This is a genomic window from Halorubrum trapanicum (assembly GCF_017873555.1).
GTDB lineage: Archaea > Halobacteriota > Halobacteria > Halobacteriales > Haloferacaceae > Halorubrum > Halorubrum trapanicum.
In genome coordinates, this window is record NZ_JAGGKE010000003.1 from 1 (window position 1) to 113,310 (window position 113,310).

The following is a 113,310-nucleotide window of genomic DNA, read 5'->3' on the forward strand; positions in this document are numbered from 1 at the left end:
TCCCGTCCCCCGGGCGGCCACGCCGCCGGCGAGCGCGCGTGCGGGGGAGGCGGGGGCGCCGACGGCGCCAGCGACGAGGCTGGGGAGGAGTGAGGTGCTGTGCGGGGCGGGACTCAAAGGGGCAGCCGTGAGGCGGACGCACGCTCGCTGCGCTCCTCACTCGGTCGCTACCGCTCCCTCGTTGCGGTGCTTGCGTCGCCTGCGTCCGCCTCACGGCTGGGGCTTTGGAGCTGTTCTCCGTCGTTCCGCGGTCAATCACGTACAGCCGCACGGCTGGGGCTTTTGAGGCACCAAGCACCGCTGACAGCCGATAGTAAACCGCCGCCGCCCAGAACTTCGTATCCGGTCCCCGCCGATCGTCCCCGTTTTTATTATCTGGTCCCGAACCCGGCGTATGACCCGAATCGTCGCCGTCTCCGGCAGTCGGAGCGCGGACAGCACCACGCGGGCCGCGCTCCGCGTCGCGCTCGACGCCGCGGCCGACGCCGGCGCGGAGACCGACCTGATCGACTTAGCCGCCGTCGACCTCCCGCTGTACCACCCCGACGAGGGCGCGCAGGGCGACAGCGAGGCCCTGAAGCGCCGCGTCCGCGAGGCCGACGGCGTCCTCGCGGGCACGCCCGTCTACCGCGGCTCCTACTCGTCGACGTTCAAGAACTTCCACGACTTCTGCGGCTCCGACGAGTACGCGGACACCGCCGTCGGGCTGCTCGCGACCGCGGGCGGCGGCTCCTACGGCGGGACGCTCGAACACCTCCGGTCGACGTTCCGGAACGTCCACGCGTGGACCGTCCCCCACGAGGTCGGGATCCAGGGGGCCTCCTCGAAGGTCGAGACGGGCGCGGCCGCCCCCGGCGGCGAGCCCCGGATCACCGACGAGGACCTCCGGCGCCGCACCGAGCGGCTGGGTCGGGTCGTCGTCGAACACGCCGAACGGATGCGGGAGTGACGGCGCGACGGTCGCGCCCGCGGTCTCGCCATCGACGCTCAGCGCCCTCTCCCCCGACGCCCCGCGGTCTCGCCACCGACGCCCCGCCGACCCGTCGGGCTTTTGCCCGGCTCGCGTCTACGACCCCTATGACCGAACCGGGTGACGACGACCGTGTCCGCTAACCGGAAGGGAGACCGCCGCGAGCGGGAGCTGGTGAACGACCTCGACGAGGCGGGGTTCGCCGTGATGCGCGCGCCGGCCAGCGGCTCGGCGACGGAGCGCGAGCTGCCGGACGTGCTCGCGGGCGACGGCGAGACGTTCTACGCCATCGAGGCGAAGTCGAGCGCGGGCGACCCCATCTACCTCACCGGCGAGGAGGTGGAGGCGCTGCTGTTCTTCGCGCGGAACTTCGGCGCGAAAGCCCGGATCGCGGTGCGGTTCGACCGCGAGGACTGGTACTTCTTCCACCCCGGCGACCTCTACACCACCGACGCCGGCTCCTACCGCGTCAAAAAGGAAACAGCGCTCGCGGACGGCACCGACTTCCCCGAGTTCGTCGGCGAGACGGAGAAGGTGACGCTCGCGGAGGTCGGCGACGGCGGCGGCGACGACCCGGACGCGACCGACCCGGAGACCGAGGAGCGCCGGGCGATCTTAGAGGCCGTCCGCGACGGCCACATGCCGGTCGCGGACGCGCTCGACGTGCTCTGACGGTCGGGTGAGCTCGGTTCTCAGTCGGACTCGGTCCTCGCGTCCACGGCGTACTCGTTCAGGTCGTCGGCCAGCGTCTCCGCCTGCTCGGGGGTCAGCCGAACGCGGTCGGCGTGGGGCGGTATCTCGTCGACGCCGACCGTGTCCAGTTCGACGCTCAACACGACGCGGTCCGGCGAGTCGTCCGCGACCGCGACGTCTACCACCCCGTCGAGCGACAGGGCGGTCTCGTGGGTCTCGACCGCCGCGGCGACGAGGTCGAGCGTCGTGTACGCGTTCACGGTCGTGATTCGGTTTGACATGGGTTGCGTGGGTGGTCGGGTCGCGTCTCAGTCGTCGGCGGTCGGTTTGGTTCGAGCCTGCTCCTCGGCGGCGACCCCGTCGGTCGTCGGCTCCAGCGCGACCGCGCACTGCTTGTAGTTCGGCTCGTCCGAGCGGGGGTCGGTGACCGGCAACGTCAGCTCGTTCGTCGCGCCGCGGTGGATCGGCAGCCAGACCGTTCCGGCCGGGACGGCGGTGTCGACCGTCACGCGGACGGGGATCGACCCGCGGCGGGAGGTGAGGCACGCGGTCTCGTCGGCCGCGATCGCCGCCTTTTCGCCCGTTTCCGCCTCGCCCGCTTCCCCCTCGTCCGCGGGGCTCGCTTCCCCGGCCGATTCCGCCTCGCCGTTCAGGCGCTCGACGGTGTCCGGGTTCACCCGCGCGACGACGGCGGACGCCGCGTCCCCGTCCCGCGACCGGATCCCGGTGTTGTACCCGTCGGACTCGCGGCCGGTGGTCAGGGTGAGCGGGTACGACTCGTCGGTCGGTTCGGGAACGCCGGCGTGCGTCCCGGTCGAGAACCGCGCGCGGCCGGAGGGGGTCCGGAACGACCAGTCGCCGTCGTCGTGGTATCGGTACCCGCCCGCCGACTTCGCGGACGGCGCGGGCCAGCGGACGGCCCGCTCCTCTCGGAGTCGGTCGTACGAGACGCCGGAGCAGTCGGCGTCCGTCCCGGCGGTGAGCGCGGCGAACTCGTCGAACACGGCTTCCGGCTCCGTCGCGGGGAACAGCCCGGGAACGAGCGCCTCCCCGATCGACGTGATGATGTCGAGGTCGGTCCGCACGGCCGGCGCGAGGTCGGAGGCGGGGCGGACGCGCGAGATCCGCCGCTCCATGTTCATCGCCGTGCCGTCGGACTCGCCCCACGTCGCCGCCGGCAGCACCACGTCCGCCAGCTCGGTGGTGTCGGTGTGGAAGGCGTCCTGAACGACGAGGAACGTCTCCCGCAGGCGTTCGCGGGCGGCCGAGGCGTCCGGGAGGCCCGCGGCCGGGTTCGTCGCGACGGCCCACAGGGCCTCGACGGGACCGTCGCCGATCGCCTCGCAGATCCCCACCGGTCCCGGTCCGGGGTCGTCCGGGAGGCGCTCGACGGGCACGCCCCACGCCTCCGCGATCGTCCGCCGCTCGGCCGGGTCCTCGAACGAGCGCATCCCCGGCCACGACCCCTTCGACGAGCAGACGCGCGTCCCCATCGAGTTGGCCTGCCCCGTCAGCGAGAAGGGGCCGCTCCCGGGTCCCATGTTCCCCGTCGCGAGACAGAGGTCGATCAGCGCGCCGGCGGTGTCGGTCCCCTGCGCGCTCTGGTTGACGCCCATCCCCCAGTAGACGAGCGTCGGATCGCGGAGCGCGTCGACGAGCGCCTCCACGGTCGCGAGGGAGACGCCCGCAGTCGCCGCGGCCGACTCCGGATCGGGAAGCTCCGCCCGAAGCGCCCCGAAGCCGGTCGTCGCCTCCTCGACGAACGCCTCGTCGACCTCGCCGCGCTCGATCACCCGCGCGAGCACCGCCCGCGCTAACGCGAGGTCGGTCCCCGGCTCGGGTGCGACGTGACGGTCGCCCGCCTTCGCGGTCTTCGTCTCGACGGGGTCGACGACGATCAGCCGGCTCTCGCCGTCGGTCGCGCTCTCGACTATCCACCGGAACAGCACGGGGTGGGCCACGGCCGGGTTCGCCCCCCAGACGACGTGAGTCGTCGCGTCCTCGACGTCGTCGTACGTCGGCGGGGGCGCGTCGCTGCCGAACGCGTCGTTATACGCGGTCACCGCGCTCGCCATACACAGCGTCGTGTTCGCGTCGTAGTGTCGCGTCCCGAAGCCGCCCCGGGCCAGTTTCCCCAGCGCGTACGCCGCCTCGTTCGTCTGCTGCCCGCTCCCGAGGACCGCCAGCCCGTCGCGGTTCCGGTCGAGGGCGTCGCTGAACTCGTCGACGATCCGCGAGAGCGCCACGTCCCACGTGGTGCGCCGGAGTTCGCCCTCCTGCCGGACGTGCGGCCGCGTCAGCCACTCTCCGTCCGGGTTCTGGGTCTCGTCGATGCCGCGGGAACACGCGAGACCGCGGTTCGTCGGATGGGCCACGTCGCCGCGGACGCCGTCGATCCCGTACCCGGAGTCGACCCGTCCCGTGAGGTGGCCGCAGCCGACCGCGCACCGCATACACGTGGTCGGGACGGGGTCGTTCACTCCGCACCCCGCTCCGTCTCGTCGTCCGCCGCGTCCGCCGGGAACAGCTCCGGGGCGACGTCCATCGACGCCACCGGGGCGGTCGACTCCCCGTCGGCGCCCGCGCGGATTTCCTCGCCGGCGACCTCTCCGGCACCGACGCGGGCGGCCGCTTCGGCACGGTCGCCGCCCTGCTCGGGAGCCGCCTCGGCGGTCGGGTCAGTCATCGCTCTCGGTCGCCAGCGGCGTCCCGTCCACGTCGGTCGGCGCGGGCCCCTCGCCGTCGGCGAACGGGTACCACGACCGCTTCGCGTCGGTGAGGCAGGGGTCCTCGTAGTCGGTCTCCTCGGGTTCGGCCAGCTCGACGAGCGCCTCCTCGCCGGTCGCCTCGACCCACTCCCTGAACGTCTGTCCCTCGGTCCGCCCCGCCGCGAACGCGTTCAGGAGGTTCCGCAGCAGGCCGGGCACCTCGTCGGCCGGGACGCGCTGTCTGATCCACTCGACGAAGGAGGGGTCGGCGCCGATCCCGCCGCCGACGCCGACGTCTATCGCCTCGACCATCTCGCCGTCCTTCCGCGCGCGCATCCCTTGAAAGCCGATATCGGCGGTCATCGCCTGCCCGCAGTCGGCCGTGCAGCCGGAGTAGTGGATCTTGATCTGCTCGACGTCGTCCGGGAGGTCCACGTTCGCGCGCAGCCAGCGGAGCATCGCCGCGGTCCTCGCCTTCGTCTCCGTCAGCGCCAGCGAGCAGAACTCGGTCCCGGTACACGCCATCGCGCCCCGGGTGAACACGTTCGGCTCGGGGCTGTGCGTGTCGAGCAGGTCGGCGTCGAGCAAGTCGTCCAGCTCCGACTCGGGGACGTCCAGAATCAGCGGGTTCTGCCGTCGAGTGAGCCGCATCTCTCCCGAGCCGTGCGTCGCCGCGAGGTCGGCCAGTCGGACCGTCTCCTCGGCGGTCAGGCGTCCGATCGGCACCGCGAGGCCGACGTAGTAGTCGCCGTCGGTCTGCTCGTGGACGCCGACGTGGTCGTGTTTCCCCTCCGAGGGCGCCTCGCCGGCGTTGTACGTGTACTCGTCGCGGAGGTTCTCCCCCTCGCGCCGGAGGTCGAAGTCGACGTACGACTCCCCGAGGAGTTCGCGAATCTCCTCCGTTCCCCAGTCGTCGACGAAGAAGCGGCTCCGATTCTTCTGACGATTCTCCCGGTTCCCGTGCTCGTGGTACAGCTCGACGAACCCCCTGACCACGTCGTACGCGTTCTCGGGCGCGACGAACACGTCGAGGCTCCGGGCCTTCCGGGGTTCGCGCCCGCCGAGGCCGCCGCCGACGCGGACGTTGAACCCGCGCAGTTCGTCGCCGTCGACCGTCTTCGCCGCGGGTTCGAGACCGATCCCGTTGATCGAGTCCTGCGCGCAGCCCTCGCGGCACCCGGTGACGCTGATGTTGAACTTCCGGGGCATGTTCGCGAGGTCGTCGTCGGCCCGGAGCTTCGACGTGATCTCGTCGAGCACCGGCTGCGCGTCGACGAACTCGTGTTTGTCCCGGCCGGCCACCGGACAGCCGGAGATGTTCCGCATCGTGTCGCCGCCCGACGAGCGCGACGAGAGGCCGACGCCTTCGAGCGTCTCCCAGATCGCCGGGATGTCTTCGAGCTTGAGCCAGTGGAGCTGGATCGACTGGCGGGTGGTCAGGTCGATCCACGCGTCGCCGAACTCGGGGTTCGCGACCGGTCCCCTGGCGTACTCCGCGGCCACCTCGCCGACCGCGCGCAGCTGTTCGGCCGTGAGGAGGCCGTTCGCGTTCGCCAGCCGCAGCATGAAGTAGCTCTCCTGTCCGGACCGCTGGTGGAAGACGCCCCAGAACTTGAACCGCGAGAACCACATGTCGCGCTCGTCTTCCGGGATCGACTCCCATCCCGACTCCGCGAACTCCAGGATCTTCGCTCTGACCTCGTCGCCGTACATCCCCTCCTTCCACGTCTCCTTCTTGTTCGTCACGCGCCCACACCCGAGTTGATAAACCGACGTGTTCTCACCGAATTTTTGATTATTTGGTTCATTCGTCTGGATATCACATGTGTATCGCTCCATAAAGTGTTGTTCGTTTAATAAACACAGAAATAACGGGGTTCCGCTCGATGGAACGAAATCCCGTTCGCCCGCCCCGAATAATTACGCCTTATCCTGGAGGAATTTATTTTTCACGAAGCGAGAGCGCTCACAGGTTGGATATCGAAACCGAGCGGTCTCAGCGCGATATCGATTAAGGATCCTCTATCGATTGATGTTCCTTTCACTGATATCGCGCGAGACGCCCGGAATCCCCGATACACGATGGTTTTTAATTACAAACAACAGTTATCTGCCGCACGGGCCACTGTGTACTCAGTTAGAATGTTCTTTGATAGCGACGGGCATGGGACCGACGATCGATCAGTTCGACCGCCACCGGTTCGAACATGACGGAACGGCAACCGACCACCTGTATGCGGTGCGCGGTCGGCTGCGGGTACCTTCAGGAAGCGGCGGCCGACGACCGGCGCATCGTCGACGTCTCCGGGAACCCAGACCATCCGGCGACCGGCGGTCTCAACTGTCAACGCGGGGTCGACGAGACCGAGAACCCGGGTGAAGAGCGGTTGACACAGCCGCTCATTCGCCGCGGCGGATCGCTTCGACCGACGGACTGGGACACCGCGCTCGGCGTCGTCGCGACGCGGCTCATCGAGGCGATCCGCGAGAGCTCCGACAACGTCGCGGTGTTGGGAAGCGGACAGCAGACGAACGAGGCGGCGTACGCGCTCGGCAAGGTCGCCCGCGGCGCGATCGGAACGCGGCACTACGACGCGAACACGACGCTGTGTATGGCCTCGGCGGTCGCGGCGTACTCCCAGGCGTTCGGGAGCGACGGGCCGCCGCCGACGTACGACGACGTGCCGACGGCCGACACCCACGTCGTCTGGGGCGCGAACCCGGCCGTGGCCCACCCCGTGTTGTACTCGTGGATCGCGAACAGCGCCGCCGCGGGCGACGGCGAACTGATCGTCGTCGACCCCGTCGAGACGCGGACGGCGGCCGACGCCGACGTCCACGTCCGGCCGGACCCCGGCACCGACCTCGCGCTGGCGCGGGCGGTGCTCGCGCGGGTCGTCGACACCGGCGCCGTCGACGAGCGGTTCGTCGACAACCACACCGACGGCTACGCCGAGACCGTCGCGTCGCTCCCGAGCGTGACCGACGCGGCGGCGACCGCGGGCGTCCCGGTCGAACGCGTCCGCGACATCGCCGACGCGCTGGTCGCGGACAGCCTCGTCTACTGGGGAATGGGCGTCAACCAGAGCATTCAGGGAACCGGGACGGCCCGAGCGATCATCGACCTCTGTCTCGCGACGGGGAACATGGGTCCGGGGACCGGGCCGTTCTCGCTGACCGGGCAGGCGAACTCGATGGGGAACCGCGTCTGCGCCTCGAAGCGGACGTGGCCCGGCCACCGCCCGTTCGACGACTCGGCCGCCCGGCGCGCGGTCGCCGACGCGTGGGACGTGCCGCTCGGCAGGCTCCCGGACTCCCCCGGTCCGGGATTCGTGCGGATCATCGACGAGCTCGCCCGCGACAACGTCGACGTCTGCTGGACGGTCGCGACGAACCCCGTCGCCGGAATGCCCGACGCCGGCCACGTCGAGCGCGCGCTCGAGGACGCGTTCCTCATCGTCCAAGACGCGTTCCGGTCGGACACCATCGAGCACGCCGACGTGGTGTTACCGGCGGCGACGTGGGGCGAGTCCGAGGGGACGACGACGAACATGGAACGCCGCGTCTCGCGGGTCACCGCGGCGGCAGATCCGCCGGAGGGAGTCCGCCAAGACATCGACATCATCGCGGCGATCGGCAACCGGATCCACCCCGGCCTGTTCGACGACCCGCCGCTGGCTCCGGCCGCGGCCTTCGACGAGATCCGCGAACTCACCGTCGGCTCGACGGCCGACCTCTCCGGGGTCTCGTACGACCGGCTTGCCGACGAGCTGGCGGTTCGCTGGCCCGCCCCGACCGCAGAGGCGGAAGGCGGCTACCGGTACTACGACGACGGCGACTGGTCGTTCGACACGGACTCCGGTCGCGCGCAGTTCTCGACGGTCGCGCACAGCGAAGTCCCGGAACCGGTCGACGGCGAGTATCCGATCACGCTGACGACGGGCCGGGCCGACGGCGTTTACAACACCGGCGTTCGGACGCGGGACGACGACGGGGTCGACGTGCCAACGGCGCGGGTCCACCCCGAGACGATCGCTCGGCACTTGGCGGCGTTCGACCGGGGCGAGACGGTCATCACCTCCCGCAGGTCCAGCGTTCGCGTCGCGGTCAGCCCGAACGACGACATTCCGCCCGGGATGATCTGGCTGCCGATTCACAACGGTGCGATCAACGAACTCACGCTGTCCGCGGTCGACCCGGACTCAGCCGAACCGAACCTCAAGCAGTGCGCGGTGCGGATCTCGGCACCGGACCGACGCCGGACACACGATCGCGAACTTGTCGCTTCGGAGTAAGCCGTCGCCGCTGTGCCGCGGAGCCCTCTCGTCTCGTCATCAGAGTCCGATCTCCGCAGATCCGGATTTTGACCATATAATGAATAATAGTCCGGTATATTATTTTGATTTGTGAATCCAACCGAGATATTTCACCTCACAAATAAATTTCTTCTTTGAAAACACGAAATGAGAGTGTCTCGAAACACCGCTTTTGTTATTACCCGTTCTCTTGCTTATTCTCGTATATATGTCCACCAGTTATCTTATTAACCCCGCGTTCATGTCTTGTCGACGTGAATAACCGTAAGTTCAGAAGGATCGATGCGGCAGAAGACGAGGAACCGACACTCGGAGCGAAATACCCGCACGCGCGGTCGACGCTCCGGCTCACGTCGCCGATTTCACCGTCTACCGCGACCGGCCGCCCGGCTGCGAGCGTTTCCGAGGGGTGGTGTGCGTGAACAGTCCGATCCGGATGACGAAGTACCGGACGCTGCTGCTCGCGACCGTCGGGTTCAACTTCTCCTTCCTGATCTGGTTCTCGTTTGCGCCCTTCACCGGGCCGATGGCCGAGGAGTTCGGGCTGTCGCTGGCCGAGATCGGGGTCTTAGCGAGCGCGGCGATCTGGCTCGCGCCGTTCGGACGGATCCTCACGGGCTGGCTCTCGGACCGGTTCGGGGCGCCGACGATCTTCGCCATCGTGCTGGCGTACGTCGGCGTCTTCTCGATCTGGAGCGCGTTCGCCGACTCGTACGCGACGTTCTTCGTCACGCGCCTGATCGTCGCCACTGCGGGGATCACGTTCGTGATCGGGATCCAGCACGTCTCCGAGTGGTTCGAAGCGGAGGAGCTCGGCACCGCCGAGGGGATCTACGCCGGGATCGGCAACGCCGGCGCGGCCGGGGGCGCGCTAATTCTTCCCCGGGTGTTCTCCTCGGGGTGGAGCGGGCCGATCTTCGATACGAACTGGCGCGCCGCGTTCTTCTACACGGGCGTGGTGTCGATCCTGCTGGCGGGCGTCTACTACGCGTTCGGCGAGGCCGCGAAGAGCAGCGAGAAGCGCGCGTCGACGAAGGAGAAGGCGGGGCTGCGAGAGTGGGTCTTCACCGCGACCAGGTACGGCACGGTGGTCCTCGCGCTCGCGTACGTGATGACGTTCGGGCTGGAGCTGTCGATGAACGGCTGGCTGGCCACCTACTACCGCGAGGGCTTCAACACGCAGAACCTCGTGTTGGCGTCGACGTTCGCCGCGACGTTCTCGGTCGCCGCCGGACTGCTGCGCCCGATCGGCGGGTACGTCAGCGACCGGCTGGCCCGGGCCGAGCGGAACATCATCCCGCTTTTCACGGGTCGCTACCGCGAGCAGTGGACGTTCGTCTCGCTGTGTTTCGTCGTCCTCGCGATGTTCGGGATGACGCTCGCGGGCCTGTCCGGCCGGGTGCTCCTCGCCGTGGGCGCCGGGTTCCTCGTCGGCATGGGCTGTGCGTTCTCCGAGGGGGCCATCTTCGCGCAGGTGCCCGCGATGTTCCCGGACAGCTCCGGCGCCGTGGCCGGCGTCGTCGGCGGCGTCGGCACGGTCGGCGGGATCGTCTACCCGCTGGTGTACGCAGCCCCGTTCCTGCCGAACCTCCACACTGGCTACGCGATCGTCGGGGTTTCGATGATCCCGATCGTGTTGCTGGCGGCGTGGGTGTTCCAACCCCGGATCGCCGAGCGGGCGACCGACGACGGGTTCGTGGGCGAGAGCGACGGGGCGCCGGTCGCTGACGACTGAGGGTTCGCCGGTCGCAGCCGACTGAGGGTTCGCCGGTCGCAGCCGACTGAGGGGCGGGTCTTTTTCGGTCGGAGCTGCCCGCCGCCGGGCCGCGGACCCCCTCGCTTATCCCTCGCGGCGCCGAACCCGGTCACGAATGAGCGAGGACTTCGGCCTGCTCGAACCCGCGGACCAGCCCGGCGACGAGTGGGAGCAGCTCGACGTCTCCGACACCGAGTCCGACCGGATCGCCCGGCGGCAGGACCGCGAGTTCGACGAGTTCCGCAAGCGGATCAAGGACACGGAGCAGTTCAAGCTGCAGGAGTCGGTGTTCGACGACGCCACGCTGGCCGCGGTGTACAAGCTCGTGCAGGACGGCTACGTCGACGCCTTCGGCGGGCCGGTGTCCACCGGGAAGGAGGCGAGCGTCTTCGAGGCGCTCGGCGGGCAGGCGGGCGAGCGGCCGGAACCCGGTTCCGAGGCCGCGGGCGGCGGACCGGAGGGCGTCACGCCCGAGCGCGAGGTCGCGGTGAAGGTGTACCGGATCAACTCCTCGAACTTCCGGCAGATGCGCGACTACTTGGAGGGCGACCCGCGCTTCGAGGGGATCGCGAGCGACAAGAAGGCGGTCGTGCTGGCGTGGACGCGCAAGGAGTTCGCGAACCTCGAACGCGCGCGGAAGGCCGGCGTGCGCGTGCCCGAACCGATCGCGGTCCAGCGGAACGTCCTCGTGATGGAGCTGGTCGGCCACGCCGAGGAGCGCGCCCGTCGGCTCTCGGAGGTCGACGTGGAGAACCCCGAGACCGCCTACGAGGTCGTCCGCGAGTACATGCGCCGGCTGTACGGCGCCGGGCTGATCCACGGCGACCTCTCGGAGTACAACATGATCATCCACGAGGGCGAGCTGGTGATCATCGACCTCGGGCAGGCCGTGACGGTCCACCACCCGAACGCCGGGGAGTTCTTAGCGCGCGACTGCGAGAACGTGGCGACCTTCTTCACGCGGCAGGGGATCGACGTCGACCCCGACGACCTCCGCGCGTACGTGACGGAACCGGAGCCGGACCCGAGCGCGGAGCCGGGTGCGGAGCCGGAGTCGGGTGCGGAGCCGGAGTCTGGCGGGGAGGCTGAGGGAGAGTCGGGGGCGGGAGCGGACGGGACGTAACCGGTCGACGCTCCGGCCCGCTCTCGGACTCAGCGGTCGCGGGCGTAGATCGCGGTCGGATACGTTTCGCCGGCAATCTCGGTCTCGCCCGTCTCCACCTGCTCGAACCCCCGCGCCTCGTAAAATCGCGCACCGATGTCGTTGTCGGCGAAGGCTTCGAGTCGAACCGTCTCGACGCGGTCCGGCAGCGCGTCGAGGCCGCGCTGGAGCAGCGCCGTCCCGATCCCCTCGCCCCACCGGTCCGGGTGGACGTAGATCGCCTTCACGCCGGCTTCCCCGGGATCGACGAACGGCTTCGTGTTCTCCGCGCCCCAGCGCACGTCGACGAATCCTCTGACCGTTCCGTCGACGACGGCGACGAAGACGGCGCTGTCGTCGTCGCTGAATCCATCGGCCCACCTCTCGACCTCCTCCGGCGTCGGGTCGACCGTCATCGCGTCGAGCACCGCGTCGGGGAGGGTCCCGTCGTACGCCTCCCGCCACGACAGCCCGTGCGCCCGGATCAGTTCCCGCATCTCCGCGTCGGTCTCGGGAGGGCGGATCTCCATGGACGCGAGTCGGCGGGCTGCGGTAAAACGACTGGGCCGGTGTGACCGAGCGTGTCGCCCCCGATGAACGCTTATCCGGTTCGGCCGGCTACTGGGAACGAACCGATGGGATTCTTCGAAACGGTCGGCCGACGGGTCGAGAAGTTCAAACAGACCGCGATGGAAGCGGCCGACGAAACCGCAGCGTACCGGTGTCGGTCGTGTGACGCGCGGTTCGACGCCGACGCCGACCGGTGCCCGGAGTGCGGTTCGGCGGAGATCACCCCGACGGAGGCGGGAGAGTGACTCCGCTGCGTGCCGGCTCAGGCGATTCCGAGCAGTGAGACCCCGAACGCGGACGCTGCGACGAGCGCGACCGTCCACGCGGCGATTCCCGCCGTCATCCAGCCGCCGACCGTCCGGCGACGGCTTCCGACGGCGAGCGCGAGGAGCGCCGCGAGGTGGACGCCGGTCAGCACGGGCGCCGCGAGCGAGAGGCCGGGGAGTCCGTACCGGTCCCACACCCTGCGTGCCCACTCGCGACGGCGGTTCGTCGCGTCGTCGTCGGCCGCCGGTTCCGGTCGTCGCCGCTTGCGCCACCGAGCGATCCGGCGGTGAGAGAGCAGCAGCGCGTAGACGGACCCGGCGTTGCCGGCGAACGCGACGACCCCGGTGGTGACGGGGTTTAGCCCGACGCCGATCCCGACCGGGATCACCACGAGGATTTCTACCCACGGCAACGCGGCGAACAGGAACACGAGACCGTACTGGACCACGCCGCCAGCGTCCGCGATGTCGGCGCCGACGTCGACGAGGAGGGGGATCTGGTGAAGGGGGACCATCGGTTGCCGCGACGCCTCGAGCGGTCAAATACCTTCTGTCACCGAAAGAGACGGAATTTTCGCGCGTCCCGATTCGACGAACGAAATACAGTTTTCAGGAGGTAGCTGCCCAACATTTTTGTTCTCACGGCTGGACACGCGCAGTGATGCGACGTTCGCCCTCCCGGCGCCGGTTCCTCGCTGGAACCGGTGCTGCCTGTACCGCCGCACTCGCCGGTCCGCCCGTCTCACCGTCGGACGCGTCCCCGTCCACGGCGACGAACGAGCAACTCGGGTCCGACGTCGAACGACGCCTCGACGAGGCGGTCGAGGCGAGCCTGGCCGAACACGACGTTCCCGGTGCCAGCGTCGCCGTCGTCTCGGACGGTTCCCCGCCCCTGGCCAAGGGGTACGGCGTCGCCGACCGAGAGACCGAAGCGCCGGTCGACCCGGAGGAGACGGCGTTCCGGATCGGGTCCGTTTCCAAACCGGTCGTCGCGACCGCGCTGATGGACCGCATCGAACGAGACGAGATCGACCCCGACGCCGACGTCAGCCGCCGTCTCGACGTCCCGATTGACGCGTCCGAGGACGAACCAGTCACGCTGACGGATCTCGTCACGCACCGCGGCGGATTCGAGTCGACGAACCGCGGGATGTGGATCCCGGACGAAGACGACCTCCGACCGCTGGAGTCGTATCTCCGGAACGATCCCCAGAAGCGCGTTCGAGCGCCGGGGCGGATCGGGTCGTACGCCAACTTCGGCTACGCGCTCGCGGGACAGGTGCTGGCGGCACACGCGGACGAACCGTTCCACCGGGCGATCGACGAGTCCCTCCTCCGGCCGGCCGGGATGGCCGACAGCAGTTTCAGACAGCCCCTTCCGGATTCGATGGCGGAGGCGCACGCGACCGGGTACGGCTCCACGGGCACGTATCGAGACGGCGAGTTCCCGCTCCTCGGGCTGCGGCCGGCCGGATCGATGTCGGCGACGGCGAGCGATATGGGACGGTTCCTCGAACTGCAGCTGAACGGCGGCGAGCTGGACGGCGAGCAGGTCCTCGAACCCGGAGCGATCGACGCGATGCACGAGCGGTGGGCGACCCACCACGACCGGCTCCCCGGCATGGCGTTCGGGCTGATCGAGAAGTCCCACGGCGACGTCCGAACGCTCTGGCACAACGGCGCGACGCTCTCGTTTTACAGTCACCTCGTGCTCGTCCCGGAGTACGACTTCGGGCTGTTCGTCTCGTTTAACGCGCCGGCCGGGAGCGCCGCGGCGACCGACGTGGTCGACGAACTCCTCGACGAGGTACTCCCCGCGCCCGAGACGGCGTCACTTACGCCCGACGGACCGCCGGCCCGCGCCGACGAGATCGCGGGCACGTACCGATCGGTACAGCGCTCGCACACGTGGCACGACCGGGCGACGTCCGCGCTGAACGCGGCCACTATCGACGTTCGCTTCGACGAGGACGGCGCGCTCGTCACCGAGCAGGGCGCCGCGACGGAGCGATGGGTCGAGATCGAACCGCTCGTCTTCGAGCGAACTGACGGAAGCCGGCGGATCGCGTTCGGCGAGGAGGGCGGCGAGGTGCGATACCTGTTCCACGGGGGCAGTCCGACGGCGCTGGCCCGAGTAGACGGACTCGATCGGCTCTCAGTTCACGGCGTTCTGGCCGTCGGAACCGTTCTCGGAGCGATGTTGGCTCTCGTCGGCTGGCCGGCCGCTGCGCTGTATCGGTGGCTTCGGAGGGACGGCGACAGCGGGTTCCCCGGTTGGCGGACCGCAGTTACAGGCGATGTCGTGAGAGCGAAACTCCTCGCGGCGGGTTCGTTCAGCGTCCTGTTCGCTTCGGTGGTCTCGATCGTCGTCCACTTCCTCGCAACGCCGCTTATGGTGCTTTCGGACCCGCCAGCCACGTTCCAGCTCTTGTTCGTCGGAACGGGTCTCGGTGCGGCCGGGACCATCGCGACTACCGGCGTCGCCGGGTACAGCTGGACGAGCGAGCGGTGGGACCCGTTCGAGCGGATCCAGTACGCGCTCGTCGCCGGCTCGCTGCTCGCGGGCTGCTGGCTTCTCTGGTACTGGAACCTCCTGCTCCCGCCGGGAGTGACCTGATTCCGAGGAGGCGGTCTACTCGGTCCGTTCGTCCTCGCGATACTGACGCAGGAACCGTGCCCGGCGGTGTTCGAATCGAGAGCTAAATCGCCGGCGAGAACCGTTATACCGGCACACACCGCCCGCGGCGGAACACGCTTAAAAGGCTCGGCCGGGTAACTCGTGGTATGCAACACGTGACGGTTCCGCAGGACCGTATCGGCGTCGTCATCGGCGCCGGCGGCGAGACGATGCGGGAGATCGAAGAGCGGGCGAACGTGCGGCTCGACATCGACTCGGAGTCGGGGAGCGTCGCCATCGAGGAGCGCGACGACCCCGTGGCGGCGATGGTGGCGCCGGACGTGATCAAGGCGATCGGTCGCGGCTTCAAGCCGGAGACCGCGCTGTCGATCCTCGATCACGACCTCCGGACGCTCGATCTGATCGACCTGTCGGAGCACACCCGCAACGACAACGACCTCCAGCGCAAGAAGGGCCGGATCATCGGCGAGAACGGTCGGACGCGGGAGCTTATGGAGGAGCTGTCGGGCGCGAACGTCGTGGTTTACGGGTCGACGGTGGGCGCCGTGGGCCAGCCCGAGGAGCTCGAAGTGGTCCGGCGGGCGGTCGGGATGCTGCTCGACGGGGCACCCCACGGCGCGGTGTACTCCTACTTAGAGCGCATGTCGAACGAGCTCGACGACGACGTAAGCTTCAACGCGCCGCAGTAGTCCTCCCGTTCGACGGCTGAGGGGCGCCGTCCACGGTCAGCCCCACGGACCGTCACTCCGCGGTCAAGCCCACGGGCTGTCTCCTCCGGTGTGGCCGAGCCCGTCCCCCTGAGGGACCGCCGAGGAACAGGACGCGCCGGGGTCGCCCGTACTCTCTCCGTCGTACTCGTTGCCGCAGACGCGTCGCTGGTCCCTCTCTGTCTGCGAGTCGACGGGATACGCGATGGCGGCATCGTCGAACCCAGCGATCCGGTTTCCGTACACCGCGTTGTCGGTCCCGCCGCGGCGTTGGATCTCCGAGGGCTCGGACCGGTCCTTCTGCGCGTCTCGCGCCTTGAAGCTCGCGATCTCGACGCCGTATCCCAGACCGTTCCGGAGGTCGCACCACCTGAGGGTCGCGTCGAAGCTCTGGAACCGAACTGAGGCGGCCGGGGAGTCCTCGGTGTTCCGCGACCCCCCGCCGTCCGTACAGTACTCGACGGTAACGTCGTGCGTTCCGAGCTTCGTGTTCACCAGCTCCGAGTGGCCGTACCCCTCGCTGTTGTCGATGTGGTGGATCAGCACGTCGCTCGACTGATCGTACTCCGACCACGGGTGCCAATCGGTCTCTAGGTTGCTCGGCGAGGTCCCCACGTACACGATCTCTCCGTTGTGGCCCGCCCGGTCGGCGAACAGGTACTTCGCTCCGGCGGGCCCGATAACGCGGAACGGCCCGACCTCGACGTTCCGGGTTCGCTCCAGGCTCACTATCGATTTCTGCGTGTTGCCGATGCGGTGCGGCGAGACGACGATATCGGTGAGGTACTCGTCGGTGTCGGTCGGGGGGCGGGTCTGAACCAGCTGGGCCCGACTGTACGAGTCGGCCTCCTCGGGCGCGTCCGGGTTTTCCAGTCCGTCGATCGTGAGTCCGGTGATGTGGACGTGGCTGTGCCGGATCAACACCACGTTGTACTGCCGCGGATCGCTTTTCAGGACCGCGTCCGGCGGACCGGTGATAGTGATCGGGTCGCCCGGCCGGCCGCCTCGAGGTGGCGCGACCCGTTCCTCGTACACGCCCGGGCGAACCCGGATCGTATCGCCCGGCTCCACCCGGGACAGCGCGTCCTGAATCGAACTGAGCGGATCGTCAGTCGTCCCCGAAGCGCTCAACGCGCCGTCTTCGGCCACGAAAATCGTGTTCGGGTTCTCACGCCGCGCCTCCTCACCGCCGGAACCGCTCCCGGCCGACGATTCCTCTGTCGTACCCGATCCGGTATCCGTCCCCGTCTCGCCGTCGGACCCCTCCGTGGAGCCGCTCCCGGTACAGCCGGCGATTCCCGCAGCGGCGACGACACCGCCTCGCCGGAGGAGCTGACGCCGATCCAAGCGCCTCGGCATGGTTCTCCGTCTACCCTGTGGAATATTAACAGTTGCCTCGGACCCCGCAGGAGCCGCTCTCGATGACGCGGTTCGGATCTCGGATACCCCCGGCGGACGATACCGCTGTCCCGTCCCGCAGCCGACAGCGTCGTTCGTCCCAACGCTCGATCTGGGGTTCTATAAAAAGGAACGTGTGAACGCACCGCACACCGACCGATACTCCCCCACTGTGTTGCGGTTACGCACACACCGAGCGAAGGGTTTATATAGAATCACAAACAATCAATGGTTGTAATGTCACAGCGTCAGCGGATGGGCAATCAGCCCATGATCGTACTTTCTGAAGAGTCGCAGCGTACCTCCGGAAAGGACGCGCAGAACATGAACATCACGGCCGGGAAGGCGGTCGCGGAGTCCGTCCGCACCACGCTCGGCCCGAAAGGGATGGACAAGATGCTCGTCGACTCCGGCGGGTCCGTCGTCGTCACGAACGACGGCGTCACCATCCTGAAGGAGATGGACATCGACCACCCGGCGGCCAACATGATCGTCGAGGTAAGCGAGACGCAGGAGGAGGAGGTCGGCGACGGCACCACCTCCGCGGTCGTGGTCGCCGGTGAGCTCCTCGATCAGGCCGAGGAGCTCCTCGACCAGGACATTCACGCGACGACCCTCGCGCAGGGGTACCGTCAGGCCGCCGAGAAGGCCAAGGAGATCCTCGACGAGGAGGCCATCGACGTCTCCGCGGACGACTACGACACGCTCGTCGAGATCGCCGAGACGGCGATGACGGGCAAGGGCGCGGAGAACTCCAAGGACCTCCTCGCCGAGCTCGTCGTCGACGCCGTCCTCGCGGTCCGGGACGACGACGGCATCGACACGGAGAACGTCTCCGTCGAGAAGGTCGTCGGCAGCTCCATCGACGAGTCCGAGCTCGTCGAGGGCGTCATCGTCGACAAGGAGCGCGTCGACGAGAACATGCCCTTCGCGGTCGAGGACGCCGACGTGGCGTTGTTCGACGGCGCCATCGAAGTGAAGGAGACGGAGATCGACGCTGAGGTCAACGTCACGGACCCCGACCAGCTCCAGCAGTTCCTCGACCAGGAGGAAGCGCAGCTCCGCGAGATGGTCGACCACCTCGTCGACATCGGCGCCGACGTCGTCTTCGTCGGTGACGGCATCGACGACATGGCGCAGCACTACCTCGCGCAGGAGGGTATCCTCGCCGTCCGCCGCGCGAAGTCCGACGACCTCAAGCGCCTCGCCCGCGCGACCGGCGGCCGCGTCGTCGCCAACCTCGACGACATCGAGTCCGACGACCTCGGCTTCGCCGGCTCCGTCGCCCAGAAGGACATCGGCGGCGACGAGCGCATCTTCGTCGAGGACGTCGAGGAAGCGAAGTCCGTCACCCTCATCCTCCGCGGCGGCACCGAGCACGTCGTCGACGAGGTCGAGCGCGCCATCGACGACTCGCTCGGCGTCGTCCGCACGACGCTGCTCGACGGGAAGGTGCTGCCCGGCGGCGGCGCGCCCGAGGCCGAGCTGGCGCTGCAGCTCCGCGACTTCGCCGACTCCGTCGGCGGCCGCGAGCAGCTCGCCGTCGAGGCGTTCGCCGACGCGCTGGAAGTCGTCCCGCGCACCCTCGCCGAGAACGCGGGTCTCGACCCCATCGACTCGCTGGTCGACCTCCGCTCCCGCCACGACGGCGGCGAGTTCGGCGCCGGTCTCGACGCCTACACGGGCGACGTGATCGACATGGAGGCCGAGGGCGTCGTGGAGCCGCTCCGCGTCAAGACCCAGGCCATCGAGTCCGCCACCGAGGCGGCCGTCATGATCCTCCGCATCGACGACGTCATCGCGGCCGGCGACCTCAAGGGCGGCGGCACCGACGACGGCGGCGACGACGGCGGTCCCGGCGGCGCGCCCGGCGGAATGGGCGGCGGCATGGGCGGCATGGGCGGCATGGGCGGTGCGATGTGAGCTTCGCGTAGGCCACACCACACACCCACGCCGACCGCAGCCGCTCCACCGAACCGTCCGCATACCGACCGTCGCGCGCCCCTTCGGGCCTCGACGACACGCGATTTTTATCGACGACTCCGCCGCCGAGCGTCCCGCTCGTCGCTCGATCGCGTTACCCTTTCGCCTCACACCGAACCGCGCTACCAACCCTCACATTCGGCTCGCCCGACACGAGGATAACACTCGCGTAACCACGGGACGGCGGTGTCCGCGAGCCGTTAAGTGACTCCCGCCCCTCCGATCTATCGACGAGGTTCTCACGTTCACCATGCCACAGCAGAAAGCCGACTACGCAGACGACACGGAAATCGACGCGGAACTGGACCAGCTCCCCGACGACGAGACAGTCGAGGAGACGGTCGCGAACCTCGAAGAGCGCGGCTTCGATGTGATCGTCGTCGACGACGCCGACGAGGCGCTGGAGACCGTGAAATCGCAGATCCCCGATGGGGTCTCGGTGATGAACGGCCACTCGACGACGCTCGAAGAGATCGGGTTCGACGAGTTCCTGAGCGGGGGCGACCACGAGTGGGAGAGCCTGCCGGACCAGATCTGGAGCATCGACGACGACGCGGAGCGACAGACGGCGCGACGCGAGTCGCAGACGGCCGACTACTTCCTCGGCGGAATTAACGCGGTCGCGCAGACGGGCGAGCTGGTCGCCGCCGACCTCTCCGGCAGCCGAATCGGCGCATACCCGTTCGCCGCGGGCAACGTCGTCATCGTCACCGGGATCAACAAGATCGTCCCGACGCTCTCGGACGCCTTCGACCGGCTGGAGTCGGTCGCGTACCCGCTGGAGAACGAGCGCGCACAGGAGGCGTACGGCGTCGAGTCCGCTGTCGCCAAGCAGCTCGTCTACCGCCGCGAGACCGAGGAGGGCCGGACGACGGTCGTCCTCGTGCGCGAGCAGCTCGGCTACTGAGCGGTTCGCGGTTACACGCAGGCGCGTCACACGCTGACGCTCCACACGGTAACGCGCCACACGCTTCTCTCCCCCTTTCGACGGCCGCTAGCGACGCCGGCGTCGACGCCGGGAACGCGAGTCCGCAACCCGTTTTCCCCTCCTCCGAGAACCGCCGCGTAGGTCCCATCATGTCGCCCGACTCAGCGGCTCTCTCGACTGACGCGTGTACCCTCCCCGACGGACGCACCCTCGCGTACGCGACCGGCGGCGACCCCGACGGCCGGCCGGTGGTCGTCCACCACGGCACGCCGGGATCGCGGCTGTTCGGGGCGCTGCTGTCGGGCACCGCGGCCGAGGTCGGCGTTCGGATCCTCGTCCCGGACCGCCCGGGATACGGTCGCTCGTCGCCGCCCTCGGAGGAGTGGTCGTGGGAGGAATGGGGAGACGATGTCGGCGAACTCCTCGACGCGGAGTCGGTCGAGCAGGCCGGATCCTTGGGGTTCTCCGGCGGCGGCCCGTTCGCGCTCGCCGCCGCGAGCGACGACCGAGTGGCTCGGGTCGGACTGGTGAGCGCCGTCGTCCCCCCGGCCGAGAACGCGCTCGCGACGCTCGCGTCGGTCCCGTTCGCGCTGCGCGCGGTGTTCCGGGTCTCGAAGACGGTCGCGTCGGTCTCCGGGCCGAGCGCGGTCGTCTCGCAGTACACCGACCGGTCCGTCTCAGACGCGGTCGCCGACGCGGTGGCGGCCGACTTCCACGAGGCGCTCGCCCCCGGCGCGGCGGCGGTCGAACGCGAGAATCGGGCCTTCGCGAGCGCGTCGCTCGACCCGGATCTGCCGGACACCCCGATCTGCGCCTGGCACGGCACGACCGACGAGAACACGCCGCTTCCCCCCGTTCGGGCGCTCGTTCGGGAGCGCGGCGGGACCCTGGAGACCGTCGAAGCGGATCATCTCGGCACACTGCTCGACTGCCAGCGGGCGGCCTTGGAGTGGGCCGGCGGGGCGGAGTGACCGGTCTCTTCGAATCCCTCTGGCGTTTTCACTGCTCTCGTTGGTCGCAGGAAAACGGGCCGGGAGGGATTCGAACCCCCGACCGTCCGGTTAAAAGCCGGACGCTCTCCCTAACTGAGCTACCGGCCCAGGCGAATCGCCGTAGGGTCAGCCGACGGATAAACGTTTAGAACCGCGGTAGGGGTCGGTCGTCCGACTCGAACGCGTCACGGCCGCTCGCCGTCGCCCCTCGGCGGAGCTACTCGTCGTCCGCGAGGTACTCGTCGACCGCGTCGGCGACGATCGCTCCCGGCTCGACGGTCTCCATCGAGGCGCGACGGCGCAGTTCGACGTAGGTGTCCGCCGGGAGCCGGAGCTGAAGCCGGCCGAGTTCGACGCCCGCGTCGCGGACCGCGGTCTCGATGTCGGTCCCGTCGTTGACCGCCGAGGCGATCGCGCGCACCTCTCGGACCGTGAGGTCGCCGTCGATCGCCGCCCACGCGAGCAGGTAGCGGTCCCGACCGCCGAGCCGCGCGACGTGCTTCGCGGCGCTCGGCGCGATCCACCCGTTAGCGACCTGTCTGCGGATCGCCTGCGGGAGGTCGTGGACCCGCGCCCACTTGCGGATGAACGCGACGGAGACGCCCCCGCCCGCGCGCTCGGCCGCCTCCTTGTACGATCCGACCCCGCGGACGAGCGCCGCGCAGGCCGCGGCGCCGCGCAACATTAGGACGTTGTCGTCGTCGCCCACGTCGCCGGCCGCGAACCGGGCCACCGTCTCCGCGGCCTCAGCGACGCTGTCGGGGTCGTTCGGGTCGAACCCCACCGCGTCCGCGGCCCGGTCGCCCGTCACCGCCGGGTCCGACCGGACTACCGGTTCGCCGACCGGCGACCGCCGGTCCGCGCGTGACTCCTCGGTCATACCCATCCCTTCGGGGCCGCGGGTATAAACGCCGGGCACCGGGGCGGAACTCGCCAGAACGAGGGACGCTCGGCGACGGTCGTCTGATCCTACTTCGCGGTCCGGGCCGCGGCGTCGCCCTCGTCTCCCCCGTTCGCCCCTCGCGCGTACAGGACGTACGAGTATACCACGGTGACCGCGGCGGTCGCGAGCACCGGCCCGACGAGGAAGTAGACCGCGTACCTCCCGAAGAGGAGACCGACGACCGCGACCGCGGCCGAGAGCTTGAACAGCCGGGCGCCGAGCGCGTGGGTCCGGTCCCACACGGCGTCGTCGCTGAGCGTCCACGGCGTGCGGATCCCGAGGAACCAGTTCGGCTCGACGTGGGGCAACACGGTTCCGACGTAGTAGAACAGCGCGGCCCCACCGGCCACGGCGAGCGTCGTCACGTCGACCGCGTAGCCGAGGTTGACGGCGAGCACGGCGAGGTGGACGGCGACGAGGAACGCGGTGAACACGACGACGAACCGGTCGTAGTGGACCCGGAACGCGGCGACGTTCTCTCGGAGGGGATCGATCCGCGGGAGCAGCGCGAACAGGCCGATCAGCCCGGCCGCGAGCCCCGGGACGAGCCACATCCCGACCGTTCGGGAGAGCGTTCCGGTCGGCTCGCCGGCGCCGTTCCACCGCGTCACCATCTGTTCGGGGAGGTTCGGTGCGACCGCGAGGCTGGCGGCGCCGGCGACGGCGACGAGGAGGGCCGCGACGCCGAAGCGGAGCCGCGTGGAGAGTCGGGGACCAGTCATCGACCGAATATCAACGCGCCGAACTGATAAAACTACGTCCGCGATCCGTCGCGTCGGAGGCTGAGTCCCGCCCTCGCTTTCCGAACGCGCCCGTGAGAACCCTCCCCGAAGGACCCGTGCGACGCAACCCTTACGCGTCGTGACCGCCAATCACGGGGTATGACCGACGAACGCGACGACGACGGCCACGAGTTCTCCTCGGGGCAGGGCGTCGACGCCGACTACGACGCGTTCACGCTGGACCCGCCGGAGCTGGGCGAGGACCCGAGCCGCGTCGATCCGGTCGACTCCCGGGCGCTGACCGACGAGCTGGACCGCCGGAACATCGGCAGCGAGGACGTCGACGTCGAACAGCTGATCGACGTGGGTCTCTCGTACATGGGGATCAACCGCTTCGAGGAGGCGACGGAGACGTTCGAGCGCGCCGCTCGCTTCGCCGAGGAGGACTCGCTGGAGGCCCAGGAGGCGCGGGTGAACAAAGGCGCCGCCCACGCCCAACTGGAGGAGTTCGATCAGGCCGTCGGCGCCTATCAGGAGGCGCTGCGCATCGACGAGGAGTCCGAGCACGCCGCGACCGCCGAGACCAACCTCGCGTACGCGCTCTGGGAGTCCGGCCGGGGCGAGCAGGCGCTCGAACACGCCGAGCGCGCCGTCGAGACCGACCCGCGCTTCGCCGAAGCGTGGTACAACCGCGGGTTCCTCCTGGTCGAGCGCGGACTCGCCGAGGACGCGGTCAAGTGCTTTGACAACGCGATCCGGCTGGGATACCGCGACGCGGGCGTCCTCGAGGAGAAGGCGCGGGCCCTCGAAGAGGCCGGCGAGCACGAGCAGGCCGAGGAGGTCGCCGATCAGGCCGAGGAGCTCCGCCGCGAGACCGAGGAACAGCTGATCGAAGAGCAGACCGGTCAGGCACCCGGTCCCGGCGGGCAGCCGCCACAGGGCGGTCGCGGCGGCCAGCCCGGCGCCGGCGGACAGGGTCGCGGCGGGCAACCCGGCGCCGGCGGTCGCGGCGGGCAGGGCGGTGGACTCGGCGGACAGAGCGGCGGCCGGAGCGGGCAGGACGGCGAAGCGGAGGGTCCGGAGCGAGAGCTTGAAGGCGAGGGTCCCGAGGGCTTCTGAATGCTGCTGCGCGAGCGCGAGACCGCCGAGGGACGGCTCGTCTCCGTCTGTGACCCAGACTGCCTCGGCGAGACGTACGAGGACGGTCCGGTCACGCTCACCGTGAGCGAGGAGTTCTACGGCGGCGACGACGCCGTCGAGGCGACCGCCGAGGAGGTTATCGCGGGGCTTCAGCGCGCGCAGGTGGCGAACATCGTCGGCACCGAGTCGGTCGGCGTCGCCGTCGAGGCCGGTCTCGTCGACGAGGAGACCGTCTTGGAGTTCGAGGAGACGCGGCACGCGCAGCTGCTCTGGCTGTGAGGGCGGTACGGCGTCGGGTCGGGTATCGCCCGGATCCGAACCGGCTAAGGGCGCGCGCGACGAGGCGAATCCGATGAGACGACTCACGCGGAGCGAACTGGCGTCACGGGTGGGACCGCGGCCGCCCTCGGACGCCTTCTGGCGGCGCGCGATCGACCGAGGCGAGGCCGCGCTCGGCGTCGGCGCGGACGCCGTCGCCGACGCAAACGAGACCGGTGAGGGACCGGCGGAACCGCTCGACACGGGCGACATCGTCGACGTCGACGACCACGCCTTCGTCGTCGCCGACGTCGACCGGACCGACGCGGGGGGTCGGATCTACCGGATCGAACTGGTCGCCGACCGCGACGAGGACTGAGGCGTTGGAAGAGCGGCCGGTTCGGGGGCGGTCTCCGAATTAGAGACCAGCCACGTCCTCGATGGCGTCGGTGAGTTCCGTCACACTCTTGACGGTGTGCTCGCCCATGTGGCCGATTCGGAACGTCTCCTCGCCGATGTCGCCGTAGCCGTTCGAGAAGGCCATGTCGTACTCCTCGCTGACTTCCTCGATGGTCGCGGCCACGTCGATGTCTCGGGTGTTCTCGATGCAGGCGACCGTCTGCGACTCGTACCCCTCCTCGGGGAACATCGCGAAGTGTTCGTCCGCCCAGTCGTGGACGTATTCCATCATCTCGCGGTGGCGCTCGTCGCGGGCGCGGTGCCCCTCGTCGAGCATGTGTTTCATCTGTTTGCGATACGCTAACATGATCGGGATCGCGGGCGTCGAGTGGGTCTGCCCCTTCCGGTCGTAGTAGTCGATGGTGCGGCGGAAGCCGCCGTACCACGAGGAGTCGCCCTTCTCGACCTCACGGTCGTAGGCGTCGTCGCTGACGACGCAGACTGCGAGTCCGGGGGGCATCGCGAACGCCTTCTGGGTGGACGCGAAGATGGCGTCGATGCCGTGCTCGTCGATGTCGACGTAGTCGCCGCCGAGTGACGAGACGGCGTCGACGGCGAAGTAGGTGTCCGGGTACTCCTTGAGGACGTCGCCGATCTCCTCGATCGGGTTCCGGACCCCGGTCGAGGACTCGTTCAGCACGCCCGCGACCATGTCGTACGCCGCGTCGGCGGACTCGATCGCCTCGCGGACGTCCTCGGGCTTGACGGCCTCACCCCACTCGTACTCCAGTCGGTCGACGTCCTTGCCGAGGCGCTCGGCGACGTTGGCGTAGCGCTCGCTGAACGCGCCACAGGTCGGGACGAGGACGCGCTCGTCGACGAGGTTGAGCGTCGTCGCCTCCCAGAACTCCGTGCCGGAGCCGGTGAGGATCACGACCTCGTGGTCGGTGCCGAGGAACTCCTTCGTGTCCTCGACGATGGTGGTGTACAGGTCCGTCATCCGGTCCATCCGGTGGCCGAACGTCGACTCTGTCATCGCCTCGATGACGTCGTCGCGGACCTCCGTCGGGCCGGGGATGTACAGCGTCTTCTCGTCGTAGTCGTCGCGGTATTCTCGTTTCTTCGTCACGGGATCCACCTGTTGGATCGTACCGCGTCGCGCTGGGGTATGGACCTTGTGATAGATTCAAAAGGCGCGGAGGTTGCCGCGTTGACGCCCGAGAGCGGACCGGCTTCCGGAAACGGCGCTCTCGCCCGGATCAACCGGGTTTATGAGAACGCAGGAGAGAAAGAGCGTATGATACACGCCCGAGGAGTCACAACCGCCCGAGGTGGTCCTCCGTGAGCGGCGACGAGGAGCTGGCCAAGGACCTCGGCCCGCTCGCGGCGCTCACGATCGGGATCGGGACGATGATCGGCGCGGGGATCTTCGTCCTGCCCGGCACCGCGGTCGCGCTCGCCGGGCCGCTCGCGGCGTTCACGTTCGTCCTCGGCGGCGTGATCGCCTTATTCACCGCGCTGTCGGCCTCCGAACTCGGCACCGCGATGCCGAAGTCCGGCGGGGCGTACTTCTACGTCAACCGCGCGCTCGGTCCCATGTTCGGCTCCGTCGCGGGGTGGGCGAACTGGCTCGGACTCGCCTTCGCGTCCGCTTTCTACATGTACGGTTTCGGCGAGTACGTCAACGCGCTCGTCGGACTCGGCCCGGTCGGTATCGGCTTCGTGACGCTCGAGGCGGCGCAGGTGATCGGACTCGCGGGCGCGCTGCTTTTCATCGCGGTCAACTACTTCGGCGCGAAGGAGACGGGTGGTCTCCAGATCGTCATCGTGATGTCGCTTCTGGGTATCCTCGCCGTCTTCACCGTCGTCGGCCTGCTGAACGCCAACATGGAGTCGCTGCGACCGCTCGCGCCGCCGGGGACGACGAGTCAGGTGCTCCCGGTCACGGGGATCATCTTCGTCTCGTACTTGGGATTCGTCCAGATCACCTCGGTCGCCGAGGAGATCAAGAATCCCGGGCGGAACCTCCCGCTCGCGGTCCTCGGCTCGGTCGTCATCGTCACGGTCGTGTACGCGCTGTTCCTGCTGGTGCTGCTCGCGGCGGTGCCGAACGAGCTGGTCGCGAACAACGACACTGCGGTCGTCGACGCCGCCAGGATCCTGTTCGGCAACTACGAGGTGTTCGGCTACTCGCTCGGCGCCGTCGGCGCCGGCATGCTCCTGATCGGCGGGCTGCTCGCGACCGCCTCCTCGGCGAACGCGTCGATCCTCTCCTCTTCACGGATCAACTTCGCGATGGGCCGCGAGAAGATCGTCACCCCGAAGCTCAACGAGATCCACGAGCGGTTCGGCACCCCGTACAAGTCGATCGCGCTCACCGGCGCGCTCATCCTCGTGTTCCTCGTCGCCGGGGGCGTCGAGTCGCTGTCGACGATGGGGTCCGTCCTCCACCTCATCGTCTACGGCCTGCTCAACATCGCGCTCATCGTGATGCGCGAGTCGGAGGTCGAGGGGTACGATCCCGACTTCGAGGTCCCCTTCTACCCGTTCGTTCCGGTCATCGGCGCGGTGTCGTCGTTCGCGCTGATCGTCTATATCCGACCGCAGATCATCGCGATCTCGGCCGGACTCGTCGGGTTCGCCGTGCTGTGGTACCTGCTGTACGCCCGCGGGAAGGTCGAGTCGCGCGGCGTGTTGGGGACGTGGATCCTCGACCGGTCCGACGAACTCCCCAAGCCCGCAGTGTCGGCCGCGACCTCGGTCCAGCCGAGCGGTGGCGACTACCGCGTGATGGTACCGCTCGCGAACCCCAAGACCGAGGAGCACCTGATCACGCTCGCGTCCGCCATCGCCAAGCAGCGGAACGGGACCGTCGTCGCGGTCAACATCGCGAACGTCCCCGACCAGACCTCGCTCGAGGCGGCCCGCGACCGCGGCGCCCACGAGGCGGCACACGACCTGTTGGACCGGGCCCGCGACGACGCCGAGACGTTCGGCGTCGACGTGGAGACGCACGTCGTCCTCTCGCACCGCGTGTTCGAGGAGGTGTTCGACGCCGCGCGCACCTACGGCGCCGACATGACCGTGATGGGCTGGGGCGAGGACTCCCACGGGGCGCCGGGGCGCGCCGAGTCCGCCGTCGACGAGCTGGCGTACTCGCTCCCCTCGGACTTCCTCGTGTTCCGCGACCGCGGCTTCGACCCCTCGCGGATCCTCGTGCCGACCGCGGGCGGTCCGGCATCGGACCTCTCGGGCGCCGTCGCGAAGATGCTCCAGGCCGAGTTCGACGGCGAGGTGACGCTGCTCCACGTCGCCGAGGACGACGAGGAGGCGGGGCGCGCGTTCCTCTCCGAGTGGGCCGACGCGCACGACCTCTCGGACGCGACGCTGCGGATCGAGACCGGCGACGTCGAGACCAGCATCGAGCGCGCCGCCCGCGACGCGACGATGCTGATCATCGGCGCGACCCAGAAGGGGCTGCTCTCGCGGCTGGTCCGCGGCTCCCTCGTCTTGGACGTGCTCACCGACGTGGAGTGTTCCGTGCTGCTCGCCGAGCCGCGCAGCGACCGAGGGCTCCTCGACCGGCTGTTCGGGAGCGGCTCGCGGTCGAACGACGTCACCGACGCGACCGAGACGCCCGCCGAGACCGGCGTCGAGCCGGAGCCCTCGACACCCGAAATCGACGAGGAGTCGGACGCGGGCGAAGGGTCGGATGCGAGTGAGAAGTCGGATGCGAGTGAGAAGTCGGATGCGAGTGAGGAGTCCGACGCGGGCGAGAAGTAGCGCGCGAACTGACGTCGTAGGTCTTTTCGGGGCCGTTGCGGGCGGAAGTCAGGGACCGACCCGCGTCACCCCCAGTGCCAGAAGTGGTTGCCGTCCTCTTCGACCGGCTCGGTGCGCTCCCGGAGGTCGGCGACGTCCTCGGCGGTCGGTTCGTGGTCGTCGGGCAGTTTCTCCATACAGTCGAAACAGAGGAAGAACTCCGAGCCGTCGGTGAGTTCGAGCGTGAGTCCCTGCGTCGACTCGAACGCGAAGTTCCACAGGTCGCCGATCCCGCCGGCGATCCGGACGGACCGCTCGCAGACGTCGCACGCCTCGGAGGCCATATGTGCGTCTTACTGGGTCCGCGGGGTAAGGCGTGTCGCCTCGATACGTTTACGACAGGGTTGGTTTCGGCGGGGTGGTTCGATAGCTCGCCGTAGCGGACAGATCGGTGAACACCTCCAAAGCCCCAGCCGCGAGGCCGACGTACGCTCGCTGCGTTCCTCGGTCGGTCGCTGCCGCTCCCTCCCTGCGGTACTTGCGTCGCCGACGTCGGCCTCGCGGCTGCCCCTTTGAGTCCCGCCCCGCACGGCAACCGCAGCCTCACGCCTCCCCAGCCTCGTCGCTGGCGGCGCTGCCGCCAGCGACTCCCTCGCGCGTGCTGCTCGCGGCCGCCGCAGGCGGCCACTCGCAGGCACGCGCCACCGCGGATGGTTACTGCTTTTCGACCTCGATCACGTGCGCGTCTGCTGGGTCGAACCCGACTGTTACCGCGCCGTCGAGGGGGTCGACCGCGCGGACGAGCAGTTCGCGGTCGCCCCAGTCGAGCGTGACGCGCGTCGTCTCGCCGAGGAACTCCGCGCTGGCGACGGTCGCCCGGAGAGTGTTCTCCCCCGCGGGGACGGCGGTCTCGTCGGCCACCTCGTCCGCGCTCGCGACGCGGAGGTGTTCCGGCCGGACGCAGAAGTCGATCCGGTCGCCGACATCGGGGGAGCGCGTCGCGGTCGCGTCTTGCCCCTCCTCGTCGCTCCCGACCGCGACGCGGAGCGTCTCGTCGCCGCCGTCGACGTCGACCGCGAGTTCCCCGTCGGCGGTCGCGTCGACGACCCGACCCGCGAAGGTGTTGTTGTCGCCGACGAATTTGGCGACGAACCGCGTGGCGGGTTCGCGGTAGACGGTCCGCGGGGGAGCCACCTGCTCGGGGGTCCCGTCGTTCATCACAGCGACGCGGTCCGAGACGGCGAGCGCCTCCTCCTGATCGTGGGTGACGTATATCGTCGTGATCCCCAGCTCCGACTGGATCCGCTTCACCTGCGCGCGGAGCCGCTCGCGGAGCCGCGCGTCGAGCGCGCTCATCGGCTCGTCGAGGAGGAGCACGTCGGGACCGGGCGCGAGCGCCCGCGCCATCGCGATCCGCTGCTGTTGCCCGCCGGAGAGGCTCTCCGGGTCGCGGTCGGCCGCGTCGGGGAGGTCGACCAGTTCGAGCAGTTCAGCGACGCGCTCGTCGCGCGTCGTCCCTTCGGGCGGGTCGGCGAAGTTCAGCCCGTACGCGACGTTCTCGCCGACGGTCATGTGCGGGAACAGCGCGTAGCTCTGGAACACGACGCCCACGTCGCGGTCCTCGGGGGGAACGCCCGCGACCGACTCGCCGCCGAACCTGACCGCCCCGGTGGTCGGCTCCTCGAACCCCGCGATCAGCCGGAGCGTCGTCGTCTTCCCGCAGCCGGAGGGACCGACGAGCGTGAAGAACTCCCCCTCGCGCACCCGGAGGCTCACGTCGTCGACCGCGGCCGTCTCCCCGTAGCGCTTCGTCACGCCGTCGAGTTCGACCGCGACGGGGGCGTCGGTCCCGTCGCCGCCGCCCTCCGCGTCGCCGCGGTCGTCGCCGTCGACTCCGCCGCCCGCCGGCTCAGAGTCCACGGTGCTCACCTCCGAGCCGCTCGATGACGACGAAGCTGAGACCGGTGACGACGAGGAGGACGACGCCCATGGCGGTCGCCGGTCCGAGCCGCCGCCCGATGAACCGTTCGATCGCGACGGGCATCGTGTACGCGTCGGCGCCGGTCGCCAACACGACCGTCGAGGTGAACTCGCCGATCGAGACCGCGAACGCGAACGCCGCGCCCGCGACGACCGCGGGCCAGACGAGGGGCAGCTCCACGTCGCGGATCACCCGCGCCCGCGACGCGCCCAGCGCCCGCGCCGACTCGACGAGCGAGCGGTCCAGTCCGGAGAGTCCGGGCGAGACGGTGCGCACGACGAACGGGTAGCCCGCGACCGCGTGCGCGACGACGATCGCGACCGCCCCGCTCGCGGCGATCCGCCACCCCGCGATCTCGACGCCGAAGACGAGTCCCCGGAGGAGACCGAGTCCGACGATTATCCCGGACACCGCCAGCGGGGCCATCGCGGCCGCGTCGACCAGCGTCCGCCCGCGGTACCGTCGCGTGGTCAGGACCGCGACGACGACGCCCATCGGGAGCGCGAGCAGCGTCGCGGCCGTCGCGAACGCCAGCGAGTTGCGGATGGCGGGCCACGGCCGCACCTGAAACGCCGCCCCCGTCTGCTGGCGGTCGATCAGGAACCGGTAGTGGTCAAGCGTGAGCGCGCCGTCACCGCCCGTGACGCTCGCGAGGACCATCGACGCGATCGGCGCGAGGAAGACGACTCCGGCGACGACGACGTAGGCGACCAGCCCCGCCCGCGGCAGCAGTTCGCGGAGCGTCGGGGCGGACGGGACCAGCGAGCGTCGCGGCAGGGGACGCGCCCCGCGGGTGCTCGTCGCGTTCCGGGCCTCGTACCGGAGGTACGCGAGCAGCACCCCGAGCGAGATCGCCAGTTCGACGACCGCCAGCGCGGCGGCCTCGGCGTAGCTCAGGTCGCGCACGAGCCGGTAGACGAACACCTCGATCGTCGCCAGCTGGAACCCGCCGAGCGCGAGGACGATGGGGAAGGTCCCGAAGGTGAACACGAAGGTGAGCGCCGCGCCCGTCAGCACGGCGGGGTACACCTGCGGCGCGACCACGTCGACGAACGCCCGGACCGGCCCGGCACCGAGGCTCCGAGCGGTCTCGACCGCGCTCGCATCCACCGACTCCCAGGCCGCGGTCGTCACGCGCGCCACGAGGGGCGCGTTGTAGAACGCGTGGGCGATCACCACCGCTTCGAGGGTGAACATGAGATCGACCAGGGGCAGGCCGATTCCCGTCAGCGCGGCGTTCAGCGTGCCGTTCTCGCCGAACGTGGCGACGAACCCGACCGCGACCATGATCGACGGGAGGACGAACGGGACGATTGTGAGCGAGCGCAGCGTCTTCCGGCCGGGGAACTCGAAGCGTGCGAGCAGGTAGGCGGCCGGGAGGCCGAGCGCGACGCTCGCAACCGTCGAGAGGACCGCCTGATACGCGGTGAACCCGACGATCCCCAGCCGGCGGTCCGGCGAGAGGAGCGCCCGCGCGACCGCGATCGGGGAGTCGCCGGCGAACAGCCGGGCAATCTCGCCGAAGTAGAAGGGATCGGTGAGGAGCTCGGCGAAGACACCGAGGGTAACCGCGCCGTCGACGACGACCGCCTCCACCAGGACGGTCGCGGTCGGGTAGTAGAAGGCGACGACGAGCGCGGCGCTGGTGAGGACCGCGAGCGCGGTCAGCGCGCGGGACTCGACGCCCTCGCGGAGGCGGCTCACCCGACCCGCGCGATCGCCGTCGGCTTCCGTCACGTGCTCTCCCCCTCGTCGCGCACGCGGCTTAGTTCCCGGCGAACTGCCGCTCCCAGGCCTCGACCCACGCGTCGACGGAGCCTTGGAGCTCGTCGTAGGTGAACGTCACCGGGTCGGCCGGCTCCTGTGCCAGCTCGGCGTAGTCGCTCGGCAGCTCGGCCCCCTCGGTCGCCGGGAACGCGACGTTGCGCTGGGCGATCTCCCCCTGAACGTCCGGCTCCAGCATGAACGACATGAACCGCCGGGCGAGGTCCGGCTCGTCGGCGTCGGCGAAGACGGCCATCCCCTCGGGGTTCGCGTACGCCTGGTCGTTCAGGAAGCGGATCTGGTGTTTCTCGAGGTCCTGGCCCTCCATGTCCGCGAACACCTGGTCGGTGGAGTAGGAGACGACCATCGGCGCCTCCCCCTCGCTCCAGGCCGCGTACGCGTCGTCCCACGTCCCCAGCACGCGCACGTCGTTCTCCTGGAGGTCGGCCCAGTAGTCGAGGTAGTCGTAGTCGGGGTCGCCGTCCTCGCCCGAAACGGTCTCGCCGTCGCCGTCGCTCGCGACCCCGCCGTCGCCGAAGCGGCTGATCGTGTGGAGGAGGAACGCGCGACCCGTCGCGGAGCCGCCGGGGTTCTGCGCGATGAGCGCGCCCGCGTGCTCGTCGTCGAGCAGGCCGTCGAACGTCTCCGGGGCCTCCATCGTCGTCCCGTCGTACACGAGGCTCACGTAGCCGGTGTCGAACGGGACTGCCCGGTCGAACGGGTCGAACTGGAGTCCCTCCCTGACCGCGCCGCTCCCCTCGATTTCGCCCGCCTCGGCGAAGAGGTCGTCGTCGAGTTCCTCGTCGACGCGCACGAGGTCCTCCGTCGTGAGTCCGACGTAGAGGTCGGCGTCGACGCCCGCGCCCGAGGCGGCGCGCTCGACGTAGTAGTTCACCTCGTTGTCGGGCGTCGCCCACTCCAGTTCGGCGTCGTACCGGCTCTCGAACTCCTCTTTGAGCCACTCGCCGGGACTCACGGAGGGCGCGTCGATGAAGTTGGTGTAGGTCGCCACCGTCAGCGTCGGGGTCTCGTCGTCGCCATCGTCTCCGTCGCTGCCGTCGGCGTCGTCGCCGTCGCCCGTCTCGTTCCCGGTGCCGTCTCCGCCGTCGCCTCCGTCGTCGACCCGCTCGGCGCTACAGCCGGCGAGCGCGGCGGCCCCCGCCGCCCCGGCCGCCGTGAGGAACCGCCGTCGGGTGTGTGGCCGGGCGCGTCGCCGCCGCGTCTCGCTCTCGTCGGTGGTCATCACTCGGTTGTTGTACTCGGTGGTTACATAAGGGATCCGTCCGCGGTCTCGGCTCCGTCCCCGAGTTCGGCACGGTCATGTCTCGAAATTGTCGTCTCGGCCGCCAGATACTCCCGATTTCGGCGACATCTCTTTACTTCGGGACGGCCACCGTCGCCTATGGAGAAGAATCACGGAGGGCGGTCGACGCGGACCACGCGGCGGCGACTGCTCGCCGGCGGCGCGGCGCTCGGAGCCGTCGGTCTCGCCGGCTGTCTCGGCGGTCGCGACGGCCCGGTGCCGGAACCCGACGTGACGAGCGACCGGATCGACGACTGGCGGCGGATCGATGAGTCAGAGAGCACGGTGTTCGAGGGGTCGTACGGTCCCGTCACCGTTCGGGCGCTCGAACGCACCCGGATCTTCGAGTACGCGCCCGTCGCGGACGCGCTCGCCGAGACGGTCGACGCGTCGGGGTCGCCGGTTGTCTTCTTCGCGACCCGGATCGACCTCCGGCCCGCGCTGGATCAGCTCCCGGCCGGCGTCGGCCGAGAGCGGGTGATGGGCGAGGTGGAGTCGGCGGCGACCGACGCCTTCCGCGCGCAGCTTCAGAACGCCGGCATCGAGAACGTCGAGGTCGCCGAGGAGGGGACCACCACGGTCCGGTCCGGCCACACCGCGACCACGTGGCGACTGACCGGCGAGTACGCGCTCGACGGCGGGATCCCGCTCCCGACCGGGTCGACGGCGGACGTGGGACAGACCATCGACATCGAGGCGCGACTCGGCGTCTGGCACGACGGGACCGACGTGCTCGTCGCCGGCGGCGCGTACCCGACCGACCCGCTCATCGAGGTCTTCGACGAGGCGCTTCCCGACTCGGTCGACGCCGAGACCACCGTGACGGAGCTCGCCGACGCGGAGACCGCCGAGGCGCTCGCGACCGACCCCGCCGCCTACGACGAGGACGTCTCGCAGCTGCTCATTTCCGTGGAGTGAGGGAGTCGGGGTTCCGGAATCTTCGGCTTCGTTGAAATTCTCTCTTCACAAACGCAATGCGGTGGCGCGTGCCTGCGAGCGGCCGCCACCGGCGGCCGCGAGACAGCACGCGCGAGGGAGTCGGGCGGCCGGAGCGAAGCGGAGGCCGGCCGACGAGGCTGGGGAGGCGTGAGGTGCCGCGCGGTCGCGGTCGGGTGGGACTCAAAGGGGCAGCCGGGAGGCCACGGTAGGCGACGTAAGCACCGCAGCGAAGGAGCGTTAGCGACTGAGCGAGGAGCGCAACGAGCGTACCGTGGCCTCCCGGCTGGGGCTTTGGCGGTGTTCACCGCCGACCTACAGCTGATTGTTTATAAGTAAGTGACTGCGCCTTCGGAGGCGTTCTCCGCTCAGCCCCCTATTTCATCTCGAACCGACCCGTTTAATCGCCGGCCGCGACTGTGTCTCGGTATGAACCAGTTCCCCGAGTTCGAGGTGATCCCCGCCGTCGACGTACAGGACGGCGAGGTCGTCCAGCTGGTCGGCGGCGAGCGCGGCACGGGCAAACGCTACGGCGACCCCGTCGCGGCCGCCGAGCGCTGGATCGACGCGGGCGCGGAGACGCTCCACCTCGTCGACCTCGACGGCGCGTTCGAGGGCGAGCGCGTCAACGCCGACGCGATCGAGTCGGTCGTCGAGAGCGTTCCGAACGAGGTCGGCCTTCAGCTCGGCGGCGGTATCCGGACCGCCGAGGGCGCGCGCGACCTGCTCGATCTGGGACTCGACCGCGTCATCCTCGGCACGGCGGCCGTCGAAACCCCGGAGATCGTCGCGGCGATCGACGAGACCCATCCCGGCAGCGTCGTCGTCAGCCTCGACGCGAAGGGGGGCGAGGTCGTGGTGTCGGGCTGGACCGAGGGCACCGGACTGGACCCCGCGGAGGCCGCGGCGCGCTACGAGGAACTGGGCGCGGGCGCGGTCCTGTTCACCGACGTCGACGTGGAGGGGCAACTGGACGGGGTCGACCGCGAGGCGGTGGTGCGGGTGGCCGACGCGGTCGACGTGCCCGTGATCGCCTCCGGCGGCGTGGCGACGACCGACGACGTGGTCGCGCTGAAGGAGGCCGGCGCGGCCGCGGTCGTGGTCGGGACCGCGCTGTACGAGGGGCAGTTCACGCTGCGGGAGGCGCAGGCGGCCGCGGACGCGGTCTGAACGCCGAACACCGATAGCCCGGTCACTCGTCCGGGCGCTCGCGCTGAACGACCAACACCGGGCCGAGGAAGCGCTCGGCCACCTGCTCCGACGGCATGCCGAAGACGAACGTCGTGACCGACGGGTCCGTCTCGCCCATCACGACCGCGTCGTGCGACTCGGCCCGTCCCGCGATGGCGTCGATCGGCACGTCCGCGTCCTCGACGACCGTCTCGATCCGGTCGGCCGCGATCCCCCGCTCGACGAGGTCGGCTTTCACCCCGTTCAGGAACGACGCGCCGTCGTCCGGCGACTCGCCCTCGCCGACGGTGTGATACAGCGTCACGTCGACGTCCGAGTCGGCGAACAGCCCGGCGACGAGGCGGGTGTTCCGCCCGACGCCGATCGTCCCGCGGAGCGCGACGAGGACCGAATCCACGCGCTCCGCGCTGTTCGGGACCAACACCGCGAGGCTGTCGTACTCGTAGATGAGGCGGTCGATCGTGGTTTCCTTGTCGTGTGTGAACACGAGCCGCGTCTCGACGTCGGCGCCGGCCGCGGTGAGCCGGTCGGCGAACTCCGTCAGCTTCGACATCGCCGTCTCGCCGAACTGCTCGCGCGCCTGCTCGGTGGCGGTCTGCTCCGGGAGCACGTGGTACCCGAGCAGCACGACGCGGGCGTTCGCGAGCAGTTCGGGGCCGCCGGGCGGGAGCGACTCGCCCTCCAGCACCGCCAGCGGGACCAGCACCGTGGGTCGGTCGGTCCCGTCGGTCTCCGGCTGTTCTCCGCCGTCCGCCGTGGGTGTCTCGGTCATCTCAGAAGTCACCTTTGAGGTCGACGTCGGTCGCGTAGTACCGGTACCAGCCGTAGGATACGACCATGACGGCGATGCCGACGCCGATCGACGCCGGCTGCATGAACGCGATGAGCGCGAAGCTCGCCACCCCGCCGACACCGGCGACCGCGAACCCGGCCGGACAGCGGAACGACGGGTCGTACCAGTCGGGGTCCTCTCGGCGAAGCCGGACCAGCGCGACGCAGATCAGCCCGTACATCACGAGGTGGAGGAAGGAGGCGACCTCCGCGAGCAGCTCCACCTGCCCCGTCGCGGACAGCACGACGATTGGACCGCCGGCCAGTCCGAGCGCGACGTGGGGGGTGCCGTACGCGAGGTTGAGCCGGCTCGCCGCCTCCGGGATGATCCCGTCGCGGCTCACCGCGTACACCGCCCGGGAGGCGCTGAGGATCGAGGCGTTCGCGCTGGAGAACGTCGCCAACAGCCCGGCGACGACGATCGCCAGCGCCCCGGGAAGCCCGACGAACGACCGCGCGACCTCGACCATCGCGGTCTCGCCGAACTCGCCGAGGCGGGCGCTCCCGAACGCGCTCGTCGCGACGAAGATGGTGACGACGTAGAAGATCCCGACGAGGATCACGGAGCCGACCATCGCCAGCGGGAGGTTCCGGCTCGGCTCCTTGATGTCGCCCGCGACCGTCGCGACCTGGGCGAACCCCAGGTAGGAGGTGAACACGAGCGCGGCGGTCTGGAGCACCGGCAGCGCCCCGCCGGGCGGGAAGAACCGCTCCGGCGTGCTCTCGGCGCCGAACACGCCGAGCGCGTCGAGCGAGCCGTAGCTCAAGAAGAGCGTGAGGATGACTAAGAGGACGATCACGATCCCGTTCTGGAGCGCGGCGGTGTTCTCCGTCCCGAACAGGCTGAGGACCGTGAGTCCGACGCCGAACGCGACGCCGAGCGGGACCGCGGGGTCGATCGGGAGCGCGACGCCCACTTCGAGGAACACCTGCCCCGCGTAGCTGCCCAGTCCGACGAGGTAGAACGCGGCCGCGAACACCAGCCCGAGCCAGAGTCCGATACCGACGATCGCGCCGGCAGCGGTGCCGAGACCGCGCGAGATGAAGAAGTAGCCGCCGCCGCTGCGCGGCATCGCGGTGGCGAGCTCCGAGGCCGGCAGGGCGACGAGCAGCGCGACGACCGCGCCGATCGCGAACGAGAGCGCCGCCGCCGGGCCGGCGTTCTCGGCCGCCAGCCCCGGGAACACGAAGATCCCCGCCCCGATCATCGTCCCGACGCCGATCGCGAGACCGCCGACGAGTCCGATCGTCCGTTCGAGCTCCCCCTCGCCGGTGTCCGCGTCGACCACGGCGGCGAGCGCGTCGGGGACCTCGACGTCGGGAGGCCCGGGTGCGTCGGAAGGCTCGGATCCGTCCATTTCGTGCGAAGTCGACTCACTGACGCGGCAAATATCCACCGCCGGGCGCGGACCGATCGGGGGACGCCGCCGGTTCACCCGCAACCCACTTACGAATCCCCCGCGACGGGCCGGTATGAGCGAGCACGACCGGACCGCGGCCGTCACCCGCGAGACGACCGAGACGACGATCGAACTCACTCTCGCGGTCGACGGCGACGGGGACAGCGAGATCGACACGGGGATCGGCTTCTACGACCACATGCTGGCGGCGTTCGCCAAGCACGGCCTGTTCGACCTCACGGTCCGCTGTGACGGCGACCTCGGGATCGACGACCACCACACCGTCGAGGACGTGGCGATCTGCCTCGGCGAGGCGTTCGACGAGGCGCTCGGCGACAAGCGCGGCATCCGGCGGTACGCCGACCGGCGGGTCCCCCTCGACGAGGCGGTCGCGAGCGTCGTTGTCGACGTCGCCGGGCGCCCGTACTACGAGTTCTCCGGCGAGTTCTCCCAGGAGTCGGTCGGGGAGTTCACGAGCGTCATGGCCGACCACTTCGCGCTCTCGCTGGCGCACAACGCCGGACTGACGCTCCACGCGACGGTCGAGAAGGGAGACAACGCCCACCACGAGGTCGAGGCGCTGTTCAAGGCGCTGGCGCGCGCGCTCGACGACGCCACCCGCCTCGACGAGCGCCGGAGCGACACGCCCAGCACGAAGGGCGAACTGTAGCCCGGCGCCCCGCGGTCCGGCGCCGCCCGCCGCCGCCCGCCGATCGCTTATCCCCTCGCGAACCGTTAACACGGTCGTATGGAACTCCGCTGTGAGGGCTGCGCCGGCTGCTGCGTCGACTGGCGCCCGCTCGATCCGGGCGCCGCCGGCTCCGACCGAACCGGCCCGCGCCCCCCGCTCGACGACGTCTACGACCTCGCGCCGCTCACCCGCGACGAGATCGCCGGCTTCGTCGCCGACGGCCTCGCCGACGCCCTCGCCCCGCGGCTGTTCGAACCGGCCGAGCGCGACGACAGCGTCCGGATCGACGGGGTCGACCTCGCCGCCGTCGACGACCGCCCCGTCTTCGTCGTCGGCCTCCGGAAGCCCCCCAAGCCGGTCGCGCCGATCGGGACCGACGAACCGCGCTGGCTCGACGCCTGCGTCTTCCTCGACCCGACGACGCTCCAGTGCCGGATCCACGGCTCCGACCGCTACCCCGACACCTGTTCGAGCTACCCGGGACACAACCTCGAACTCGGCGCCGAGACCGAGTGCGAGCGCGTCGAGACCGCCGGCGGCGGCGACCGCCTCCTCGACGACGAGCCGCCGGACGACCTCCCCGCGCCGGCGTTCGGCCCGCAGGCGCTCGGCGCGACCGTGTTCGCGTACCCCGACCCCGACGACCTCGACGGGGTCGTCGCCCGCCTCCGCGACGGAGACACCACCGCCGACGACCGCGCCCGCTTCGCCGGCGCCGCCGTCGGCTCCCGCCCGGGGTCGCTGTCGGTCGCTCGCGACCGCATGGCCGAGGCCCGAGAGCGCGTCAGGGAGGCGGACTCGTGGGTCGGGGCGGCGGTCCGCGAGTGGACCGACCGGGCCGGCGAAGACGGCGACCGCGTCGCGCTCGACGCGACCGCCCCCGACTCGCACGATCCCGACACGAGCAGCCCCGACGCCCGCGACCGACTCGTCCGCGAGGTCGAGGACGACGCGGGCGCGCCCGGGACGCCGGGCTGGGGCGAGTGACCCGCCTCGCTACGCGACGTCTCCTTCGACGCGCCGCACCGCCAGCGCCCCCTCACAGACGCACTCGCCCTCGCACTTCGGGCACTCGTCGACCGGTCGCTCGATCGGGTCGCGGTGGACCGTCTCGTAGCCGTGCGCGTCGAACAGCTTCTCCGGCGAGTCGTCGCCGCCGTGGTACCACGAGTCCGCGAGGAACAGGTCGACGCCGCGCTCCGCGCCGACCGCGTGGAGCCGTTCGAGCAGCCGGCTCCCGATCCCCCGGCCGGTCGCCGCCTCGCTGACGTACCCCATCTCGAGGTGGCCGTACAGCTCCGCGGCGGGGAGCAGGCCGGGGTCGTCGAAGAAGTACATCTCGTCGGCGACGGCGGCCGGCTCCGCGAACTCGCGGAGCGCCATCACGCCGCAGATTGCGTCGTCGGGGTCGCTCTCGCCACCGGCCTCCTCCCCATCTTCGGCGCCGCCCTCGACCGCGACCAGCACGTGGTACGTCCGGTCGTCGAGACCGAGGTCGACGCCGTAGGTGCTCCCCTCGCTGAAATGCGAGGTGATGAGCGCCTCCAACGCCTCGGCGTCGCCCGGCTCCGGGTCGCGGATCGCGATATCGTCCATCACCGGAGGGACGCAGTCCTCGACTAAGAGCGGTGTGGTGTCGGAATCGGTCGCCTCCGGTCGGAGCCGGTCAGGACCCGCCGATTCCCGGCCGCCAGACCCCCTGTCGCCGGTCGAGCCACGCGACGACGACGACGTGCGGGAGCGTCAATGCGGCGATGGCGACCAGCGACACGGCCAGCAGGTCGCCGGGCGCCGCCACGCCCGCGGGCACGCTCGCGCCGACCGCGGCGACCACCAGGAACCCGCCGAGCGTGAGCGGCGCCGCGTCGCGGCCGAAGCGCGCGAGCGCGCCGAGGGCGTCCCCGGCCGACGCCGCGCTCGCGGCCTCGGGATCGACGAGGACGAGTCGCCCGACGTGCCGGAGCGCGTGCCACAGCGCGAAGTACACGCCGATCGCGAACACCGGCGCCGCGAGCAGGAACCACGCCCAAAGCACCGCGAGTTCGCCGACGTCGCGGCGCCAGCCCCTCGGATTCCTCCCTGCCTGGACCCGGCGGTAGCCGAGACCGACCGACGCCAGCGTCGCGGCCGCCATCCCGGCGCCGACCGCGATCCGGACCGCGGGCGCGAACAGCGGGCCGACCGCGGTCGCGGCCGCGCCCGGACCGACGAGGAACAGCCCGACGATCCACTCGGCCACCAGCCGGTACTCCTCGGGGTGCGCGACCAGCGGGACGCCCATCGGGAGGCCGCCGCGGACGACGAGCGCCAGCCACCGCTCCGCCGACGAGGGGAGGTGGTCGACCTCGGCGATCGCGAGCGTCGCCACGTCGCCCTGTCCCCAGTGGAGCCACGTGAGCGCGATGAACCCGACGAACGCCGCGACGGGCGCGAGGAAGAACGCGGCGACGACCGCGCCGCCGAGGACCGCGTAGACGACCGAGACGACCGCGATCGACCGCCCGAGCGACACGCCCGGAGCCGCGCGCAGCGGGACGAGGTGGTCGACCGCGCCGTGCGCCATCCCGACCGCGAGGGTGCCGAGCGCGAACGTCGCGACGCCGACTTCGACCGGAAACAGGGGGGTCACGGCGCCGATCGGCAACAGCGCGGCCAGCGCCAGCGCCGGGCGGCGTGCGAACCAGCGGTCGACCCGCTCCTCGGCGGACTCACCCTCCGAGTCGAGGTCGCGCACCTCTGCGGGCCGGGACTCGGTCGCGCCCGTCGCCGGCGACGATTCAGTCATCTACCACGTCGGGGTCCGGGTCGGCCGGCGACTCGGGACCGAGCACGTCGTGCTCGGACTCCCCCGGTGCGGCTGCCGTCTCGGTAACGTCTCCCCGCCCGTCGTTCCAGTCGAGCACCCACTCGAACAGCACGAGGCCGTTGACGGTCATGATTCCGGCCGAGGCGAAAAACAGCATCTCCTCGATCGGCAGGCCGAGCACGGCGATCCCCGTCGTGTACTCGGTGGAGAGCTCCCACGTCCCCATCGCGATCGCGATCCGGTCGGCGGCCCAGAAGTACGCGGCCGGGAGCAGCGTCGCCGCGAGCCACATCCTCGGGGTCCGGGCGAGGTAGCCGCCGCCGACCGCCCACTGGAGCGCGACGACGGGACCGACCCACGCGACCAGCCCGCCGAGGTAGAGGTACGAGGCGTCCAGCGTCACGAGCCAGACCCCGCCCGCGACCATCGCAGTTCCCGCGACGACCCCGGCGATCCGCGGTTTCCGGTCGAAGTCGCCCTCGCGGAACGTCGGGTCGAACCCGATCAGGTGGAGCGCGAACGCGGTGACGACGGTCTGGACCGCGAAGAAGAGGTACTCGCCGAGGGGGATCGACAGCGCCCGGACGAGCACCGCGCCGTCGGCGTACCACCACGCCCCCCGTCGGATCATGTAGCTGATCCACGGCGTCGTGTAGAGGTACGCGATGGCGACGAGGATCGCGATCCCGACCGTCGCGCGTCGCCGCCGCGTCGGCTCGTACCGGGGCGCGAGGTACCACAGCAGCCCCAGCACGGGGAGACTGAAGACGAGGTGGAACTGGAGATACGTCAGCGTCGGCAGCATCGGATCACCCCGGCGAGGACGCTCATAGCGACTCGTTCGCCTCGCCGTCGATTAACCCTTGAGCCGAACATTGTCAGGTATCGGCCGCGGTCCGCGACCGCGAGGTCGACGCCGTCGTCCGCCCCCCGGGACCGGTTCTCACTCCGCGTCCGGCCCGGTCTCCGCGTCCGCCCCTCACTCCGCGTCCGCGAGCACGCCGTGCGCCTCCAGCACCTTCCCGAGCCGGTACATGGAGGCGACGACGCTGTCGCAGACGGGCCGCACCGCCGACTTGGGGACGAACCCGACCGCCAGTCCCGCGACCTCCAGCATCGGCAGGTCGTTCGCGCCGTCGCCGACCGCGACCGTCTCGCGCATCGGCACGCCCACCTCGGCCGCGAGGTCGGCGAGCGCGTCGTCCTTCGTCCCCTCGATGAGCGGTCCCTCCGCCTCGCCGGTGAGCGCGCCGTCCGGCCCGGTCGGTAGCCGGTTGGCGACGATCGTGTCGACCGCGACGCCCTCCCGGGCGAGCGCGGCCTCGACGCCGCGCTCGAACCCGCCCGTGAGCACGGCGACGTGGTGGCCCTCCTCGCGCAAGTGCTCGATGAGGCGCGCGGCGCCGGGCCGGATCCGGACCGCGTCGAACGCGTCGGCGGCGTCCGCCGCCGAGAGGCCCTCCAGCAGTTCCGCGCGCCGGTAGAGGCTCTCGGCGTAGCTGAGCTCGTCGTTCATCGCCCGCTCGGTGATCTCGGCGACCTCGTCGGCGACGCCCGCCCGCTCGGCGAGGAGGACCGTCATCTCGGAGTCGGAGAGCGTCCCGTCGAAGTCGAACGCGATGAGACTCATGGCACTCGCTCGTCGCGGCGGGACCTTGAAGCGCGCGGTCGGACGCGAGTTTGACCGGAGTCACTCGCCGTCCGCGTCGGCGAGGAACTCCACGTCGCCGGCGATGACCGCGCTCGCGATCACCCCGACGCCGACGAGCACCGCGACCCCGAGGGTGGTCACCGTCACCGAGATCGCGGACCCGCCGACCGCGACGCCGACGAACGCCCCGACGGCGCCGCCGACGCCGCCGGCGATCACCGCAAGCGTCTGCGCCTCTCGCATAGGTGTCGCTTCAGTAACACGGCTTATAAGCGTTCGTGCCGGGTTCTCTCCGGTGATAACGCCGGGTGCGCTCTCCGAACCCGTTCGGGTCCCGTCTCGGCGCGGTCCCGTCTCAACGCGGGTATCGTCGGCCGAGATCGACGCCGTCGTCTGCCGATTCGCTCGTTTCTGTGTCGTCGTCCGCCTCGTCCGACCCGTCCGCCTCGCCGCCCGGACTCACGCTCCCCGTCCGGTAGCCGGCCATGTCGAGCGTGACGTACTCGAAGCCGAGGTCGGTGAGGTGTTCGTGGACGGCGTCGGCGAAGGCGGAGTCGAGCGCGCGCTCCAGCTCGTCAGGGGCGATCTCGACGCGTGCGAGGCCGTCGTGGTCGCGCACGCGGAACCCCTCGAACCCCCACTCGCGGAGCACCCGCTCGGCCTTCTCGACGCGGGTCAGCCGCTCCTCGGTCACCTCCAGCCCGGTCGGGATCCGCGAGGAGAGACACGCCATCGAGGGTTTGTCGGCCACGGAGAGGTCGTAGGACTCGGCGATTTCGCGGACTTCCGCCTTCGAAATCCCGGCGTCGAGCAGCGGCGAGCACACGTCAAGCTCCTCGACCGCGCGCAGGCCGGGGCGGTGCCCCTCTCCGGGGTCGTCGGCGTTCGTCCCGTCGCAGACGACCTCGATCCCCAGCTCTTTGGCGGTCTCGTACATCCGGCCGAGCCGCATCGTCCGGCAGTGGTAACACCGGTCGCCGTCGTTTGCGACGAAGTTCGGGTCGTCCAGTTCGGAGAACGTCACCGTCTCGTGGCGGATGCCGATCTCCTCGGCGACGCGCGTCGCGTCGTCCAGCTCCGCCGCGGGGAGCGTCTCGCTGCGGGCGGTACACGCCACGGCGCCGTCGCCGAGCGCGTCCGCCGCGAGCGCCGCGACCACCGCGGAGTCGACTCCGCCCGAGAACGCGACGAGGACCCCGTCGCGCTCGGCGAGCGCGTCGCGGGCGCCCGCTGCCTTCTCCGCCGTCTCGGGGGCGAGCGACCCGTCGCCGACGGCTCGCGCCTTCTGGCTCATGGCCGGCGTTGGCGGTGAGCGCGAAAAAGGGCGTCGCACGCGGAACTGGTGACGCCGGCTCGCGGTCACGCACCGCCGGACCCCGGGAGCGACCCGCACGCTTTACACCGTTGCCGCGATACCGGCGAGTAGATGGAGCTGGAGGCGATCCCCGGCGTCGGCGCCAAAACGGCCGCGGCGCTGCGCGAACTGGACGACCCGGCCGCGACCGTCGAGTCCGGCGACGTGGCCGCGATCGCCCGCGCGCCGGGCGTCAACGAGGCCCGCGCGGCCCGCATCGCCCGCGGAGCGATCCGCCGCCGGCACGACGACGACGGGCGCGTGCTGGCTACCGACCGCGCCCGCGAGCTGTACCGCGAGGCGATCGACCTGCTGCGCGAGCGCACCGTCACCGACTACGCGGCGAAGCGGCTGGAGACGTTCTACCCGAGCGCGTCGGCCTCGCGCATCGCGGAGGCGCAGGCGTTCTCGGCCGACGCGACGGAGCGAGAGCCGGACCCCGCCGTCCGCGAGGCGCTCGCGGACTGCGCACCCCTCTCGGACCCGCCCACGGTCCGCGTCCGCGACCGCTGCCTCGCGACCGCCGACGCCGAGACGCTCGCGCGCGCCGAGGCCGAGATGCCCGAACTCTCCGTCGAGACCGTCGAGGACGCCCGCGACGTCTCCGAGCTCGGCCGCTCGTACGCCTCCGTGATCGTCTTAGACGAGACGTTCGCCGGGCTGGACGTGGAGGGCGACGTGGTCGTCCGCCCGGACGCCCTCGAAACCCCGTCGGAAACGGTCCCGGAGCGACTGCTCGCCTTCTTCGCGGAGAACCGCGAGCGGCTGGAGGCGGCCGCGACGGTCCACGAGGCGGCCGCGGCCGCCGGCGACCCCGTCTCGGGAGGTGATCCGGACAGCGGCATCGACGCCGACGCCCCGGTCGACCTCGACCGGCTCCGCGACGCGCTCTCGCGGCTCGACGACGACGGTACCATCGCGGGCGACGCGGAGCTGGACCGGCTGACAGCCGCCGTCGACGACCTCGACGCCGCGGTGTCGACGGCGGCCTCGGTGGCCGACGACCGGCTGCGCGAGGCGATCCGCGAGCGCGACGTCACCATCGAGGGGACCGACTTCCTCTCACTCGTCGAGCAGGGCGCCCGCGTCGACTCCCTGCTGGACCGCGAGCTGGCCGACGAGTACGACGAGGCGGTCGACGCCGCCCGCGACCACCTCGCGGACGCGCTCCGCCTCGAACCCGAGGAGGCGGAGCTGGCGGAGCGCGTCTTCGGCGGCGACCCCTCCTTCCCGGTCGACCACGACGAGAGCGCCGTCTCGCGGCTCCGCACGGAACTGTCCGCGGCCCGGGACCGCCGGGCTGCGAAGCTGAAGGCCGACCTCGCGAGCGACCTCGGCGACCTCCGCGAGCCGGTCGAGGAGCTGGTCCGGAACGCGCTCGAACTCGACGTGGAGCTGGCGATATCGCGGTTCGCCCGCGACTTCGACTGTACGCTTCCCGACGTGGTGAGTCCGGAGGAAGACGGTGCGGGAGGATTTCGCATCGAGGGCGGCCGCTCCCCGCTGCTCGACGTCGACTTCGCGGACGTCGAACCCGTCGACTACGTCGTCTCGGGCGCGACGCTCCTGTCGGGAGTCAACTCCGGTGGGAAGACCTCCACGCTCGACCTGGTCGCCTTGGTCGTCGTGCTCGCGCAGATGGGGCTACCCGTGCCCGCCGAGTCGGCCACGGTCGAGCGGTTCGAGGAGATCCACTACTACGCGAAGTCGCAGGGCACCCTCGACGCGGGCGCGTTCGAGGCGACGCTGCGGGACTTCGGCGACCTCGTCGACGGCGCGGACGGCCGGCTCGTCTTGGTCGACGAGCTGGAGTCGATCACCGAACCCGGCGCCTCCGCGAAGATTATCGCCGGTATCCTGGAGGCGCTCGACGACCAGGACGCGACCGCCGTCTTCGTTTCCCACCTCGCCCGCGAGATCCGGGACGCCGCCGACTTCGAAGTCGCGGTCGACGGCATCGAGGCCGCGGGGCTGGTCGACGGCGAGCTCCGGGTGAACCGCTCGCCGAAGAAGGGGCACCTCGCGCGCTCGACCCCGGAGCTCATCGTCGAGAAGCTCGCGGACGACCGCGGCGGCGAGTTCTACGGGGACCTGTTAGAGAAGTTCTGAGGGGACGAGGAATCGCTGCGGTTCGGCCGCGCGGCGCTACCGCTTCGGGTCGGGCGATCGGTAGTTCTCGACCTCGACCACCTTTCGCGTCTCGTCGTGCGTGAGGTCGCCGTCGGCGGACACCACCGGCGAATCGAGTTCGCGTCCGACGGCCGCGACGGTCGCGTCGACGCCGTCGAGGAACGGTCCCTCGGCGCCGACCTCGTCGGCGACGTATCCCGCCTCCTCGGACACCGCTTCGTCGACCGCATAGACCTCCGTCCAAGCGAGCGCGCCGATCGCGTCGTCGACCGACGCGTCGGGGAGGTTTCCGACGCCGACCAGCGCCTCGGCGTAGGCCGGTGCCGGTGCGATCCACACCTCTCGGTCGCCGTCGTTCGCCTCGTAATACCGCTCGACGGCCGGTTCTCCGTTCAGGTAATCGATGAGAAAGTTCGCGTCGAGGACCTTCATCAACCCTCGCTGAGTCGACGCATCCGTTCTCTCCGCTCGGCCTTTGCCTCTTCACGTCTCTCGCGAAGCCGATCGGCCTGCTCGTCCGACAACAGCCCGAACCCGTCCTGGAAGTCGCTCTCGTTCCCCTCCGACAGCAACCGTTCGAGCACGTCGTTGTAACTCTCTCCGCTCTGCCGACGGCGATCGAGGTGTCGTTTCACCCGGTCGCTCACTCGGATCTGCTCGTCCGCCGTTGCCATCTCGCGTCAACGTTGGCGTTGACACTGCTTGAATATTGGGCCGCGAGGAGGAGCGTGTCGTGAGGGCTACAACAGCACCGCCCCGGCCAGCCCGAGGAAGACGAAGAAGCCGAGCACGTCGGTGATCTCGTCCGGATCGAGCCGGTCGACGAACGCCTCCAGCCGCGAGCGACTCATGTCCGCCGCGACCGCCGCCCGAACGTCTTCCGCGAGTGTGAGGAACACGTCCCGCCACTCCTGCTCCGGGAGCGCCGCGAACGGTTCGGACGGGTCCGGAGACATCGCTATCGTCTCCCGCACGTCCTCCGACTGACTGTCCATACGTGGTGCGCGGGTGCCGCACTAAACGATACCGGCGCCGGGATCGGCGCGGCCGCTTCGCCGCCGCCGCGAGACGGGCGACCCGGACGACGGTCCGGTCCGACCGCCGTTCACCTCGACGACAGATTCATACTGGCGCCGTCGAAATCGGGCGATATGCCAGCCGTGTCCCCGTTCGGCGTCCTCCTCTTCGCGGCCCAGGTCGGCGTCGGCGTTCAGGTGTCCCGCTCGCTCTCGACCCGCGACCGCGGTCGTCGCGCCGCGGTCGGCCTCGCGGTCGCGACGCTCGGTCTCTTGGTCCTGTTCCGATTCGGCGTCCTCGCGACGGTCGCCGTCGACCTGCTCGCGATCCTCGTCGCGGCGAGGATCTCCGAGCCGTCCGGTAACAGGCCGACGACAGGGTAAAATCGGGATCGGTCGCTTTCCCTCTCTCTCAGTCGTCGTCGGCCACCGCCGGCTTCCGACGGTCGTCGCGCGGGCCTTCGAGGTCGACCTTCGGCAGCATGTCCCGGAGGTAGCGCCCGGTGTGCGAGGCGTCCTCGCGGGCGATCTCCTCCGGCGTCCCGCTCGCGACCAGCTCGCCGCCGCCGTCGCCGCCCTCGGGTCCGAGGTCGATCACGTGGTCGGCGTTCTTCACGAGGTCCAGCTCGTGTTCGATGACGACGACGGTGTTGCCGGCGTCGACGAGGCGGTGGAGCACGTCGATCAGCTTGCGCTCGTCCTCCTTGTGGAGGCCCGTCGTCGGCTCGTCGAGCAGGTAGAGCGTGTCGCCGGCCGCGCGCTTGCCCAGCTCCTCGGCGAGCTTCACGCGCTGCGCCTCGCCGCCCGAGAGGGTGGTGGAGGGCTGGCCCAGCTCCATGTAGCCCAGCCCGACGTCCCTCAGGAGCTTGAGGCGGCGTTCGAGACCGCGGTGGCTCTCGAAGAACTCGTGGGCCTCCGCGACGCTCATGTCGAGCACGTCGGCGATCGTCTTCCCCTTGTACTCCACGTCGAGCGTCTCGTCGTTGTAGCGCGAGCCGCCGCACTCCTCGCAGGGGACGTACACGTCCGAGAGGAAGTTCATCTCGATCTTCACGGTGCCCTGCCCGCCGCACTCCTCGCAGCGCCCGCCCTTCACGTTGAAGGAGAACCGGCCCTTCTCGTAGCCGCGACGCTTCGAGAGCTTCGTCTCCGCGAACAGCTCGCGGACGTGGTCGAACACGTCCGTGTACGTGGCGGGGTTCGATCGCGGCGTCCGCCCGATCGGCGACTGGTCGATCAGCCGCACCGTCTCCACGTCGTCGAGTCCATCGATCGCGTCGTGCGCGCCGGGGTCGACCGAGGTGTTGTCGTTCATCTCGCGGGCGAGTCCCTTGTAGAGGATGTCGTTGACGAGCGTCGACTTCCCGGAGCCCGAGACGCCGGTGACCGTCGTCAGCGTGCCGAGCGGGACCGGCACGTCAAGGTCCTTCAGGTTGTGCTGTCGGGCGCCGCGCACGACGAGCTCGCCGTCGGCGTCGCGTCGCTCCTCGGGCACCGGGATCTCCTTGCGGCCCGCGAGGTAGTCGGCCGTCACCGACTCGTCGGCGTCGACCACGTCGTCGAAGTCGCCCTGCGCGACGATCTGCCCGCCGCGCTTCCCCGGGCCGGGACCCATGTCGATGATCTCGTCGGCGCGCCGCATCGTCTCCTCGTCGTGCTCGACGACGATGAGCGTATTTCCGAGGTCCCGAAGCCCTTCGAGGGTGTCGAGCAGCCGGTCGTTGTCGCGCTGGTGGAGTCCGATGGACGGCTCGTCGAGGACGTACAGCACGCCCACCAGCCCGGAGCCGACCTGCGTGGCGAGCCGGATGCGCTGGCTCTCGCCGCCGGAGAGCGTCGACGCCTCGCGGTCGAGCGTGAGGTACTCCAGGCCGACCTCCTCCATGAAGCCGAGCCGCGCGCGGATCTCCTTTAAGATCTCCTCGGCGATCGTCGTCTCGCGCTCGTTCAGCTCGTCTTCCATCCCCTCGAAGTGCGCCCGGGCGTCGGCGATCGACAGCTCGTTCACGTCGGTGATCGAGGTGCCGGCGACGAGGACGTGCCGCGACTGCTCTTTGAGGCGCGTCCCCTCGCACTCGGGACAGGTCGTCACGGCCATGTACTCCTCGATGTGGTCGCGGGCGCGCTCGGAGTCGGTCTCGACGTGACGGCGCTCCAGGTTCGGGATGACGCCCTCGAACCGCTCGGTCTTCTCGCGGGTGCCGTTCTTCGTGGTCCACTCGAAGTGGACGGCGTCGTCGGTGCCGTAGAGGAACTGCCGCTGAATCTCCTCGTCCAGTTCCTCGAAGGGCGCGTCGAGGTCGACGCCGAAGTGGTCGGCGACGTTGTCGAGCTGGCGCGAGTAGTAGGTGCGGTCGTAGCTCCACGGCTCGAACACGTGTTTGAGGGGCTTCGAGGGGTCCTCGATAACGAGGTCCTCGTCGACCTCCTTCGTCGAGCCGATCCCCTCGCACTCGGGACAGGCCCCGTACGGGCTGTTGAAGGAGAACGACCGTGTCTCGATCGCGGAGAACTGCACGTCGGAGTTGGGGTTGCCCAGCTCCTCGGAGAACTCCACCACGAGCCGGTCGTCGCCCTCGGCGTCGGCCGCGAGCGACCCCGTCGAGCGCGCGTTCGACGCGAACGGCACGTCCTCGGGCGGGTCGGGGACGATCAGCTTGAGGGCGCCGCCCGCCTCCTCCAGCGCGGTCTCCACGGAGTCCGTGATCCGCGAGCGGGAATCCGGCGCCACCCGGACGCGGTCGACGATCACGTCGATCGTGTGGTCGTAGTTCTCGTCGAGGTCGGGTTCGTCGAGGGTCAGGTCGACCGGTTCGCCGTCGACCTCGACGCGGCTGTACCCGTCGCTCACAAGCTCTTCGAAGCGGTCCTCGAAGGCGCCCTTCTGGTCGCGGACGACCGGCGCCGCGACCTTCGCGCGGGTGCCCTCGGGGAGTTCGAGGATCTGGTTCACCATGTCCTGTGCGGACTGCTCGCCCACCTCCTCGCCGGTGACGGGGTCGTACTGGGTGCCGATCCGGGCGTACAGCAGGCGGAGGTAGTCGTGGAGTTCGGTGACGGTACCCACCGTCGACCGGGGGTTGTTCGCGGCGTTCTTCTGGTCGATCGATATCGCCGGCGACAGTCCCTCGACGGACTCCACCTGCGGTTTGTCCATCTGTCCGAGGAAGTTGCGGGCGTACGCGGACAGCGACTCGATGTAGCGGCGCTGCCCCTCCGCGTAGACGGTGTCGAACGCGAGCGACGACTTCCCCGACCCGGAGAGCCCGGTGACGACGGTGAACTCCTCGCGCGGGATCCGGACGTCGAGGTCCTTGAGGTTGTGCTCCTCGGCGCCGCGGACCTCGATGTAGTCCTTGCTCATTTCTACTCATCCGTTGCGGGCGCGCGCGGGAATACCCGTCGGTCGCAGGGGGTGGTCCGTCGGTCGCCGTGGGGACTCCCGAGAGCCGACCCCGCCCGCCGGACGGCTCAGCGTCCGACGAACTCCGAGGGCGGCGAGAGGTTCCGCCGGCCCCCGAAGGTGACGAGGAAGAGGACCGCGATGCCGAGTCCGTACGCGGCCATCAGCGGGACCGTCGCGAGGAACATCGTGATCACGTCGGCGGGGGTGAACACCGCCGCGATCACCATGATCCCGATCGTCACCTCGCGCCAGCGCTCCCGGAACGCGCGGTACGGGACGCCCGCCTTGTTCAGGAGGACCATCCCGATCGGGATGTCCGCGAGGAAGCCGATCCCGAGCGTCGTGTAGATGACGAGCCAGAAGAAGTCGCCCACCTGGTAGGTGATGATCATGTCGGCGAGGCGCGCGTCGGTGACGAGCCAGCCGATGAGCACCGGCGCGATGTACGCGTAGCCGAGCGCGAAGCCGCCGACCATTCCGGCGCCGAGCGCGCCGGCCCACAGGTACACCTGGTGGACACGCCCGGCGACGAAGCCGCGTTCGCGGAGCGCGGGCCACGCGTAGTAGAGGACGACGGGCAACGCGGCGAAGATCCCGAGGATCACCGAGAACTTCACCATGAACACCAGCGCCTCGACCGGGTGGAGCGTGATGATCTCGATCCCGCCTTCGACCTCCGCGGGCACGCGCCGTTCGAGGTCGCGCCGGACCGTCCCGAGTCCGCCGAGGTACAGCCACATGAACGCGGCCGCCATCACGGCGCCGAAGACGCCGACGATCCGGAACGACCGCGTGCGCAGCGAGTCGAAGATGAACCTGAGGTCTTTGTAGTAGCCGCCGATGTCGTCTTCCGCCTGCTCCCCGTCGCCGTCGGTGAGTTCGGCGAGGAACGTCGAACTCGCCCGCGACCCGCGGTTCCGGACGGATCCCATCAGTCCGCCGCTGCCGTCGTCCCCGCCGTCTCCGCCTCCGACGGCGCTCGCGTCGTCGCCCTCCGCGGCGTCGCCGCCCTCGCCGTCTCCCCCGTTCACCTCGTCGAACCGGTCGAGGATCGCCTGCGCCTTCTCCGGGTCGTCGTCCTCCATCGCGGCCTGCGCGAGCGCGAGCGACTCCTCCTCCTCCATCTCGGCGAAGGCCTCGTCGGGAGCCGCCCGCACGCCCGCGGCGTCGAGTTCGCTCACGTCGACGGCCGTCGGGTCTCCGTACTGGTAGCCCGCGCTCGTGGTGTCGAGGTCGGTGTACACCGCCCACAGCGTCGCGACGACCGCGAACGCAAGCGCCCACGCGACGGCGTAGATCGCGAGGGCGGTCCCGGGATCGACGCCGAGTCCCTCGCCCGCGGCGAGGAACCGCCGACTGCTCCCCGCGAGCCGGAGGAGGTCGTTGACCGCGGTCCGGCCGCCGTACTCGTAGAAGCCGTACACGAGCGCGCCGCCGAGGACGGTCACGCCGCCGACGACGTTCCAGTGGTTCCGGACCGCGCCGAGCACGTCGATCCGGTCGGAGCTCCGCTTGGCCGTGACGACGAGCTTCGCGAGGTAGAGGCTGAAGCCGTACAGCGCCGTCAGCGGGAACGCCCACAGCAGCTGTGTGAACGGGTCTGGCGGCGAGAAGAACGCGCCGAAGACGAAGATTGCGACGACCGCGTAGCGCCACTTGTCGCGGAACGTCTCGTACTGGACGATCTCCGAGTACGATAGCCCGGTGACGAGGAGCGGCATCTGTCCCGCGAGACCGAAGGAAAGGGAGAGGAAGACGATAAATTCCGTCCACATCACGATCCCGTAGGTCGGCTGGATGTCGGCCTCCAGTCCGAACTCCGCGAGGAAGCCGAACATCAGCGGGAAGAACGCGAAGACGCCGTAGGCGACGCCGGCGGTGAACAGCCCGGCGCCGAGCAGCGCGAGACCCGCGAGCTTCCACCGGGCGACGGGCGACTGCGGCCACATCCCCCGGGCGCGGAGCTCGTCGCGGGTGACGTAGATCAGCGGCGGAATCGCGGTGATCGCGCCCACGATTAGTCCGATCTTCGCTTGGAGGAGGATCACCTCGAACGGCGTCGTCGCGATGATGTCCGCCTCCGCGGCGACCGCAGGGCTCATGTTCGACTCCGTGACGTCGCGGAGCCAGTCCCAGATGTACACGCGGAGCGCCCAGAACGTCAGGATAAAGCCGGCCAAGAAGACGAGGAACACCTTCTGGAGGTCCTTCTGAATCGACCGAAGGAACGCCTTCGCCGTGTCGCGGCCCTCCGCGATCGACCGCTGGGTGTCATCGTCGAGGGCGCTCGCCATACGGAGGGCGAAGGCCGTCGCCGTTATCAACCTTTTCGACCGCGGGCAATTCCCGCGGACGGTTCGCCGGTCGCCACTTCGAACTCCACGACTCCCCATCGGTCGCGCGGGACGCCGCCATCCGAAAAGGTTGATAACCGCCCGGTCGCGTAGGGAAACTGAATGGACGACTCGGACCGGTCGCGCGACGACGACTCGGCCGCCGCTGACGGGTCGGCCGACGAGGGCAAACCCGAAAGCGACGGCGCCGTCGGGGGGTCCGAGAGCGTCGAGTCCGAAGTCGAGTCCGAGGTCGAATCCGAGGTCGAGACATCGGGGAGCGACACCGAGTCATCCGACGACGATGCGGCGGACGCGTTTTCGGGCTCGGAAGCGGTCGTCGAAGCCGAGGACGCGGAGCGGTCCGACGCCCTCAGTGACGCCGACTCCGCCGACTCCGCGGACGCGGACGCCGACTCCGCCGAGACCACGGACGACGCCGAGACCACGGACGACGCCGAGACCACGGACGACGCCGAGACCACGGACGACGCCGAGACCACGGACGACGCCGAGAGTCTCGGCGACGGCGGCACGCCGGCGACGGCCGCAGACACACCGGCCGCCGCCGAGACGGCCGTCGAGGACGAGCCGTTCGAGGGCATCGAGGGACCGGAGACGGACGAGGAGATGCCGTTGGCGGCCCACATCGAGGAGATGATGCGCCGGCTCGCCGTCGTCTTCCTCGTCGGCGGGCTGGCGACGCTCGTCGTCGTCACCGAGTCGACGGAGCTCATCAACTACTTCTGGAGCTATCACATCCCGGCGCCGATGGAGAACCGGCCGCGGCTGTACGGCCCGCTCGAACTCCCGCTCACCCGGTTGAAGGTGGCCGGACTCGCGGGCGTCGTGGTCGGACTCCCGGCGTTCGTCTACGAGACGTATCGGTTCATGCGGCCGGGGCTGTACCAGACGGAGCGGCGCTACTACCTCGCGGCGGTGCCGACCAGTCTGGTCCTCGGCGGGGTCGGAATCGCGTTCGCGCACTTCCTCGTGTTGCCCGCGATGTTCTCGTACTTCACCACCTACACCTCCGACGCGGCGACCATCGCATTCGGGCTCGCGGAGACGTTCAGCCTGATCGTCGTGATGCTCGCGCTGATGGCGTTCGTCTTCCAGATCCCGCTTTTCATCATGCTCGCGATCATGATGAACCTCGTCACCCGGGAGTGGCTGGAGGCGAAGCGGCTGATCTTCTGGGGGTCGTTCCTCGGGATCGCCTTCCTGTTCAACCCCGACCTCACCGGGATGGCACCGATCATCGTGACGCTCACCATGATCGCCCTCTTCGAGGGGACGCTCGCGATACTGCGCTGGACCGGGAACTAGCCCCCGGTACTCGCTCCTTCGAACGAGGCGGACCGAGTTACGACTCTCTACCCGTCCTGATTGAGCGGTTCGCGGTGGAGTACCTCGCCCTCGCTGAAGACGACGGCGGCCAGTCTCGGCTCCGTGTCGACAGCGACGCTCGTCTCGTCGCCGGCGGTCACCTCGTCGGTGTCGGAATCCCACGGGCGCAGTCCCTCGGTCGCGGGTTCCACGACCACGTCGACGCGGTCGGCGTCAAGCGCGTCACCGCCGACGTGGGAGAACGTCACGACGCCCCCCTCATCGTCGTCAGCCGGTTCATACGCGACCTCGAACGTCGCCTGCGGGGGGATCACGTGCTCCGTCACGGTTCGGGTCTCGTCGCCGGCAGTCCACTCGACGGCGACCGTCGTGCCGGCGGACAGATCGCCGAGCGACAGCGTCTCCCCGCCAGTCAGTCGGTCCGTCTCATCGGCGGGCTGGGCCGGTGCTGGCTCGCCGTCGATCAGAACCTCGAAGGCATCGGCGCTGCGGCGTACCTCGCCGACGTAGCGGAGCGTCGTCCCCGACCCGTCGCTGTCGCCCCCATTTCCGTCATCGACGACGAATCCGCGGCGGGGTGCCGCCGAGAAGTGACCGACGGAACTGGTCGCCGACCCGTTCTCGAACTCGGTGTGGACGCTGACGACCACGGTGTCGTCGAGTCCGACGTCGTCGACCGTGATCGCGTCCCCCGCCGTCAGTTCGTCGTGCTCGGCCGCGAACGCCGACTCCTGATCGCGTTCCCGTCCCCCCAGTTCGCCGGCACCGTTCACCGACACGCGCAGCCGCTCGGGATCGGCGGGCTGCTCGCCGACGTACTCGATCGTCATGGCCTCGGCGTCGACGTCGTAGGTCGCCGCGACCGCGTCGCGCGCCGTGGTCGTGCCGCCGAGGTGGTGTTCGCGGTCGCCGCCGGTCCACACGAGTCGGATCCGCGAGAGCGGCGGCACCGGAGCGGTGAACGAGTCGTCGGGACCGAACTCGTCGAGTTCGTCCGCGGGCTGGACGTCGGCCGGGGTGCGACCGACCTGAAGCTCCAACTCCGACGCGGGAAGCGCCCGGCCGGCCCGGTGTCGGACCGTGATCTCGCCGGCGTCCGGGTCGTACTCGATGGACGCACGCGTGTTCGGAACGACCTCTTCTTCGGCGATGACGACCGGCTCGTCCGGCTCGCGCCACTCGACTGCGACCGTACTCCCCAGCGGGAGTTCGCCGAGAACCAGCTCCTCGTCGCCAGAGAGGGTGTCGTGTTCGTCGGCGAACTGCTCGTCGGTAGGCTCGCCGTCGTTCAGCGTCACGAACGCGTCGGCAGGCCGAGACTCCTCTCCGTCGTACCTGACGGTGGTTCCTTCTTCGCCGTGCGAGTGGATCCAAACTCGCGGGGGGCGGGCGCGGTAATGGACGAGCGAGCCGCCGCCCACCGGTTGCTCGACGTCGAACTCCAACTGCACGCTGTCGCCGATCGACACGTCCGTGACGGTGACTGCGTCGCCGGGTTCGAGCGTGCCGTCGGTGAATTCGTCGCCGACCGTTTGGACGCCGTCCTCACTCCGGTGGACTAGCCGGAGATCGCTCGCGTCGGCGGGGCGGTCAGCTTCGTAGACGAGTTCCACCGTCTCGGCGTTCATATCGTAGTCAAAGGCGAACGCCTCGCGGTCGACCCGTTCGCTGGCGTACGTGTCGTAGACGTTCGCGTCCGGGTCGAACCACCGCAGCGTGACGGTCGCGATCAGTCCGGTCTCGACGGTGACCTCGTCGCCCGCCGTGAATTCCTCGCCGTCGAAGACCGCGCCGCTCACCTCCTCGCCGTCGTGCCACACCTCCAGCTCGTCGACCGGTACCGCCTCGCCCTCGACGTGCTCGAAGGTCACCGTTCCCGCAGCGCGGTCGAACCGCGACCGGACGCGGGCGTCCGGCGACGCCTCGCGGTCGAGTTCCGGCGGGGCCTCGACGACGGCGTCGACGAGCACGACCCCGTCGGTTCGGGTGATCTCCGTCTCGACCGGAACGGCGGGATCGACGGTCCGCACGAGTTTCTCGACGGACCCGTCGTCCAGCCCGTCGGCATCGGCGGCCGGGCGGATCACGTACGCGTTCTCCGCCGTTCCGTCGAGGTCCCTGAGGTCTTCAGGGGCGGTCTCGAAGCCGGCGGCGAACGCGTCGACGTCGCCGGAGACCGCGAGCGGAAACGGACCGCCGGCGGCGTCCGGGACCAAAAGCACCGTTTCGAACCCGCCCAGCTGCGGGAGGGCGGCCGCGCCCAGCGGCGATTCGGCGAGGCGGTCGGCCTCGTCGGCGGCCGCGCGGCCGGCGGCGCGAGCGGCTTCGATCCGCCGGTCGCTCGCGTCGCCTTCCGACGAGTCCGAACGACCGCGGGGAGTCGGGGAATACCCACCGCCGGTCGCGACGGCCGCCACGCCGTCGCCGGTGACGAACGCGGTCTCATCGTCGTCGGCGAGCCGCCAGCCGGCCGGGAGTTCGTCCGTCGTCTCGACGTCCGCGGGGGCGTCGTCGCCCGACTCCCCGCCGGTCTCACCGCCTCCCTCGCCGACGGCGACCGTCTCACCGCGGTCGAGTCGGTCGAAGCCGCCGGCCGCCGTCAGCAACTGGATCCCACGGTCGGACGCATTGACCACGACCGTCGCGGACAGCTCGGCGGCGTCGACGTCGAGCCGCTCGGTCGCGGGGCGGGCGCGGTAGCTCAGTTCCTCCGCCGCGTCGGCGTCGACGCGGTCCGCGATGACCGTCGCGTACGTCGTCGACAGCGCGTCGCCCGCCGGAACGGGGCGGAACGCGTCGGCGAACGGGGCCGAAATGTCGATGTCGAGGTCGGTCGGTCGGCCGGACACGCGCGCGTCGGTCTCGGGGGTGAGAACACCTGTCAGCGCTGCGAGCGTCAGGGCGCTTCCTCCGAGGAAGCGCCGCCGGGAGGGACGTACCATACGCGGACGTTTCAACGCCGCATAAAAAAACGGTCGATGGTACAAGTCGTCCTTGTAGTCTCGGAGTGTCGGCCGCTCCCGCTGTGTCACCGCTGGCCGTCGGCACGCGCCGCCGCTCGTCGATACGCATTTGTCCGCGGCGAAGCGATCGGTCCGGTATGGTCCTCACTGTCGTCGTTCCGGCCGCGGTCGCGTTCGTGTTCGTCGCGATCGCGGCGTACGTGGGCGCCCTCCGCGCGCTGGAGGTCTACTTCGATCCGAACCAGGACAGCGTCTTCCTCACGGACGACCGCGACCCGCCGCAACGCCCGTGACGCCGCGGTAGCTGCGGGCGCCACGACCGCGCCCGGCGGATCGCCCCTCCGGGCCGCACCGGACCTCACGCCCCGCCGAGCAGTTCGACGAGCAGCGCGTTCTGGGCGTGCATCCGGTTCTCCGCCTGGTCCCAGACGAGGGCGCGGTCGGATTCGAGCACGTCGTCGGTGACCTCCTCGCCGCGGTGTGCCGGGAGGCAGTGCATCACCTTCGCGTCGGTGCCGGCGAGCAGGTCGGCGTTCACCTGGAACCCGTCGAAGGCGGCGAGCTTCTCCTCGCGTTGGTCCTCCTGGCCCATCGAGATCCACACGTCGGTGTAGACGGCGTCGGCGCCCTCGATCGCCGCCTCGGGGTCGGTCGTCGGCTCCACATCCAGCCCGAACGCGGCGGCGCGGTCGAAGACTGCGGGGTCCATCCCGTAGTCGGCGGGCGTGGCGACGGAGACGTCGATCCCGGCCATCGCCGCGCCGACGACGAACGACTGCCCGACGTTGTTGCCGTCGCCGACCCACGCGACGGTCGCGTCCTCGCCGACCCTCTCCCGGATCGTCAGGAGGTCCGCGAGCGTCTGGCAGGGGTGCGCCTCGTCGGTGAGTCCGTTGATCACGGGGCAGTCGGCGTACTCGGCGAGCACTTCGACGTCCTCGTGGTCGAACAGTCTCGCCATCACGCCGTCGACGTACCGCCCGAGCACGCGCGCGGTGTCCTTCAGCGGCTCGCCGTGGCCCAGCTGGATGTCGTCGGGACCGAGGAACATCGCGTGACCGCCGAGGCGGGTCATCCCCGTCTCGAAGGAGACGCGGGTGCGCGTCGAGGGCTTCTCGAAGATCATCCCGAGCGTCGCGTCCGCCAGTCGCGGGTCGGTCTCGCCCGCCTTCATCGCGGCGGCGCGGTCGAGCAGGGCGTCCAGTTCGGCTGGCGTCACGTCGTCGATGTCGAGGAAGTCGTCGGTGGCGAGTGGCATCGTTGGTGTGGTGTGGGTCGTGGCGTGGTGTCGTTCGAAAACGGTCGGTTTCGGAGGCTGCGGCGGGTTACAGTCGCTCGCGACAGACCTCGGTCAGCACGCGCACGGCGCGGTCGAGGTCCGGGAGCGGCAGCCGCTCGTCCGGCGCGTGGTCCAGGTCGGAGTTGCCCGGGCCGTACGTGACCATCGGGCAGTCCCACGCGGCCGCGAAGAGGTTCATGTCGCTCGTGCCGGTCTTCCGGAGCAGGCGCACGTCGCCGCCCGTCGACCGGATCGCGACGCGGAACGCCCGCGCGAGGTCGGTCCGCGGGCTCTCCATCACGGGCGGCATCGGCTCGCCCCACTGGACCGACCCGGTCGACAGCTCCGCCTCCGCCAGCTCGTGGATCTCGTCGACCGGGCGCGAGGGCGGGATCCGCAGCTGAACCTCCATCGTCGTCTCCACGGCGAGTCCGTCGTCGCTCAGCCCGCCGTCGATCGAGATGGGTTTGGTCGTCACCTGGTCGAAGACGGCGGTCTCGGAGTCCTCCGGCGTGAACGTCTCCTCGACGCCGTGCCACCAGTCGATCGCGTGCTGGATCGCGTTCGGCTCCGGCCGCGAGGAGTGGCCCGACTCGCTGGTGTTCACGTACGTCCCCTCCAGCAGGCCGCGGTAGCCGAGGGTGATCCCCTGCCAGCCCGACGGCTCGCCGTTGATTACCGCCTCCGGGGCGTCGCGATCCTCGATGAGGGCGCGCGCGCCGCCGGAGTCGACCTCCTCGCGGACGACGCCGACGAAGGAGACCCCGGTCTTCACCGCCGCGACCGCCATCGCGACCAGCGGTCCCGTCGCGTCGACCGCGCCGCGGCCCCACAGCACGGGATCGCCCGGCTCGCCGGCGCGGACGTCGGACGGCTCCGGCAGTTCGCCCTCCGGCGGCGCCGGCCGCACCTCGACCGGGATGTCGCCGGGAACGGTGTCGACGTGCGAGGTGAGGAGGACGGCGTCGTCCGCCGGCGCGCGGACGTTGCCGACCTCGTCGATCCACGCCTCCCGGCCGTTCGCCTCGAAGAAGTCGACGAGGCGCTCGGCCGCCCGCTCCTCCTCGCCCGACGGCGAGGGGATCGAGACCATGTCGTACAGCAGCTTCCGGGCCGCCGTGTCGCAGGCCGCGGGGTAGCCGCCGCCCGCGACGACGTCGGTGCCGGCGGCCGCGGCCGACTCCTCGCTCTCCGCGTCGCGCTCCTTGCCGGCCGCCATCAGCCGATCACCTCGGCTATCGCGTCGACGACGGCGTCGGCGTGTTCGCGCTCTATCGTCAGCGGCGGCAGCAGCCGCAACACGGTCCGTCCCGCGGGAAGCGCGAGGACCTGGTGCTCGATGGCAAGGTCGCGCAGCAGGCGGTTCGACCCGCGGCGAACCTCGACGCCGATCATCAGTCCGTCGCCGCGCACGTCGCGGATGTCGTCGCCGAGGCGGTCGCGGAGCTCGCCGCGGAGGTAGCTCCCCATCTCGTCGGCGTGCGCGGGCAGCTCCTCGCGCTCGATCACGTCGAGGGTGGCGCCCGCCGCGGCCGACACCACCGGGCCGCCGGAGAACGTCGAGCCGTGGTCGCCCGAGTCCGCGGCGATCCAGTCGCGACACAGCGTCGCGCCGACCGGCAGCCCGCTGCCGAGTCCCTTCGCGGTCGTGAGGATATCGGGGACCACGTCGTGTCGCTCCGCCGCCCACATCGAGCCGGTCCGGCCGAGTCCGGTCTGGATCTCGTCGAGGATCATCGCGGCGCCCGCCGTTGCGGTCGCGTCCCGAACGGCCCGGAGGTACTCGGTCGAGGCGGGGTTGATCCCGCCCTCGCCTTGGAGCGGCTCTAAGATCACCGCCGCGGTGTCCTCGTCGACGGCCTCGCGCATCGCGTCGGCGTCGCCGTACTCGACGAACTCCACGCCGCCCGCGAGCGGGCCGAACCCCTCCTTGTACTTCTCTTTCCACGTCGTCGCGAGCGTCCCCATCGTCCGGCCGTGGAACCCCTGTGTGGTCGCGAGTATCTTCTCGCGGCCCGTCGCGTGCCGGGCGAACTTCAGCGCGGCCTCGTTCGCCTCGGTCCCGGAGTTACAGAGCCAGACGTCGTCCACGTCGCCGGGCGCGACCTCGGCCAGCCGCTCGTACAGCGCCGTCCGCGCCGCGTGCGGGTACGACGCCTGGACGTACATCAGGTCCTCCAGCTGGCTCGTCGCGGCGTCGACGACCTCGGGGTGACAGTGGCCGACCGGCGTACAGGCGTAGCTGGCGCCGAAATCGAGGTACTCGGTCCCGCTCGTGTCGGTGAGATACACCCCGTCGCCCGAGGCGATCTCGATCGGCTTCTCGGAGAAGACGAAACCGCTCACGCGGTCTCACCTCCTTCGGTTTCGGCGTCGTCCCCCTCGGCGTCGCCTTCGTCCGCGGCGTCCCCCTCGGCGTCGCCTTCGTCCGCGGCGTCGCCGTCGGTGTCGCCGCCGCCGAGCGCCGACCGCTCGATGACCGTTCCCTCGCCGCCGAGCGCGGCGACAACCGGGTCGCGGACGTTGGCGTCCGCGATCACGACGCGGCCGGAGCCGCCTTCGAGCGCCTCCGTCGCGGCCATCACCTTCTTGCCCATGAACCCCTCGGCGGCCTCCTCGACCGCCGCCAGTTCGTCGGGCGTCGCGGCCGCGTCGATGCGCGTCTCGGGGTCGTCCGGGTCGGCGTACACGCCGGAGACGTCGGTCAGCAGGACGAGGTCGGCGCCGAGCGCGCCCGCGACCGCCGCGGCCGCGCGGTCGGCGTCGGCGTTGACCGGGGTCACCTCGCCGTCCCCCTCGTCGCCCGCCATCGGCGGCGAGACGACCGGCGTGTAGCCGTCCGCGAGGAGGTCATCGAGGAGGTCGGCGTTCACCGACTCGATCGTCCCCGAGTGGTCGCCGCGCCGGATCTTCCGCGTCCCGTCCTCGACGACGCGGACGGCCGACTTGCGCGGGCCCGCGAGGAGCCCGCCGTCGACGCCGGAGAGACCGACCGCGTCGACCCCGGCCGAGCGGAACTCCGCCGTCAGCTCGGTGTTGAGCTTGCCCGCCATCGCCATCGCGAACGCCTCCATCGTCTCCGCGTCGGTGAACCGCCCCGTGACGCCGGAGGCGGACTCGACGTACTCCGGCTCGATGCCGAGCCGTTCGAGCGTCTCGTCGACCACCGTCGAGCCGCCGTGGACGACGACGACCGCGCGCCCGTTGGCGGCGAGGTGGGCGACGTCGCCGACCGCGCCGGCGGGGTCGACCGCCTTCGCGCCGCCGACCTTGACAACGACCGGCGGCTCGTCGACCGTCTCGTTCTCTCCACCGCTCATGGCGATCCCACCGGGTGAAGCCCGTCGAACTCCAGGCCGGCGGTCTCGGGCAGCCCGAGCGCGACGTTCGCCGCGTGGACCGCCTGCCCCGCCGACCCCTTGGTCATGTTGTCGATCGCCGAGAAGACGACGACGCGCCGGTTGCCGGGGTCGAGTTCGAAGCCGACCTCGCCGTGGTTCGTCCCCGCGACCGACTTCGGCTCGGGGTAGCGGTAGACGCCGCCCCCGCCCGAGACGATCCGCATGAACGGCTCGTCGGCGTAGGCGTCGCGGTACGCGCCCCACAGGTCCCCCTTCGAGACCGGCCCGTCGGGGAAGACGTGACAGGTCGCGCTCGCGCCGCGGACCATGTCGACCGCGTGGACGGTGAAGGAGACGGAGAGGCCGAGGTACGCCTCGATCTCCGCCTCGTGGCGGTGGCCCGTCGGCGCGTACGGGCGCACGACGCCCGAGCGCTCCGGGTGCGAGGAGGCCGCGCCGCCGCCGGCACCCCCCTCCGAGGACCCGACCTTCACGTCGACGACGACCTCGCCGGTCTCCGGGCCGAGCGCGCCCGCGTCGACGAGCGGCTTCAGCCCGAGGATCGTCGCGGTCGCGTTGCAGCCGCCGCCGGCGATCAGGTCGGCGCCGGGGAGGTTCTCGCGGTTGATCTCGGGGAGCGCGTACTCGGCGCGCTCCAGGTACTCGGGCGACTCGTGGCCGTCGTACCACTCGTCGTAGGCGTCGGCCTCCGGCAGCCGGAAGTCCGCCGAGAGGTCGACGACGGTGTCGGCCGCGTCGAAGAACTCGTCGATCCGGCCCATCGAGACGCCGTGGGGCGTCGCCGCGAACAGCACGTCGACCGACTCTAAGTCGTCGGGGTCCGAGAAGCGCAGGTCCAGCCCGCGCAGGTTCGGGTGCGAGCGCCCGACGGTCATGTTGTCGGCCGACCGCGAGGTGGCCTGAACGACCTCGAAGTTCGGGTGGCCGGCGAGGAGCCGCAGCAGCTCGCCGCCGGTGAATCCCGTCCCGCCGACGACGCTCGCGGTGTACGTCTCCGCGGCCGCTTCGTCGGTCTCGGCGTCCGCGGTCACGCGTCCACCTCCGAAACCCCTCCGTCGGCCAGCTCGACCGCCTTCGCCTCCAGCCAGTCGACGACCCGCGCGGGGACGTCGACCTCGGTGGCCGAATCGAGCGCCTTGAACTCGACGGTGTGGTTCACCTCGTGGACGGTGTACTCGCCGGGGCCGCCGATCTCGGCGGGGTCCGCGTCCGCCTCGACTCCCACCTCCATCAGGTCGACGCCGAGCATCCCGCCGCCGACCGCCTCGGAGGCGCGCTCGACAAGTTCGGTCGCGCGCTCGTCGAGGTCGAACGACTTCGTCTCACCGCCCTTCGCGGCGTTCGTGAGCCAGTGGTCCGACGAGCGCGTCATCGCGGCGATCGGCTCGCCGTCGACCGCCAGCACGCGGACGTCGCGGCCGGGCTTGTCGACGAACTCCTGGACGTAGAACACCTTGTGCTCGTAGTGGCCGAGCGTCTCCTTGTGTTCGAGGATGGCCTCGGCGGCGTTGCGCGAGTCGATCTTCGCCATCAGCCGCCCCCACGAGCCGGTGACCGGCTTGAGGACGCAGGGGTAGCCGAACGACTCGATCGCCTCCAGCGCGGCGTCCTTCGTGAACGCGACCTCCGTCGCCGGGGTCGGAATATCGGCCGCCGCGAGCGCGAGCGAGTTCTTCGCCTTGTCGGCGCAGACGTCGCCCGTCTCCGGGGAGTTGATCACGGGAACGCCGTAGCTGTCGAGGAACTTGGTCGCGTACAGCGACCGGCTCGTCGACAGGCACCGGTCGACGACGATATCGAGGTCGTCGACGTCGGCCGTGGTCGACTCCAGCCCGAACCGCTCCTTGCGGACGTCGATCTTCTCGACCTCGTGGCCGCGGTCGCGGAGCTCGCCGAGCAGGAGCTTCTCGTCCTTCCGGATCCGCGAGTAGAGGATCCCTATACGCATATCGACCACTCGCGTGTCGCGGCCGTGGCGGTCGTCGCCATTACTCGCCCCAGTCCTCCTCCAGTTCGGGCGCCTCCTCCAAGACGACCGGATCGAGCGAGATGACCTCAAGCTCGGTCCCGGTGACCGGACTGTCGATGATCTCGCCGACCTCGACGTCGGCCGGGATCTCGATTTCCTCGCCCGTGATCGGGTCCTCCGCGGTCAGCGTGTCGGTGTCGCTCGTCATCGTGGCAGACACTCGTCCTCGAATAGGCATAAAGGCTTCGAACTTATTGGATAGTTTACATAAAACGGATCGGACGCTAACGGGAGCAGTTCGACGAAATCGTGCCGTATCGAGATCGGATGTCAGATCTCGGTAGTAACTGTGTCCCCCTACGGGGACGGTCGCCGGCGTCGGTCGGATCGGCGCCGACCGAGCCGACGGTGGCCTCGCGGCCGTCGCGGCTCAGACATAGCGATCGACCTCCGCGTCCAGCGCCTCGCTCGCGGCGTCGAGCGCGTCGCGCTCGGCCGTCAGCGCGGCCTCGTCGTCTTCGATCCGGGAGCCGGCGGCGGCGAGTTCGTCGTCGACCGCCTCGGGGGCCGGTCCCCCGGCGGAGTCGCGGCTCGCGACGCTTTCGGCCGGGTCGAGCGCAGACTCCACGTCCTCGCGACTCACGTACGCGGAGAGGGGCTCGCCGGTCACCTTTCGAGTGGCCTCGTCAACTTTTGCGGCCGCCGCGTCCGGCGAGTCGCCGTCGTCGACCGCCTCCGCGGCCGCCGCGACGATCTCGTGGGCCGTGCGGAAGGGCATCCCGCCCATCGCGAGCAGGTCGGCGACGCCCGTCGCCGTCGAGAACCCCTCGCCCGCCGCGGCCGCGAGGGCGGCCTCGTCCCAGTCGGCGGTCGCGACCGCGCCCGCGACGACTTCCGTCGCGTCGCTCACGGAATCGACCGCGGTCCACGCGTGCGGCGTCGCCTCCTGTAAGTCGAGGTTGTACGCGCGCGGCAACCCCTTCAGCGTCGTCAGCAACCCGGTCACCTCTCCGGTCGCGGTGCCGGCCGTGGCACGGACCAGCTCGACCGGGTCCGGGTTCTTCTTCTGGGGCATGATCGATGACGTCGACGAGTAGTCGTCCGACAGCTCCACGAGCCCCCTGTTCGCGTAGATGATCAGGTCTTCCGCGATCCCCGAGAGCGTCGTCGCGTGCGTCGCGAGCGTCGCCGTCGTCTCCACGAGAAAGTCGCGTCCGGCCGAGGCGTCCATCGAGTTCCGGACAGTCCCGTCGAACCCAAGCAGCTCGGCGGTGCGGTCGCGGTCGATCTCGAACGGCGTCCCCGCGAAGGCGGCCGCGCCGAGCGGCGACCGGTTGACCCGGTCGTACGCGTCGAGCAGGCGTTCGGTGTCGCGGGCCACCGCTCCCTCGTAGGAGAGCAGGTAGTGCGCGACGGTCGTCGGCTGGGCCGGCTGGAGGTGCGTGTACCCCGGCATCACCGTCTCCGCGTGTTCGCTCGCGACCTCGACGAGCGCCTCGCGGGCGGCGACGGTCGCCTCGACCGCGTCCAGCAGGTCCTCGCGCAGGCGGTAGCGGATACAGGTCGCCACCTCGTCGTTGCGCGAGCGGGCGGTGTGCATCCGGCCGCCGTCGGGACCGATCCGGTCGATGACGGCGGTCTCGATCGCTTCGTGAACGTCCTCGCCGTCCGGGAGCGCGCCGTGGCCGGCGGTCTCCACGTCGTCGAGCGCGGCGAGTATCTCGCCCGCGACCGCGCTATCGACGATCCCCTGTTCCGCGAGCATCACCGTGTGCGCGCGGTCGACCGCGAGGTCGGCCGTGAAGATGCGCTCGTCGGCGTCGAGGCTCGACATGAACTCGCGGGCCGGACCGCCGCTGAAGCGGTCGCGGCGGACGGCGGTGTCGCCCTCGTCGGCGCCGCTCGCTCCCGCATCGGCGTCCGTCGCGGCGTCGGGATCGTCGTCGGTCATCTTAGCTCTGATCGTCGATCTCGTCGGTCTCGTTTTCCTTGCCGGAGCCGTCCGTCGCGAGCTCGGGCTTCGAGACGCTCGCCTTCACGTCGTTGGCGAGGCGCTCCTGGAGCCCGTGGTACTTCGCGACGCCCGTCGCGTCCGACTGGGCGATACCGGCCACGTCCTCGGTGTTGAACGAGGCCATCTCCTCGGAGTAGACGGCGTACTCGGAGTCGCGCGCGACGACGCGGCAGTCGCCGCCGGAGACCTTCACGGTCGCCGTGCCGGTCACCACGTCCTGCGTCTCGTCGACGAAGGCGTTCAGCGCGTCGACGACGGGCGCGAAGACGAGGCCCTCGTAGGCCTTCTCGGACCACTCCTGTTCGATCCCCTTCTTGAACGAGCGCTCGTTCTTCGTCAAGACGAGGTCTTCGAGCGCCTGATGGGCCGTCAGGAGGACGGTCGCGGCCGGATGTTCGTAGTTCTCGCGCACCTTCAGCCCGAGCATGCGGTCCTCCATCACGTCGGTGCGGCCGACGCCGTAGCCGCCGGCGTACTCGTTGAGGTGCTGGATGAGCGGGACCGGGTCCATCGCCTCGCCGTCGACCGCGACCGGGACGCCCCCCTCGAAGGTGACCTCGATGGTGGTCTCCCCTTCCGGCTCCGCGGTCCACTCGTAGATGTCCTCCGGCGGCTCGTAGTCCGGGTTCTCCAGCTTCCCGCCCTCGACCGCGCGCGACCAGATGTTCTCGTCGATGGACCAGACGCCGCCGTCGCCGGCCTCGACGGGCAGGTCCTTCTCCGCGGCGTAGTCGATCTCCCACTCGCGGGTGAGACCGAGCTCGCGCACGGGGGCGATCACTTCGAGGTCGGAGCCGCGCCAGACGGCCTCGAACCGGAGCTGGTCGTTGCCCTTGCCCGTACAGCCGTGGGCGATGGCGTCACAGCCCTGCTCCTCGGCGACGCCGAGGATCGCCTCGGCGATGACCGGGCGCGCGAGGGCGGTGCCGAGCGGGTAGCCCTGATAGCTGGCGTTGGATTTCACCGCGTCGAAACAGAGGTCCGCGAACTCCGCTTTCGCGTCGACGACGTGGATGTCGAGTCCGAGCGCCTCGGCGGTCTCCTCGGCCTCGTCGAACTCCTCGGTCGGCTGGCCGACGTCGACGTTGACGCCGATGACCTCGTCGTAGCCGTACTCCTCTTTCAGCAGCGGTACGCAGACGGTCGTGTCGAGTCCCCCACTGAACGCGAGTGCAACGGTTGCCATTACCAGTGTACACCCGGTCTACACTCTTAAATTCAGTGGTTTTAGTTTTGGAAGAAATTGGTGGAGCGGTCGCTCACGGCGACGAGAGTCGAGACTCTCCGGAACGAAACGGCGCGGACGCGACGAGGGATAGAGATTACTGGCCCGAGAGGGGCCGTCGTCGCGCCGCGCCGGAAGCCGGTCGCGGCGGTCGGACGCCTCGTCGCGGTCGCAGGACTCGTCGGTCTCGGAGAAGGGCGGCGTCGAGACGAGCCGCTGCGGTCATCTCGTGGAGATAGGCGTATTCGGGTATAAAAAAATTCCGTAACTCACGTCAGAACGCGGCGCGTGGTCGGGCGGCCGCGTCCGTGCCGCACGCGTTCGCCGTCGTCTCGGTACCGGTCCATAGCTCTCTGTCGCCGTACACCGGGTTCATAGTTCGTTTTACGTCTCTCTCGGGCATAACCCGATCTCATGGGGGCAAACGACAGGGTCAGACGGCGGTGTCGAGTCGTGACGGAACCGCGCCGCGACGGGGCCGTCACGCTGTACGGGTCCGGCGGCCGGATATATCAGGTCATCGACGCGGCCGAAGGCGTCCGCGGGCGGCTGGACGGGCTTCGCTCCGGAGACGTGGTCGAGGCCGTCTTGGAGCCGGTCCGCTGCCGAGGTGACGGCTGGCGGATCGCGCGGATTTGCGAGGCCCCGTCGTCCGCGTCCCCGCCTCGACGGTCGGAGCCGGACGCGGACGACGGCAGCGTCACGCGGTCGCGTCCGCGGTAGCAGCGCCGCTCCCCGTCGTCTCTCGTGCCCGCGCGGTGGCGCGGTCGCGCGCCTCGGGGTACAACTCGCGGGCCTCCGAGCGCGCGACGGCGCCGACTCAGATCGCCTCTCGGTACGCCTCCAGCGTCTTCTCGACGTCCGCCTCCGTGTGCGCGTAGGAGGTGAACTGGCACTCGAACTGGTTCGCCGTGAGGAACACCCCCTGCTCTTTCATCTCCTGCCAGAACACGCGCTCCCAGCGGTCGGTCGCGGCCGCGGCCACGTCGGCGCCGTTCTTCGGACAGGAGTCGTAGCGGTCGCAGTCGGGGTCCTGCCGGCAGCCGCCCGCACAGCAGTCGTCCGGGTCGTCGGGCGCCTCGCGGGTGAACACCGTCTTGAACATCGAGTCGGTGCCGACGACGGTGTACTCGGGGGCGCGCTCCGCGCAGATCTCCGCGATCCCCTCGCGGAGCTTTCGGCCGAGCCGGTTGACGTGTTCGTACACGTCGTTTTCGGCCGCGTACTCCAAGGTGGCCTTCCCCGCCGCCATCGTCACGGGGTGGCCGGAGAACGTTCCGGACTGGAACACGTCGCCCGCGGGCGTGAACTCCTCGACGATCTCCGCTTTCCCGCCGATCGCGCCGACCGGGAAACCGCCGCCGATGATCTTGCCGAACGTCGTCACGTCGGGAGTGACGCCGAACTTCGACTGCGCGCAGCCGAGACCGCCGACCCGGAACCCGGTGATCACCTCGTCGAAAACCAACAGCGAGCCGTAGTCGTCACAGAGGTCTCGGAGCGTCTCGTGGTAGCCGGCGACCGGGGTGACGATCCCGGTGTTGGCTAAGATCGGCTCGACGAGGACGGCCGCGATATCGTCGCCGTGTTCCGCGAACACCTCCTTGGCGGCCTGCGGGTCGTTAAAGGGGATCGGGAGGGTGTGCTGCGCGAACTCCTCCGGGATCCCCGTCGTCGACGGGTGGTGATCGTCCGGCGACCCCTCCACCAGCGTCGACTCCTGTGCGCCGTGGTAGCCGCCCTGCATCACGACGATCTTGTCGCGGTCGGTGTGGCCGCGGGCCAGTCGCACCGCCGAGACGGTCGCCTCCGTCCCGGAGTTGACGAAGCGGATCGACTCCACGCTCGGGACGTGTCGCGCCACGAACTCGGCGTGTTCGACCTCGATCTCCGTCGGCGCGCCGTACATCGGTCCCTCCGCGACGTGCGACTGGATCGCCGCCTCGACCGGGTCCGGCAGGTCGTGGCCGTACAGCAGCGGGCCGTACCCCATCACCCAGTCGACGTAGCGGTTGCCGTCGGCGTCGATCACGTGGCCGCCGTCGCCGCGCTCGACGAAGAACGGGTGCGGCATCGTCGCCCGGACCGAGGAGTTGACCCCGCCCGGCATCACCGACAGCGCGCGGTCGTACAGCCCGCGCGAGCGCTCGTGGTTCATACCGACCGGTTGGAGCGTCGGGCTGAAAGTAGTTGCCGAACCGTCGTCCGGTTCGGCCCGCGAAAAAGCGTCTCCGTTGTTCGTGTCGCCTCCGCTGGTCGCGCGCTGTCCGCTTACACCGCCTCCGGACCGCTCGCGCCCGTGCGGACCTGGAGCGCGTCCTCGACCGGGAGGATGAACACCTTGCCGTCTCCCGGCTCGCCGGTCTTCGCTGCGCCGGCGATCGCCTCCGCGACCTCATCGGCCGGGATGTCGGCGACGACGACCTCGACTTTCACCTTCTGGTGGAGGTCGACGGTGAACTCCTCGCCGCGCCACTGGCCCTTCTTCGCGGGCTGAGAGCCGCGGCCGGAGACGTTCGTTACGGTGAGCGAGGGGGCGTTAACCTCCGCGAGCGACTGCTTGATGGCCCCGAGCTTGTCGGGACGGACGACCGCGGTGACCATCTTGATCTCCGAGCCAGTCTCCTCGCCGCCGTCGGCGCGCGGGGACTCGTCGGTCGTGTCGACGACGGAGGCACCGCCGTCGGTCGCGACGTTCGTCTTCCCGAACTCGGGGTACGTCTCGACGCCGTGCTCGCTGACGTCGAGCCCGTCGCGCTCGTGGTCGGGGGTGACGCGGGCCTGCCCGACGGCCTTGAACGCGCCGAAGACAAGGGCGGTCGCGACGACCGTCCACGCGGTGATGACGACGACGCCGATGACCTGCGAGACGAGCAGGTCCATCGAGAAGCCGTCGACGTGGATGAACGGCAGCGCGAGGACGCCGATGACGCCCGCGGAGCCGTGAACCGGGAAGACCGCGCACACGTCGTCGATCTTCATCTTGTCCGAGACGAACTCGAACACGAGCGGGAGCTGGAGACCGCAGATCAGCGCGACCGCGATGGCGCCCCACCAGGTGATCGCGTTGGCGGTGCCGGTGACGGCGACGAGTCCCGCCAGCACGCCGTTGGCGACGTACAGGGTGTCGACCTTCTTCGTGAGGTACATCGAGCCGAGCGCCGCACCGACCGCCCCGGCACCCATGCCGAGCGTCGTCGTCAGGGAGACGCGGCCGACCGCGGCGTAGCCGCCGAGCGCGAGTTCGCCGGACTCCGTGACCGAGAAGACGGTCGCGGTCGTCCCGACGTTGAACCCGTACCAGCCGAACGCCAGGACGAGGGTCCCGAGCACCGCGAACGTCATCGAGTGACCGGGGATGACGTTCGTGGAGCCGTCCTCGGCGTAGCGGTCCATGCGCGGTCCGAGCATGTACGCCGCGGTGAGGCCGGCGATGCCGCCGACGCCGTGGACGATCATCCCGCCCGCGAAGTCGGTGAAGCCGAGCCCGGCACCGCCGAGGAAGCCGCCGCCCCAGGTGATGCCCGCCACGACCGGGTAGATGACCGCGGAGATGGCGACCGTGTACGCCACGTACGCGCGGAGCTTCGCCCGTCCGGCGACCGCGCCGGAGACGATCGTCGCCGCCGTCATCGCGAAGACGGCGCCGAACAGCCAGCTGTTGACCCACCCGCCGTCGCTGAGGGCCGTCGCCGGAGAGAAGCCGCCTCCGGAGGCGAGTCCCTCGACGCCGAACCCGATCAGGAAGTACACCAGGACGCCGACCCCCCAGGTGAGGAGGTTCTTCGTGAGCTGGTTCGCGACGTTCTTCGCGCGCACCTGCCCCGCTTCGAGCATCGCGAAGCCGGCGTGCATGAAGAAGATGAGGAAACAGACCACCGCGACCCACATCAGGTTCACGCCCTCCGCGAGGACGCTCGGATCGATCGAGGCGAGCACGCCGCCCGTCACGTGTCGGTCACCTCTACTGAACGCTCGTTCGGTTCAAACCGCACTTCGCTCGGATTCATGTGTTGAATCACGTTTCCACTCCCGGGAACGGCTATATATAAACGTTCGAGTTGGGTTTCACAAAAAATCTGCTTGATAATACTGCGCCCGTCCGATATAAGGATATAGCTATGGAATATAAGGACGTTTCCTCGGGTGTTTCGTGGCAATCATTGCGCTCGAAGCCAACGATCGTTGTGTAAGATGACTAACTGTTCTGTTGCGATCCCCCCTCGACGGCCGTTTCCGGACCGTGCGCGGCCCCTTCTGGCGAGTATTGCCACAGCGCTGTCCCGCGATCGGACGCGGTACGGACTGTCCGTCTCGAATTCGGGCGATACGGACCTCGTCGACAGAAATTAACGTTTGTCAACCAGTCTCTCGCTCGACCGATCGGATCGATCGATCGACGGCGGGTTCGACGCGACACCGCCGACCGATTCCGGGGAAACCCGGCTATTCGGGCTTCAGACCCTCGTTCTGGACGCGCATCACGGCCTCGCCGTCTGCGAGGTTCGGCGCGTCGACGAGGCGGACGATCCGCTTGTCGCCCTTCGACTTCCGGAGGTAGATCCGGAACGTGGAGGCGTGGCCCAGGATGTTGCCGCCGATCGCCTGTGTCGGGTCACCGAAGTAGGAGTCCGGGTTCGACGCCACCTGGTTCGTGACGAGGATGGCGGTGTTGTACAGGTCGCCGAGTCGCATCAGGTCGTGGAGGTGTTTGTTGAGCTTCTGCTGTCGCTCCGCGAGTTCGCCCCGGCCGACGTACTCCGCGCGGAAGTGCGCGGTGAGCGAGTCGACGCAGACGATCCGGATCGGCCACTCCGTCTCCTCGTGTTCGCCGGCCAGCTCCTTCGCCTTCTCGGCGAGCAGGATCTGGTGGTTGGAGTTGAACGCCTTCGCGACGTGGATCTGGTCTAAGAACGCGTCGACCAGGTCCTCCAGGGCCTCCTCGTCGCTCGGGGTGCCCTCGATCTCGCGGCGCTCCATCTCGTCGGCGAGGATCTCGTCGTCGAGTCCGCGGACCATGTCGTCGATCCGCTCCGGGCGGAACGTGTCCTCGGAGTCGACGAAGATACACCCGCCCTCCAGTCCGCCGTTCTCCTTCGAGAGCTGGACGTTGACGGCCATCTGGTGGGTGACCTGCGACTTCCCGGAGCCGAACTCGCCGTACACTTCCGTGATCGACTGGGTCTCGATGCCGCCGCCGAGCAGGTCGTCGACCTCGTCGATCTGCCAGGAGAGCTTGCCGATCTCCTGCCGGCGTTCGAGCACGGTCGCGCCCGTCTCGAAGCCGCCGACGTCGGCGGCCTCGCGGGCGGCGTTGATGATGTCGCTGGCGGACGACTCGCCGATGTCGGCGGTGTTCGACATCTCGCCGGGGCTGGCGACCGCGATCGACTGGTAGCTCTCGAATCCGTTGTCCACGAGCTTGTCCGCGGTCGCCGGGCCGACGCCGGGGAGGTCCTCGAGTTCGTCTTCAGGCATGTACACGACCCTTGTTCGCCATCGGGTATAAAGGCTGGTTTACACCCCAGTGAAAGTGAAATTCGAGAGGCGCCGTCCCTCGGTCGCGGCTCTCTCTCTCAAAAGCGCTCGCCGGGGCGACTCGGCCCACCGGGCGGTGAAACTGGTCGGCGGTCCCGAAAACGGTCCTCGACTGTCAAAACCCCACGCGGCGGACGTAGTCGAGGTCGCGGATCTCAACGAGCAGGTCGCCCGGCAGCTCGGCGTCGGTGATCACGTACAGCTTCGGGTCGTCGGTGAACTCGGGGTCCTCGCTCAACACCTGCCGGATCGAGACGTCGCGGTCGGCCAGGATCGAGGTCACCTCGGCGACGATCCCGGCCTCGTCGGCGGCCGCGACCTCGATGGTGAGCACCGTGAGATCCAACACCGGGGCGAGATCCATCAGGCTCGGGATCGACGAGATGTTGGTGAAGATACGCTTCAGTTCGGGGTCGGCGAGGATCGCGTCCGTCGTCGAGTCCACGACGCGCCGGTCGACGTCGAGTTCGCGCGCGATGCCGGTGTACGGGATCTCGATCCCGCCGGAGACGACCCGCCCCTCCTCGTTGACCGAGAAGCCGCGCTCCAAGAACAGCCGGATCACCGCCTGCTGGCTGGGTGATCCCTCGAACTTCTCGAGGATCTCGTCGAACATTCGTCTCCCGATGCTCGCCGCGCGCTGTTAAATTGGCGGGTGCGTCGCCGGTGGTCGGGCGGTACGGGCAGCGAGGGCGACGGCGGATCGACCGCGGCGACGCGACCACTTCCGCTCCGCCACCCGACCCCTTTTGGCCGGTGGCGACGAACCCCACCCCGTGTCAGAGTCGCCGCACCTGCGGTTCTTCCCGTACGAGGAGCCGTACCCGAACCAGCGCGAGGCGATGGACAGGGTCGCCAACGCGCTGGACCGCGGACAGGACGTGCTGTTCGAGGGCGCGCCCGGGACGGGGAAGACCCTCTCCGCGCTCGTGCCCGCGCTCGAACACGCCCGCGAGCACGACCGCACGGTCGTCATCACGACCAACGTCCACCAGCAGATGCGGCAGTTCGTCGAGGACGCCCGCGCGATCACCCGCGAGGAGCCGATCCGCGCGGTCGTCTTCAAGGGGAAGTCGTCGATGTGTCACATCGACGTCGACTACCAGGAGTGTCAGACCCTCCGCGACACCACCCGCGAGATGGTGGAGACGGAAAACGAGGTCCGCGAGCTGGAGTCGCGGCAGCGCGAGCTGCTGGCCGAGAGCCGCGAGGGCGACGCGAGCGCCGCCGAGGCCCGCGAGGCGATCATGGACGAACTCGACGAGCTGGAGGCCGAGGTCGACGAGTTCGAGGCCGCGAACGTCTGCGAACACTACCGCAACAACCTCACCCGCGACACCGAGGAGTTCTTCGGGTGGCTCTTCGAGGACGTCCGGACTCCCGACGACGTGTACGAGTACGCCGACGAGCGCGAGCTGTGCGGCTACGAGCTGTTAAAGGAGGGGATGGAGGGCGTCGACCTGGTCGTCTGTAACTACCACCACCTGCTCGACCCGAACATCCGCGAGCAGTTCTTCCGCTGGATCGACCGCGACCCGAGCGAGATAATCACCGTCTTCGACGAGGCGCACAACATCGAGGACGCCGCCCGCGACCACGCCACCCGGACGCTGACGGAGAACACCCTCGACGCCGCGCTCGACGAGCTGGCCGACAGCGACGACTCCCGCGCGGCGCCGGCCGAGAACGTCCTCCGGGCGTTCCGCGACGCCCTCGCCGAGACGTACGAGGACGCGCTCGGGTTCGGCGGGGTCGACGAGAACTGGGAGGACGTCTCCATCGCCAACGACGATCGCCGCGACGACCTCACGCTGGCGTTCCTCCGCAACTACGAGGGGAACGGAATCGACGCCGAGACCGAGCTCGCCGTACAGCTCGGGCAGGCGATAGACGAGGAGTACGAGCGCCGCTACCGCGACGGGGAGGCGACGACGCGGTCGGAGTCGCAGACGCTTCAGGCCGCCCGCTTCGTCTCGACGTGGATGGACGAGGGGGCGGAGTTCGGGCAGTACCCGGTGGTCTCCGTCCGCCGGGACGCCGGCACCGACGAGGCTTACGGTCGGGCGGAGCTGTACACCTGTATCCCGCGGAGCGTCACCAGCGAGCTGTTCGACGAGGTGGCCGCCTCGGTCCTGATGAGCGCGACGCTGCGCCCGTTCGACGTGACCGAGGACGTGCTGGGACTGGAGGACGTCGCGTCGATGGCCTACGAGATGGGCTACCCCGAGGAGAACCGCCGGACGTTCGCCGCCGACGTGCCGCCGCTTTTCGCCTCCGACCGCAACGACCCGGAGACCCAGGAGGCGGTGGCGTCGCTGCTCCGCGACGCGATCCGGTTTACGCCCGGCAACACGCTCGCCTTCTTCCCGTCGTACGCGGAGGCGGAGCGCTACCACGAGCGCCTCACCGGCGGGAGTCTGGGAGGCGGCCCGGGCGGCGGGAGCGACGCGAGCGGCGGGCCGACCGGAGGCGAAGACGCCGACCTCGGCCCGATCCACCTCGACGGTCCCGGCGAGGACGAGGAGCGGATCCGTCGCAAGTTCGTCGAGAGCGACGGCGCCGCGCTGTTCACCTCGCTGTGGGGAACGCTCGGCGAGGGGGTGAGCTTCGACGGCGACGACGCCCGCACGGTCGTCGTGGTCGGCGTCCCGTACCCGCACCTCTCGGACCGCACCGAGGCGGTCCAAGACGCCTACGACCGGGCGTTCGCCGACCGCGACCGCTCCCGCGATCCGGGGTGGACGTACGCGGTCGAGATCCCGACGATCCGCAAGACGCGACAGGCACTCGGCCGGGTGATCCGCGGGCCGGAGGACTTCGGCGTCCGGATCCTCGCCGACCGCCGCTACACGACCGCCGACATGGGGAAGTACTCGGTCCGGTCGGCGTTTCCCCCGGAGGAGCGCGAGGAGCTGCTCGACGTCGACCCCGAGAAGCTGAAGTTCGCGACCCTGAACTTCTATCAGGACCACGACGCGTACGACGGGCCGCCGCCGTCGCCGTGAGGCGGTCGCGCGGGACCACTCGCCGCGACCTCACCCCGGCATCGACGCGAGCAGGATCGAGACCAGGAGCAGCACGCCGATGAGCAGCGTCGTGACCACGGCGTGGATCAGCGTCATCGCGGCCACGAGCCGCCGCGGCTGCTCGTAGCTCCACCAGAACATCGTTCCGTCCACGAGGAGCGCGGCGAGGAGGATGAGTCCCGCGGGGAGTTCGAGCGCGTTCCCGACGACGCTTATCACCGCGGGCAGCGGGCCGATGTAGAGGGCGCGCCGCGGGTCGACGTCGCCGAGGACGTTCCGGGCCGCGACGTGCGCGGTGATGGAGAGGAACAGCGCCAACAGGACGGTCGTCCCGAGCACGGAGACCGGCGTCACCGTCTGTAAGAGCATGGGCGACCTACGGGGCGAGGGGTAAAAGTGGCCGCGGAACGCGTCCGCGGCGCCGCCGTTTCGAAGCCGTGTCGCCGTCGCTTCGAGTTCTCGTCGCCGTCGTTTCGGGTCCGCGGCGTCAGTCCAGCAGGCCCAGCCCGTTCAGCTCCTCGACTATCACGTCGACGGCGGCCGCGGCGTCTTCGGGACTCGTCCCGCCCGTGACGACGACCTTGCCGCTGCCGAACAGCAGCGCGACGACCTCCGGCTCGTCGAGCCGGTAGACGAGCCCGGGGAACTGCTCCGGCTCGTACTCGATGTGTTCCAAGCCCAGCCCGATCGCGATCGCGTTCAGGTTCAGGCTCTCGCCCAGATCGGCCGACGTGACGATGTTCTGGACCGTTATCTCCGGATCCTCGATCGGGATCTGGAGGGCGCGAAGCTCCTCGAACACGATGTCGAGGCTCTCGTGGACCGCCTCGATCGAGTTCGCGCCGGTACAGACGATCTTCCCCGACCGGAAGATCAGCGCGGCCGACTTCGGGTCGGTGGTGCGGTAGACGAGTCCGGGGAACTGCTCGGGGTCGTAGTCGGCGCCTTCGAGGTCCATCGCGACGCTCTGGAGATCGAGCTCTTGTCCGATCCCCGTGGAGGCAACGACGTTCTCTACGGTGATCGTCTCCTTCGGATCGGCCGTCATTACCTTCTTTCTCGCCCGAACGCCGTAAAAAGGTGGCTGGTCGGAACCGCCACGCTATTGCCGTCGCCGCGCGGAGACGTCGGCGTGTACTGGCTCGAACTCGCCGGCGAGACCGACGCCTTCGCCGCCCGCGAGGCCGCGACCGCCGCGACGGGCGTCGACCTCCTCGCGCCGGGGATCGCGCGGACCGGCGGTATCGACCGTTCCCACGCTCGCCGGCTCGCGTACACCCGCGCCGCGCACGAGGCGGTCGCCCGCACGGACGCCGACGTCGACGCCGCGGCCGCCGCGCTCCGGGCGGCGTCGCTCGACCGGTCCGGCAGCGTCGCGGTCCGCGCCCGGAACGTCCGGGGAACGTCCGGAATTTCCACCGAGGCGGCCGAGCGCGAACTCGGCGGCGTCCTCGTCGACCGCGGGTTCGACGTCGACCTCGACGACCCCGACCACGTCCTCCGCGCGCTCTTTTCGGCCGGCGCGCGCGCCGAACACGACGCGATAGCCGGCGCCGACGGCGGCGACGCGGATCTCTGCGCGCTCGGGTGGGTCGCGGTCGAGGCCGCCCGCGACTTCGCGCCGAAGCCCACCGACCGGCCCTTCTTCCAGCCGGGGAGCATGGCCCCGGCGGACGCCCGCGCCTACGCCAACCTCGCGGGCGCCGCCCCCGGGCGGACCCTGCTCGACCCGATGTGCGGCACCGGCGGTCTCCCGCTGGAGGCCGGCCTCGTCGGCGCGGACGCCGTCGCCTGCGACGCGCAGGCGAAGATGGTCCGCGGCGCGCGGGAGAACTTCCGCGAGTACCTGGGCGGCGACGGCGCCCCCGACGCGGGCGCGACCGACGACGCCGAGCGATCCCCCGACTGGCACGTCGCGCGCGGCGACGCGACCGCGCTCCCCGTCCCGGACGACGCGGTCGACGGCGTCGCCTTCGACGCCCCCTACGGCCGGCAGTCGAAGATCGCCCGTCACGAGCTCGCGGACCTCGTCGCGGGCGCGCTCGACGAGGCCGCCCGGGTCGCGCCGCGCGCGGTGATCGTCGCCGACCGCGACTGGCGCGGTCCCGCCCGCGAGGCCGGCTGGACCGTCGACGCGGCGTTCGAGCGCCGGGTTCACCGGTCGCTGACGCGCCACGTGCTGGTGTTGCGCCGCGGGGACGCGAGCGGGGTTACGGCGACCGAGACCGCGATCCGGGCGGAGGGAACCGAGACCCGGCCGGACCGAGAGTGAACGAGCGATCGGCGGAATCGCTCCGATCGGGCGCTCGCGCGACAAGTTTCAGTTTCGCCCCGCCGCCGGGCAACGGTTAAGTGCGCGGCCTCTCGTGGTACTCGCATGACCGGGGACGCCGGGGACATGCTCTCGTGGGACGAGTCGGTGTTCCGCGACGAGTCGGTGTTCGAGATCGACCACGTCCCCGAGACGTTCCGTCACCGCGAGAGCCAGCTGGAGAACCTGAAGTACGCGCTCCGCCCCGCGGTGCGCGGCTCCCGCCCGCTCAACACGATGGTCCGCGGGCCGCCCGGGACCGGCAAGACCACCGCGGTCCAGAAGCTGTTCGGCGAGCTGGGCGCCCGGACCGAGGTGCGGACGGTGCGGGTCAACTGTCAGGTCGACTCGACGCGCTACGCGGTGTTCTCCCGGCTGTTCGAGGGGATCTTCGAGTACGAACCCCCCTCCTCGGGCATCTCCTTCAAGAAGCTGTTCGGCCAGATCACCGACCGCCTCGTCGAGGAGGACGAGGTCTTGGTCGTCGCCCTCGACGACGTGAACTACCTCTTCTACGAGAACGAGGCGTCCGACACGCTCTACTCGCTACTCCGCGCCCACGAGGCCCACTCCGGCGCGAAGATCGGCGTGATCGTCGTCTCCTCGGACCTCGGTCTCGACGTGATCGACGACCTCGACACCCGGGTCCAGTCGGTCTTCCGCCCCGAGGAGGTGTACTTCCCCGTCTACGACGCGACCGAGATCTACGACATCCTCGCCGAGCGCGCCAAGCGCGGCTTCCACGAGGGGGTCATCGGCGACGCCGAACTGGAGCGCGTCGCCGACCTCACCGCAGACAGCGGCGACCTCCGGGTCGGGATCGACCTCCTGCGCCGGGCCGGACTCAACGCCGAGATGCGCGCCTCGAAGACGATCTCGGAGGAGGACGTCGAGGAGGCGTACGACAAGTCGAAGCACGTCCACCTCTCGCGGTCGCTCCGTGGTCTCTCGGAGTCCGAGCGCGACCTCGTCCGCGTCCTCGCCGCCAACGACGGCGAGCGCGCCGGCGCGGTGTACGACGCGTTCAACGACGAGACCGACCTCGGCTACACCCGCTACTCCGAGATCATCAACAAGCTCGACCAGCTCGGCGTGATCGACGCGGAGTACGCCGACGTCGACGGCCGCGGCCGCTCCCGCGAGCTCTCGCTCGCGTATGACGCGGAGGCGGTGTTAGACCGGCTGGAGTGAGCGGTCTCGTCCCGTTCCGGTGGGCCGCGTCCCGCCCGTCCGCACGTCGCCGACGCCTTTTCAACGACCCCGCCCGCACCCGAGCGTATGAAGACGAGCGGCGGGAGCGACGCGATGAAGCGACGCGCCGGGGAGTCGGCGGCCGAGAGGGTGACCGACGGCGACGTGGTCGGCTTGGGGACCGGGTCGACGGCGGCCCACGCGATCCGGCGGCTCGGCGACCGGGTCGACGCCGGTCTCGACGCGCGCGGCGTCCCGACCTCCTTCGCGAGCCGCGAACTCGCGACCGACCGCGGGATTCCCCTGATCGACCTCGACGAGGCGATCGGTCCCGACGGTCCGGGGATCGACCTCGCGATCGACGGCGCCGATCAGGTGGCGACCGGCGGCGAGGGATCCGAAATCTCCGAGACCGGCGGGGCGCTGATAAAGGGCGGCGGCGCGGCCCACGCCCGCGAGAAGCTCGTCGACGCCGCGGCCGACCGGTTTCTGGTCGTCGCCGACCCCTCGAAGGAGTCGCCGCGGCTGGACCGCTCGGTTCCGGTCGAGGTGTTGCCCGCGGGGCGCACCGCGGTCGCCGCCGCGGTTCGGGAGGCGGGCGGCGAACCGACGCTGCGGCGCGCGGAGCGGAAGGACGGCCCGGTCGTCACGGACAACGGGAACCTCGTGCTCGACTGCGCGTTCGGCGAGCTCGCCGATCCGGCCGCGCTGTCGGCGACGCTGTCGGCGACTCCGGGCGTCGTCGAACACGGACTGTTCGTCGGGCTGGCGGACGAAATCCACGTCGGCACGGACTCCGGCGTCCGGGTCGACGAGGTGTGACCCTGCCGAAAAACGACGACACGACCGACAGCGCGGCCGCTCGGCGGTCGGCGTCCAAATAAAGTGAAACGGAAACGAGTTCCGTCTTAGAGGTCGCGCGGCTGGACCGTCTTCCGGTCGTTGGCCTCGGCGCGGCGCGCGGCGTCTTCGAGCAGCTCGTCCACTTCGTCGTCCAGCGCGTCGTAGAAGTCCGAAGCGACGTTCTTGTCGTCCAGGGCTTCCTTGACGGCCGCTTTGACAATAAGGTCTGCCATGCGTCCGGCTCTACCCGGTGATGGTTAATAAGAGTTCCTGAATTCGACCGCGAGGGGCGCCGTGCCGCCGGTTCGCGGGGGTGCGCGAACACAACCCCTTATAAATCTTGTGAGATTCCTATCTCCGCACCGACTCGAATCCGCCCCGAACGCGACCCGAACCCGCCCCGAACTCGGCTCGACCGCATCGCGCGCCCGACCGACGGGCGTCGAACCGACAGGTTCGACCGGGTCCGCCTCCCACAGTCGCCCATGCGAGAGACGTTAGCGGCGCTCGAAGCGGGCGAGATCGGCGTCGAGGAGGCGGAGTCGCGGCTCGCGGGCTACGCGACCACGGACGCGGGGCGGTTCGACGCCGCCCGCGAGCGACGGCGCGGGATCCCGGAGGCGATCCTCGCCGAGGGGAAGACGCCGGCGGAGGTCGCCGCGCTGGCGACGACCGCGCTCGAAACCACCGGCAGAGCGCTGGTGACGCGCGCGGACGAGGCGACCGCGGCGGCGGTCGCGTCTACGGTCGGCGACGGCGACGCGGACGCGACGGTCGACCGCGACGACCGGACGGGAACCGTCGTCGCGCACGCCGCCGACTTCGAGCCGCCGTCGCTCGACGCCGCGGTCGCGGTCGTGGCCGCCGGCACCGCGGACGCGCCCGTCGCCGGCGAGGCGGCGGTCGTCGCCCGCGAAATCGGGGCGACGGTCGACCGGGTCGACGACGTGGGCGTCGCCAACCTCGACCGGATCTTAGACCAGGTCGATCGGGTTCGCGAGGCCGACGCCGTCGTCGTCGCGGCCGGTCGCGAGGGCGCGCTCCCGACCGTCGTCGCCGGACTCGTCGACGCCCCCGTGATCGCGCTCCCCGTCTCGACCGGGTACGGCGTCGGCGGCGAGGGGGTCGCGGCCTTGGAGGGCGCCCTCCAGTCGTGTTCCGTGCTCACGACCGTCAACGTCGACGCCGGGTTCGTCGCCGGCGCGCAGGCCGGGCTGATCGCCCGCGCGGTCGACGCGGCGCGGGCCGAGTGAGCGGGTCGGTACTTCGTCGATCCGGCCGGAATTCGGATCCGGGCGACCGAGCGAACACCGGCAGCCGACGGGGTCGAAAAAGGGTATTTGTTCGTCGAGTCCGTATGGTAGTTGCCGACGTACGTCGGCATCACATGCCACGCTGTGACCACTGCGGGTCGCACGTCTCGGACCGCTTCGCTCGCGTCTTCGCGGACGAGCACGGCGACCTGAACGCGTGCCCGAAGTGCTCCGCGAACGCGGGCATCGCCGAGGTGTCTCGCGAGCGGACGCGAACCGGGGACTGACCGGTCGAACGCCGGCCGAAGACCGAGCGCACCGAGAGCGACGGCTCCGTCTGCCTCCGGTTCGGGCACATCCGCACACACTTTGCGCTCGCGCTCGCACGGCGTCCCGTGGCCGACCACCACGTGTACGTGATCGAGTGCGCCGACGGCACCCTCTACACCGGGTACACGACCGACGTCGAGCGCCGCGTCGCCGAACACGACGCCGGGGAGGGGGCGAAGTACACCCGCGGGCGGACGCCCGTCACCCTGCGCCACGTCGAGTCGTTCGACTCGAAGTCGGCCGCGATGTCGCGGGAGTACGCCATCAAGTCGCTGTCGCGGGCGGAGAAGGAGCGGCTGATCGGCGAGGGCGACGGTATTGAGAGGGAGTGACCGCCTCGCGCCGCCTCACTCCACGAGCCGTTCGATCTCGGTGACGAGGATGCCGGTCGCGCCGACGGCCCGAAGCTCCGAGATGGTCTCGAACACGTCGCGCTCGTCGACGACCGCGTGGACCGCCACCATCCCGTTGCCGTTCTCGTCGGCCTCCACGTCCATCACGGTCGGGCCGCCCAGCCCGGGGATCACTTCCTTCACCTCGTCGAGCCGGTCTTTCGGGGCGTTCATCATCAGGTAACGCCGGCCGTCCGCCGCGAGCACGGACTCGAAGGCGGTCACGACCTGCTCGACCTTCGCGTCGTCGACCACGTCCGGGCGGGCGAACAGTCGGACGGAGGAGTCGAGCACGTCGTCGATCACCGCCAGCCGGTTGACCTTCAGCGTCGTCCCCGTGGAGGTGATGTCGACGATGGCGTCGGCCATGTCGACGTGGGGGGTCAGCTCCGTCGCGCCCGTCACGGTGACCACGTCGGCGTCGACGCCCACGCGGTCGAGGTACGCGCGGGTGACGTTCGGGAACTCCGTTGCGACCGTCCTGTCAGCCAGATCCTCGACGGCCGACACGTCGCCGTCCTCGGGGGCCGCGAGGACGAGCCGACAGGAGCCGTACCCCAGGTCGAGCAGGTCGACGAGGTCGCCCTCGGCCGCCGCGGCCGCGTCGTCGACGACGCCGCCCGACTCGGCCGCCTGGTCGAGACCGGTGACGCCGAGGTCGGCCGCGCCGTCGCGGACGTACTCGGGGATGTCGGCCGCCCGCGCGAACAGCACCGTCACGTCCTCGTCGACGGTGTCGGCGTACAGCTGGCGGTCGGCGGTCTCCTCGACGTGGAGTCCCGCGCGCTCGAGGAGCGAGAGCGTCGGCTCGTGTAGGCGGCCCTTGTTGGGGACGGCGATGCGCATACCCGTAGCGTCGCGGGGACAGGGGGAAACGTTTTCGTCCTCGGTGCTCCGCCCGTACGCATGGACGAGGAAACGGGAGCAGCCCTCCTCTCGCTCGCTATCGGCGTCCCGATCGCCGGCGCTCTCCTCCTGTCCGGCACCGTCTCCGGCGCGGTCCTCACCGGACTCATCGTCGGCACGATCGCGGTGTCGTTCGTCCTCGCCGATCGGATCGACGACGAGGAAGACGAGACCGCGACCGACGCCGAACCGGACCCGCTGGAGTCGCTTCGAGACCGCTACGCGCGCGGCGAGCTGACGGAAGACGAGTTCGAGCGCCGCGTCGAGCGACTCCTCGAAACCGAGGACCGGTCCGCGGCCCGCGACCACCTCCTGGACGAGCGCGACGACGCGGTCGAGACGGAACCGGTCCGCGAGCGCTGACGCGGGGAACACGGTCGGCTCACACGACCCCGGACAACAGCGCTCGGTGGTGGGCTATCCGGGTCACACGCCTCGGTCCCGGAACCGACGAACGTCGACCTCGACGGGCAGTTCGTCGAAGTCGTCGTCCGCACCGGCGACGAGCGTCGCGTCCCGCTCGCTCGCGAGCGCGACGGCGTACGCGTCGGCGAGCGAGATGCTCCCGTGGGCCTTCACCTCGGCCGCCAGCCGCCAGTCGGCCGACTCAATCTCCAGCCCTCGCCGCTCAAGCGCGCGGAGGTCCCGATCGGCCTCCCGAAGCGAGGCGTCCGTCGGGGCGTCGTCGATCCCCTCGAACCGCGAGACGAGGTAGAACGCCTCGCCGGCGTTCGTCTCGGCGAGCGAGCCCGCTGACTCGCCGGCGAACACCTCGTCGAGGAGCCGGGCGACCGCCTCGTGACCGGGTTCCCCGTAGAGGTAGGCGACGACGGCCTCGGTGTCGAAGACGTAGCCGCCGCTCATTCGTCCTCGGAGGGGCGAAGCCGGTCGGTCCGCTCCGCTTCCCGACGCTTCTCCTCGGCTTTCAACTCGCGAACCCGTTCCAACGCCTCCCCGCGCTCGTGCCCCTCGGCGTGGATCCCGTGGAGTTCGTCCGGCGAGGGGACCGGCTCGACGACGATCCGCCCCTCCGCCTCGTAGATGAACACCTCGCCGGGCGTCTCGATCCCGAACTTCTCGCGAAGCCCCTTCGGGATCGTGGCCTGTCCCTTCTGCGAGACGCGTACTACCGTTGGTTCGTTTGTACTACTCGCCATTCTTAGTTGTACCTGAAATTTCTGTATTACTAAATCCACCGCCGAACGAGCGGCGTGGCTCTCTCGTTCAGCGACCGGCGCCCTCTCCTCCGGGGGCGTCGAATCTCCTTTTAACCACCCAGTACGCGACGGGGAGACAGCAGGCGAACGCGACCGGCCACGTGGTCAACTGCGAGACCGGATCGGGCGGGGAGACGAGGCCCCCGGCGACCAGTCCACCGAGACCGGCGAGGACGACGACGGCGGTGGCTCGCTCCAACCGAGACGGCGGGTACTCGCGAGGGCGTCCGCGACGCCACCAGAGGAGATAGTAGAACAGCACAATTCCCGAGAGCGGCGCGAAGACGCCCCAAACGGCCGGATGATCGCTTCCGCGAGCGTGCGCGTCGGAGTTGACCCAGACGCCGGACGCGAGCCAGACGAACAGAACGAGGGCGGCACCGAACGCGACGGCGGGTGTGAGGAGGGACACGGGTGGGCGTTCAGCCCGATCCGTAATCGGTCTTCCCCCGAGCGGAACCGTCCCCGCGGGACCGGTTTCGTCGCCGCCACTTGCGCGGCCGCGCCGCTCAAGTGTCTCGCCGCCCAACGACGCGTATCGTGAGCGACGCCGACTCCCCCCTCTCCGAGGACCGCCCGACCGTCGACCGCCCCCTCCGCGTCGACGCCCCGTTCGAGCCGGCGGGCGACCAGCCGGAGGCGATCGAAGGGCTGGTCGAGGGGTTCGAGTCGGGCGCGAAAAAGCAGACGCTGCTCGGCGTGACGGGCTCCGGGAAGACGAACACCGTCTCGTGGGTCGCCGAGGAGTTAGACCAGCCGACCCTCGTGCTCGCCCACAACAAGACGCTCGCGGCCCAGCTGTACGAGGAGTTCCGCGAGCTGTTCCCGGACAACGCCGTCGAGTACTTCGTCTCGTACTACGACTACTACCAGCCGGAGGCGTACGTCGAGCAGACGGACACGTTCATCGACAAGGAGATGTCGATAAACGAGGAGATCGACCGCCTGCGCCACTCCGCGACGCGCTCGCTGCTCACCCGCGACGACGTGATCGTCGTCGCCTCCGTCTCGGCCATCTACGGGCTGGGCGACCCGCAGAACTACCGCGACATGGCCCTGCGATTGGAGGTCGGCGAGGAGATCGGTCGCGAGGAGCTGCTCGCCCGGCTCGTCGACCTGAACTACGAGCGCAACGACGTGGACTTCACGCAGGGCACGTTTCGGGTGCGCGGCGACACTGTCGAGATCTATCCGATGTACGGGCGGTACGCGGTCAGAGTTGAGCTGTGGGGCGACGAGATCGATCGGATGATCAAGGTCGACCCGATGCACGGCGAGGTCGTCTCGGAGGAGCCGGCGGTCATGCTCCACCCCGCCGAGCACTACTCGATCCCGGACGATCAGCTCGAACAGGCGGTCGCGGAGATCGAGGACCTGATGGAAAAGCGGGTCAGCTACTTCGAGCGGCAGGGCGACCTCGTGGCGGCCCAGCGCATCGAGGAGCGCACCACCTTCGACCTGGAGATGCTCCGCGAGGCGGGCTACTGCTCCGGGATCGAGAACTACTCGGTCCACATGGACGACCGCGAGTCCGGCGACGCCCCCTACACCCTGCTCGACTACTTCCCCGACGACTTCCTCACCGTGGTCGACGAGTCCCACCAGACGATCCCCCAGATCAAAGGCCAGTACGAGGGCGACAAGTCGCGGAAGGACTCGCTGGTCGAGAACGGGTTCCGGCTCCCGACCGCCTACGACAACCGCCCGCTCACCTTCGAGGAGTTCGAGGAGAAGACGGACCGAACCCTCTACGTCTCGGCGACGCCGAGCGACTACGAGCGCGAGACCTCCGACCGGATCGTCGAGCAGATCGTCCGCCCGACGCACCTCGTCGACCCGAAAGTGGAGGTGACGGGGGCGACGGGACAGGTCGACGACCTCCTCGAACGCGTCGACGAGCGGATCGAGCGCGACGAGCGCGTGCTCGTCACCACGCTCACCAAGCGGATGGCCGAGGACCTCACCGAGTACCTCGAGGAGGCCGGCGTCGACGTGGCGTACATGCACGACGAGACGGACACCCTCGAACGCCACGAGATCATCCGCGACCTCCGGCTGGGCAACATCGACGTGCTCGTCGGCATCAACCTGCTCCGGGAGGGACTCGACATCCCGGAGGTGAGCCTCGTCGCCATCCTCGACGCCGACCAGGAGGGGTTCCTCCGCTCCACCACGACGCTCGTCCAGACGATGGGGCGGGCCGCCCGCAACGTCAACGGCGAGGTCGTCCTCTACGCCGACGAGGTGACCGACTCGATGGAAGAAGCCATCGAGGAGACCCAGCGCCGCCGCGAGATCCAACTGGAGTACAACGAAGAGCACGGTTACGAGGCGACCACCATCGACAAGCCGGTCAGCGAGACGAACCTCCCCGGCTCGAAGACGGACACCTCGAACGTGAGCGTCGGCGACGTGGAGAGCGCCGAGGAGGCGAAAGCGCAGATCGAGGCGCTCGAAGACCGGATGGACGAGGCCGCGAGCAACCTGGAGTTCGAGCTGGCGGCCGACATCCGCGACCGGATCGCGGAGCTGCGGCGTGCCTTCGAGCTCGACGCGGGCGACGAGGGCGTCCCGGCGCCGGCGATGGACGAGTAACGGTCGAAATCGGCCGCACGAGCGGGCGTTCGAGACATATCTGGCCGACGCTCCCCCACGTCGCCCCGACCCCGATCCGATTCTCAGTCCGCGTCACTGTGGGGGCGGGGTTTTTACCTCGCTGCGTCACAGTCGGGCACATGTATCGTCGCGCGGTCGTCGCCGGCGCACTCTCCCTCGCTACTGCCGGGTGCGTCGATCGCCTCCACGACGTCGCCGCCTCGACCCCCCGCGACCTCGGCGTGCGGAGCCGGTACGTCGACGGCAACCCGATGGTCGACAGCCGCAGCGTCCTCGCCCGGCCCGAGGAGCTGTTGACGCACGCGGCCTCGTTCCGGTCCGCCTCGGCGGTTCGGGGCGTCCTCAAGCCCGACGCGACCGAGTCGCAGGAGTTCGTCGAGCGCACGGAGTTCGTCGGCGACGGCGGCGACGCGATCCTCGTGATCGCCCAGCGGCTCACGGTGCCCGAGGCCAAACTCCGACTCGGCGGGATCAGCCGCACGGGCGATCACTCTCTCCGGATCGCCGTCGACCAGGGCGGCGTCCGCGGTGAGGTCGAGACCGAGGATCCGGTCGTCAAGACGCTTCTGATACGACTCATCGACGAGCGCGGGCCGCCGGAGCGGGTGATCGTCTCCATCGGCGACGAGCGCGCCGGCGTCACGGTGTGACGGGCGGGGCTTCTCCAGCGCGTCGAGCGCGACCCCGGACGCGGCTCCGTCCCGCGATCGTTTTGTGGTCGGAACGCGTCTGACCGTCCATGTCACTCCGCAGTCGCCTCCTCGGATCGGCCCTCCTCGTCGCCGCTGTGGCCGTGTTCGCGGCTACCGTTTCCGTCGCGCCCACGGTTCCTCCCGAATCGGCGACCGACTCCGTATCGCTCATCGCCCCAACGCCGTACTCCTTCATCGCCACGCCGCCCCTCCTCGCGGTCGGGTCGGTGCTTCTGGTCGGCGGCGTCGCCGCGCTCGCGGGCGTCGACCTCTCGGCGCGCGCGACGCTTCTCGCACCCGTCTTCGGCGGGATGGCCGCCTTCGCGGTCGTCGCCGGCGCCCTCGCCGCGCCCGCGGCGGTCCTCCCCGCGCTCGTCGACCCGGAGACGCTCTCGGCCGCGATCACCGGGCGGCGCGGCGAGATTGCGCTCGGTACCGTCGCCGGGGCGACGGTCGCGCCGGTCGTCCGCGCGACCACCACGGAGGACACCGCCGCCCTCCTCGTCGGGTCGGTCCTGCTGCTCGCGGCGCTCGCGGCGGGGGCGTCCGACCCCCTCTCGCTGGTCGGCGGCGGCGTCGGCGGCGCGGTCGCCGTCGCGCTCCTCTGGGCGGTCGACCCCGAGCGCTGGCGGCCGTGAGCCGGGGCTGCCCTCGCTCGCCTCCCGCCGCGTCGACCGCGCTGCCAGCCGATCGGTCGCCCGGCCGCTCGCGTTCGGTCTCCAGCTCGCTGTCGCGGTCGGCCTCGCGCGTCGCCGCCTCCTGCTCGGCGAGGTCGACGTTGTCCGGGTCTCACGTTTCGTCGGTCTCTCGCTCGCGCCCGGCTCCTGGTTCGCGCTTCTCGCCGAACTGCTCGGCGACGCCCTCGTAACTGGACTAGCGTGGGGCTTGACGCCGCCAGTTGGGCACCGTAGCGACCACCCGTAACCGGGGATCACCGCTCAGTCCCCGTCTCGGCACCGCCCGTTCGTGGATCGGAGGAGCGGCTCCGCTCCCCTCTTATGAAAGTTAACTTGTTGTACTACAATTTCGTTGGTAATGCTTATACCAGTGGAGTCTGTGTGGTCCGATACGGTTCACACGGCTACCCGCAGGTTACGCTGTAAGACCGTCTCCCGAGCGACACGACTGCGGTCGGACTCACCGGACTGATGTAGACAGTGGCAGCGGCAACCCAACGCAATCGGTCACGTTTGAGATGGCCAACGATGAGTGAACGCGAAAACGCAAACACGAACGCCGGTACAGGCACGGAGACAGAGACGGACATCTTCTCGGAGCGAACACAGCTGAAACCCTACGAGTACAGCGAGTTCCTCGACTACGTCGAGGCGATCCGGAACAGCTACTGGGTACACACGGAGTTCAATTTCGACGGCGACGTCCAAGACTTCAAGGTCAACACGACTCCCGCCGAGCAGACCGTTATCAAGCGGACGATGTTGGCTATCGCGCAGATCGAGGTGCAGGTGAAGACGTTCTGGTCGGACATCTACGAGGAGATGCCCAAAGCCGAGGTCGGGAACGTGGGGATGACCTTCGCGGAAAGCGAGGTGCGGCACATGGACGCCTACAGTCACCTCCTCGACGTCTTAGGAATCACGGACGACTTCGAGCAGGTGACTGCGGAGCCGGCGATGAAAAAGCGGATCGAGTACCTCGACGAGTATCTGGAGAAGAGCGAGAGCGACGACGAACGAGAGTACGTGATGAGCATCCTGCTGTTCAGTACGTTCGTCGAACACGTCTCGCTGTTCAGCCAGTTCCTCATCATGACGAGCTTCGACAAGCACGAAAAGAAGTTCACGGGGATAGCGAACGCCGTCGAAGCGACCAGCAAAGAGGAGCAGATTCACGGGCTGTTCGGAGTCGAGTTGGTGGAGACGATCAGCGAGGAGTACCCGGACCTCTTCGACGAGGAGTTCGAGGAAGACGTCCAAGAAGCGTGTCAGCAGGCCTACGAGGCAGAGACGGAGATTCTGGACTGGATATTCGGTGACGGCGAGCTGGCGTTCCTTCCCAGGGCGCACGTCGACGCGTTCCTGCGGGACCGGTTCAATCAGAGCCTCGAAAACGTCGGCGTGGAACCGATATTCGAGACGGACGACGACCTGCTCGAGGAGACGCGCTGGTTCGACGAGGACATCATGATGACGAAGGATAACGACTTCTTCAGCAAGCGGTCGACCACGTACAACAAACACACGCAGAGCGTTACCGCCGAGGACATGTTCTAACGATGGCACAAACTGAACTCGAAAGCGTCGCGCAACAGCACACCGAACCGTTCTACTGGCTGAACGAGGACAGCAGGGAGTTCCTCAGAGAGGGCTACCTGCTTGAGGGCGTCGAAGCGGAAGAGAGAGTCAGGCAGATAGCCGAGCGCGCCGAAGAGATCCTGGGTGAGGAGGGGTTCGCGGACAGGTTCTACGAGTACATGAGCCGCGGCTTCTACAGTCTCGCCAGCCCGATATGGTCCAACTTCGGCCTGGACAGAGGACTTCCTATCAGCTGCTTCGGCAGCCACATGGAGGATTCCATCGAGAGCATCCTCCACACCCAGGCCGAGGTGGGCGAGATGACCAAGCAGGGCGGCGGCACGAGCGGGTACTTCGGTGAGCTGCGGCCGCGGGGCAGTCCGATAACGAACAACGGCAAGAGCAACGGGAGTTACAGCTTCACGGAGCTGTTCGACACGATCATCAACGTCATCAGTCAGGGCGAAACCCGGCGGGGGCAGTTCGCCGGCTACATCGATGTCGAACACGACGACCTGGACGAGTGGCTTAACATCAAAACCGAGGGAGACCCGGTACAGGACATCTACTACGGCGTCATCATCGGTGACGACTGGTTTCAGGCGATGGTCGACGGCGACGAAGCGAAGCGAGAGACCTGGGCAGACATCATCGAGACCCGGATCAACATCGGCGTTCCGTATATCATCTTCCGGGGGAACATGAACGAGGGAAAGCCGCAGGTGTACAAGGACAAGGGCTACCAGATAAACGCGTCCAACCTGTGTACCGAGATCGCGTTGCCGGCCACGGCAGACGAGAGCTTCGTCTGCTGTCTCTCGAGTATGAACGCGCTCCACTACGACGAATGGAAGGACACCGACGCGGTGGAGACGCTGACCCGGTTCCTGGACGCGGTGATGGAGGAGTTCATCCAGCGCACGGAGGGAGTACAGTTCATGGACCGGGCCGTGCGGTTTGCGAAGCGACACAGAGCGATAGGGATCGGCGTCCTCGGGTGGCACAGCTACCTCCAGAGCAACATGATCCCCTTCGACAGCATGGAGGCGATGGAGAAGAACGGGGAGCTGTTCCGGACGATCAAAGAGCGGAGTTACGAGGCGAGCGAAGCGCTCGCCGACGAGTTCGGCGAGCCGGAGGTTCTCGAGGGGTACGGCAGGCGGAACACGACGACGATGAGCGTGGCGCCGACGAAATCGAGCAGCGTCATTCTGGGCCAGGTCAGTCCCAGCATCGAGCCGCTGAAATCGAACTACTTCGTCCGAGACGGTGCGAAGCTGAAGTCGACGCAGAAGAACAGATTCCTTCAGGCGATACTGGCGGAAAAGGGCAAAGACACCCGAGAAGTCTGGGACAGCATCGCGAACAGAGACGGGAGCGTTCAACATCTCGAGTGTCTGACGGACGAAGAGAAAGATGTGTTCAAGACGTTCGCCGAGATACCGCAGATGGCGATCATCAATCAGGCGGCACAGAGACAGAAACACATCGACCAAGCACAGAGCCTGAACGTCTCGATCGACCCGAGCGAAGTGAGCGTCAAGGAGATCAATCAGCTCTACATCGAAGCGTGGAAGAAGGGCGTCAAGAGCCTCTACTATCAGCACAGCGTGAACGCCGCACAGAAATTCAGTCGAGACATTCTCGAGTGTAGAGCCTGTGAGAGCTGATCGCTACCCGTAGCCGGCTCGCCTCGCGTCTCGGACTCCGTCTCCGACTCCAGACCGATGTCCCGGTCCGCCTCGGGATCGACGGCTTCGGGCCCGGGAACGTCAGCGATCCGTGCGGCGCCGGCGGCGCGACCGCGGTGGCGCTGATCACCTCCGTCGACGACGCGTGGCGGCCGTGAGTCGGGCTTACGTTCCCGGTCGCTCGCTTTCGGTCTCCAGTTCGATGTCGCGGTCGGCCTCGCGGGTCTCCGCCTCCTGCCGGGCGAGGTCGACGTCGCGCGCCGTGTCCGCGTCCCGCGTCTCGTCGGTCCGGAGGTCGCTGTCGGCCACGGTGTCGAGCTGTTCGAGGGCGCTCTCGATGTCCTCCAGCCCGAGCAGCTTCTCCGTCTCCTCGTCGAACTCTTTGCCCTCCAGCCCCTCCATCTCCTGAACGTCGGAGCCGGAGAGCGCCTTGCCGTAGCGGCCGACGAGGCTGGTGAGTTCCTGCGGGAGGACGAAGGTGGTCGACTCGCCCTTGCCGATCTCTTCTAAGGTCTCCATGCCGCGCTCGATGATGGCGCGCTCGCCCATCGACTCGGCGGAGCGCGCCCGCAGCACGGTCGAGATGGCGTCCCCCTGCGCTTCGAGGATCTGGCTCTGTTTCTCCCCCTGCGCGCGGATGATGTTCGACTGCTTGTCGCCCTCCGCCTGCTCGACCGCGGAGCGGCGTTCCCCCTGCGCTTCGAGGATCATCGCGCGACGGCGGCGCTCCGCGCCGGTCTGTTGCTCCATCGCGCGCTGGACCTCCTGTGAGGGACTGACCTCGCGGACCTCGACGGCCTCGACGCGGATCCCCCACTCGTCGGTGGGTTCGTCCAGCTCCTCGTTGATCCGGTTGTTGATCAGCTCCCGCTGCGAGAGCGTGTCGTCGAGCTCCATGTCGCCGATGACGGCCCGGAGGGTGGTCTGCGCGAGGTTCGAGACGGCGTTCTTGTAGTCGTCGACCTCGAGGAAGGCCTTCTTCGCGTCCATCACCTTGATGTAGACGACGGCGTCGGCGGTCACCGGGGAGTTGTCCCGCGTGATCGCCGACTGGCTCGGCACGTCGATCGTCTGGGTTCGCATGTCGAACGCGTACGTCCGCGAGACGAACGGCGGAATGAGGTGGACGCCCGGTTCGAGCAGCTCGCGGTACTCGCCGAACACCGTGAGCGCTTCCTTGTCGTAGGCGTCGACGATCTCGACGGCGCTGACGACCGTGACGGCCGCGAGCAACACCGCGAGCGCCGCGACACCGTAGACGAGGCTCTGCCCGAGGAGGGCGACCCCGACGAGGAGGGCGACGCCGAGCGCGAGGTACTGCCAGACCCCGTCCGGGATCTCCGCTAACAGCTCCTCCATCTCGGCGGACTCGCCGCGCGGACCTTGTGTTCCCATACGCGGCGTTACGGCCCGACGCTGTTAACGGTTGGCACGAGTCGCGGTCTCGACCGCGTCGCGCCCGCCGATCTCACCTCCGGCGACGCGTCGCCGACCCTCCGCGTCCGCCACCCGAATCGGTTCGGCGCCGTCTGAGGTACCGGAAACGCCCGCACAGGCCGGTCGTCTTTAACTACGCAGCGGCGGAACACGGAGCCATGCCATCCGACGACGGGGACGACGGCCGCCGGTTCAGCACGCGAAGCGTTCACGCCGGGTCGGACCCGGACCCGACCACGGGCGCCCGCGCGACGCCCATCTACCAGACGACCGCCTACCAGTTCGACGACGCCGACCACGCCGCGGACCTCTTCGCCTTAGAGGAGGCCGGAAACGTTTACTCCCGGCTGATGAACCCGACCAACGCCGCCCTCGAAGAGCGGATCGCCTCGCTGGAGGGCGGCGTCGGCGCGGTCGCGACCGCCTCGGGCATGGCCGCGCTCGACGTGACCACGTTCCTGCTCGCCTCGGCGGGCGACAACATCGTCTCGTCGTCGGCGCTGTACGGCGGCACCTACACCTACCTCACCCACTCCGTCGAGCGCCGCGGGATCTCGACCCGGTTCGTCGACCCGCTCGACTACGAGGGGTACGCCGAGGCCATCGACGAGGACACCGCCTACGTCCACCTCGAAACGATCGGGAACCCGGCGCTGGTCACGCCCGACATCGAGCGGATCGCGGAGATCGCACACGACCACGGCGTCCCGCTGTTCGTCGACAACACGTTCGCGACGCCGTACCTCTGCCGGCCGCTCGACCACGGCGCGGACCTCGTCTGGGAGTCGACGACGAAGTGGCTCACCGGCAACGGCACCACGGTGGGCGGGGTCGTCGTCGACGGCGGCTCGTTCCCGTGGGCGGAGCACGCCGAGAAGTACCCGGAGATCGCGCAGGACAATCCCGCGTACCACGGGATCAACTTCGCCGAGCGGTTCGGCGACGCGGCGTTCACGTTCGCGGCGGTCACCCGCGGCCTGCGCGACCTGGGCGACCAGCAGTCGCCGTTCGACGCGTGGAACACGCTCCAGCAGACGGAGTCGCTCCCGCTGCGGATGGACCGCCACTGCGAGAACGCGGGCGTCGTCGCGGAGTACCTCCAAGACCACGACGACGTGGCGTGGGTGAACTACCCCGGCTTAGCGAGCCACGAGACCCACGCGGAGGCCAGCGAGTACTTGGAGGGCGGCTACGGCGGGATGCTCACCTTCGGGCTGGAGGCGGGCTACGAGGCCGCGCGGGCGACCGTCGAGGAGGCGGACCTCGCCTCGCTGCTCGCGAACGTCGGCGACTCGAAGACGCTCGTCATCCACCCGGCGTCGACGACCCACCAGCAGCTGACGGACGAGGAGAAAGAGGCCGCCGGCGTCACCGACGACATGGTGCGCCTGTCGGTCGGCATCGAGGACCCCGCGGACATCGTCGCCGACCTGGAGGCCGCCATCGAGGCGGCGACGGAGTAGTCGCGACGCCGGAGCCGTCGCGGACGCGTTTCGGGTTCTACTGTTCGAACCCCTCTTCCCACCGGAACGTCCCGTCCCGCTGGACGACCTCGTCGTCGACTTCCATCCGGGAGTCCGCACTCACGTCCGAGATCATGTCGACGTGGACCGCGCTGTCGTTGCCGGACTCGCCCTCGGGTAGGCAGGCGTCGTAGGCGCGGCCGACCGCGAGGTGGACGGTGTCGCCCATCTTCTCGTCGAAGAGGATCGAGTCGGTGAAGCGGTCGATTCCACGGTTCATCCCGATACCGAGTTCCCCCAGCCGCCGCGCGCCGTCGTCGGTGTCGAGGATGTCCGCGAGTGCGTCCTCGCCCGCCTCCGCCGCGAAGTCGACGACTTCGCCGCCCTCGAAGACGAGGCGGACGTTCCGGACGCGCGTCGCGTCGATCGTCATCGGCACGTCGAAGAACACCTCGCCCGCCGTGTCGTAGGGGGCGGTGAACACCTCGCCCGAGGGGAGGTTGTGGGAATCATACGCGACGGAGGCGGCGGAGTTGACCGCGGTGCGACCCGCGATCGACATCTGAACGTCGGTGTCGGGCGCGTCGTCGCGCTCGGTGACGATCCGGACTTCGTCGCCGGAATCGAGGATCTCCTTCATCCGCGCCATCTCGTCGGCGAGCGCCTCCCAGTCGCGGAGGACGGCGTCGTAGACGAACTCTTGGTACTCCTCGTAGGCCATTCCCGCCTGCTGGGCGAGGCTCCGCGTGGGGTGGACCGTCGACACCCAGTCGGTGTCCATCCGCGCCTCGCGGACGCCCTGCCGGGCCTTCGCGTACGCCTGCCGCGTCGGGCGGTCGACGTCCGCGGTCGCGGTGGTGTTGCGCCCGCCGCCGATCCGGAGGTAGGCGTCGGCGGCCTCGAAGATCGCGCGGTCGACCGCCGGGTCCGAGTCGAAGTCGGCGGCGTCGACCGCGGCGTCGTCGTCGTTCTCGTCGCAGCCGTCGCCCTCGCCGGAGACCCTCGCCTCGACGCCCTTCAGGTAGGCCCGGGAGAGTTCGTCGGAGCCGTACAGCGTCGTGACGTTCGCCCCGCGCTCGCCGAGCGCCTCGGCGACCGCGACGCCCAGTTCGTGGGCGTCCTCCGCGACGCTGACGACGACGTCGTCGCCGGTCTCGACCCGCGCGCTCCAGTCGACGAGCACCGCGGCGTGCTCGCGTACGCGTTCGTCCATTATCCGGTGTGTGGCGGGGAAACGGTAAATCGGTGCCGGGACGGCGAGTCCCGTTTAGGCGTCTCGGGAGTCACTCCTCAACCGAACTGTCGTACATCGCTTCGAACTCCGCTTCGCCGCGGATCAGTTCGTCGACGCCACTCGTGAGGGTTACTCCACCGAACACTGTCGCTCGGTAGTACGTGTAGAGGCCGTCCGCTCCTCGCTCGGTCTGTTGGCGCTTTTCAACGAGGCCGACGTCGACGAGTTTGTTGAGGTGGTAGTGGAGGGTGCTGTCGTCGACCTCGATCGCGTCCTCCAGTTCTTTGGGGCTCATGTCGTCGCCGTGGACGAGTCGGTAGAGGATTTCGTACCTGGTGCGGTGTCCGACCGTCGCGTGCATCGCCAGGTACTCGTCGAGGCTGAGGACGCTGTCCTCGGGCAGCAGGTCTTCGGGGTCCTCCGGGAATCCTGCGCCGGCGGGCTGCGAGTGATTCGTCGCCATCGTAATGTTCCGTACGGGGGAGAGATGCTTAGGCTCTGTTAGGCCGAAGTTTCTCAAAAACGCCGTCTTTTAAATACTGACGGCAGTTCATCGGTGAAGACCGCTAAAGCCCCAGCCGCTCGCTTATAAATAGTTGACAGGCGATCAGCGGTGAACACCTCCAAAGCCCCAGCCGTGAGGGCGGCGCACGCTCGCTGCGCTCCTTGCTCGCGTTGCTCGCTGCGGTGCTTACGTCGCCTGCGCCGCCCTCACGGCTGCCCCTTTGAGTCCCACCCGACCGCACAGCGACCGCACCTCACACCTCCCCAGCCTCGTCGGTCGCCGTCGCTTCGCTCGGCGACCGACTCCCTCGCGCGGTGCTGCTCGGCCGCGAAGCGGCCTCGCAGGCACGCGCCACCGTAGGCTCACTTATAAAAGAGAAACGTCCGTCAGATCGTGGCCGAACGAACTACTCCAGGTCGAGCAGCGTCGCGATCTCGTCGAGGTACTCGTCGTAGACGCCGACGGCGGACTCGATCGGGTCGGGCGACGCCATGTCGATGCCGGCGAGTTCGACCACGTCGAGGGGGTAGTCGGAGCCGCCCGCCTTCAGCATCTCGCGGTAGTCGGCGGCCGCGGACTCGCCCTCGTCGAGGACGCGTTCGACGATAGCGGCCGCGGCGGAGATACCGGTCGCGTACTGGTAGACGTAGAAGTCGTAGTAGAAGTGCGGGATCCGCTGCCACTCGCGCTCGATGCCGCCGGTCAGTTCGGCGGGCGCGTAGTAGTCGCCCTTGAGGTCGGCGTACATCTCGTCGAAGGCGTCGGGAGTGAGCGCGTCGCCGGTCTCCACGCGCTCGTGGATCCGCTGTTCGAAGGCGGCGAACATCGTCTGGCGGAACAGAGTGGAACGGAAGCGTTCGAGGTACTCGTCGAGGACGTGCGTCCGGAGCTCGTCGTCCTCGGCGGTGTCGAGCAGGTGGTGGGTGAGCAGGGTCTCGTTGACCGTGGAGGCGATCTCCGCGACGAAGATCTCGTAGCTGGCGTCGTGCCACGGCTGGGCGTCGCCCGCCAGCTCCGAGTGCATCGAGTGCCCGAGCTCGTGGGCCAGCGTGTACATCGAGGCGATGTCGTCCTGGTAGTTCATCATGATGTACGGCTGGGTGTCGTACGTGCCCGACGAGAACGCGCCCGAGCGCTTCCCGCGGTTCTCGTACACGTCGACCCACCGCGAGTCGAGCCCCTCGGCCAGCCGCTCCTGGTAGGCGTCGCCCAGCGGCGCGACCGCCTCGATCACCCACTCGCGGGCCTGCTCGTACTCCACGTCGGGACCCTGATCCCCCGTCAGCGACATGTAGAGGTCGTGGCTCTGGAGCTGGTCGACGCCGAGCGCCGCCTCCTTCAGCTCCGCATGGCGGTGGAGCACGTCGAGGTTGTCGTCGACGGAGTCGACGAGGGTGTCGTACACCTCGACGGGGACGTTCGAGCCGTCGAGCGCGGCGGCGCGCGCGGAGTCGTAGTCGCGGATCTCGGCGCTTGTCACGTGTTCGCGGACGGCCTTCTCCAGCGACGTGCCGACCGTGTTGCGGACGCCTTCCCACTCGTCGTAGAACGTCTCGTGGACGCGCTCGCGGAACTCGCGGTCCGGGTTCGTCTGGAGCTTCGTGAAGTTCGCCTGCGTGATCTCGACGTCCTCGCCGTCGGGGTCCTCGACGACGCCGTAGGTCATGTCGGCGTTCGTCAGCATCGAGTAGATCTCGCTCGGCGCGTCGGTGACCTCCGAGAGGTCCGCGAGCACCTCCTCGACCTCGCTCGACCGCGTGTGCGGCTTCTTCCGCAGGACGTCGTCGAGGTAGTGCTCGTACTCGGCGAGGGCCAGCTCGTCGTCGACGAACGCCTCGACGTCGGACTCCGTGAGCGTCTGGAGCTCCGGTTCGAGATAGGAGATCGCGCTCGACGCCTCCGAGCCGAGCGACGACGCCCGCGCGGACATCGCCTGGTACTCCTGGTTCCGCGTGTCTTCGGCGCTTCGCAGCCGGGCGTACGTGGTCACCTGCTGTAGCTCGCGGAAGATCTCCTCGCGCAGTTCGAGCAGTTCGAGCAGGGTCGCGGCGTCCTCGGTGACGCGCCCCTCGTAGTCGCGCAGCTCGTCGATCCGGGCTTCGACCGTCTCGCGGGCCGCCTCCCACGCCTCGTCGTCGGCGTAGATGCCGTCGAGGTCCCACTTGTACTCGGCGTCGATCTCGGACCGCTCGGGAACCGAACTCATACCCATCGAGTCGGTCCCCCGCACACTAAGCCTTGTCAAACCCCGCGCAACGAGCCGATAGGCGTGGGATCCACCGACAAACGCGGCGTGTCAACACGCCCCGCTCAGCGCGTCACCGCCCGCCGTCCGACGCCTCTCACTATCCGACGCCTCCCACTACCCGACATCTCCGTCGGCCCACGCCGCGAGGTCGACGACGAGCACGAGCGCGTCCTCGCCGTCGGGGTAGTAGCCGCCCACCCGCCGGATCGGGTCGAACCCCTCGTCGGCGTACAGCGACCGAGCGGGGTCGTTTCCTTCGCGCACCTCCAGCCGCGCGACGGCCACCCCGGTCGCGCGGAGCCGGGCCAGCGCCGACCGGAGGAGGGTCCGCCCGATCCCTTCGCCGCGGGCGTCGGGGTGGACGGCGAGGTCCTTGACGTGGCCGATGTCGCGGCCGTGGTTCGGCGTCCGGTCCGCGACGACGAACCCGACGACCGCGCCCGCCCGTTCGGCGACGAGGAACGCCGGCTCCTCCAGCAGCCGCTCGAAGGCGTCGTGCGGCCACGGGTCCGAGAAGCAGGCGCGCTCGATCCGGACCACCGCGAGGAGGTCGGCGCGCTCGGCCCGTCGGATCGTCACGTCGGCGACGCTCACGGACCGGGTTGACGGTCGCGGGGAATAAACGCGCCGGGTCGGAACCGCGGCGGCGGTGCGCCGGCCGGTCTCTCACCCGTCGATCCAGGGTTCGTCCGGGTCGGCCTCCGCCGGACCGGGGGCGCACACCTCGAAGCACGCGCCCTCGGGCGGTCGGAGCCGCCGCCCGTCCGGGAGACCGACGGGACCCTCGGACTCGCAGCGAAGCTCGACGCTCCAGCCGTGCGACTCGACCACTTCGCGGACGATGTCCAGCCCGTACCCGGTCCCGTCCGCCCGGGTGGTGAACCCCGAGTCGAACACCGACTCCCGGTCCTCGGGGTCGACCCCGGTGCCGTCGTCGGCGACGAGGAACCCCCCGTCGGTGGCGGTGACGAGGACGGTGAGCGCGTCGTCGGTCGGGTCGGGTTCGCCGCCGCCGGTCGGATCGGCTTCACCGCCGGTCGGACCGGTCTCGCCCTCGTCGATCGCTTCCGGGCCGCCGTCGGGGAGCTCGGCCGCCGAGCCGTCCGGCTTCGCGTGTTCGGTCGCGTTGCGGAACAGGTTCTCGAGGGCCTGCCGCACCCGGCCGCGGTCGCCGCACACCTGCGCGTCGCGGGCGACGACCAGCTCCGCGTCGTCGTCGCCCTCGGCGGCGGTCTCCCACGCGTCGCGGGCGACGCTCGCGAGCGCGAACTCGGTCGGCTCGTCCATCCCCGTCCCCTGTCGCGCGAGGGTGAGCAGCTCCGAGACGAGCTGGTCGATCCGGTCGACGGCGCGCTCGCCGCGTTCGAGCGGCTCCGTCTCGCCGCGCAGCCGCGCCATCTCGATGGAGCCGCGGATCACGGACAGCGGGTTCCGGAGGTCGTGCGAGACGATGCTCGCGAAGCGGTCGAGCCGCTCGTTGCGGTCGGTGAGTCGCCGCTCGCGCGCCTTCCGCTCGCTGACGTCCCGGGAGTTGATGAGCAGTTTGCCGACGGGACTGTCGGCCGGCAGCGACCGGGTCCGCGACTCCAGCCAGACCCAGTCGCCGTCGGCGGTGCGGTAGCGGTACTCAAGGGTGGGGGAGGCGTCCGGCTCGGTGAGCGCGCGGTAGAACCGCTCCGTCACGCGCTCGCGGTCGTCCGGGTGGACGTAGCCGAGCGGGGAGCGGCCGACCGTCGACCCCTGCTCGTAGCCGAGCACCTCCGCGACGGACGGGCTCTCGTAGACGACCAGCCCGTCGTCGTCGACGACGGTGACCAGATCGCTGCCGTACTCCAAGAAGGCGCGGTAGCGCTCCGGGAAGGTGCGGTCGGTGTCGATCTGCCGGACGGTGACGATCCGCCCGCCGAACTCCGGGGCCAGCTCCTCGTCGACGACGGACTCGACCCACGCGTAGCCGCCGCTCGCGCGCCGGATCCGGTGGGTGACCGTCCGGCTCGTCGCGACCGCCGACAGCGCGTCCGCCACCGGCTCGCGGTCGCTCGGGTGGACGCGGTCGAGGAGGTCGCTCCCGACGAGCGCGTCGCGCTCGACGCCGACGACGTCCGGCACCGACGGCCCGGCGAACAGCACCTCGCCGTCCACGGCGACCGCGAGGAGGAAGCGATCGGCCTCGAGCGGGCGCGACGCGCCTTTCGCGGGCGTTACGTCGACGTCCCCCGAGGCCCGGTCGGCGTCGAGCGTCCCCGCCGACGCCGACCCGGACTCGGCGCGGTCCTCCGGGCGGGCCGCTCCGTCTCTGGCGCCGCTCGGCGCGTCGACCGCGGATCGGTCGTCGGTGTCGGGGGACTCCCCCTCGTCGGCGTCGCGGCCGCGCGTCGACGTGTCGGATGGACGGAGGGTCACGGTCAGTTCTACCGACGGTACGGACGCGGGATGATAAAGCTGCGCGCCGAGGGTCTCAGAACTGATAACTAACGGCGGTCGACCGGCGGATACGGGTGAGGGGGAGCCGTCGTTCCCCGCGGCTTTCTCACGTGCCGCGAACGCGCACGTCGATCGGATCTCGACCGCCGCGAACCCTCACACTTCGTCGACGACGGTTCCCTCGGCCCACGCGGCCTCGAACCCGTCGCTCACGCGGGTCGCGAACCCGCGGTCGCGCAAGTCGAGCATGCCGAACAGCCGGTCGGGCGCGAGCGGGTCGGCGACCTCAAGACACACCTCCTCGCCGTCGATGAGGTAGAAGTTCCCGTACGCGTCGTCCGTGATACGCAGTTCGAAGGGCCCCTGCGCGATCGTCAGCGTCGCGCGGTCCTCGTCGACCGCGGCGCGCGCGTCGTCGAACACGTCCGGCGAGAGCAGCACGGAGACGTCGACGCCGCTCCGGACGACGCCGAGGAGCCGGTCGAGCAGCTCCGGTCCCTCGCGGTCGACGTCGAACTGCGCGGAGACGTCGGTGGCGACGACGACGATCGACTCCTCGGCGGCGTCGATCCGCTCGAAGAGCAGGTCGAGGGAGTCGTCGGCGCCGACCGCGGCGGTCCAGAACTGGTCGTCGGTCGTCTCGGCGTCGGCCAGTCGGTCGATCAGCTCCGACTTGCCCGACTCGTACGTCTCGATCCGCTGTCGTAGCTCCCGCCGCTTCGCCTCGACAAGGCGGTCGACGGCGACCGCCGGCTCGACGGGCGCGTACCGCTTTGGCTCCCGGTCGGTCTGGACGCGGACCAGTCCGCGCGATTCGAGGCCGCCGAGCGCGTCGTAGATGCGCCCCTTCGGCACCTCGCTCTCGTCGGCGACCGCCGCGGCGGTCCCGGTGCCCAGCGCGAGCAGCGCGCGGTACGCCCGGTCCTCGTAGCTCGACAGCCCCAGATCGCGAAGCGACTCCATGCCCTCCGTAGGCGCGGCCCCCACAAAGCGTCGGCGCTCGATGTCGCCGATCTATATAAAAGGACGGAGCGACAACGCCCGACCGTTTCGTCGATCGCCCGCGGTGTCCGGTGACGGGTTTCGTCTCGAATTCCGGTAACGCCGCCTGTATCCGACGAATAACCGTGTTCGTCCGTCCCGCACACATCTCTTCCGCCGACAGATACTCTCCGAAAACGGATACATTGTTGTCACGGGTTCCCGAAGGGTATTACGTCGCAGTCCCGTACGCGGACGCAACCAACATGAGTCGAATCCGGACCGTCGCCGTCCTCCTTCTCGTCGCGTCCCTTCTCGCGACCGGAACGGTCGTCGCGCAGCAGGCCAACGACACGGTGCGCGGCGACCCCGACATCGAGGCGTTCGCGCCGGAGACCGCGTTCGTCCCCGGCGAGGAGTCGACGCTCCAGGTGAACCTGAACAACCGCGGCAACATCGATGAACAGGGGGCCGACAACCTCGAGAGCGAGGTGGTGACCGCCCACGAAACGACGGCGCGGATCCTCACCGGCGACGCGACGAACCGGCAGGTCCCCTTCGACGTGCGCACCGGCGAGCAGACGGTCGGCGACGTCGCGCGCGGCGTCACCGGGCCGATCGAGTTCACGGTCGTCCCCGACGAGGACGCCGAGCCGGGCGTTTACCGCGTCCCGATCCGGCTGGAGTACCGGAACGTGGAGAGCGCCGAGGTCGACAACGGCAACACCGTCCGCGACGAGGAGATCACGGCCGAGACGGTGACCGTCTCGGTGGAGATCACCGACCGCGCGCAGTTCGCGGTCGTCGACGTCGACGGCGTCGTTCAGGCCGGCGACAACGGTCTCGTCGACGTGACGATGCGGAACGTCCAGAACGAGACCGCCCGCGAGGCCTCCGTCGCCGCGAACCCGGTCGACCCCGATCTCTCCTTCGCCACCGACGCGGGCACGACCGAGACGTACGTCGAGTCGTGGGCGCCGGGCGAGAACCGGACGTTCACCTACCGGTTCGCGGCCGCGGGCGAGGCCACCGCGCGGGCGTCGACGCTGGAGTTCGAGGTCGACTACCGCGACGCCGCGCGCGCCAACGCGGCCGCCCGGACGGTCCGGACGGGCGTGACGCCGCTCTCCCAACAGGCGTTCTCCGCGGCGGGGCTGAACAGCACGCTGCGCGTCGGCGAGGACGGCTCGTTCACCGTCGAGGTGCGCAACCGCGGTCCCCGCGACGTCGAGAACGCGGTCGTCGTGTTCAGCAACGAGGCGCCCGCCCCCGACGGGGTCGGGCAGGAGACGGTCCAGTCGGACCCGAACATCGTCCCCCGCTCGACGCGGGACACGGTCGGCGACCTCGCGGTCGGCGAGACGGCCACCGCCACGTTCGACGCCGGTCTCCGCACGGACGCGAACCCCGGCGAGCGGACGGTCAACGTGGCGGTCCGCTACCGCGGACTCGGCACCGACGAGGGCGTGAGCGCGAGCAAGGGCGACGACGGCACCGTCTCGCTCGTGTCGACGGGGTCGGCCGGCGACGTCATCGTCTCCGACACGCTCGACGTCGTCGTCGACGTCGCGCCCGAGGCGGACACCTTCGCGGTGTCGCCGGCGGAGCCGAACGCCACCGACCCGTCGACGGTCACGCCGGGGTCGACGGTCCGGTACGACGCGGTCGTCCGCAACACCGGTCCCGAGCCGATCTCGGACGTTCAGGCGAAGCTGTTCGTCGACTCGCCGCTCTCCTCGTCCGACGACGAGGCGTTCGTCACCTCGCTCGACCCGGGCGAGGAGACGACGGTCACCTTCGAGGTCGCGGTCGACGGCGGCGCGACGCCGAAGACGTACGCGGCCGCGGTCGACTTCCGCTACGACGACGCCGACGGCGACGAACAGCTCTCGGACACCTACCGGCTGCCTGTCGAGGTGGTCGAAGACGACGAGGGCGGGGCGCTCTCGTCGCCGCTCGGGATCGTCGCCCTGCTCGGCGCCGTCGCGGTCGGCGGCGCCTTGGTCTGGCAGCGCGGTCGGGTGAGCCGGGCGATATCCGACTTCCGCCGTCGGCTCCGCGACCGATAGATGGACCCCGTCACCCGGCTGTTCGGCGCGATCACCGACCGGGTCATCGAGCAGCCGCGCCGGGTCGTGATCGCCTGTCTCGTCGTCACCGCCCTGTTCGCGCCCGGCATGGCGCTGTTGGAGGCGAGCGCGGGCAGCGACCAGTTCACCGACGGGCTCGACGAGGCGGACGCGCTCGACCGCGTGAACGAGCGGTTCGAGCCGGCGTTCGGCGGCGATGAGCCGACGACGCAGCTGATCCAGCGCGACGTCAACGTGCTCGACCGCCGCGGCCTCCTCGACATGCTGGCGACCGCCGAACGGCTCTCGGACCGCGACGGGTTGCGGGTGACGGACGTCTCCGCGCCAGCGATGGACGTCGCGGCCGAACTCGACGAGGACGCCGACACCCCGGCGGCGGCCCGCGACGCGATCGAGCGCGCCAGCGACGGCGAGATCGACGACGCGGTCGACGACGCGGCCGAGGACCCCGGGTTCGCGACGCTGCTCGCCGACGACTTCAACCGCGAGTCCGGGACCGCCTCGGCGGCGCTCGGCGTCGTCAGCCACTCGTTCCCGGCCTCGGCCGACACGCAGTCGATCCAGCGCGAGGCGCAGACGATCGCCGAGGAGGCTCCGGGCGACGTCACCGCGTTCGGCGGCGGCATCGTCGACGGCGAGTTCGAGCGCGTCATCTTCGACTCGCTCGCCATCGTCGTGCCCGCGGCGCTCGCCGTCATCCTCGGGCTGTTGGCGTACGCCTACCGCGACCCCTTCGACTTCGTGCTCGGCGGGATCGCGCTTTTGATGACGGTCGTGTGGACGTTCGGCTTCACCGGCTACGCCGGGATCGCCTTCTCGGAGGTGCTGATCGCGGTGCCCGTCCTCCTCCTCGCGATCGGGATCGACTTCGGGATCCACACGGTGAACCGCTACCGCGAGGACCGCGCCGCGGGCGCGCCGCCGGAGACGGCCATGCGCGGCGCCCTCGGACAGCTCGTGGTGGCGTACTCGATCATCGCCGGGACGACGATCATCGGTTTCCTCGCGAACCTCACCAGCTCGCTGGCCCCGCTCCGGGAGTTCGGCGTCGTCGCCGGACTGGGGATCTGTTTCACGCTCGTCATCTTCGTCGGCTTCCTCCCGGCCGCCAAGCTGGTCGTCGACCGCTGGCGCGCCGAGCGCTCGTTGCCTGAGTTCGGATCGCGCCCGCTCGGCTCCGAGGAGTCGACGCTCGGCCGGTTCCTCCCCCGACTGTCCGCGATCTCGCGGCCCGCGCCCGTCGTCTTCCTCCTCGTCGTCCTCCTGATCTCCGCGGGCGCCGCGGGCTACGGCGCGGGCGTCGACACGACCTTCGAGGACGACGACTTCCTCCCGCCGAGCGAGCAGCCGGCCTACGTCGACTACTTCCCCGGGCCGCTCCAGCCCGGCGAGTACACCGCGACGGAGACGATCAACTTCCTCTCCGACAACTTCGCCACGAGCGAGGACGACACCGTCACGATATACGTCGAGCGGCGCATGACCAGCGACGCGGCCCTGCGCAGCCTCGCACGCGCCGAGCGCGACCCCCCCGACACGTTCGTCACCGTCGACGGCCGCGCCAGCACCGACAGCGTCCAGAGCGCGATCGACGGCTACGCCGCGGAGGACCCCGAGTTCGCCCAGCTCGTCGACGAGTCCGCGCTCGACGACGGCCGCCCGAACCGCAACCTCGACCGGATCTACGCCGAGCTGCGGAGCTCGCCGTACGACGACTTCACCGGCGAGTACCTCGCGGACGACGACCGCTCGACCCGGATCGTGTACGCCGTCGAGTCCGACGCCAGCGACGCCGCGATCACCGCCGACGCCCGACAGGTGGCCGACCGCTACCGCGGGGACGCGACCGCGACCGGCCAGATCGTCGTGTTCCAGGCGGTCGCCGACACGATCTTCGAGTCCGCGATCGTCTCGCTGGCGGCCGCGCTCGGGCTCTCCGCGGTGTTCCTCGTGATCTTGTTCTGGCTGCTGCTCGGCAGCCCGACGCTCGGGCTCGTCACGCTCGTCCCGGTGACGGTCGCCGTCGCGACGCTCACCGCCACGATGCGGCTCGTCGGCATCCCCTTCAACGCGATCACCGCGACGATCCTCGCGATCACCATCGGACTCGGGGTGGACTACACCGTCCACGTCGCGCACCGCTTCCACGACGAGTACGCTCACGGCGGCGATGTCGAGGCCGCGGTGGTCACCACGCTCCGCGGGACCGGCGGCGCGCTCACCGGCACGTGGGCGACGACCGCGCTCGGCACGGGCGTCCTCGTCCTCGCTATCACCCCGATCCTCGGCCAGTTCGGGCTGCTCACGGCCGCCAGCATCACGCTCGCGTACCTGGCGTCGCTCATCGTCTTACCCCCGGCGCTCGTCGTCTGGGTCGCCGTCGTCGAGCGCCGCCCCGGACTGCTGTTCGTCGGCCGCTTCCTCGACGCCGCCGGTGCTATCGACGTCGACGACGGTCGCGACGCGACCGAGCGGCCGCGGACCGACGGCGGAACGGACGAGTCGGGCGCCGCCGACGGGGCCGACGCCGACGCCTTCGAGTGGCAGAGCGATCCCAAACCGCGGGACGACGATGACTGAGTCAGAAGCGGTGAACTACCCCTGCCTACTTCGCTCGCCTGACGGTTCGCTTCGTTGAGGCAGGGGCTTCCAAGTCGGCTCGCAAGCGTACCGTTGTAGAGGCTCGGTCAGCACCGCTCGGTTCGAGCACAGGTTCACAAACTGCGCCGAGACTGGATAGCGGGCACGCGATGTCCTTACCCAGTCCTTTCTTTGCGATGTTCGTCGCACCGTTCTTGTCCGCATTGTCGTCCAACCCGCACTCATGGCACAGGTGTCGTCCCTGTCCCTTCCGAGTAGTCGTGTCTTGTTCGCCACACCGCCAACACGTTTGACTCGTCATATACTCGTTCACGGACTTCACCGCGATACCCGCGAACGTCGCCTTATACCCGATGTAGTTCTTGAGCGTATGGTGTGGCATCGAATGGAGCCGACGATTCATCTCCGCTCCGAGGTCTTGATTCTGGATTCCTTCGAGGTTCCCGACCACGATGAGCGCGTTGCGCTCTTTAGCTTCCTCCACGATAGCGCGGGAAATCTTGTGGAGGCGGTCGTTCACTCGGCGATGCTCTTTCGCCCTGACCGACTGGAGCGTGTCGTAGGCTCCCTTCTCTTGTAGACGAGTGCGAAGATTGTGATGGTGACGGCGGATACGGCGAATCTCCCGACCGTAGAACTCGGTGTTACGGGAAGGCAACGCCACCGACGTTGCCACCCATCGAATACCGAAATCCACGCCGATAACACCGTCGTACTCCTCGCTAACTTCCACCTCTTGCCGAACCGTCAGGTGCGCGTAGTAGTCGCCACCCTCTCGAACGATTTTCGAGTCCTTCACGTCGGCCTCGTCGGGGATCTCATCGTGCGGTTGAATCGGGACGTTCACGCCACCCCAGACCTGTGAGACGGGGAGTTTCAGCCACCAGTCCGTCAGGTCGGTGTCGTGCTGTTCCACATCCACGCCAACGTCGAACACGTCGTTGCGGATAAACCACGGGTAGTCGTGGTCGTCGCGCAGGTTGTCGGTGTCCACGTAGGCGTCGGCGCATTGTTTCGTGGCCGAGTAGAGGTCGGCGTCCTCGTCGCCACGAATGTATCGTTGGAACGCTTCGTACTCGTGGTTGATGGCGTCGAGTTTCGACTGCGTAAGGTCGTCGGTGAGGATTTTCGCCACGACCGTCTTCTCGGCAGTCTGTTTCATTCGTCGTCACGCTCCCGTTGGGTCTCGACGTATTCTTTCAGTACGTCCAGCGATACTTGTCCCGTGCTGATGAGGCAGTACGAGTCTGTCCAAAACGAGTCGCCCCACAGTTTGTCCTCGATGTGGTCGGCATATTCGTTGCGGATGCGTCGAGCAGACGCGCCTTTGAGGACGTTGATGAATTTGGCAAGGTCGGTCGTGGGCGTGGCTTTGAACAGGAGGTGAACGTGGTCGCGGTCGGCTTCGAGGTTTGTGATTTCGACACCGTAGTTGTCAGCGAACCCACTCACGACCTCGCGGAAGAAATCTCGGAGTTCTTCGTTGAACACCTCGCGTCGGTATTTCACGACGAGGACGAGGTGGTAGTGTAGGGAGTATGTCGAGTGCGCTCCCGTATTGAGGTCGTGTTCCATTGGGTTCAATTCTACTATCGGGCTACAGTCATATGATTCTTTACTTGGGTTATACGGTTTCTTAGATAGCCTAATTTCGTGTCGGCTGTATCCCCGCCCTACTGCGTCCTCAGAACGCGGAGCGTTCTGATGTGCGAACGAGAGCTTCGCTCTCGTTAACGCTACCCGGTCGCTTGGCTCACTGCGTTGCTCCTTGAAATGAGAACTTAGCCTCGCAAAACTTAAAGGCGCGCCGGGGATATCCGGTCGTGAGGGCGCGTAGCTCAGCGGACAGAGCACTTGGTTCCGGACCAAGATGCCGCGGGTTCAAATCCCGTCGCGCCCGTATCGTTCTAATCGCATGACTCCGGCGGGGTAGACACCGGAATACTCCAAGGCGCGTGCTTTCGTTCGACGAGTGACTGCCCGCGGGTTCAGTGGGATTCACGTACAGCCAAACTAGACTGGGTAGAGAAAATCAATCGCTGATTGACCTCTCTAAACGGATTTGACTAACGATTACTCAGTACAGTCGGACATGTATTGTAGACCGGCTATCCATCGATCAGTGTTGGTTTCTCGCGTTTCTCAGCTGGGACTAGATTAACGCATTTTAGATCTTCACTCTCACAAAGATTGCCGAAAATCAACGTCAGTCGTAATGGGGTAATCGGCGTCATATGGTCGTATAAGCGCAGCGAGGAACAAACCGCACACGTCGTGGTTTTTTGTACTAGTCTCTGGCGATGGTTGTTTAAATTCGTTAACCCGCGTGAACACAAACCGAGTTTGATTATCTGGTGTGTCATTAGTTGACGAGAGAACAACCTATGGCTGACAACAGACAGCAATTTGCTCTCAGAGAGGATGGCGAAGAAGCCAGTGTTTTCAGAGGAAATACTCCGAGACAGGCGGCATTAAAAGCTGCTCGACGACTTGACCCAGCAAAAACTGAGGAGGAGGCCATGACAAGTTCGGAGCGAATACGCCTCCGAGAACACGGAACTATCAAGATTCACGTGTATGAGGCGTGGGCCTGGCAGGAGATAACAACTCAAGATGACCCAGAGTGGCTCGGAGATAGTGTCACAAGAGCTAATGTGGAAAAAGTACGTGTCGAAACCGTCACAAAAGCAGAAGATGAGTTCGAATATAACCGTATATCTCCTCTCCTTTCTGACCAGCCAATCAAGATTACACAAGATAAGTGTGATAATTGTGGTAGTTCATTAGAAGGAGGGTTCAAGATAGCTGTCGGTGTCAGAGATGTACCTGATCCCCCGATTGTTCGACACAGTCGCTACTACTATGAATGTGATAGCTGCGATGAAGAGGTGGTTGCTGAAAAAGAATATCTCCCTTCGAAGGGCAGATACGGTGCTAATCTCCTTGCCCAAGCTGTTCTCTTCCGGTACGAGTACCGGATTCCGTACCGAAAGGTCTCAAACTTATTTGAACAGCTGTACGGCTGTAGCATCAGTGAAGCAGGTGTGCTACAACTCTGTGAACGGATGGCAACTACCGCTCGTTCCGAATATGAGGATATCCAAAAACGGATACAGTCTGCTGATGTACTCTTTGCTGATGAAACTCCTCACTTAGTCGATGGGTCAAAAAGTTGGCTGTGGGTATTCACAACCGATAATAGAACCTTTTACGCCTTCAGAGATAGTCGTGGGAGCGAAGTTCTGGAAGACGTTCTTGGAGACGCCTTCACTGGTGTGATCGTCTGTGACGGTCATCGCTCATATCCTGCGTATCACTCGTGGTTACAAAGATGCTGGACTCACCTGCTTCGTGGGACTGATAAACTGTCTGATAATGACACTGAGGCGTGGTCAATCTATAATCGTCTGTTTGAGATTTTCGAAGGTCTGAAAGCTTTTTTACAGACTGATCCCACACCAGTTCAGCGTCTTGTTGTTCAAAGTAATGCACGTGAAGAACTGAGAAGGTTGGCGAGGACTGAAGTTCAATCAGAGGACGCTAATGACGTTCTGACGATGCTTGAGAATGGTATCGGACACTGGCTCACGTTCGTCGTTCATCCAGATGTCGAACCGACGAATAACACGGCTGAGGCTATATTGCGTGAACCAATAGCGATGCGAAGAATAATCCGAACACTCCAAAATCAAAAAGGAATGCGATTGCACGAGACTTTCCTCTCCCTAATTAAGACTTGGAAACAACAAGGTGCTAATCCCTACACTGAACTCCAACGACTGGCTCGTAATGTATGAGAGTTCAGATACTCAACGGATTCAGTCTTTTTCCTCTGTATTCTGGTTTTGCCTTCTTGAACCCGTCCCGATAGCAGGGCCAACAGAGAAAGCATTCAAAAAGTGAACAGTCGTAATCAACCGGTTTCAGAGCCGATGTCATCTCGAACTGTCCACAAGCAAGGGCTATTATCTGAGTCACGGTAATCTCTGAATCCGTCTCCGCGTATCGTCTGACTCACCGATATGTTCGAGGTGATCTCGTTTTTCGGTCCTGTGACGGGTACGGTACACTTCCGGTTATTCGTCTTCGAGAGCGTCGTAGATGTCCCGGTTCAAATCTCGGTCGTCGGCTGCGACCCGTCGAACCAGTTCCTGGCGGATATCCTCCATCACGTTGTCAAGCGGAGATACTGTTTCCGTCTCTTCCTCGGTGGCCATATCTGAACGGACGCTTCGAAGGCCGTTAATCGTTCGGGTCCGATGAATCGCCGGTCAGCCGGTCTAGCCCGTACCGGACGAGTTCGTCTCGCCACGCTTCGATCTCACCGGCCAGATCGAGTGCTTCGGTGTGGGATCGGAGATAGTCGGTGGTTTCCTCCTCATCGACGGCCGCTTCGTCGGTGCCGAACGCTTTCAGTATCGTCCTCACTTCGCTGTCGTACTCGAACCGATACCCGTTGAGGAAGTAGAAGACGACCGTCACGTTGAGTGCAGTTCGTTTGTTCGCATCGACGAAGGGGTGGTTAGCGACGAGGAGACGGAGGAGGTGATACGCTTTCTCGTGGATGGTGTTCGGTGTGGAACCGAAACTGCCCTCTTTGATGTAGTTCAACGCGAACTCGATGTCACCACGGTTCCGAACACCGGCGGGAGTGTCGGGGTACTCCGCGACGACGTCGTCGTGGATGGTGACGACGTCTTCGACGGACGGGTACCACAACGAGTCGGCCATTTGCTCCAATCTCGATACTACACCAGTGTAGATGTTGCTATGATGAGACGGGAGAGTGATGTCAGAAATCGCTTTTTTCAGGACGCCGATTTCGACCGTCTCACGCCTGAAAGGTCGATCCGTTCGACAGTCGAACCAGCGCCCGTCGCGCCCGTATCGTTCTAATCGCATGACAGCGACGGGGTAGTGACTTCCTTCAGAAAGAGGGCGTTACGATTTGGAACGAAAGCGAAATTCATGTCTCGACTTTTTTTGGACCGCGGCAGAATACTGCTCACACCCATGGACGTGACGGAGGGAACAGTTCGAAAGATCTGTACTGACGCGGTTTTCGAACGCGGCGAGCGGTACCTTGCTGAGGACCGCATCCTCGATATTCATCGCGTTGATACTACCGTGGCCGCCGTCGTGAGCGGCAGTCGTCAGTACGACGTGCGTGTCGACCTCGAAGCCGATGGGTTCGACCCGTGGTGTGACTGTCCGTACGACGGACCGGAGGCGTGTAAGCACGTCGTCGCCGTGTTGCTTCGATGTGCCGACGACTGTCCCCCAGACGAGGGCGATCGGCTTGACGCCGCACTTGAGGCTGCCGACGCCGACGACCTCCAGAATTTCCTCCGAGAGACGTTGGCGACCGACGCTGCCGTCCGCGACCGCTTTTTCGCCCGGTTCGGCGAGTCGACGACGCGGTCGGTCGACGATCTGCGCGCGGCGATCGACCGGAAGTTCGAGGAGACGAACCCTGACTACTTCGTCGTCTTTGAGCCGATCGACTTCTCGGGGTTGTTCGACCTCGCGAGCGAGTATCGCGATCAGGGACGGTACGCGTCGGCGGCGACAGTGTATCGTGCCCTCGTCGAATCGCTCGACGACAACATGGAGCGCGTCGATGGGGCGTACGACCACTTCTCGCAGGCGTTCACGCGAGCGCTCGACGAGTACGTCGACTGCGTGGCGGCCGGAGATATCGACACTGACGAGGCCGCCGATGCGGTCGCGTTCCTTGAGGACCGGGCGACATCCGGGTCGCAGTTGCTCAGCGAGCACTTCGAGCGCGCAGCGACGGAGTTAGAGGAGTCGCTCACTGAACGGCGAGATCAGTAACTGGTCGCTTCGAGGGTCACCGCGTTTCATCCGCATAGCGAGCCGCGGGTGTGCCGGACTGGGTAGCTCACGGAGAACTTTGAGGGTGTCTGTCACGAAGTTCGCTAACAACGGGGGACAGGTCGCGTGTTTCGGTCAGCGTTCGGAGGATGGGCACTCGCTGTGAGAGTTCCGAAGGCGTGTGACTGTCCGATCCGAGAACGAATTGGATGCCGTATTCGGTGAACAAATCGAGCATCGCTGGGTCAGGATGTACGCGACCAAGTGAGCGATGAACACGGCCAGCATTCACTTCGGGAATCGTCTCAGACTCGGTGAGCGCTCGCGCGACCCGGTCGTAGTCCGCTCGGGTAGTGTGTCGTCGTAACGCTGGAATTCGTTCCGGAAGATCGAGATGTCCAACCACGTCGAAGAGCTCAGATTCGATGAGCGCAACGACCGCATCATAGTATCGTTCGACGGCGGCTCGACGCTGAGTTGTCTCTGTAGTCGCGTACTGCGTCGCGCTCGTGTAGTTGTACTTGCCGGCGAAGTGGACGCTCCCGATCGTGTACGCGAAGTCGGCCGTCTCCAGAAACGCCGCAATCCGTGATTCGGTCCCCTCCACATAGCTTACCTCGGCAGCATCGTACAGCCGGAGGTCGGTCGAGTCTCTGGCGGCAGTAATATCCTCTCGGCGCTGTTGATACGTTTCGACCAGATCGTATTTCGCTCGGCGGCCAAAATTGTCGTTGGTCACAATACAGTGATCCGTCAATCCGAGCGCAGTCAAGCCAGCCTGCTCGGCCGCCGTAATCATCTCATCAAGATCTGCCCCGTCCGAGTACGCTGTGTGCGTGTGGACATCGGTCTGCATCAGTTCGGTGCCTCGTCGCTGACATCATAGAGTCGCTGCCCATCCAATTTTGGCACGACATTCCGACTGTCAAACGCGAGCGTGTATTCATACAGATCCGTGCGCTTGATCTGTGGTTTCTCCTCGTACT

102 protein-coding genes, 2 tRNA genes and 2 pseudogenes (1 of these 106 only partly in view) are annotated in these 113,310 nt (G+C 68.8%); 44 read left to right on the forward strand and 62 right to left on the reverse strand.

Annotation, left to right across the window (positions count from 1 at the left end; all coding sequences use genetic code 11):
- The first annotated feature begins 394 nt into the window (after positions 1-394).
- Positions 395-949 (forward strand): NADPH-dependent FMN reductase, encoded by a 555-nt coding sequence (locus J2744_RS04245; RefSeq protein WP_209544974.1) that lies wholly within the window; start codon positions 395-397, stop codon positions 947-949.
- A gap of 141 nt (positions 950-1,090) precedes the next feature.
- Positions 1,091-1,642, forward strand: coding sequence for a Holliday junction resolvase Hjc (gene hjc / locus J2744_RS04250; RefSeq protein WP_209544976.1), 552 nt, complete (start codon positions 1,091-1,093; stop codon positions 1,640-1,642).
- 20 nt (positions 1,643-1,662) lie between these two features.
- On the opposite strand, the gene J2744_RS04255 is transcribed toward hjc, so the two are convergent.
- Genes J2744_RS04255 through J2744_RS04270 form a run of 4 tightly spaced genes read right to left on the reverse strand, consistent with a single transcriptional unit; the run spans position 1,663 to position 6,117 of the window.
- Positions 1,663-1,944 carry a DUF6360 family protein gene (locus J2744_RS04255; protein WP_209544985.1) on the reverse strand — a complete coding sequence of 94 codons (282 nt, stop codon included), beginning with the start codon at positions 1,942-1,944 and terminating at the stop codon, positions 1,663-1,665.
- Positions 1,945-1,971: 27 nt separating this feature from the next.
- Positions 1,972-4,143, reverse strand: coding sequence for an assimilatory nitrate reductase NasA (nasA, locus tag J2744_RS04260; RefSeq protein ID WP_321169785.1), 2,172 nt, complete (start codon positions 4,141-4,143; stop codon positions 1,972-1,974).
- Positions 4,140-4,349 (reverse strand): hypothetical protein, encoded by a 210-nt coding sequence (locus J2744_RS04265; protein WP_209544987.1) that lies wholly within the window; start codon positions 4,347-4,349, stop codon positions 4,140-4,142. The genes nasA (J2744_RS04260) and J2744_RS04265 overlap by 4 nt, the downstream gene beginning before the upstream one ends.
- Positions 4,342-6,117: a nitrite/sulfite reductase gene (locus J2744_RS04270; RefSeq protein ID WP_209544989.1), complete on the reverse strand. Its 1,776-nt coding sequence runs from the start codon at positions 6,115-6,117 to the stop codon at positions 4,342-4,344. Before J2744_RS04270 ends, J2744_RS04265 begins: the two co-directional genes overlap by 8 nt.
- A 461-nt stretch (positions 6,118-6,578) precedes the next feature.
- Here J2744_RS04270 and nasA (J2744_RS04275) point away from each other — a divergent pair, with 461 nt between their 5' ends.
- The 3 genes from nasA (J2744_RS04275) to rio1 all read left to right on the forward strand — a co-directional run bounded on the left by nasA (J2744_RS04275) (position 6,579) and on the right by rio1 (position 11,566).
- Positions 6,579-8,666: an assimilatory nitrate reductase NasA gene (gene nasA / locus J2744_RS04275; RefSeq protein WP_209544991.1), complete on the forward strand. Its 2,088-nt coding sequence runs from the start codon at positions 6,579-6,581 to the stop codon at positions 8,664-8,666.
- Between the two features lie 457 nt (positions 8,667-9,123).
- Positions 9,124-10,422 carry an MFS transporter gene (locus tag J2744_RS04280; RefSeq protein WP_209545696.1) on the forward strand — a complete coding sequence of 433 codons (1,299 nt, stop codon included), beginning with the start codon at positions 9,124-9,126 and terminating at the stop codon, positions 10,420-10,422.
- 136 nt (positions 10,423-10,558) lie between these two features.
- Positions 10,559-11,566 carry a serine/threonine-protein kinase Rio1 gene (gene rio1, locus J2744_RS04285; protein WP_209544994.1) on the forward strand — a complete coding sequence of 336 codons (1,008 nt, stop codon included), beginning with the start codon at positions 10,559-10,561 and terminating at the stop codon, positions 11,564-11,566.
- A gap of 29 nt (positions 11,567-11,595) precedes the next feature.
- On the opposite strand, the gene J2744_RS04290 is transcribed toward rio1, so the two are convergent.
- Positions 11,596-12,114 carry a GNAT family N-acetyltransferase gene (locus J2744_RS04290; RefSeq protein WP_209544996.1) on the reverse strand — a complete coding sequence of 173 codons (519 nt, stop codon included), beginning with the start codon at positions 12,112-12,114 and terminating at the stop codon, positions 11,596-11,598.
- A gap of 105 nt (positions 12,115-12,219) precedes the next feature.
- On the opposite strand from J2744_RS04290, the gene J2744_RS04295 reads away from it, so the two are divergent.
- Positions 12,220-12,399, forward strand: a complete 180-nt coding sequence (locus J2744_RS04295; RefSeq protein WP_209544998.1) for a hydrogenase/urease maturation nickel metallochaperone HypA — start codon at positions 12,220-12,222, stop codon at positions 12,397-12,399.
- Between the two features lie 17 nt (positions 12,400-12,416).
- Here J2744_RS04295 and J2744_RS04300 read toward each other — a convergent pair whose 3' ends face one another.
- The gene (locus J2744_RS04300) at positions 12,417-12,935 is read right to left on the reverse strand and encodes a small multi-drug export protein (protein ID WP_209545001.1); all 519 of its coding nucleotides are present in this window, start codon (positions 12,933-12,935) and stop codon (positions 12,417-12,419) included.
- Positions 12,936-13,081: 146 nt separating this feature from the next.
- Between J2744_RS04300 and J2744_RS04305 the strand changes: the two genes are divergently transcribed.
- Both J2744_RS04305 and J2744_RS04310 read left to right on the forward strand, forming a co-directional pair.
- On the forward strand, positions 13,082-15,037 hold the full coding sequence (locus tag J2744_RS04305) for a serine hydrolase domain-containing protein (RefSeq protein ID WP_209545003.1): 1,956 nt from the start codon (positions 13,082-13,084) through the stop codon (positions 15,035-15,037).
- Positions 15,038-15,204: 167 nt separating this feature from the next.
- Positions 15,205-15,747 (forward strand): KH domain-containing protein, encoded by a 543-nt coding sequence (locus J2744_RS04310; RefSeq protein WP_006629113.1) that lies wholly within the window; start codon positions 15,205-15,207, stop codon positions 15,745-15,747.
- A 63-nt stretch (positions 15,748-15,810) separates the two neighbouring features.
- Here the strand turns inward: J2744_RS04310 and J2744_RS04315 are convergent, their stop codons facing one another.
- Positions 15,811-17,124: a right-handed parallel beta-helix repeat-containing protein gene (locus J2744_RS04315; RefSeq protein ID WP_209545005.1), complete on the reverse strand. Its 1,314-nt coding sequence runs from the start codon at positions 17,122-17,124 to the stop codon at positions 15,811-15,813.
- Positions 17,125-17,433: 309 nt separating this feature from the next.
- Between J2744_RS04315 and thsA the strand changes: the two genes are divergently transcribed.
- The 3 genes from thsA to J2744_RS04330 all read left to right on the forward strand — a co-directional run bounded on the left by thsA (position 17,434) and on the right by J2744_RS04330 (position 21,045).
- Positions 17,434-19,086, forward strand: a complete 1,653-nt coding sequence (gene thsA / locus J2744_RS04320) for a thermosome subunit alpha (protein ID WP_209545698.1) — start codon at positions 17,434-17,436, stop codon at positions 19,084-19,086.
- Between the two features lie 310 nt (positions 19,087-19,396).
- Positions 19,397-20,053 carry a lactate utilization protein gene (locus tag J2744_RS04325; RefSeq protein ID WP_209545014.1) on the forward strand — a complete coding sequence of 219 codons (657 nt, stop codon included), beginning with the start codon at positions 19,397-19,399 and terminating at the stop codon, positions 20,051-20,053.
- 170 nt (positions 20,054-20,223) lie between these two features.
- Positions 20,224-21,045, forward strand: coding sequence for an alpha/beta fold hydrolase (locus J2744_RS04330; RefSeq protein WP_209545015.1), 822 nt, complete (start codon positions 20,224-20,226; stop codon positions 21,043-21,045).
- Between the two features lie 55 nt (positions 21,046-21,100).
- On the opposite strand, the gene J2744_RS04335 is transcribed toward J2744_RS04330, so the two are convergent.
- From J2744_RS04335 to J2744_RS04345, 3 genes and pseudogenes are all read right to left on the reverse strand, one after another.
- Positions 21,101-21,174, reverse strand: a tRNA-Lys gene (locus tag J2744_RS04335).
- 256 nt (positions 21,175-21,430) lie between these two features.
- A pseudogene (locus J2744_RS04340) lies at positions 21,431-21,952 on the reverse strand (DUF7119 family protein); the annotation flags it as partial.
- Between the two features lie 83 nt (positions 21,953-22,035).
- On the reverse strand, positions 22,036-22,731 hold the full coding sequence (locus tag J2744_RS04345; protein ID WP_209545020.1) for an SdpI family protein: 696 nt from the start codon (positions 22,729-22,731) through the stop codon (positions 22,036-22,038).
- A gap of 159 nt (positions 22,732-22,890) precedes the next feature.
- On the opposite strand from J2744_RS04345, the gene J2744_RS04350 reads away from it, so the two are divergent.
- The 3 genes from J2744_RS04350 (at position 22,891) to J2744_RS04360 (ending at position 24,508) form a co-directional block, all read left to right on the forward strand.
- A complete protein-coding gene (locus J2744_RS04350; protein WP_209545022.1) occupies positions 22,891-23,850 on the forward strand; it encodes a tetratricopeptide repeat protein in 960 nt (319 codons plus the stop codon).
- Complete coding sequence (locus tag J2744_RS04355; RefSeq protein ID WP_209545024.1) at positions 23,851-24,150, forward strand: DUF424 domain-containing protein; 300 nt, start codon at positions 23,851-23,853, stop codon at positions 24,148-24,150.
- 73 nt (positions 24,151-24,223) lie between these two features.
- Positions 24,224-24,508, forward strand: a complete 285-nt coding sequence (locus tag J2744_RS04360) for a hypothetical protein (protein ID WP_209545034.1) — start codon at positions 24,224-24,226, stop codon at positions 24,506-24,508.
- Between the two features lie 39 nt (positions 24,509-24,547).
- On the opposite strand, the gene J2744_RS04365 is transcribed toward J2744_RS04360, so the two are convergent.
- On the reverse strand, positions 24,548-25,657 hold the full coding sequence (locus J2744_RS04365) for a pyridoxal-phosphate-dependent aminotransferase family protein (RefSeq protein WP_209545036.1): 1,110 nt from the start codon (positions 25,655-25,657) through the stop codon (positions 24,548-24,550).
- Between the two features lie 212 nt (positions 25,658-25,869).
- Here J2744_RS04365 and J2744_RS04370 point away from each other — a divergent pair, with 212 nt between their 5' ends.
- Entirely contained in the window at positions 25,870-28,311 is a 2,442-nt protein-coding gene (locus tag J2744_RS04370) for an amino acid permease (protein WP_209545038.1), read from the forward strand.
- 65 nt (positions 28,312-28,376) lie between these two features.
- Here the strand turns inward: J2744_RS04370 and J2744_RS04375 are convergent, their stop codons facing one another.
- From J2744_RS04375 to J2744_RS04390, 4 genes are all read right to left on the reverse strand, one after another.
- Positions 28,377-28,634 carry a DUF7561 family protein gene (locus tag J2744_RS04375; RefSeq protein ID WP_209545040.1) on the reverse strand — a complete coding sequence of 86 codons (258 nt, stop codon included), beginning with the start codon at positions 28,632-28,634 and terminating at the stop codon, positions 28,377-28,379.
- A gap of 370 nt (positions 28,635-29,004) precedes the next feature.
- Positions 29,005-30,210 carry an ABC transporter ATP-binding protein gene (locus J2744_RS04380; protein ID WP_394357711.1) on the reverse strand — a complete coding sequence of 402 codons (1,206 nt, stop codon included), beginning with the start codon at positions 30,208-30,210 and terminating at the stop codon, positions 29,005-29,007.
- Entirely contained in the window at positions 30,200-32,008 is a 1,809-nt protein-coding gene (locus J2744_RS04385) for an ABC transporter permease (protein WP_209545053.1), read from the reverse strand. The genes J2744_RS04380 and J2744_RS04385 overlap by 11 nt, the downstream gene beginning before the upstream one ends.
- Positions 32,009-32,036: 28 nt before the next feature.
- Positions 32,037-33,278: a thiamine ABC transporter substrate-binding protein gene (locus J2744_RS04390; protein WP_209545055.1), complete on the reverse strand. Its 1,242-nt coding sequence runs from the start codon at positions 33,276-33,278 to the stop codon at positions 32,037-32,039.
- A 159-nt stretch (positions 33,279-33,437) separates the two neighbouring features.
- Here J2744_RS04390 and J2744_RS04395 point away from each other — a divergent pair, with 159 nt between their 5' ends.
- Positions 33,438-34,256 (forward strand): hypothetical protein, encoded by an 819-nt coding sequence (locus J2744_RS04395; RefSeq protein WP_209545057.1) that lies wholly within the window; start codon positions 33,438-33,440, stop codon positions 34,254-34,256.
- Positions 34,257-34,703: 447 nt separating this feature from the next.
- A complete protein-coding gene (gene hisA, locus J2744_RS04400) occupies positions 34,704-35,444 on the forward strand; it encodes a 1-(5-phosphoribosyl)-5-[(5-phosphoribosylamino)methylideneamino]imidazole-4-carboxamide isomerase (RefSeq protein ID WP_209545059.1) in 741 nt (246 codons plus the stop codon).
- 22 nt (positions 35,445-35,466) lie between these two features.
- Here the strand turns inward: hisA and J2744_RS04405 are convergent, their stop codons facing one another.
- Together J2744_RS04405 and J2744_RS04410 are read right to left on the reverse strand one after the other, a co-directional pair.
- Positions 35,467-36,237 carry a universal stress protein gene (locus J2744_RS04405; RefSeq protein WP_209545061.1) on the reverse strand — a complete coding sequence of 257 codons (771 nt, stop codon included), beginning with the start codon at positions 36,235-36,237 and terminating at the stop codon, positions 35,467-35,469.
- Position 36,238: 1 nt separating this feature from the next.
- Positions 36,239-37,654, reverse strand: a complete 1,416-nt coding sequence (locus J2744_RS04410; RefSeq protein ID WP_209545063.1) for an APC family permease — start codon at positions 37,652-37,654, stop codon at positions 36,239-36,241.
- Between the two features lie 115 nt (positions 37,655-37,769).
- On the opposite strand from J2744_RS04410, the gene hisB reads away from it, so the two are divergent.
- On the forward strand, positions 37,770-38,366 hold the full coding sequence (gene hisB, locus J2744_RS04415) for an imidazoleglycerol-phosphate dehydratase HisB (RefSeq protein WP_209545065.1): 597 nt from the start codon (positions 37,770-37,772) through the stop codon (positions 38,364-38,366).
- A gap of 78 nt (positions 38,367-38,444) precedes the next feature.
- The gene (locus J2744_RS04420; protein ID WP_209545073.1) at positions 38,445-39,374 is read left to right on the forward strand and encodes a YkgJ family cysteine cluster protein; all 930 of its coding nucleotides are present in this window, start codon (positions 38,445-38,447) and stop codon (positions 39,372-39,374) included.
- Positions 39,375-39,383: 9 nt separating this feature from the next.
- Here J2744_RS04420 and J2744_RS04425 read toward each other — a convergent pair whose 3' ends face one another.
- From J2744_RS04425 to larE, 6 genes are all read right to left on the reverse strand, one after another.
- Positions 39,384-39,983 (reverse strand): GNAT family N-acetyltransferase, encoded by a 600-nt coding sequence (locus tag J2744_RS04425; RefSeq protein ID WP_209545074.1) that lies wholly within the window; start codon positions 39,981-39,983, stop codon positions 39,384-39,386.
- Positions 39,984-40,053: 70 nt separating this feature from the next.
- Positions 40,054-41,172 carry a Brp/Blh family beta-carotene 15,15'-dioxygenase gene (locus tag J2744_RS04430; protein ID WP_209545076.1) on the reverse strand — a complete coding sequence of 373 codons (1,119 nt, stop codon included), beginning with the start codon at positions 41,170-41,172 and terminating at the stop codon, positions 40,054-40,056.
- Positions 41,165-41,998, reverse strand: coding sequence for a lycopene cyclase domain-containing protein (locus tag J2744_RS04435; protein ID WP_209545078.1), 834 nt, complete (start codon positions 41,996-41,998; stop codon positions 41,165-41,167). Before J2744_RS04435 ends, J2744_RS04430 begins: the two co-directional genes overlap by 8 nt.
- 174 nt (positions 41,999-42,172) lie before the next feature.
- Positions 42,173-42,823 (reverse strand): phosphoserine phosphatase SerB, encoded by a 651-nt coding sequence (serB, locus tag J2744_RS04440; protein ID WP_209545080.1) that lies wholly within the window; start codon positions 42,821-42,823, stop codon positions 42,173-42,175.
- 60 nt (positions 42,824-42,883) lie between these two features.
- Positions 42,884-43,087 (reverse strand): hypothetical protein, encoded by a 204-nt coding sequence (locus tag J2744_RS04445; RefSeq protein WP_209545082.1) that lies wholly within the window; start codon positions 43,085-43,087, stop codon positions 42,884-42,886.
- Positions 43,088-43,199: 112 nt separating this feature from the next.
- On the reverse strand, positions 43,200-44,138 hold the full coding sequence (gene larE / locus J2744_RS04450; protein ID WP_209545084.1) for an ATP-dependent sacrificial sulfur transferase LarE: 939 nt from the start codon (positions 44,136-44,138) through the stop codon (positions 43,200-43,202).
- A 132-nt stretch (positions 44,139-44,270) separates the two neighbouring features.
- Between larE and J2744_RS04455 the strand changes: the two genes are divergently transcribed.
- A complete protein-coding gene (locus J2744_RS04455) occupies positions 44,271-46,307 on the forward strand; it encodes a MutS-related protein (RefSeq protein WP_209545086.1) in 2,037 nt (678 codons plus the stop codon).
- Positions 46,308-46,343: 36 nt separating this feature from the next.
- Here the strand turns inward: J2744_RS04455 and J2744_RS04460 are convergent, their stop codons facing one another.
- From J2744_RS04460 to J2744_RS04470, 3 genes are all read right to left on the reverse strand, one after another.
- Positions 46,344-46,760: a PIN domain-containing protein gene (locus J2744_RS04460; protein WP_209545113.1), complete on the reverse strand. Its 417-nt coding sequence runs from the start codon at positions 46,758-46,760 to the stop codon at positions 46,344-46,346.
- Complete coding sequence (locus J2744_RS04465) at positions 46,760-47,002, reverse strand: antitoxin VapB family protein (protein ID WP_209545115.1); 243 nt, start codon at positions 47,000-47,002, stop codon at positions 46,760-46,762. Before J2744_RS04465 ends, J2744_RS04460 begins: the two co-directional genes overlap by 1 nt.
- A gap of 66 nt (positions 47,003-47,068) precedes the next feature.
- Positions 47,069-47,323: a magnesium transporter MgtE N-terminal domain-containing protein gene (locus tag J2744_RS04470; RefSeq protein ID WP_209545117.1), complete on the reverse strand. Its 255-nt coding sequence runs from the start codon at positions 47,321-47,323 to the stop codon at positions 47,069-47,071.
- A 156-nt stretch (positions 47,324-47,479) separates the two neighbouring features.
- Here J2744_RS04470 and J2744_RS04475 point away from each other — a divergent pair, with 156 nt between their 5' ends.
- Positions 47,480-47,728, forward strand: coding sequence for a hypothetical protein (locus J2744_RS04475; protein WP_209545119.1), 249 nt, complete (start codon positions 47,480-47,482; stop codon positions 47,726-47,728).
- A 28-nt stretch (positions 47,729-47,756) separates the two neighbouring features.
- Here J2744_RS04475 and uvrA read toward each other — a convergent pair whose 3' ends face one another.
- A complete protein-coding gene (uvrA, locus tag J2744_RS04480; protein WP_209545121.1) occupies positions 47,757-50,708 on the reverse strand; it encodes an excinuclease ABC subunit UvrA in 2,952 nt (983 codons plus the stop codon).
- A gap of 107 nt (positions 50,709-50,815) precedes the next feature.
- A complete protein-coding gene (gene tatC / locus J2744_RS04485; protein ID WP_209545123.1) occupies positions 50,816-53,044 on the reverse strand; it encodes a twin-arginine translocase subunit TatC in 2,229 nt (742 codons plus the stop codon).
- 162 nt (positions 53,045-53,206) lie between these two features.
- On the opposite strand from tatC (J2744_RS04485), the gene tatC (J2744_RS04490) reads away from it, so the two are divergent.
- A complete protein-coding gene (tatC, locus tag J2744_RS04490; protein ID WP_209545125.1) occupies positions 53,207-54,412 on the forward strand; it encodes a twin-arginine translocase subunit TatC in 1,206 nt (401 codons plus the stop codon).
- Positions 54,413-54,459: 47 nt separating this feature from the next.
- On the opposite strand, the gene J2744_RS04495 is transcribed toward tatC (J2744_RS04490), so the two are convergent.
- On the reverse strand, positions 54,460-57,375 hold the full coding sequence (locus J2744_RS04495) for a hypothetical protein (protein ID WP_245203190.1): 2,916 nt from the start codon (positions 57,373-57,375) through the stop codon (positions 54,460-54,462).
- Between the two features lie 158 nt (positions 57,376-57,533).
- Here J2744_RS04495 and J2744_RS04500 point away from each other — a divergent pair, with 158 nt between their 5' ends.
- On the forward strand, positions 57,534-57,689 hold the full coding sequence (locus tag J2744_RS04500) for a hypothetical protein (protein ID WP_209545127.1): 156 nt from the start codon (positions 57,534-57,536) through the stop codon (positions 57,687-57,689).
- Positions 57,690-57,754: 65 nt separating this feature from the next.
- On the opposite strand, the gene argF is transcribed toward J2744_RS04500, so the two are convergent.
- From argF to J2744_RS04545, 9 genes are all read right to left on the reverse strand, one after another.
- Positions 57,755-58,654 (reverse strand): ornithine carbamoyltransferase, encoded by a 900-nt coding sequence (argF, locus tag J2744_RS04505; RefSeq protein ID WP_209545129.1) that lies wholly within the window; start codon positions 58,652-58,654, stop codon positions 57,755-57,757.
- A 67-nt stretch (positions 58,655-58,721) separates the two neighbouring features.
- Positions 58,722-59,894 (reverse strand): [LysW]-lysine hydrolase, encoded by a 1,173-nt coding sequence (locus tag J2744_RS04510; RefSeq protein ID WP_209545131.1) that lies wholly within the window; start codon positions 59,892-59,894, stop codon positions 58,722-58,724.
- A complete protein-coding gene (locus J2744_RS04515) occupies positions 59,894-61,021 on the reverse strand; it encodes an aspartate aminotransferase family protein (RefSeq protein WP_209545133.1) in 1,128 nt (375 codons plus the stop codon). Before J2744_RS04515 ends, J2744_RS04510 begins: the two co-directional genes overlap by 1 nt.
- Positions 61,018-61,995, reverse strand: a complete 978-nt coding sequence (locus tag J2744_RS04520) for an acetylglutamate/acetylaminoadipate kinase (RefSeq protein ID WP_209545135.1) — start codon at positions 61,993-61,995, stop codon at positions 61,018-61,020. The genes J2744_RS04515 and J2744_RS04520 overlap by 4 nt, the downstream gene beginning before the upstream one ends.
- On the reverse strand, positions 61,992-63,068 hold the full coding sequence (gene argC / locus J2744_RS04525) for an N-acetyl-gamma-glutamyl-phosphate reductase (protein ID WP_209545136.1): 1,077 nt from the start codon (positions 63,066-63,068) through the stop codon (positions 61,992-61,994). The genes J2744_RS04520 and argC overlap by 4 nt, the downstream gene beginning before the upstream one ends.
- Entirely contained in the window at positions 63,065-63,985 is a 921-nt protein-coding gene (gene lysX / locus J2744_RS04530; RefSeq protein ID WP_209545138.1) for a lysine biosynthesis protein LysX, read from the reverse strand. Before lysX ends, argC begins: the two co-directional genes overlap by 4 nt.
- A 40-nt stretch (positions 63,986-64,025) precedes the next feature.
- A complete protein-coding gene (gene lysW, locus J2744_RS04535) occupies positions 64,026-64,214 on the reverse strand; it encodes a lysine biosynthesis protein LysW (protein WP_004599337.1) in 189 nt (62 codons plus the stop codon).
- A 222-nt stretch (positions 64,215-64,436) separates the two neighbouring features.
- Positions 64,437-65,957, reverse strand: a complete 1,521-nt coding sequence (argH, locus tag J2744_RS04540; protein ID WP_209545140.1) for an argininosuccinate lyase — start codon at positions 65,955-65,957, stop codon at positions 64,437-64,439.
- A gap of 1 nt (position 65,958) precedes the next feature.
- Positions 65,959-67,206 (reverse strand): argininosuccinate synthase, encoded by a 1,248-nt coding sequence (locus J2744_RS04545; protein ID WP_209545142.1) that lies wholly within the window; start codon positions 67,204-67,206, stop codon positions 65,959-65,961.
- Positions 67,207-67,698: 492 nt separating this feature from the next.
- Between J2744_RS04545 and J2744_RS04550 the strand changes: the two genes are divergently transcribed.
- Positions 67,699-67,968 carry a hypothetical protein gene (locus J2744_RS04550; RefSeq protein WP_209545144.1) on the forward strand — a complete coding sequence of 90 codons (270 nt, stop codon included), beginning with the start codon at positions 67,699-67,701 and terminating at the stop codon, positions 67,966-67,968.
- Between the two features lie 97 nt (positions 67,969-68,065).
- On the opposite strand, the gene hemL is transcribed toward J2744_RS04550, so the two are convergent.
- From hemL to J2744_RS04570, 4 genes are all read right to left on the reverse strand, one after another.
- A complete protein-coding gene (hemL, locus tag J2744_RS04555) occupies positions 68,066-69,403 on the reverse strand; it encodes a glutamate-1-semialdehyde 2,1-aminomutase (RefSeq protein WP_209545146.1) in 1,338 nt (445 codons plus the stop codon).
- A gap of 113 nt (positions 69,404-69,516) precedes the next feature.
- A complete protein-coding gene (locus J2744_RS04560; protein WP_209545148.1) occupies positions 69,517-71,196 on the reverse strand; it encodes an ammonium transporter in 1,680 nt (559 codons plus the stop codon).
- Between the two features lie 495 nt (positions 71,197-71,691).
- A complete protein-coding gene (radA, locus tag J2744_RS04565) occupies positions 71,692-72,723 on the reverse strand; it encodes a DNA repair and recombination protein RadA (protein WP_096394319.1) in 1,032 nt (343 codons plus the stop codon).
- Between the two features lie 175 nt (positions 72,724-72,898).
- Complete coding sequence (locus tag J2744_RS04570; protein ID WP_209545150.1) at positions 72,899-73,399, reverse strand: amino acid-binding protein; 501 nt, start codon at positions 73,397-73,399, stop codon at positions 72,899-72,901.
- A gap of 160 nt (positions 73,400-73,559) precedes the next feature.
- Between J2744_RS04570 and J2744_RS04575 the strand changes: the two genes are divergently transcribed.
- Positions 73,560-75,788: an ATP-dependent DNA helicase gene (locus J2744_RS04575; protein ID WP_209545152.1), complete on the forward strand. Its 2,229-nt coding sequence runs from the start codon at positions 73,560-73,562 to the stop codon at positions 75,786-75,788.
- A 30-nt stretch (positions 75,789-75,818) separates the two neighbouring features.
- Here the strand turns inward: J2744_RS04575 and J2744_RS04580 are convergent, their stop codons facing one another.
- Both J2744_RS04580 and J2744_RS04585 read right to left on the reverse strand, forming a co-directional pair.
- Entirely contained in the window at positions 75,819-76,178 is a 360-nt protein-coding gene (locus J2744_RS04580; protein WP_209545154.1) for a DUF7473 family protein, read from the reverse strand.
- Between the two features lie 118 nt (positions 76,179-76,296).
- Positions 76,297-76,857: a TATA-box-binding protein gene (locus tag J2744_RS04585; RefSeq protein WP_209545155.1), complete on the reverse strand. Its 561-nt coding sequence runs from the start codon at positions 76,855-76,857 to the stop codon at positions 76,297-76,299.
- A gap of 84 nt (positions 76,858-76,941) precedes the next feature.
- Between J2744_RS04585 and J2744_RS04590 the strand changes: the two genes are divergently transcribed.
- The 3 genes from J2744_RS04590 to rpiA all read left to right on the forward strand — a co-directional run bounded on the left by J2744_RS04590 (position 76,942) and on the right by rpiA (position 80,133).
- The gene (locus tag J2744_RS04590) at positions 76,942-78,081 is read left to right on the forward strand and encodes a THUMP domain-containing protein (protein WP_321169786.1); all 1,140 of its coding nucleotides are present in this window, start codon (positions 76,942-76,944) and stop codon (positions 78,079-78,081) included.
- A gap of 105 nt (positions 78,082-78,186) precedes the next feature.
- Positions 78,187-79,311, forward strand: a complete 1,125-nt coding sequence (locus tag J2744_RS04595) for an ORC1-type DNA replication protein (RefSeq protein ID WP_209545157.1) — start codon at positions 78,187-78,189, stop codon at positions 79,309-79,311.
- A gap of 87 nt (positions 79,312-79,398) precedes the next feature.
- Complete coding sequence (gene rpiA, locus J2744_RS04600; RefSeq protein ID WP_209545159.1) at positions 79,399-80,133, forward strand: ribose-5-phosphate isomerase RpiA; 735 nt, start codon at positions 79,399-79,401, stop codon at positions 80,131-80,133.
- Positions 80,134-80,219: 86 nt separating this feature from the next.
- Here the strand turns inward: rpiA and J2744_RS04605 are convergent, their stop codons facing one another.
- On the reverse strand, positions 80,220-80,387 hold the full coding sequence (locus J2744_RS04605; RefSeq protein WP_004047560.1) for a DUF1931 family protein: 168 nt from the start codon (positions 80,385-80,387) through the stop codon (positions 80,220-80,222).
- Between the two features lie 252 nt (positions 80,388-80,639).
- Between J2744_RS04605 and larB the strand changes: the two genes are divergently transcribed.
- The 3 genes from larB to J2744_RS04620 all read left to right on the forward strand — a co-directional run bounded on the left by larB (position 80,640) and on the right by J2744_RS04620 (position 82,069).
- Positions 80,640-81,407 (forward strand): nickel pincer cofactor biosynthesis protein LarB, encoded by a 768-nt coding sequence (gene larB / locus J2744_RS04610; RefSeq protein ID WP_209545167.1) that lies wholly within the window; start codon positions 80,640-80,642, stop codon positions 81,405-81,407.
- A 134-nt stretch (positions 81,408-81,541) separates the two neighbouring features.
- The gene (locus J2744_RS04615) at positions 81,542-81,694 is read left to right on the forward strand and encodes a DUF7563 family protein (RefSeq protein WP_004599353.1); all 153 of its coding nucleotides are present in this window, start codon (positions 81,542-81,544) and stop codon (positions 81,692-81,694) included.
- Positions 81,695-81,802: 108 nt separating this feature from the next.
- Entirely contained in the window at positions 81,803-82,069 is a 267-nt protein-coding gene (locus tag J2744_RS04620) for a GIY-YIG nuclease family protein (RefSeq protein WP_209545169.1), read from the forward strand.
- Positions 82,070-82,084: 15 nt separating this feature from the next.
- Here the strand turns inward: J2744_RS04620 and hisG are convergent, their stop codons facing one another.
- Positions 82,085-82,975, reverse strand: a complete 891-nt coding sequence (gene hisG, locus J2744_RS04625) for an ATP phosphoribosyltransferase (protein ID WP_209545170.1) — start codon at positions 82,973-82,975, stop codon at positions 82,085-82,087.
- 60 nt (positions 82,976-83,035) lie between these two features.
- Between hisG and J2744_RS04630 the strand changes: the two genes are divergently transcribed.
- A complete protein-coding gene (locus J2744_RS04630) occupies positions 83,036-83,398 on the forward strand; it encodes an SHOCT domain-containing protein (protein ID WP_209545172.1) in 363 nt (120 codons plus the stop codon).
- A gap of 63 nt (positions 83,399-83,461) precedes the next feature.
- Here J2744_RS04630 and J2744_RS04635 read toward each other — a convergent pair whose 3' ends face one another.
- The 3 genes from J2744_RS04635 to J2744_RS04645 form a co-directional block, all read right to left on the reverse strand.
- Complete coding sequence (locus tag J2744_RS04635; RefSeq protein WP_209545174.1) at positions 83,462-83,899, reverse strand: PIN domain-containing protein; 438 nt, start codon at positions 83,897-83,899, stop codon at positions 83,462-83,464.
- Positions 83,896-84,192, reverse strand: coding sequence for an AbrB/MazE/SpoVT family DNA-binding domain-containing protein (locus tag J2744_RS04640; RefSeq protein WP_209545176.1), 297 nt, complete (start codon positions 84,190-84,192; stop codon positions 83,896-83,898). The genes J2744_RS04635 and J2744_RS04640 overlap by 4 nt, the downstream gene beginning before the upstream one ends.
- Before the next feature lie 67 nt (positions 84,193-84,259).
- Positions 84,260-84,664 (reverse strand): hypothetical protein, encoded by a 405-nt coding sequence (locus J2744_RS04645; protein WP_209545178.1) that lies wholly within the window; start codon positions 84,662-84,664, stop codon positions 84,260-84,262.
- 128 nt (positions 84,665-84,792) lie between these two features.
- On the opposite strand from J2744_RS04645, the gene uvrB reads away from it, so the two are divergent.
- The 5 genes from uvrB to J2744_RS04670 all read left to right on the forward strand — a co-directional run bounded on the left by uvrB (position 84,793) and on the right by J2744_RS04670 (position 91,485).
- Positions 84,793-86,847 (forward strand): excinuclease ABC subunit UvrB, encoded by a 2,055-nt coding sequence (gene uvrB / locus J2744_RS04650; protein WP_209545180.1) that lies wholly within the window; start codon positions 84,793-84,795, stop codon positions 86,845-86,847.
- A gap of 140 nt (positions 86,848-86,987) precedes the next feature.
- Positions 86,988-87,518 carry a hypothetical protein gene (locus J2744_RS04655; protein ID WP_209545181.1) on the forward strand — a complete coding sequence of 177 codons (531 nt, stop codon included), beginning with the start codon at positions 86,988-86,990 and terminating at the stop codon, positions 87,516-87,518.
- An 89-nt stretch (positions 87,519-87,607) separates the two neighbouring features.
- Complete coding sequence (locus J2744_RS04660) at positions 87,608-88,198, forward strand: hypothetical protein (RefSeq protein WP_209545183.1); 591 nt, start codon at positions 87,608-87,610, stop codon at positions 88,196-88,198.
- Between the two features lie 567 nt (positions 88,199-88,765).
- On the forward strand, positions 88,766-89,794 hold the full coding sequence (locus J2744_RS04665; protein WP_209545185.1) for a ribonucleotide-diphosphate reductase subunit beta: 1,029 nt from the start codon (positions 88,766-88,768) through the stop codon (positions 89,792-89,794).
- A 2-nt stretch (positions 89,795-89,796) separates the two neighbouring features.
- Positions 89,797-91,485, forward strand: coding sequence for a ribonucleoside-diphosphate reductase subunit alpha (locus J2744_RS04670; RefSeq protein WP_209545187.1), 1,689 nt, complete (start codon positions 89,797-89,799; stop codon positions 91,483-91,485).
- Between the two features lie 186 nt (positions 91,486-91,671).
- Here the strand turns inward: J2744_RS04670 and J2744_RS04675 are convergent, their stop codons facing one another.
- Positions 91,672-92,901, reverse strand: a complete 1,230-nt coding sequence (locus J2744_RS04675; protein ID WP_209545189.1) for an SPFH domain-containing protein — start codon at positions 92,899-92,901, stop codon at positions 91,672-91,674.
- Between the two features lie 200 nt (positions 92,902-93,101).
- Between J2744_RS04675 and J2744_RS04680 the strand changes: the two genes are divergently transcribed.
- Positions 93,102-94,406 carry an O-acetylhomoserine aminocarboxypropyltransferase/cysteine synthase family protein gene (locus tag J2744_RS04680; protein WP_209545191.1) on the forward strand — a complete coding sequence of 435 codons (1,305 nt, stop codon included), beginning with the start codon at positions 93,102-93,104 and terminating at the stop codon, positions 94,404-94,406.
- A gap of 37 nt (positions 94,407-94,443) precedes the next feature.
- On the opposite strand, the gene J2744_RS04685 is transcribed toward J2744_RS04680, so the two are convergent.
- The 6 genes from J2744_RS04685 to J2744_RS04710 form a co-directional block, all read right to left on the reverse strand.
- On the reverse strand, positions 94,444-95,619 hold the full coding sequence (locus J2744_RS04685) for an aminopeptidase (protein ID WP_209545193.1): 1,176 nt from the start codon (positions 95,617-95,619) through the stop codon (positions 94,444-94,446).
- 70 nt (positions 95,620-95,689) lie between these two features.
- Entirely contained in the window at positions 95,690-96,103 is a 414-nt protein-coding gene (locus J2744_RS04690; RefSeq protein ID WP_209545195.1) for a winged helix-turn-helix domain-containing protein, read from the reverse strand.
- 448 nt (positions 96,104-96,551) lie between these two features.
- Positions 96,552-98,351 (reverse strand): oligoendopeptidase F, encoded by a 1,800-nt coding sequence (pepF, locus tag J2744_RS04695; protein ID WP_209545197.1) that lies wholly within the window; start codon positions 98,349-98,351, stop codon positions 96,552-96,554.
- A 156-nt stretch (positions 98,352-98,507) separates the two neighbouring features.
- Positions 98,508-98,987: a ribosomal protein S18-alanine N-acetyltransferase gene (gene rimI, locus J2744_RS04700; protein WP_209545199.1), complete on the reverse strand. Its 480-nt coding sequence runs from the start codon at positions 98,985-98,987 to the stop codon at positions 98,508-98,510.
- 72 nt (positions 98,988-99,059) lie between these two features.
- On the reverse strand, positions 99,060-100,796 hold the full coding sequence (locus J2744_RS04705) for a PAS domain-containing protein (protein WP_209545207.1): 1,737 nt from the start codon (positions 100,794-100,796) through the stop codon (positions 99,060-99,062).
- A 177-nt stretch (positions 100,797-100,973) separates the two neighbouring features.
- The gene (locus tag J2744_RS04710; protein WP_209545209.1) at positions 100,974-101,780 is read right to left on the reverse strand and encodes a TrmB family transcriptional regulator; all 807 of its coding nucleotides are present in this window, start codon (positions 101,778-101,780) and stop codon (positions 100,974-100,976) included.
- Between the two features lie 284 nt (positions 101,781-102,064).
- Here J2744_RS04710 and J2744_RS04715 point away from each other — a divergent pair, with 284 nt between their 5' ends.
- Entirely contained in the window at positions 102,065-103,867 is a 1,803-nt protein-coding gene (locus J2744_RS04715; RefSeq protein WP_209545211.1) for a COG1361 S-layer family protein, read from the forward strand.
- Complete coding sequence (locus J2744_RS04720) at positions 103,868-106,468, forward strand: efflux RND transporter permease subunit (protein ID WP_209545213.1); 2,601 nt, start codon at positions 103,868-103,870, stop codon at positions 106,466-106,468.
- A gap of 25 nt (positions 106,469-106,493) precedes the next feature.
- Here J2744_RS04720 and J2744_RS04725 read toward each other — a convergent pair whose 3' ends face one another.
- Positions 106,494-107,651, reverse strand: a complete 1,158-nt coding sequence (locus J2744_RS04725) for an RNA-guided endonuclease InsQ/TnpB family protein (RefSeq protein WP_209545214.1) — start codon at positions 107,649-107,651, stop codon at positions 106,494-106,496.
- Positions 107,648-108,064, reverse strand: coding sequence for an IS200/IS605 family transposase (gene tnpA / locus J2744_RS04730; protein ID WP_209545216.1), 417 nt, complete (start codon positions 108,062-108,064; stop codon positions 107,648-107,650). The genes J2744_RS04725 and tnpA overlap by 4 nt, the downstream gene beginning before the upstream one ends.
- A 252-nt stretch (positions 108,065-108,316) precedes the next feature.
- On the opposite strand from tnpA, the gene J2744_RS04735 reads away from it, so the two are divergent.
- The 3 genes and pseudogenes from J2744_RS04735 (at position 108,317) to tnpC (ending at position 110,286) form a co-directional block, all read left to right on the forward strand.
- Positions 108,317-108,389, forward strand: a tRNA-Arg gene (locus J2744_RS04735).
- 484 nt (positions 108,390-108,873) lie between these two features.
- Positions 108,874-109,164: pseudogene (locus tag J2744_RS15295) on the forward strand (non-histone chromosomal MC1 family protein); the annotation flags it as partial.
- Positions 109,144-110,286 carry an IS66 family transposase gene (gene tnpC / locus J2744_RS04740; RefSeq protein ID WP_343771406.1) on the forward strand — a complete coding sequence of 381 codons (1,143 nt, stop codon included), beginning with the start codon at positions 109,144-109,146 and terminating at the stop codon, positions 110,284-110,286. The pseudogene J2744_RS15295 and the gene tnpC, both read left to right, overlap by 21 nt.
- Before the next feature lie 279 nt (positions 110,287-110,565).
- Here the strand turns inward: tnpC and J2744_RS04745 are convergent, their stop codons facing one another.
- Both J2744_RS04745 and J2744_RS04750 read right to left on the reverse strand, forming a co-directional pair.
- Positions 110,566-110,706 (reverse strand): hypothetical protein, encoded by a 141-nt coding sequence (locus tag J2744_RS04745; protein ID WP_209545220.1) that lies wholly within the window; start codon positions 110,704-110,706, stop codon positions 110,566-110,568.
- Positions 110,707-110,731: 25 nt separating this feature from the next.
- Positions 110,732-111,220, reverse strand: coding sequence for a type II toxin-antitoxin system death-on-curing family toxin (locus tag J2744_RS04750; protein ID WP_209545701.1), 489 nt, complete (start codon positions 111,218-111,220; stop codon positions 110,732-110,734).
- Positions 111,221-111,502: 282 nt separating this feature from the next.
- Here J2744_RS04750 and J2744_RS04755 point away from each other — a divergent pair, with 282 nt between their 5' ends.
- Entirely contained in the window at positions 111,503-112,324 is an 822-nt protein-coding gene (locus J2744_RS04755) for an SWIM zinc finger family protein (protein WP_209545222.1), read from the forward strand.
- A gap of 67 nt (positions 112,325-112,391) precedes the next feature.
- On the opposite strand, the gene J2744_RS04760 is transcribed toward J2744_RS04755, so the two are convergent.
- Together J2744_RS04760 and J2744_RS04765 are read right to left on the reverse strand one after the other, a co-directional pair.
- Positions 112,392-113,180, reverse strand: coding sequence for a PHP domain-containing protein (locus tag J2744_RS04760; RefSeq protein WP_209545224.1), 789 nt, complete (start codon positions 113,178-113,180; stop codon positions 112,392-112,394).
- On the reverse strand, positions 113,180-113,310 hold the 3' end of the coding sequence (locus tag J2744_RS04765; protein WP_209545226.1) for a 2-phosphosulfolactate phosphatase. The gene runs 616 nt beyond the window's last position; only the last 131 of its 747 coding nucleotides appear in the window; its start codon lies off the right edge, out of view; it ends in the stop codon at positions 113,180-113,182. Before J2744_RS04765 ends, J2744_RS04760 begins: the two co-directional genes overlap by 1 nt.

What these genes read in the sequence shown, in the direction of transcription:
- J2744_RS04245 (WP_209544974.1), top strand. Translation starts at nt 395, where the DNA reads ATGACCCGAATCGTCGCCGTCTCCGGCAGTCGGAGCGCGGACAGCACC.
- J2744_RS04255 (WP_209544985.1), bottom strand. Translation starts at nt 1,944, where the DNA reads ATGTCAAACCGAATCACGACCGTGAACGCGTACACGACGCTCGACCTC.
- J2744_RS04265 (WP_209544987.1), bottom strand. Translation starts at nt 4,349, where the DNA reads ATGACTGACCCGACCGCCGAGGCGGCTCCCGAGCAGGGCGGCGACCGT.
- nasA (WP_209544991.1), top strand. Translation starts at nt 6,579, where the DNA reads ATGACGGAACGGCAACCGACCACCTGTATGCGGTGCGCGGTCGGCTGC.
- J2744_RS04280 (WP_209545696.1), top strand. Translation starts at nt 9,124, where the DNA reads ATGACGAAGTACCGGACGCTGCTGCTCGCGACCGTCGGGTTCAACTTC.
- rio1 (WP_209544994.1), top strand. Translation starts at nt 10,559, where the DNA reads ATGAGCGAGGACTTCGGCCTGCTCGAACCCGCGGACCAGCCCGGCGAC.
- J2744_RS04290 (WP_209544996.1), bottom strand. Translation starts at nt 12,114, where the DNA reads ATGGAGATCCGCCCTCCCGAGACCGACGCGGAGATGCGGGAACTGATC.
- J2744_RS04295 (WP_209544998.1), top strand. Translation starts at nt 12,220, where the DNA reads ATGGGATTCTTCGAAACGGTCGGCCGACGGGTCGAGAAGTTCAAACAG.
- J2744_RS04300 (WP_209545001.1), bottom strand. Translation starts at nt 12,935, where the DNA reads ATGGTCCCCCTTCACCAGATCCCCCTCCTCGTCGACGTCGGCGCCGAC.
- J2744_RS04305 (WP_209545003.1), top strand. Translation starts at nt 13,082, where the DNA reads ATGCGACGTTCGCCCTCCCGGCGCCGGTTCCTCGCTGGAACCGGTGCT.
- J2744_RS04310 (WP_006629113.1), top strand. Translation starts at nt 15,205, where the DNA reads ATGCAACACGTGACGGTTCCGCAGGACCGTATCGGCGTCGTCATCGGC.
- J2744_RS04315 (WP_209545005.1), bottom strand. Translation starts at nt 17,124, where the DNA reads ATGCCGAGGCGCTTGGATCGGCGTCAGCTCCTCCGGCGAGGCGGTGTC.
- thsA (WP_209545698.1), top strand. Translation starts at nt 17,434, where the DNA reads ATGATCGTACTTTCTGAAGAGTCGCAGCGTACCTCCGGAAAGGACGCG.
- J2744_RS04325 (WP_209545014.1), top strand. Translation starts at nt 19,397, where the DNA reads ATGCCACAGCAGAAAGCCGACTACGCAGACGACACGGAAATCGACGCG.
- J2744_RS04330 (WP_209545015.1), top strand. Translation starts at nt 20,224, where the DNA reads ATGTCGCCCGACTCAGCGGCTCTCTCGACTGACGCGTGTACCCTCCCC.
- J2744_RS04345 (WP_209545020.1), bottom strand. Translation starts at nt 22,731, where the DNA reads ATGACTGGTCCCCGACTCTCCACGCGGCTCCGCTTCGGCGTCGCGGCC.
- J2744_RS04350 (WP_209545022.1), top strand. Translation starts at nt 22,891, where the DNA reads ATGACCGACGAACGCGACGACGACGGCCACGAGTTCTCCTCGGGGCAG.
- J2744_RS04355 (WP_209545024.1), top strand. Translation starts at nt 23,851, where the DNA reads ATGCTGCTGCGCGAGCGCGAGACCGCCGAGGGACGGCTCGTCTCCGTC.
- J2744_RS04360 (WP_209545034.1), top strand. Translation starts at nt 24,224, where the DNA reads ATGAGACGACTCACGCGGAGCGAACTGGCGTCACGGGTGGGACCGCGG.
- J2744_RS04375 (WP_209545040.1), bottom strand. Translation starts at nt 28,634, where the DNA reads ATGGCCTCCGAGGCGTGCGACGTCTGCGAGCGGTCCGTCCGGATCGCC.
- J2744_RS04390 (WP_209545055.1), bottom strand. Translation starts at nt 33,278, where the DNA reads ATGACCACCGACGAGAGCGAGACGCGGCGGCGACGCGCCCGGCCACAC.
- J2744_RS04395 (WP_209545057.1), top strand. Translation starts at nt 33,438, where the DNA reads ATGGAGAAGAATCACGGAGGGCGGTCGACGCGGACCACGCGGCGGCGA.
- hisA (WP_209545059.1), top strand. Translation starts at nt 34,704, where the DNA reads ATGAACCAGTTCCCCGAGTTCGAGGTGATCCCCGCCGTCGACGTACAG.
- J2744_RS04405 (WP_209545061.1), bottom strand. Translation starts at nt 36,237, where the DNA reads ATGACCGAGACACCCACGGCGGACGGCGGAGAACAGCCGGAGACCGAC.
- J2744_RS04410 (WP_209545063.1), bottom strand. Translation starts at nt 37,654, where the DNA reads ATGGACGGATCCGAGCCTTCCGACGCACCCGGGCCTCCCGACGTCGAG.
- hisB (WP_209545065.1), top strand. Translation starts at nt 37,770, where the DNA reads ATGAGCGAGCACGACCGGACCGCGGCCGTCACCCGCGAGACGACCGAG.
- J2744_RS04420 (WP_209545073.1), top strand. Translation starts at nt 38,445, where the DNA reads ATGGAACTCCGCTGTGAGGGCTGCGCCGGCTGCTGCGTCGACTGGCGC.
- J2744_RS04425 (WP_209545074.1), bottom strand. Translation starts at nt 39,983, where the DNA reads ATGGACGATATCGCGATCCGCGACCCGGAGCCGGGCGACGCCGAGGCG.
- J2744_RS04430 (WP_209545076.1), bottom strand. Translation starts at nt 41,172, where the DNA reads ATGACTGAATCGTCGCCGGCGACGGGCGCGACCGAGTCCCGGCCCGCA.
- J2744_RS04435 (WP_209545078.1), bottom strand. Translation starts at nt 41,998, where the DNA reads ATGCTGCCGACGCTGACGTATCTCCAGTTCCACCTCGTCTTCAGTCTC.
- serB (WP_209545080.1), bottom strand. Translation starts at nt 42,823, where the DNA reads ATGAGTCTCATCGCGTTCGACTTCGACGGGACGCTCTCCGACTCCGAG.
- J2744_RS04445 (WP_209545082.1), bottom strand. Translation starts at nt 43,087, where the DNA reads ATGCGAGAGGCGCAGACGCTTGCGGTGATCGCCGGCGGCGTCGGCGGC.
- larE (WP_209545084.1), bottom strand. Translation starts at nt 44,138, where the DNA reads ATGAGCCAGAAGGCGCGAGCCGTCGGCGACGGGTCGCTCGCCCCCGAG.
- J2744_RS04455 (WP_209545086.1), top strand. Translation starts at nt 44,271, where the DNA reads ATGGAGCTGGAGGCGATCCCCGGCGTCGGCGCCAAAACGGCCGCGGCG.
- J2744_RS04460 (WP_209545113.1), bottom strand. Translation starts at nt 46,760, where the DNA reads ATGAAGGTCCTCGACGCGAACTTTCTCATCGATTACCTGAACGGAGAA.
- J2744_RS04465 (WP_209545115.1), bottom strand. Translation starts at nt 47,002, where the DNA reads ATGGCAACGGCGGACGAGCAGATCCGAGTGAGCGACCGGGTGAAACGA.
- J2744_RS04470 (WP_209545117.1), bottom strand. Translation starts at nt 47,323, where the DNA reads ATGGACAGTCAGTCGGAGGACGTGCGGGAGACGATAGCGATGTCTCCG.
- J2744_RS04475 (WP_209545119.1), top strand. Translation starts at nt 47,480, where the DNA reads ATGCCAGCCGTGTCCCCGTTCGGCGTCCTCCTCTTCGCGGCCCAGGTC.
- uvrA (WP_209545121.1), bottom strand. Translation starts at nt 50,708, where the DNA reads ATGAGCAAGGACTACATCGAGGTCCGCGGCGCCGAGGAGCACAACCTC.
- tatC (WP_209545123.1), bottom strand. Translation starts at nt 53,044, where the DNA reads ATGGCGAGCGCCCTCGACGATGACACCCAGCGGTCGATCGCGGAGGGC.
- tatC (WP_209545125.1), top strand. Translation starts at nt 53,207, where the DNA reads ATGGACGACTCGGACCGGTCGCGCGACGACGACTCGGCCGCCGCTGAC.
- J2744_RS04495 (WP_245203190.1), bottom strand. Translation starts at nt 57,375, where the DNA reads ATGGTACGTCCCTCCCGGCGGCGCTTCCTCGGAGGAAGCGCCCTGACG.
- J2744_RS04500 (WP_209545127.1), top strand. Translation starts at nt 57,534, where the DNA reads ATGGTCCTCACTGTCGTCGTTCCGGCCGCGGTCGCGTTCGTGTTCGTC.
- argF (WP_209545129.1), bottom strand. Translation starts at nt 58,654, where the DNA reads ATGCCACTCGCCACCGACGACTTCCTCGACATCGACGACGTGACGCCA.
- J2744_RS04510 (WP_209545131.1), bottom strand. Translation starts at nt 59,894, where the DNA reads ATGGCGGCCGGCAAGGAGCGCGACGCGGAGAGCGAGGAGTCGGCCGCG.
- J2744_RS04520 (WP_209545135.1), bottom strand. Translation starts at nt 61,995, where the DNA reads ATGAGCGGTGGAGAGAACGAGACGGTCGACGAGCCGCCGGTCGTTGTC.
- lysX (WP_209545138.1), bottom strand. Translation starts at nt 63,985, where the DNA reads ATGCGTATAGGGATCCTCTACTCGCGGATCCGGAAGGACGAGAAGCTC.
- lysW (WP_004599337.1), bottom strand. Translation starts at nt 64,214, where the DNA reads ATGACGAGCGACACCGACACGCTGACCGCGGAGGACCCGATCACGGGC.
- argH (WP_209545140.1), bottom strand. Translation starts at nt 65,957, where the DNA reads ATGACCGACGACGATCCCGACGCCGCGACGGACGCCGATGCGGGAGCG.
- J2744_RS04545 (WP_209545142.1), bottom strand. Translation starts at nt 67,206, where the DNA reads ATGGCAACCGTTGCACTCGCGTTCAGTGGGGGACTCGACACGACCGTC.
- hemL (WP_209545146.1), bottom strand. Translation starts at nt 69,403, where the DNA reads ATGAACCACGAGCGCTCGCGCGGGCTGTACGACCGCGCGCTGTCGGTG.
- radA (WP_096394319.1), bottom strand. Translation starts at nt 72,723, where the DNA reads ATGCCTGAAGACGAACTCGAGGACCTCCCCGGCGTCGGCCCGGCGACC.
- J2744_RS04570 (WP_209545150.1), bottom strand. Translation starts at nt 73,399, where the DNA reads ATGTTCGACGAGATCCTCGAGAAGTTCGAGGGATCACCCAGCCAGCAG.
- J2744_RS04580 (WP_209545154.1), bottom strand. Translation starts at nt 76,178, where the DNA reads ATGCTCTTACAGACGGTGACGCCGGTCTCCGTGCTCGGGACGACCGTC.
- J2744_RS04585 (WP_209545155.1), bottom strand. Translation starts at nt 76,857, where the DNA reads ATGACGGCCGATCCGAAGGAGACGATCACCGTAGAGAACGTCGTTGCC.
- J2744_RS04595 (WP_209545157.1), top strand. Translation starts at nt 78,187, where the DNA reads ATGACCGGGGACGCCGGGGACATGCTCTCGTGGGACGAGTCGGTGTTC.
- rpiA (WP_209545159.1), top strand. Translation starts at nt 79,399, where the DNA reads ATGAAGACGAGCGGCGGGAGCGACGCGATGAAGCGACGCGCCGGGGAG.
- J2744_RS04605 (WP_004047560.1), bottom strand. Translation starts at nt 80,387, where the DNA reads ATGGCAGACCTTATTGTCAAAGCGGCCGTCAAGGAAGCCCTGGACGAC.
- larB (WP_209545167.1), top strand. Translation starts at nt 80,640, where the DNA reads ATGCGAGAGACGTTAGCGGCGCTCGAAGCGGGCGAGATCGGCGTCGAG.
- J2744_RS04615 (WP_004599353.1), top strand. Translation starts at nt 81,542, where the DNA reads ATGCCACGCTGTGACCACTGCGGGTCGCACGTCTCGGACCGCTTCGCT.
- hisG (WP_209545170.1), bottom strand. Translation starts at nt 82,975, where the DNA reads ATGCGCATCGCCGTCCCCAACAAGGGCCGCCTACACGAGCCGACGCTC.
- J2744_RS04630 (WP_209545172.1), top strand. Translation starts at nt 83,036, where the DNA reads ATGGACGAGGAAACGGGAGCAGCCCTCCTCTCGCTCGCTATCGGCGTC.
- J2744_RS04635 (WP_209545174.1), bottom strand. Translation starts at nt 83,899, where the DNA reads ATGAGCGGCGGCTACGTCTTCGACACCGAGGCCGTCGTCGCCTACCTC.
- J2744_RS04640 (WP_209545176.1), bottom strand. Translation starts at nt 84,192, where the DNA reads ATGGCGAGTAGTACAAACGAACCAACGGTAGTACGCGTCTCGCAGAAG.
- J2744_RS04655 (WP_209545181.1), top strand. Translation starts at nt 86,988, where the DNA reads ATGTATCGTCGCGCGGTCGTCGCCGGCGCACTCTCCCTCGCTACTGCC.
- J2744_RS04660 (WP_209545183.1), top strand. Translation starts at nt 87,608, where the DNA reads ATGTCACTCCGCAGTCGCCTCCTCGGATCGGCCCTCCTCGTCGCCGCT.
- J2744_RS04665 (WP_209545185.1), top strand. Translation starts at nt 88,766, where the DNA reads ATGAGTGAACGCGAAAACGCAAACACGAACGCCGGTACAGGCACGGAG.
- J2744_RS04670 (WP_209545187.1), top strand. Translation starts at nt 89,797, where the DNA reads ATGGCACAAACTGAACTCGAAAGCGTCGCGCAACAGCACACCGAACCG.
- J2744_RS04675 (WP_209545189.1), bottom strand. Translation starts at nt 92,901, where the DNA reads ATGGGAACACAAGGTCCGCGCGGCGAGTCCGCCGAGATGGAGGAGCTG.
- J2744_RS04680 (WP_209545191.1), top strand. Translation starts at nt 93,102, where the DNA reads ATGCCATCCGACGACGGGGACGACGGCCGCCGGTTCAGCACGCGAAGC.
- J2744_RS04685 (WP_209545193.1), bottom strand. Translation starts at nt 95,619, where the DNA reads ATGGACGAACGCGTACGCGAGCACGCCGCGGTGCTCGTCGACTGGAGC.
- J2744_RS04690 (WP_209545195.1), bottom strand. Translation starts at nt 96,103, where the DNA reads ATGGCGACGAATCACTCGCAGCCCGCCGGCGCAGGATTCCCGGAGGAC.
- pepF (WP_209545197.1), bottom strand. Translation starts at nt 98,351, where the DNA reads ATGAGTTCGGTTCCCGAGCGGTCCGAGATCGACGCCGAGTACAAGTGG.
- J2744_RS04710 (WP_209545209.1), bottom strand. Translation starts at nt 101,780, where the DNA reads ATGGAGTCGCTTCGCGATCTGGGGCTGTCGAGCTACGAGGACCGGGCG.
- J2744_RS04715 (WP_209545211.1), top strand. Translation starts at nt 102,065, where the DNA reads ATGAGTCGAATCCGGACCGTCGCCGTCCTCCTTCTCGTCGCGTCCCTT.
- J2744_RS04720 (WP_209545213.1), top strand. Translation starts at nt 103,868, where the DNA reads ATGGACCCCGTCACCCGGCTGTTCGGCGCGATCACCGACCGGGTCATC.
- J2744_RS04725 (WP_209545214.1), bottom strand. Translation starts at nt 107,651, where the DNA reads ATGAAACAGACTGCCGAGAAGACGGTCGTGGCGAAAATCCTCACCGAC.
- tnpA (WP_209545216.1), bottom strand. Translation starts at nt 108,064, where the DNA reads ATGGAACACGACCTCAATACGGGAGCGCACTCGACATACTCCCTACAC.
- J2744_RS04745 (WP_209545220.1), bottom strand. Translation starts at nt 110,706, where the DNA reads ATGGCCACCGAGGAAGAGACGGAAACAGTATCTCCGCTTGACAACGTG.
- J2744_RS04750 (WP_209545701.1), bottom strand. Translation starts at nt 111,220, where the DNA reads ATGGCCGACTCGTTGTGGTACCCGTCCGTCGAAGACGTCGTCACCATC.
- J2744_RS04755 (WP_209545222.1), top strand. Translation starts at nt 111,503, where the DNA reads ATGGACGTGACGGAGGGAACAGTTCGAAAGATCTGTACTGACGCGGTT.
- J2744_RS04760 (WP_209545224.1), bottom strand. Translation starts at nt 113,180, where the DNA reads ATGCAGACCGATGTCCACACGCACACAGCGTACTCGGACGGGGCAGAT.